The organism is Nonomuraea indica (assembly GCF_002850745.1).
Classification (GTDB): domain Bacteria; phylum Actinomycetota; class Actinomycetes; order Streptosporangiales; family Streptosporangiaceae; genus Nonomuraea; species Nonomuraea indica.
This window is the reverse complement of the sequence record NZ_KZ559468.1, coordinates 423,280-538,622: the sequence shown is the minus strand read 5'-3', so window position 1 is coordinate 538,622 and position 115,343 is coordinate 423,280. Positions and strand designations below refer to the sequence as shown.

Genomic DNA, 115,343 nt, shown 5'->3' with positions numbered 1-115,343 from the left:
GTGGCGGTCCGCAAGACCGGCACCGAGGACGGGACCGAGACCGCAAGTGGGACCGGCAGCGGGACCGCAAGTGGGACCGGGACCGCGACCGACAGCAGGACCGCAAGTGGGACCGGGACCGGGACCGGGACCCGGACCAGGGGCGGGGCGACGGTCGGTAACCGGATCTCGGCGATGGTCGTCCCCCTTCCCACGAACGTCTCCGATCCCGTCGAGCGCCTGCGGCGGACGGGTGAGGCGATGCGTGCCGCCAAGCGCCGCTTCGCCGTGGCGCCGGCCCGCTGGGTCGGCGACCTGTGCTCGCTGCTGCCCGCGCCGCTCACCGAACTGGCGACGCCGGCGATCTTCCGGCTGGCGTCGGTGGCGTTCCCGCCCATCAACCTGATCATCAGCAACGTGCCGGGGCCGCAGTTCCCGCTGTACCTGTGCGGGGGGCGGGTGCTGTCGTACTACCCCCTGTCGGTGCTGACCGACCTGACCGGCGGCGTGAACATCACCTGCTTCTCCTACGACGGCATGCTGGACTTCGGCGTCGTGGCCTGCCCGGAGCGGATGGACGACGTGTGGGGGCTGCTCGGCCACCTCCAGCGGGCGCTCGACGAGCTGCCGGCGGCCGAGGACGGCCCGACCGCCTAGGCACACGCGCGGCCGGGGCGGACGCGCGCCGCCTCCCGGCCGTCGTCATCCCTCCTCCCTGCTCCACGGCAGAGGACGGGAGTCTCCACGGCAGAGCACGGGAGGACCCACCCGCCGACCGTGGCCGGGCTCCGTCCAGGGAAACGCTCCTCCGGTTCCCTGGCGGGCCGCCGCGACGTGCGCGCTGTGGGCCCCCGGGTTTCCCCGGCGGCGGCTCCCGATTCGGCTCATCAAGCACGACAGGCGAACCCAGCAATGAGACCGTCATGTATCGTTTGAGACAAATTCGTCTCAGACGATACGGGGATGGCTCATGAGCATCGGCCTGGACCAGATCATGACGGCGGCGATACGGCATCTCAACGGCGACCCGACGGCCTCCATGGCGCAGCTGGCCGGGGCCGTCGGGGTGAGCAGGGCCACCCTGCACCGCCACTTCAGCAGCCGGGAGGAGCTCATGCTCGCCCTCGGCCACCGCGCCCTGGACCGGTGGCAGCAGGCGCAGGAGGCGGCGGGCGTCACCCCGGCGGCCGGGTCCGGCGACCCCGACCGGATCGGCGCGGCGCTGACCGCCCTGCTGACCCACCTGGTGGAGGTCACCGACGAGTACGGGTTCGCGTTGACCGACCATGCGTTGGCCGTCCACCCCGACCTGGCCCGCCGCTCCGACGAGCTGGAGGAGCGCGAGATCGCGCTGTACTCCGCGGCGCAGCGCGCCGGCCTCATCCGTGCCGACCTGCCCGCCCGCTGGGTGAGCGGCACGGTGTTCGGCCTGTGCGTGGCCGTCCGGGAAGGTCTGCGCCGGGGCGACGTCGCCCGGCGAGAGGCGCCGCGGCTGGTGCGCGAGTCGTTCTGGCACGGCGCGGCCCCCCGGGAGACGACGTGACCGTCACCGCCGCGCCCGTCACGTCGCGGCGCCGCTGGGCCGGCCTGGCCGTCCTGTCCGCCGGCCTGCTGGTGGTCGTCATGGACATGACCGTGCTGAACGTCGCGCTGCCCGCCATCACGGAGGACCTGCGGCCCGGCTCGGTGCAGGTGCTGTGGACGGTGGACGTCTACGCGCTCGTGCTCGCGGGGCTGCTCGTCACCTTCGGCGCGATCGGCGACCGGTGGGGACGCAGGCGGTTGCTGGTGACGGGGTTCGCGCTGTTCGGGCTGGCCTCCACCGTGGTGCTGTGGGCGCGCACGCCGGATGCGCTGATCGCGGTCCGCGCGCTGCTCGGGCTGGGCGGTGCGATGATCATGCCGACCACGCTGTCCATGATCCGCACCCTGTTCAGCGATCCGCGCGAACGCGCCACCGCCCTCGGCGTCTGGTCGGCGATGGCGGCCGTGGGCGCCGCGCTCGGCCCGGTCCTCGGCGGGCTGCTGCTGGAGACCTTCAGCTGGCGATCGGCGTTCCTGGTCAACGTGCCCGTGATGGTCGCGGCCGCCGTCGCGGGGCTGTTGCTGCTGCCCGAGTCGCGCAACCCCACCCCCGGCCGCTGGGACGCCCTGGGCGCGGTGCTGTCCGTCGTCGGCATGGTCGCGCTCGTCCACGCCGTCAAGCACGCCGCGAAGGACGGGTTCGCCGCGCCCGCCGTGCCGGCCGCATGGGCGGTGGCGGCGCTCGCGCTGGGCTGGTTCGTCGTGCGGTGCCTGCGCCGGCCCGATCCGCTGCTGGAGATCCGCCTGTTCCGGAGCGGGCCGTTCACCGCGGGGGTGGCGGCGGCGCTGGCGACGTCGATCGCGATGGCCGCGATGCTGTTGCTGCTGGCGCAGTGGATGCAGCTCGTCCAGGGCTACTCCCCGCTGGAGTCGGGGGTGCGGCTGCTGCCCGCCGCGCTGGGCGCGGTCGTCGCCTCGCCGCTGGCGCCGGCTCTGGCGGCCCGCACGGGCGCGCGGGCGGTGCTCGCGGGCGGGCTGGCCGTGACCGCGCTGGGGTTCGCGCTGATCTTCGTCTGGCCGGGGCCGCTGGGCTACGGGCCGGTGGCCGGCGCGCTGGCGCTGATCGGGTTCGGGCAGGGCTCGCTGGCCATCGCCTCCGCCGTCATCATGGCGGGCAGCCCCGCCGCGAAGGCGGGCAGCGCCGCCGCCATCGAGGAGACCGCCTACGAGCTGGGCGGCGTGCTCGGGGTGGCGGTGCTCGGCAGCGTCGCCGCCGCCGTCTACCGCGCGGAGCTGCCGTACGAGGGGCCGGCCGCGGCGGTGGCGCGCGAGTCGCTGGGCGGAGCGCTCGGCGTGGCCCGCGAGCTGGGCGCGGCCGGGGCGCAGCTGGCCGGGCAGGCCGAGGCCGCCTTCACCGGTTCGCTCGTGACGGCCTGCGGCGCGGGGGCGCTGCTCATGCTGGCGTCCGCCGTGGCCGCCCTGCTGCTGACCCCGCGAGACCTGGCACTGCGCGACAAGCCCTGACGATCCCGGCGCCGCGTGACAAGTCCCGGCGACCCCGGCGCCGCGCGACAAGTCCCGGCGACCCCGGCGCTCCGCGACAAGCCCCCGGCGACCCCGGCGCTCCGCGACAAGCCCCCGGCGATCCTCGCGCTGCGTGACGAGCCCTGACCAGCCTGATGCTCCGCGACGAGCCCGACGATCCTGACGCCGTGTGACAGGCCGCGAGGATTCCTCTCGGGGGCGTCCGTCTCCGACGCTGGTCAGCGGGTGCGGTTGACGAGGGTGAGGCAGAGGGCGCGCAGGGTCGTGGCGGACGGCAGGCAGGCGTCGAGGGCGGCCAGCGCCGCCTCCACCCGCCGGTCGGCCAGCTCCATCGCGAAGGCCCGGCCGCCCGCCTCCTCGATGAGCTGGGCGGCCTGGCGTACCGGCTCGTCACCGGTCGCGCCCGCGGCGAGCAGGTCGGCCAGGTCGCCCGCCGCCGGCCCGCCGGCGGCCAGGGCGGCCAGCACGGGCAGGGTCTTCTTGCCGCGGCGCAGGTCGCTGTAGACGGGTTTGCCCGTGACGTCCGGGTCGCCCCAGATGCCGAGCAGGTCGTCGGCGATCTGGAAGGCCACCCCCAGCTCGCGTCCCACCTCGTGAACCTGGTCGGCCTGGGCGGCGGAGCCGCCGCCCAGCGTGACGCCGACGGCGGCGGCGCAGCCCAGCAGGGAGCCGGTCTTGCGGGCGGCCATAGCGCAGTACTCGTCGAGGGTGACGGCGTTCCGGCCCGTCCACGGGCGGTCCTCGAACGCCATGTCCTCCGTCTGGCCGTTCACCAGCTCCACCAGCGCCGCCGACAGCCGGTGCATGGCAGGCCCGTTGCCGGTCGCCGCGAGCCGGTTGATCGCGAGGGCCAGCAGGGCGTCGCCGGTGAGCACCGCCGGCCCGACGCCGAACGCCTTCCACACCGAGTCGCGGTGCCTGCGCTGCTCGTCGTGGTCGATGATGTCGTCGTGCACGAGCGAGAAGGCGTGCACCAGCTCGACGGCCAGCGCGCCGGGCACGGCCTGTTCGGGAGAGCCGCCCACGGCCTCGGCGCAGAGCACCGCCAGGGCCGGGCGCAGGGCCTTGCCGCCCTGCGCGCCTGCGGGCGTGCCGTCGGCCTCGGTCCAGCCGAGGGAGAAGGCCGCCATGTCGCCGCCCCAGGGATGCAGGCCGGCCACGACGTCGCGCAGGGCGGGCTCCAGCAGAGCGCGCACCCGGCCGAGCGTGTCGGTCAAGGACGATGTCAAGGCATCACGTCCGGAGTGGAAGGAGGCGCGGCGGTCCGGACGCCCATCTCTCCTCCCGCCTACGGTCGGGGCGCAGTGCCCTTCTTGATCATATATCCAGTGCCATGTGATACTTGACCCCTAATGTTACGTATGTCCTGAGGAGGCAACTCTTCGGGCCCCTGATTTCCGAGCCGTCCACCCCACGAATCCCGCCCGAATTGGGGAATTCCGCCATGCCGCCTGCCACGGGCGCTGCCGTGACAAAGCCTCACGTTTTCCCGTTCTACCGTGCCGTCCCACGCCTTGTGAAGGACCCTGTCACCGAACTGGCGAGAATGGGCGTCGAAGCCGGCGGGGAAGTCGTCCGGCTCGACATCGGCCCCTTCCGCCCCTACCTGATCTCCCACCCCGACCATGTCCAGCAGGTGCTGAAGACCGACTGGTCCAACTTCGTGCGGGAGGGTATGTTCTGGCGGCCGTTGGGGCGGCTGCTCGGCCACAGCGTCTTCAGCGAGGGCGACGCCTGGGAGTCGAGCAGGAAGATCCTGAAGCCCCTGTTCACGGCCCGGTACATCACCCAGCTCGGCGAGGCGCTGGCCGACACCATCGCCGACAGCATGGGCGACCTCGACGAGCATGCGCGCACCGGCCGGCCGATCGACGGCGGCCACCTGATGACGACGATCACCAACCAGGCCGTGGTGAAGGTGCTCTTCGGCGGCCACATCTCCCGCGAGACCGCCGAGCGGCTCGCCCCGGAGTTCGCCACGTGCGCCACATCGATCCACTTCCGGATGTTGTTGCCGTTCGCGCCCTACTCGATCAGGGTTCCCGGCGACCGGCCGTTCCTGGCCTCCGTCCAGAAGATCGACGACGTCGTGCGGCCGGTCATCGAACGGGCCGCCAGGGATGGCGACACCGGGGCGACGGAGGTGGTCTCGGCGCTGCTGCGGGCCCGCGTCGCGGAGGACGGCGAACCGGACATACGACAGATCCGCGACGACCTGGTCAATGTCTACGGCGCCGCGTCGGAGACCACGGCCATGTCGCTCACCTGGCTGTGGACCGTCCTGCACGAGCACCCGGAGGTCGACGACCGGCTGCACGAGGAGATCGACACGGTGGTGGGCGCGGGCCCGGTCCGGGCGTCGCACGTGGCCGAGCTCAGCTACCTGCGGATGGTCCTGGAGGAGGTGCTGCGCCTCCACCCGCCCAGCTGGATCATCCCGCGCCAGGTTGTGGCCGACACCGAGATCGGCGGAGTCACGATCAAGGCCGGCTCGCAGGTGCTGGTCAGCCCGTACACGACGCACCGGCTGGCGGAGTTCTGGGACCGGCCGCTGGAGTTCGACCCCGAACGCTGGTCGCCCGACCACCACCAGCGGCGCCACCCGTTCGCCTTCATCCCGTTCGGCGGCGGCCCGCACGTCTGCCTGGGCAGGCGGTTGTACTACCTGGAAGCCCCCCTGGTGATCGCCACCATCCTCAGCAGGTATCGCCAGGAGCTCACCAACCCGCAGCGGTTCACCCCCCTGCCGGGAGCGTCCATGCGTCCGAAGGAGAAGATCATGGTGCGCCTGGTTCCGAAGCGGCCCCTGCGGGGGGACGCGTGAGCGTGGGCAAGGTCGCTGCGGGCGACCTCCACGACCTCACGTCCGTGGCGGACGAGCTGGTGACGAGCCTCATGTTCCGCCCCTGGGGCCAGGTCTCCACCTCCGTCTACGAGACGGGCCGGCTGGTCTCGCTCGCCCCCTGGCTGACGGGGCACCACGAGAGAATCGACTACCTGCTCGCCGCGCAGCGGCCGGACGGCTCCTGGGGTGCGCCCGACGGGTACGGGGTGGTGCCGACGTTGAGCGCCACCGAGGCCTTCCTCGCGGCGCTGGAGCGCGGCGACCTCGGCGCGGACCCACGCGTGCTGCGGGAGGCGGCGGGGCGCGGAATGCGCGCCGTGGCCCCCTGGCTGGCCGCCCGCCGCGCCCTGCCCGACACCCCGGCCATCGAGCACATCGTGCCCTTCCTGGTCTGCCTCATCAACGGTCGCCTGACGGTGCCGTCCGCCGGATTGCCGGGTGCGGAGCCGCTGCCGCTGCCCGACGGGACGGGCCGCGAGCGGCTGGAGCGCATCCGCTCGTGGATCGCCTCCGGCGCGGAGGTCCCGCAGAAGCTCCTGCATGCCCTGGAAGTCGCCGGCCCCGCCGCCTGCGGCGCGCCGGCGATCCGGCCGACCCCCATAGGCACCGTGGGCGCCTCGCCTGCCGCCACCGCCGCCTGGCTGGGCGAGCGCGGGGCGCGCGATCCCCACGAACCCGCCCGCACCCACCTGGAGGCGGTCTCCAGGCGCCACGGCGGCCCGGTGCCCGTCGGCCTGCCGATCACCGTGTTCGAGCGTGGTTGGGTGCTGAGCTGGCTGCTGCGCGCCGGGCTCCGCGTGGACGTGCCACCGGAGATGGTGGCCGACCTCAGGGCCGCGATCGGCCCCGCCGGCACCCCCGCCGGGCCGGGCCTGCCCGCCGACGCCGACACGACCTCGGTGGCGCTGTACGCGCTGGCGCTGCTCGGCGTGCCGTACGAGCCGGACAGCCTGTGGGCCTTCCACACTGGCACCCACTTCGCCACCTGGCCGGGGGAGGACGGCTCCTCGGTCAGCGTCAACGCGCACGTGCTCGACGCGTTCGGGGGGTACGTGGCCCGCCGGCCGGAGGCCTCGTCCCGCTACGGCGGAACCATCTCCGACCTCGCGGCCTGGATCAGGGACCGGCAGGAGCCTGACGGGAGCTGGGCCGACCGGTGGCACGCCTCGCCGTACTACGCGGCGGCGAGCTGTGCGCTGGCGCTCGACGAGTTCGGCGGGGACAGCTCTGCGGGCGCGGTCCACGCAGCCGTCGACTGGGTGCTGGACACGCAGCGGACGGATGGTTCCTGGGGACGCTGGGAGGGCACCGCGGAGGAGACGGCGTACGCGATGCAGATCCTGCTGATGACCCGGTGGCGCGACGACCGGCGATGCGCGCGCGCCGCGAGCCTCGGCCTGGCCCACCTCTCGAACCACCTGACGTCCGGCGGGGCTGAGCATCCTGCCCTCTGGCACGACAAGGATCTGTACACGCCGACCGCCGTCGTCCAAGCTGCGGTCATCAGCTCGACGCATCTGGCCCGGCGCATCTAGCGCGGGGAAGCCACGTGGGTGCGCGCGTCGTCGGCGAGCTCCCCGACGGTGTAGGCGTGGGTGTCGCGGGCCAGATACCAGCGGCCGTTGAACGACACGCTCCTGATCTGCCCGGCGGCGATCCCGGCCAGCTCGGCCGGCAGTCCGGCCAACGCCCTCCGGAAGGCCGTGTCGAGCTCGTCGATGTGGGCGGTGACCCGCGCCACCGCCTCCCTCGTGCTCAGACCCTCGCGCTGGAGGATGCTGATGGAGTTGGGCTTGCCCTCGGCCTTCTCCCGCTCGAACGTCCTGATGTCGTTGGCCAGCCGCATGCACGCCGCGCCGAGGTGGGTGGCGGGCTCGATGGACGCCCAGTGCGCCTCCCGCGCCGGCTCGGGACCGCAGACGGCCAGGGCGGCCACCCACCAGACGGGGTAGGTGATGCTGTGCACTCCGTTGGCGAGGTAGTCCGCGTACGAGGGCCACGGGTCACGGGCCTCCGCCCAGGCGCGCTCGCGGCCCATCGCCTCACCCACGAGCTCCACGTGCCGTGACAGGCGCGACAGGTGGGACGCCGCACCCGCGTAGCCATGGAACCGGTCGCACCATCGCGACCAGGCGGCGAGGATCTGCTCCACCGGACTTCCAGGGGCGGGAGCCCGGCTCGTACGGCCCAGGATGGCGGGGAGCGCGGCGAAGATCGCTCCGTGGTCACGCTCAGCCGATGGGCCGGCGACGCCGTCGGCGATGTCGTCGATGCCGAACAGGATCATCGTCAGCACCGCGAGGTCGATGATCTGCTCGCGAGCGGCGTCGGGGAACGTGGCCGCGGCCGACAGGCAGCTGAAGGCGAGCCGACTGGCCGAGCTCTCGCCGTCGGCGTACAGCACCGGGTAGGGCCGCAGGTGCTCGGCGGCTTCGGGCACGACCTCCAGCGCGGTATGCAGGACCCGGCGACGGTCGGGCTCGGGGACGCCCGCCAGTTGGTGCGACCCCTCCAGCAGGCTGTCGGCGAGCTCGTTGCGAATAACGAAATAACCCTGGGGGGTGAGACCACTCACCCTCGAACCCTATCTCTCCCGATCTTCCTCGTTTCACCAAACAACCGACAAAAGGCATAACCAACGCGAAAAGCACACACCCGGCTTGAGTGATGATCGTCTGCTTGCTATGGTCCCCAGGTTGTCAGCGCCGGTATGCCACTGCATGACCTGGTGGTCACCACTCCATGACGTCGCAGGGTAGGTATGATGCGCCCCCGCAATTCCCGACTGCGGACCAAGATCACAGCTCTGCTTCTGTCACTGACGGCGCTGTGGGCGTTCGCGGCCTGGGTGACCTTACGTGACGGTGTCAACCTGCTCTGGGTGTCACTGCTCGACACCAACGTGGCCCAGCCGAGCGAGAAGGTGCTGGTCGAGCTCCAGCGCGAACGCCGGAGCACGATGGTCCGGCTGGGCGACGGCAGCCCGCGCAACCGCAGGGAGGTTCAGGCCCAGCGTGCACGCGCCGACCAGGCCACGGACATGTTCGAGGAGGCGGCGCGGAACTGGGTCGTGGGCTGGGCCCTTGACGACGAGGGCGCCGGCCGGGTCGCCCAGGTGCGCAAGCGGCTCGCGGGCCTGAAGTCCATCCGCCAAGCCGTCGACGCCGGGCAGATGACCCGTCTGCAGGCGGCGAAGGCCTACGCGGATGTCATCGACGCCATCCACAGCATGTTCGGCGCGCTGGCGACGGTGGACGACAAGGCGGCCGCCAAGGACGCCCGCACCCTGCTGCAGATGAGTCGCGCGCAGGAGGTGCTCTCGCGCGAGGATTCCCTGCTGGCCGGCGCGCTGGCCGCGGGAAGGCTGACGCCCGAGGAACACAGACGCTTCACCGAGACGACCGGCGCCTGGCGCATCCTGGCCGAGCAGGCCGGTGCGGAGCTGCGACACGACGACCAGGTCGCCTACAACAGGCTCATGCAGGGCGGTGCGTTCAGCCGGCTCGCCACCCTTGAGGGTCTGCTGGGCGACTTCGGGAGCGACTTCAAGAGCGTCCCGTTCGGGGCCGAGCAGTGGAAGTCCTCGACCGATCGCGCCATGGCCGACCTCAACGGCTTTGTCTTCGCCGCCGGTGACCGCCTGGTCGAGCGTGTGGAACCCGTCGCCGTGGGCGTCGTCGTGCGGCTGGTGCTGATGGGCGGCCTCGGGCTGCTCGCCGTCATCGCCTCGATCGTGCTGTCGATCACCACGACGCGGCGGCTGCTCGCCCAGCTGCAGAAGCTGCGCGACGCGGCGCACGAGCTGTCCGACGAGCGGCTGCCGGGCGTGGTGGAGCGGATCGGCCGCGGCGAGACCGTGGACGTCGCCGTCGAGGCGCCGTCCCTGGAGTTCGGCGACGACGAGATCGGACAGGTCGGACAGGCCTTCAACACGGTGCAGGAGACCGCCATCCGGGTCGCCGCCGAGCAGGCCGCGCTGCGGCGCAGCATCCGCGACATCCTGCTCAGCCTGGCCCGCCGCACGCAGGGGCTGGTGCACCGCCAGCTCACCGTGCTGGACGTGATGGAGCGCCGCGAGACCGACCCCGAGGAGCTGAAGGAGCTCTTCCGGCTCGACCACCTGGCCATCCGGATGCGGCGCAACGCCGAGAACCTCATCGTCCTGTCGGGCTCCTCCCCCGCCCGCACCTGGCGCCGCTCGGTGCCGATGGTGGACGTGGTGCGCGGCGCGCTCGCGGAGGTCGAGGACTACACCAGGGTCGACCTCATGCCGATGGGCGACGTGGTGCTGGTCGGCCGGGCCGTCGGCGACGTCATCCACCTGCTGGCCGAGGTGATCGAGAACGCGGTGTCGTTCTCCCCTCCCTACACGACCGTGCAGGTCAGCGGGCAGCTCGTGGCCAACGGCTACGTCATCGAGGTCGAGGACCGCGGGCTCGGCATGAAGCCCGAGGATCTCGCCGCCGCCAACGAGCGCATCGCCGACCCGCCCGAGTTCCGCATCTCCGGCACCGCCCGGCTCGGCCTGTACGTGGTGAGCCGGCTGGCCGAGCGGCACGGCATCCAGGTGCAGCTCAAGCCGTCCCCGTACGGCGGCACCACGGTCGTCGTCCTGCTGCCGCAGGAGCTGGTGGAGATCGACGACACCCGCGGCACCCCCGACGACAGCCCCGACGGCGACCCGCCCGCGCGCCTGCCGCAGCGGCGGGGCGCGGTGGCCGCCGTGGCCACGGCGGCGCGGCCGGTGGCCGCGGAGAACGTCCGCTCGCTCAAGGTCGCCTCGGCTCGCCGTGCGCTGGCCCTGCGGCCGGACGAGGGCGACGACCGGGTCGAGCCCGCCGACGCCCGCGACCGCACCGCGCCGCGCCGGCCCGCCGACCTCCGCGAACCCGCCCAGCTGCGCCAGCCGCCCGAACCTCGCCAGGCTCCGGCGTCCGCCGGGACCGCCGAGGAGCACACGGAGGCGCCGGAACGGGCGGCGACGCCGGAGCGCCGGCGGCCGCCCACCGAGTTCACCCCGTCGGGGCTGCCCTTCCGGGTGCCGCAGGCGAACCTGAACCCCGCCCTGAAGGCGGAACCACCCGCCGTACCGACCGTCGACGAGGAGGACGATGACGAGCGTTCGCCGGAGGAGATTCGAGCCATGATGGGATCCCTGCAGTCGGGCACCCGCCTGGGCAGGTCCGAGGCCGCCAAGCTCATGGATGACCAGCGATCGGGAGGCGACGGGTGACACCGGCTTCGGGCACGGACCTCAACTGGCTGCTTGACGACCTGATCGACCGCGTCCACGCCGCCGAGCACGCCATCGTGCTGTCGTCCGACGGGCTGCTGATGGCCTCCTCCGAGGGGCTGGAGCGGACCGACGGCGAGCACCTGTCGGCGGTGGCCTCCGGGCTGCAGAGCCTGGCCAAGGGAGTCTCCGAGCGCGTGAGCGGCGGCGCGGTCCGGCAGACGGTCGTGGAGTGGCGCTCGCGCTTCCTCATCGTGACCGTCGCGGGCGAGCGGGCCTGCCTGGCCGTGCTGTGCGGACAGGGCGCCGACATCGGCCTGGTCGCCTACGAGATGGCCATGCTGGTCGCCCGCGTCGGCCAGTACCTCACCTCCGCCGCGCGCACCGGGGAGGCCGTCGCCGGGAGTGACCGGTGACGCGGACCGACCAGGAGCCGGCGGAGGAGCACTGGGTCGATCCCGAGATCATCCGTCCCTACGTCGTGACGCGGGGCCGCACCCAGCCGGTGCACGGGAAGTTCGACCTCATCTCCATGGCCCTGGCCGTGGGACCCATGCCCGGCCCCGGCTCCGGGCTCGACCCCGAACATCTGCAGATCCTCAAGCTCTGCCGCGAACCGAAGTCGGTCGCGGAGATCGCCGCGCACCTGGACCTGCCCGCGGGCACGATCCGGGTTCTCCTCGGCGACCTGTTCGACAAGCAACTCGTCTCGGCCCAGGAGCCGCAATCCGAGGTGGACATGCGTGACATGAACATGTACAGGGCGGTGCTCGATGGTCTTCGATCGCTCTGAGCGCCCCCGCCTGCCCAGGGCGATCAAGATCCTGATCGCGGGCGGTTTCGGGGCCGGCAAGACCACGATGGTCGCCTCGGTCTCCGAGACCAGGCCGCTGCGGACCGAGGAGATCCTCACCGACCGCGGCATCGGCGTGGACGATCTCACCTCGGTGGAGGCCAAGCGCACCACCACCGTGGCGATGGACTTCGGCCGTATCACCCTGACCAACGACTACGTCCTGTACCTGTTCGGCACGCCCGGCCAGGAGCGGTTCTGGTTCGTCTGGGACGAGCTGGCCGAGGGCGCGCTGGGCGCGGTCATCCTGGCCGACACCCGCCGCCTGGCCGACTGCTTCCCCTCGGTCGACTACTTCGAGCGGCGCGGCACGCCGTTCGTGGTGGCGGTCAACTGCTTCGAGGGGGCGCCGACCTTCGAGCTGGACGAGGTACGGCTGGCGCTCCAGCTCGACCCGTCGATCCCGATCGTGCTGTGTGACGCGCGCAAGCGCGACTCCAGCAGGGAGGTGCTCATCGCGCTGGTGAAGCACTCGGCCCGGCTGCGCGCCGAGCCCGTCGGCACCTGAGCGCACGCGCACGCGAGCAGGGCCCGGCCGTCCGGCCGGGCCCTGCTCATGGGCGCGGGGTCAGTGCTTGACCGCCTTCTCGGCGCCGACGCCGGTGAGCGAGCGGACCTCGATCTCGGCGTACTTGGCGGCGTTGTACTCCTTGCTCATGACGGTGCCGAGCCAGCCGCACAGGAAGCCGAGCGGGATGGAGATGATGCCCGGGTTGCTGAGCGGGAACCAGGCGAAGTCGGCGTCCTTGAACAGGGCGGTCTCCGAGCCCGACACGACGGGCGAGAAGATGACCAGCACCAGGGCGGAGACGAGGCCGCCGTAGATGGCGGCGACCGCGCCGGCCGTGTTGAACCTCTTCCAGAACAGGCTGTAGAGGATGGCCGGCAGGTTGCCGGAGGCGGCCACGGCGAACGCCAGCGCCACCAGGAAGGCGACGTTCTGGCCCTGGGCGAGGATGCCGAGGCCGATGGAGACGGCGCCGATGACGAACGCCGACACCCGGGCCACCAGCACCTCCTCCCGCTCGGTGACGTTGCCGCGCTTGAAGACGTGCGCGTACAGGTCGTGGGCGAAGCTGGAGGAGGAGGCGAGCGTCAGGCCCGCGACGACGGCCAGGATCGTGGCGAAGGCGACCGCGCCGATCAGGGCCAGCAGGATCGTGCCGCCCACGTCGCCGAGGAACGTCTGGCCGATGGCCTGGGCGAGCAGCGGCGCGGCCGTGTTGCCCGCCTTGTCCGCGGCGGCGATCGTCTTGCTGCCGACCAGGGCCGCGGCGCCGAAGCCGAGGACGAGGGTCAGCAGGTAGAAGGTGCCGATGATGCCGATGCCCCACAGCACCGACTTGCGGGCGTCCTTGGCGGTCGGCACGGTGTAGAAGCGGATCAGGATGTGCGGCAGGCCGGCCGTGCCCAGCACGAGCGCCAGGCCGAGGCTGATCAGGTCGAGCTTGCCGGCCAGCCCCTGCGCCTCGGTGCCGTACTTCAGGCCGGGGATGAGGAAGTTGCCGCCCTTGCCGCTCTGCGCGGCCGCCTCGCCCAGCAGGGACGAGAGGTTGAAACCGAAGTGGGCCAGCGCGAGGAGGGTGATCAGCGCGGCGCCGCCCATGAGCAGCACGGCCTTGACGATCTGCACCCACGTGGTGCCCTTCATGCCGCCGAAGACCACGTACACGATCATGAGGGCGCCCACGCCGACGATCGTCCACGCCTTGCCCGCCGGGGACGTGACGCCCAGCAGCAGGCCCACCAGGGCGCCCGCGCCGACCATCTGGGCCAGCAGGTAGAAGATGCTCACCGTGATCGTGGAGACGCCGGCGGCGGTCCTGACCGGGCGCGGGCTCATCCGGAACGCCAGCACGTCGGCCATGGTGAACTTGCCGGAGTTGCGCATCAGCTCCGCGACCAGCAGCAGCGCGACCAGCCACGCCACCAGGAAGCCGATGGAGTAGAGGAAGCCGTCGTAGCCGGACAGCGCGATGATGCCGGCGATGCCGAGGAAGGAGGCGGCCGACATGTAGTCGCCGCCGATGGCCAGGCCGTTCTGCGCGCCGCTGAACGAGCGGCCGCCGGCGTAGTAGTCGGCGGCCGTCTTGGTCTGCCGGCTCGCCCAGAACGTGATGCCGAGCGTCAGGGCGACGAAGGCGAGGAAGAGGATGGTCGACAGGGCTTGCGAGCTCATCGGGTCTTCTCCTCGACCTCGTGGCGGAGCTTGTCGGCGATCGGGTCGAGCTTCTTCTCGGCGTGCCTGGCGTACGCCCAGGCGATCCAGAACGTCGAGACGAACTGCAGCAGGCCGAACACCAGTGCCACGTTGATGTTGCCGAGCAACTCGATCGCCATGAAGTCACGCGCCCAGCCGGACAGCACCACATAGAGCAGGTACCAGACCAGGAACGCCACGGTCATCGGGAACGTCCACCGGCGGAAACGGCGCTTCAGCTCCTGGAACTCACTGCTGCGCTGCACTTCCTCATAGACGGACGCGTCATGTTCTTGAGTCGTCACGAGACCCTCCACTGTGATGCGGATCACGCTCACGGTAAGAGGGCAACCTACCCGGAGGGGAGGCCGTAAGCGCGCCGGTTCGGCGAGCCGGCGCGCTCCGGCGACCAGTTGTGCCTGGCTTGCGATGAATGGTGCTATTCATACGACGAACGGTCACGAGCACGCGGTCCGCCGAGGTCAGCGCGTCGCCGAGTTTTTGTCAACCTTTGACCGCGCCCGCGGTGAGCCCTTCGACGATGTAGCGCCGGATGGCGGCGAACAGGATCAGGGTGGGGATGACGGAGACGACGGTGGCGGCGGCCATCGAGCCCCAGTCGATGTCGTACTGGGTGATGAAGGAGTTCATCGCGACGGGGATGGTCTTGGCGTCCTCGCTGTCGATGAACGTGATGGCCAGGAACAGCTCGTTCCAGCACTGGACGAACGCGAAGATGTAGGTGGCGGCGATGCCCGGCAGCATGACCGGGATGACGACGCGCGCCATCGCGGTCAGCCGCGACGCCCCGTCCACCTGCGCGGCCTCCTCCAGCGCGACGGGGATCCGCTCGTAGAAGCCGCGCATGATGATCGTGGCGAACGGCACCAGCATGGCGACGTACACGAGCATGAGCCCGGCCAGCCGGTTGAGCAGGTCGAGGTCGGACATCAGCAGGTAGAGCGGGCCGAGCGCGATGAACAGCGGGATCATCTGGGTGACCAGGTAGGCCAGCATGAGCGCGCCGCGGCCCGGGAAGGAGAAGCGGGCCAGGACGTAGCCGCCGAGCACGCCGGTCACGGTCACCGCGCCGGCCGCCACCAGCGAGACGAGGAGGCTGTTGAGCAGGTAGGTGCCGAAGTCGGCGAAGGAGAACAGCTCCTCGTAGTGCTCGAAGGTGACCTCGCCGGGCCAGTATCGCAGCGGCATCGAGAAGATCTCGGCCTTGGGCTTGAGCGAGGTGACGACGATCCAGTAGAGCGGGAACAGCGTGATCAGCAGCCAGGCGCCGAGCACGACGCCCTTGGCCAGGCGCCTCATCGCGACCTCTCGAATCGGGTGACGTTCAGGTAGAAGACGCTGAAGGACAGCAGGAGGCCGAGCACCAGCAGCCCGACCGCGCCCGCCCGGCCGTAGTCGCCGCCGATGACCTGCTGGATGAGGAACGTGGTGACGATGTCGGTGCCGCCGGCCGGGCCGCCGCCGGTCATGGCGTAGATCAGGTCGGGGAAGTTGAGGATCCAGATGATCCGCAGGAGCACGATGAGCGCGAGCGTGGGCCGGATGTGCGGCAGCGTCACGTGCCAGAACTGCCGAAGCCGGGAGGCGCCGTCCACCGACGCCGCCTCGTACAGCTCACCGGGCACCGACTGCAGCGCCGCCATGATCATGATGGCGAAGAACGTGACGCCGTACCAGACGTTGGCCACGATGACCGAGGTCATGGCCCAGCCGGGCGAGGCCAGGAAGCCGATCCGCTCGTCGATGATCCCGGCCTTCAGCAGCAGGTCGTTGACCACCCCGAACTGCCCGTTGAACATCCACCGCCACAGCAGCCCGATGAGGAAGCCGGACATGGCCCACGGGAAGAACACCCATGCCTGGTACAGTCCCCGGCCACGGAACTGGCGGCGCAGCAGCAACGCCAGCCCGAAGCCGAGGAAGAACTGGAAGAACAGCGACACGGCCACCCACGTGCCGGTGTTGCGCAGCGCCGTCCAGAAGCGGTCCTCGGCCAGCACCGAGCGGAAGTTCTCCAGCCCCACGAACGGCGTGGAGGTGAGGTCGAACAGGTTGTAGCGCTGGAAGGCGATGACGGCGCCGCGGATCATCGGGTAGTAGGTGAACACCGCCACGAAGATCACGCCGGGCAGCAGGCACAGGGCGATGAACCTGGCCTTGCGGCCGGTGAACGCCGGTCTGGCGACCGAGCTCATGAGACCTTCTTGGCCTGGTCGGTCCAGAACGCGTCCCACGACGCGAGCACCTCGGCGACGGTCTTCTTGCCGGTGATGAGCGCCTGGACGTCACGGTCGGAGTCGACGGTGAACTGGCTCCAGCCCGGGTAGTCCACCGGCCGGATGGTGATCACCTGCTGGGGGTCCTGCTGGGCCTGCAGGTAGGCCTTCCAGGCGCCCTGCGAGAACTGCGGGTCGTTCTGCGCCTGCCGGGAGATCGGGATGAGCGAGTTGCCCTTGGCGAAGGCGATGCTCTGCTTGGCCTCCGACAGGAACTGCACCAGCTCGACCGCCTCCTTCCGGTGCTTGCTGAAGGAGGTGACGCCCCAGCCGGCGTACCCGACCGGCTGGAAGGCGTAGCCGGTGGGCCCCTTGGGGATCGGGGCGGTGGACCACGCCTGGACGCCGCTCTCCTCCACAGTCTTGATCACTTCGGGGTCCTGGATGAGCATGCCGGTGACGCCGGAGGTGAAGCCCTGGACCATCTCCGGGTAGCCCCAGGAGACGGAGTCGGGCGGCGAGGCCTCCTTGAAGATCTTCACGTACAGGTCGAGGGCCTGGGCCGCCTCCGGGGTGGAGAAGATCGTCCGCTTGTCCTTGAGGAAGAACGACTTCTCCGGGTCGAGGGCCTCGCCGTTGTACGCGCTGATCATCATGACCGCGTAGTCGGCGCCGCCCTTGCCGCCCCGGAAGGAGTAGCCGTAGCGGTCGCCCGTGGTCATCTTCTTGCCGGCCTCGTACAGCTCCTGCCAGGTCCTGGGGGGCTGGGTCAGGCCCCAGTCGGTGCGGTGGAAGAGCGTCCGCTGGTAGAAGCCGTACGGGATGAGGTAGGGCTTGCCGCCGACCTCGACGGCCTTCTTCCTGGCCAGGTCCGTCAGGTCGGCCCAGCCGGGCCAGGCGTCGGTGGGCAGCTCGGCCAGCCAGCCGTTGTTGGAGAAGGACTTGGCCGTGTGGTCGCGGACCTCCAGCACGTCCAGGTCCTTCTTCGTCTGCAGGATCTGGGTGATCTTCTGGTCGGCGCTGTCCAGCGGCGGCGAGACCAGCTCGACCGAGACGCCGGGGTTCGCCTTCTCGAAGTCGGCGATCAGGCGCTTGATCAGCTTGGTCCGCTCGGGACTGGTCAGGCTCTCGATCATGCGCAGCCGTACCTCGCCGGAGGAACCGGAGCCGGAGCCGCAGCCCGCGAGGACCAGCGTTGCGGCGGCGAGCAGAGCCGTGGGTGCCGCCAGGCGTGATGATCTCATGTGTGCCTCCGTGCGAGGTAAGACAGCGCTGTCAGTCACGCTAGGCGACCGACCCCCTCCAGCGCCAGACCCAGGTCCTTGATCAACGTCTCGGCCGCCTCCAGCCCGACCGACAGGCGCACGAGACCGACCGGGATGCCCATCGTGGCACGGACGCTCTCCTTGGTGCTCAGGGCCGGGGCGTTCACCAGGCTCTCGAACCCACCCCACGACACCCCGATCCTGAAATGCCGGAGCAGATCAAGGAACTCGGCCACCTCCTGCCGCGACTCCGTGTCCAGCTCCACGCTGAACAGGCTGGAGAACCCCGACATCTGCCGCACCGCCAGCGCGTGCCCCGGATGCGACGCCAGCCCCGGGTGGTTGACCCGCCGCACCGCCGGATGGCCGGCCAGGAACGCGGCGACCGCCAGCCCCCGCTCCTGGTGCGCGGCCATCCGCACCGGCAGCGTCCGCAACCCCTTGATCACCTTGGCGGCGACGTGCGGCGCCATGGCCGCCCCGTAGAGCTGGTACTCGGTCAGCGCCAGCGGCCTGATCAGCCGCGACGACCCGGCCACCACGCCGCCGACCAGGTCGCTGTGGCCGCCCACGTACTTCGACAGCGAGTGCACGACCAGGTCGACGCCCATAGTCAGCGGCTTCTGGAAGATCGGCGTGGACCAGGTGTTGTCCATGATCGTGACCAGCCCGTGCCGCGCAGCCCAGGCCGTCACCGCCGGGATGTCGAAGACCTCGTACCTCATGTAGGAGGGGGATTCGAAGTAGAGTAGGCGCGTGCTCTCCCTGATAGCGCTGTCACACCCCTGGAGACTGTCGACATGCGTATGCGTGACCCCGAACTTCTCCAGATAACGCAGGAACTGGGTCGTCGGCCCGTAGACGGCGCCCAGCACCAGCACGTGGTCCTCCGCCGACACCTGCGAGGAGATGGCGGCGGAGATCGCGCCCATCCCCGACGCGAAGCACTTGGCCCGCTCCCCCCGCTCCAGCGCGGCGAGCTTGCGCTGGGCCAGATCCACGGTCGGGTTGGTGCCCCGCCAGTAGACGTAGCGCTCGTCCTCGTTCCTGATCGCCTCACCCAGTTCCTCCGCCGTCGCGAACGCGAACAGGGAGTTCTCGAACACCGGAGGGTTGACCGCGCCCAGCATCCAGGGCTCGTCCTCCCCCATACGCCCACAGATCCACTCATCGTCCATGGAGGCAGACTATGACAGTGCGCAAGCCCACCATGGCCGACGTGGCCCGTCACGCCGGAGTCAGCCTCAAGACCGTCTCACGGGTCGTCAACCAGGAGCCGCACGTCAGCGCCTCGGTGCAGCAACGGGTGCACGCGGCCATCAGCGCGCTGGGCTTCCGACGCAACGAGGCGGCCAGCCGGCTGGCGCGCGGCGCCACCATGCTGACGATCGGGCTCATCATGGAGAACATCTCCAACGAGTTCTACTCCCGCCTGGCCGCCGCGGTGGAGGCGGCTGCCGGCGAGCACGAGGCGCTGGTGGTGTTCGGCTCCTACGAGGAGCGGCCCGACCGGGAGCGGATGCTCGTCGAGTCGATGTACGGCAGGGGCGTCGACTCGCTGATCATCGTGCCCTCGGCGGCCGACCACGGCTGGCTCGCCGAGCATCCGGGGCTCACCACGGTCTTCGTCGACCGCGTGCCGGCCGGGCTCGACCGGGCCGACGTGGTGGCGCTCGACGACGTCCGCGGCGGGCTGGTCGCGACCGAGCACCTGCTGGCCCGCGGGCACCGCCGCATCGCGCTCCTCTCCGACGACGACGGGCTCAGCTCCGTGCACGACCGCGCCGACGGCTACCGGGCCGCGCTGCGGGCCGCCGGAGCGGCGGTGGACGAGTCGCTGGTCGTGCGCGGCGTGTTCGACCCGTGGCGGGCCGGCCACGAGGTCGCCCGCCTGCTCTCCCGGCCCGACCCGCCGACCGCGTTCTTCGCCACCAACAACCGCGCCGCGATCGGCATCCTGCAGGCGCTGCGCGAGCGGCCCGAGCGGCCGGCCTACGTGGGCTTCGACGACTTCGCGCTGGCCGACGTGTTCAACCCGGGGGTGACGGTGGTGCGCTACGACGTGCGGCGGCTGGCCCGCAGCGCGGTGGACCTCCTGCTCAGCCCCTCCCCCGAGCCGCGCCGGGTCCGCGTCCCCGTCGAGCTTGTGGCGCGCGGCTCCGGCGAGCTGCCCCCTCCCTGAGGTCGGCGTCGGCGGGCGCCCCGTGGGTGTCTGGGGCGGGGGGCGGCTGCGGGGTGGGCGGCTGCGGCGGGGCGGGTGACACGGCATGATGGGGCGCGATGAATGCGTATTTATCCCCCGACAGCACCGGTGCGCAGCGGCGCTCCGTCGGCCCGTACGCACTCGACCGCCGCCTCGGCTCCGGCGGCATGGGCATCGTGTACCTCGCGCACGACGGCGCGGGGCGTCAGGTGGCGTTGAAGGTGATGCGGCCGGAGCTCGCCGCGCGGGAGGAGTTCCGGCAGCGGTTCCGCAAGGAGGCCGAGGCGGCGCGGAAGGTGGCCCGTTTCTGCACGGCGGCCGTGCTGGACGTGGGCCTGGACGACGGCCAGGCGTTCATCGCGACCGAGTACATCGACGGCCCCGACCTGTCCGCCGTGGTGGAGGCGCAGGGCCCGATGTCGGGCTCGACGCTGGAGGCGCTGGCCGTCGGGGTGGCCACCGCGCTGTCCGCCATCCACGGGGCCGGGGTCGTGCACCGCGACCTCAAGCCGTCGAACATCCTGCTCGGCCCGGTCGGCCCGCGGGTCATCGACTTCGGGATCGCGCAGCTCGCCGACACGCTGGGCGGCGACACCGGGGTGGTCATCGGCACGCTGCCGTACATGTCGCCGGAACAGGGCCGCGGCGAGCGGGTGACGGCGGCGGCCGACGTGTTCGCGTGGGGCTGCGTGGTCACCTACGCCGCCACCGGGCGCCCGCCCTTCCCCGGCGGCAGCGACGCCGAGATCCTCTACCGCGTCGCCCACCACGTCCCACGCCTCGACGGGCTCGACGAGCGGCTGCGTCCCCTCGTCGAGCAGGCCCTGGACAAGGACCCCGCCCGGCGTCCCACGGCCCAGCAGCTCCTCGACCGGCTGCTGGGCCGGGAGCGGGTGACCGTCGAGGCCGCGACACGGCTGGTGACCGACAACTGGGGCCTCGACGGGCCGCCGCCCCCCGCCGCCCCGCGGGCGCGGCCCCGCCGGTGGCTGGTGCCGGTGCTGGCCGCGATCACGGCGCTCTCCGTCTCGGTGGCCGTGCTGGCGCTGACGCTGGGCCGCCCCGACCCGCCCGACGGCGCCGCCGTGGCGGGCCGCGATCTCCAGATCGACGGCGTCAGGCTGCACGTGAAGGTGCTCTCGCTGACCCGCAAGGGCCGCACCGTCGTCCTGCAGTGGTCGGTGCGCAACGACGGCACGAGCGAGTGGGACCAGTGGACGGCCTTCGGCACCGGGCCGCTGACCACCTGGCAGTACAACAGCACCGCGGGCGTGACAGTGGTGGACCCGGCGACGGGGAAGACGTACGGGCCGGTGACCGAGGGCGACAAGTGCTCGTGCAGCCCCACCAAGGGCAAGCTGCGTCCGGGCGACACCGCCTCCTACTTCTCGGTGTTCGCCGGGATCTCCGAGGACGCCGACCAGCTCGGCGTGCAGATCCCCAGCGTCGGCCTGTTCGCCGACGTCCCGGTCTCCTAGGAGGAGCGGGGCCGCCAGTCGCCGCGGTCCAGGTTGAGGTCCTCGGGGGTGTGCAGGCGGACCATGGTCCTGGCCACCCCCGCCGGGACGCGGTGCGGGGTCACGAACGACACCGTGATCATCACCGTGAACGCGATCGGCACCGTCCAGGCGGCCGGCTGGGCCAGCAGCGCGTTCGCCAGCCCCTCGTGCGGCCCGCCGACGATCGTGACCAGCACCGCGGCGCAGGCCAGCCCGCCACCGACGAACAGCCCGGCCAGCGCGCCGGTGGTGCTGAGCCGCCGCCACCAGATGCCGAGCACCAGCAGCGGGCAGAACGACGACGCCGCCACCGCGAACGCCAGCCCGACCACGTCGGCCACCGGCAGCTCGCGAGCCCACAGCGCCAGCGTCAGCGGCACGACCACGGCCAGCACCGTCGCGATCCGGAACGAGCGCACCCCGCCCCGGAGCAGGTCCTGGGCGAGCACCCCGGCCACCGACACGGTCAGCCCCGACGAGGTGGACAGGAACGCGGCGAACGCCCCGGCCGTGACCAGCGCCGTCAGCAGGTCGCCCAGGGTGCCGCCGACCATCCGGCCCGGCAGCGTCAGCACGACGGCGTCGGTGCGGGCCAGGTCGGGGACGTACAGCCGGCCCAGCCAGCCGTACAGGGCGGGCAGCAGGTAGAAGGCGCCGAGCAGCGTCAGGACCACCAGCGTCGTGCGGCGGGCGGCCCGGCCGTCCGGGTTGGTGTAGAACCGCACCAGCACGTGCGGCAGCCCCATGGTGCCGAGGAACGTCGCGAGGATGAGCGAGTACGTCGAGTACAGCCCGTACTCCCTGCCCCCGCCCAGGGGGGCCTGCCAGGCGGCGGCGTCCTGCGGGCTGATCGCCGGCGCGCCGTCGGCCTTCCAGGCCATGAGCAGGAACACCAGCGGCACCGCCAGCGCGGTCAGCTTCAGCCAGTACTGGAACGCCTGCACGAACGTGATCGACCGCATGCCGCCGGACAGCACGTTGACGGCGACCACCACGGCCACGAGCAGGCCGCCGGCCCACGGCGGCGCGCCGGTGATCTCCCGGAGCACCAGGCCCGCGCTCTGGAACTGCGGCATGAGGTAGAGCCAGCCGATGAGCACGACGAGGCCGCTCGCCGTGCGGCGCACGGTCATCGACTCCAGCCGGGCCTCGGCGAAGTCGGGCAGGGTGTACGCCCCGGAGCGGCGCAGCGGCGCCGACACCAGCACGAGCAGCACGAGGTAGCCGCCGGTCCAGCCGACGGGCAGCCACAGCATGTCGGCGCCGAACGACAGGATGAGCCCCGCCACGCCCAGGAACGACGCCGCCGACAGGTACTCGCCGCCGATGGCGGAGGCGTTCCACAGCGGGCTGACGGTGCGGGAGGCCACGTAGAAGTCGGAGGTGGTGCGGGAGACGCGGATGCCGAACGCGCCGATGAGCACGGCGGCGAGGACCACGATGAGCACCGCCGTGAGGCTCATCGGCCCCGCCCGCGGCCGGCCGGGGTGGCTGTCACCGGCGTTCGACCAGGTCGGCGAAGTGGCGTTCGTTGCGTTCGGCCTGGCGGACGTAGAGCCAGGCGCCGGCGACGAAGGCGGGGTAGATGAGGCCGCCGAGCACCGCCCACGGCAGCGGGACGCCGAGCAGGTCGGCCTCGCGCAGCCGCGGGATGAGCAGGAACAGCAGCGGCAGGCCGCCCACCACGCAGCCCAGCACCGTGCAGACGAACATCGCCAGCCGGAACTGGGTGCGCAGCAGGGAGCGCATGTACACCTCGCCGAGGTGGGTCTGCTCGTCGATCTCCCGGGTGGCCGGGTAGCGGGGGCGGCGGGCGGCGGCCGTCCGCGGGCTCGTCACGGCGACCCGGCGGGCCTGCTCGGCCCGGCGCGCCTGGTCCGCCCGGCGCGGCAGGTCCACCCAGCGTGGCCCCTCCCCCCGGCGCGGACCGGCGGGCGCGTCCCCGCGCCGGGACTGCTCGCCGCGGCCGGACTGGTCGCCGCGGCGGGGCGGGTCCGCGGTCACTCGACGCGGCCCTTCCGCGCACGCCGGACGAGCAGGTCGCGCAGCTCGCGCGTGTGGCGCCGGCTGACGGGGATCTCCGTCCGGCCCACCCGCACCACGCACTTGCCGGAGTCGATGTGCAGCTCCTCGATGTGCTTGACGGCCACCAGGTGGCTGCGGTGCACGCGGACGAAGCCGGCCGACGCCCAGCGCTCCTCCAGCGTGGCGAGCGGGATGCGCACCAGGTGGGTGCCGGTGGCCGTGTGCAGCCGGGCGTAGTCGCCCTGCGCCTCCACGTAGACCACGTCGGCGCTGGAGACGAACCTCGTCACCCCGCCCAGCTCGACGGGGATCGTGTCGGAGTCCCCCGTGTCCACGGGCACGTCGGCGGAGACGGCGACCCGCCGGATGGCCTCGGCGAGCCGTTCCGGCCGCACCGGCTTGAGCAGGTAGTCCTCCGCCTTGATCTCGAAGGCGTCGACGGCGTGCTCCTCGTACGCGGTGACGAACACGACGCGCGGCGGATTGGCGAAGCGCGACAGCAGCCGGCCGAGGACGACCCCGTCCAGGCCGCGCATGCGGATGTCGAGGAAGACGGCGTCGACCGGCCGGCCCTCGGCGATGGCACGGTCCAGCAGCCGCAGCGCCGCCGCTCCGTCCCGGGCGGTCGCCACGTCGCCGATGCGGGGGTCGGCGCGCAGCAGGTACGACAGGTCTTCCAGCGCGGGAAGCTCGTCGTCGACCGCCAGCACGCGAAGTTGTGCCATAGACAGTGATAAAACCGACAACAGAGCGTACGGTCAACGGGCCGAGACGCCGGGGTGATACTTCGGCAACCTTACGTTGACTTTCGTGCCCGCCCCGGGCGCGGTCTCGACGACGAGGCCGTACTCGTCGCCGTACACCTGGCGCAGCCGCTCGTCCACGTTGGCGAGCCCGACGCCGCCGGCCGGGGTGATCTCGCCGGCCAGGATGCGGCGCAGCCGGTCGGGGTCCATGCCGAGCCCGTCGTCCTCGACGCTGATGCCGCATTCGGCGCCGGCGTCCTCGGCGATGATCGTGATGCGGCCGACGCCGTCCTTGCTCTCCAGGCCGTGCCGGACGGCGTTCTCGACCAGCGGCTGCAGGCACAGGAACGGCACGGCGACGGGCAGCACCTCGGGGGCGATGCGCAGCGTGACCTGGAGCTGGTCGCCGAAGCGGGCCCGCTCCAGGATGAGGTAGCGGTCGATGGAGCGCAGCTCCTCGGCCAGCGTGGTGAACTCGCCGTGCCTGCGGAAGGAGTAGCGGGTGAAGTCGGCGAACTCCAGCAGCAGCTCGCGGGCGCGTTCGGGGTCGGTGCGGACGAACGAGGCGATGGTGGTGAGGGAGTTGTAGATGAAGTGCGGCGAGATCTGCGCGCGCAGCGCCCGGACCTCCGCCTCCATGAGCAGGGTGCGCGAGCGGTCCAGCTCGGCCAGCTCCAGCTGCGAGTCGACCCAGCCGGCCACCTCCTGGGCGGCCCTGACCAGGCCCGCCGAGGCGTGCGGGCCGTAGGCGGCCAGCGTGCCCACGACCCGGTCGTCGGTGGTGAGCGGCACGACGACGGCGTGCCTGACCGGGCACTCCAGCAGGGGGCAGTCGAGATCGAGGACCTGGGTGCGGCCGTCCTTCAGCGTGGCCCGCGCGTGCGCGAACGCCTCGCCGGCGTGGTGGTCGCCGGCCCCGTCGTACACGAGCAGCCGCTCGCTGTCGGTGATGGCCAGCGCCGACGAGCCGAGCAGCGTGCGCAGGTGCCGGGACGCCTTCTCCGCGCCCTCGGCGGTGAGCCCGGCCCGCAGCGGCGGGCCGGCGAGGGAGGCGGTGTGCAGGGTCTCGAACGTGGCGCGCTCGGCCGGGCTGGTGCCCAGCTCGCGGCGGCCCCGGACGAGCCGCCACAGGACGAACGCGGGAACGCCGACGAGCACCGCGACCACGGCGACGCCGACGACGTACTGCACTTCCACACCGCCGGAGCCTACGCCCCCGCGAGCGCCCCGGCGATGGCGGCGGCGCAGGCGCGGGCCTCCTCGTCGGAGGCGTACCTGGTGCGCGGCCAGAAGAAGCCGCGCAGCCCGTCCTTGCGGTTGCGCGGCACCACGTGCACGTGCAGGTGGGGCACGCTCTGGCTGACCCGGTTGTTCATCGCCACGAACGTGCCGGCCGCCGCCATGCCCCGTTCGACCGCCCCCGCCATGGCCTGCACCCGCTCGAAGAACGGCCCCACGTCGGGCAGGTCGGCGAGCGTCTCGGCGTGCCGTCTCGGCACCACCAGCACGTGCCCCTTGAACAGCGGCCGGCTGTCGAGGAAGGAGACGGCCACCTCGTCGGCATGGACCACGAACGCGGGCCGCTCCCCCGCGACGATCTCACAGAACAGGTCGGTGCTCACCGGCCGAACCCTACCCGCGGGCGCGGGCGGCGAAGGCGGTCCAGCTTGTCATGTTCGGCGCGGTCCAGGTGTCGGGCGCGTGCAGGAAACGCTCGCCGACGTGCCGGGCCAGCCGTTCGGGCACCTCGTCGGTCTTGCCGCCGCGGCAGTGGTAGACGAGCGACCCCTCACGCTGCCCCATCGCCATCCACGGCAGCCAGGGCGAGACGCGGCACCAGGAGAACGCGCACGGCACGGACGCCGCGCCCGACTCCAGGTCGTCGGCGGCGGCGAAGAACTGGAACAGCTCCATCGCCCGGTAGGTGTCGCCGGCCGAGTTGTCGGGATAGTCGGCGACCTTCAGCGGCGACGGGTAGGCCAGGCGGACGTCCACGTTGAACACCACCTGCCCGCCCACCGCGGTGACCGGCACGGGGTGGGCGCCGAGGCGCTGGTTGACCGGGTCGTTGAAGACGTGCTGGACCTCGACGGCGGAGCCGGTGAACGGGTTGTCCCAGACGTCGATGATCTCCCGGGTGACCGGGTCGAGGTAGGCGGCGGCCTCGCGGGCGAGCAGCCGCCAGCCGTCGTCGGCTCGTACGGCCCTGGCCACGTTGACGCCCTCGAAGCCGAACAGGTGGTGCGGACCGTCGTCACGCCGCCAGCCGTACACGTCGCCGGTCCACCAGGAGATCGTCTCGGCGCCGTCGTCGGACGCGCGCACCCGGATAAAGTCCATGGACGGCAGCTTGTCCGACTCCGGCGCGACGATCAAGAGCCGGTCGTGATCATCGTACGGTCACCTCGAAGACCGCCTCCCCGGACAGCCGCCGGCTCTCCGGGGTGGCCGGGGCGGTGGCGGCGCCGCAGCGCCAGCAGTCGTGCAGCCGGATGAGGGTCCGGCCGGGACGCTTGGCGTTGAAGACGAAGTAGCTGGTGTCCCCGTCGGGCCGCTCCTCGCTGATGTAGGAGGCGACTCTCACGTCGGGCACGGCCACCAGCGTCCACTGGTCGCCGGCCGCGGGATCGTCGGGGACGGCGAGGGAGAACCGCTGGCCGGAGCGGAACTCGGCGGTGACGGTCGCGCCCTTGGCGCCCTGGACGACGGCCCCCAGGTCGCTGACCGCCGAGCCGCCCCCGCAGGCGGCCGCACCGCAGCCCAGCAGGAGGGCCAACGTCCCCCACGTGGCCTTCCCGGTGGCCGTCGCGCATGTCATTCATGCAGGTTATCGGGCTCCGGTTCGTCCCGCGGGACGGCGTACGGCTCGCTCTGCGGGGGTGTGCCGCCGGCGATGGCCCGCTCCCTGATGAGCTCGGCGTCGAGCTCGGCGCCGAAGAGCAGGGCCATGTTGGACAGCCAGAGCCAGATCAGGAAGACGACGACGGCCGCCAGCGTGCCGTAGGTCTTGTTGTACGAGCCGAACAGGCTGACGTACAACGCGAAACCGGCCGAGACGAGTATCCACAGCACGACGGCGAGCAGCCCGCCGGGGGTGATCCAGCGCATGCCGGGCTGGCGCACGTTGGGCGCCGCCCAGTACAGCACCATGATGAGGCCGGCGGCGATGAGCGCGAGGACGGGCCACTTCAGCACGTTCCAGGCGGTCACCACGGCGTCGCCGAGACCGAGGAGGCGGCCCGCCAGGTCGGCCAGCCGGCCGGTGAGCGTGACCGCGATCGCGCCGACGGCCAGCAGCACCGTCACCAGGATCGTCAGGCCGAGCTTCAGCGGCGTGGTCTTCCAGAACGGGCGGCCTTCCTCGATGTCGTAGATCTCGTTGCCGGCCCGGATGAACGCGCCGATGTAGCCGCTGGCCGACCACAGGGCCACGGCCAGGCCGGCGATCGCGAGCAGCCCGGCCGAGCCCGCGCCGCGCCGGACGCCCGCGAGGCCCTGCGTGAGCAGGTCGCGCACCTCGGCGGGCGCCAGCACGGCCAGGTGGCCGATCAGCATGGCGGTGTCGTCGTGGCCCAGCAGGCCGAACAGCGACACCAGCACGATCATCGCCGGAAAGATCGACAGCACCGCGTAGTAGGTGAGCGCGGCCGCGAGGTCGGGGACGCGGTCGTCCCTGAACTCGGCGAACGTGCGCCTGAGCACGCTCCACCAGGCTCGGCGCGGCAGGTCGGCGGGGGTGTCCGGCGTGGCCAACGGGCTACCGGCCCCGGAAGCGCCTCGTGCGCCCGACGGGGCGGCGGGCTCTCATCCGGCGCACGACGAGCACGCCGATCGCGCCCGCCACCGCCACCAGCAGGACGGGCCGCCTGCGCGCCTGGGTGGTGACCTTGCCGGCCGCGTCCTTGACCTGCTCGGGCGTGGCCTCGCGCACCATGCCGGCGACCTCGCTCGCCTTGCCCTTGGCCGTGCCGGCCACCTCGGCCGTCTTGCCCTTCACGGTGCCGGCGACCTCGGCCGTCCTGCCCTTCACGGTGCCGGCCACCTCGGCGGCCTTGCCCTTGGCGGCCTCGGCGGCCTCGCTCGCCCTGGCCTTCATGTCGGCCTTGTGGGCGAGGGCGGCCACGGTGTCGCCCATGTCCGCGCGGGTCTCCTGGATACGGTTGCGCACGTGTTCCTCCTCGTCGTCGGTGTGGGGATCGGCCCGCCGGGACGGCGCCGCCTGCCGGTCGCGGCCGGGCCCGGGGTTCCCGGAGCGGGCGCCGCCGGTGCGCGGACCACCTGCAGGGGTGTCGTCCGTGCGGGTCCTGCCGGTGTGGCTCTTGTTCGTGTGGGTCCTGCCCGTGTGGGTGTCGCCGGTGCGGGTCTGCGAGCGCGCCTCGCCCTCGCGGTCCTCGATCAGCGCGGTGCGCTCGTCCGGCAGCGGGGGTTCGGGGTCGAAGACCTCGTGCTCCTCGCGCGCGGCCTCGGCGCGACGCGCGTTCTCCTCCGCGCCGGGCCGGGTCTGGGGCACGTTGATGGACTCGTGGTCGGTCGGCGCTCCCACCGTGGACCGGTGGGCGCCGACCTGCCCGGCATGCTGCCTGCTGTATCCGGGGTCCGTCTCACTCATCGCCGTACGCTCTCCTTGACCACGTCGATGTCGGCCTTGACGCTGGCGATCGCCTCGCTGGGCACCGGCGGCGCGGCCTGCTTGACCTGCTTGCGGCCGATCAGGCCGATCACGGCGGCGATGACGAACAGCACGACGGCCACGATCGCCGCGGCCGCCCAGGCGGGCATGACCAGCGACAGCAGCAGGACCACGGCCGCCACGAGCGTGGCGCCGCCGAAGAACGCGACCAGGCCGGCCGCCCCGAACAGGCCCGCGCCGAAGCCGGCGCGCTTGCCCTTGCGCGTGAGCTCCAGCCTGGCCAGCCGCAACTCGTCCCTGACGAGCCGGGAGACCTGCTCGGAAAGATCGTTGACGAGTTTGTGGGTGTCGTTCACGTCGTCGCCTCCTCTGATGAGGAGAGCGACTACCCAGCCATCCGGGGTTCTATCACCGGCACCTCAGCGCTTGCGGGCCACCCGCAGGAGAAGGCCGACGACCGACAGGACCGGCGACTCGTCCGTCTCGCACCAGTTGCCGGGCTTGCGGGGCGGGCTCCACGGGGACGGGAGCTCGCACGAGGGAGCCTGCGGCCGGGGCCGCTCGCACCACGATCCGGGAGGGTTCATGCCTCCACTGTACGCGCGGGCCGCTCAGCGGTCCTCGAACGCGTCCGGCACCATCACCCGCACCCCGTTGGGCACCACCCGCAGCCGGATCGGCGTGCGCAGCCGCACCTCGCCGTCGACGTCGGCCGCCATCGGCGGGTCGGTCTCCAGCAGCATCTCTCGGCCCATCACGAACGGCCCGCCCGCCAGGCTGCGCCAGCGGCCCGTCGTCGCCCGCGCCAGCGTCTCGCCGAGCAGCCGCAGCTTCTTGCCGGAGCCGAGCTGGTAGGCGACGAGCATGCCGTTGTCGATGCTGATGTCCTTGGCCACCTGCCAGCCGCCGTGGAACCGGCCGTTGGCGATGTTGAGCTGGTGGGTGAGCAGTTCGTGGCGCTGCCCGTCGACGGTGATCACGGCCCGGAACGGCCGGTGCCCGGGCAGGATCGTCAGTGCGGTCAGCGGGTAGGCGGGCCGGCCGAGCACCCGCTTGAGCCACGGCTTGACCTTGCCGGCCACCTCGACCGACACGCCGAAGCTGGCCAGGTTGGCGAACGGCCGGTCGTCGGCCATGCCGAGGTCGATGTCGGCGACCTTGCCGGTGGCGAACACCCGGATGGCGCCCGGCAGGTCGAGCGGCAGGCCGAGGCTGCGGGCGAAGTTGTTGGTGGTGCCGAGCGGCAGCACGCCGAGCGCCACGTCACGGTGGGCGACGTGGCGCACGGCCGAGGACAGGGTGCCGTCGCCGCCGCCCACGATGAGCAGGTCGGGACCGGTGGCGAGGGCGGTGTCGAGCAGGTCGCGCAGGCGCTTGGGGTTGTAGACGCCGATCTCGGCCAGCGGCTCGAAGCCGAGGGCGTGGATCTGCTCGATCACCTCGAAGTAGTGGCGCCTGCCGCGGCGGGAGCGCGTGTTGATCACCAATGCCACCCGGCGGTCCGTGCGGATCGCCTCGGTGTGCTCGGCCTTGGTGCGGAGTGCGCTCATGGTCATCAATCGTAGGTGCACAGAGTGCTACCTGAGGCCGCCCGCTGAACGCGGCCGACCTGAGGCGCACACAGTGCTACCCGAGGCCGCCCGCTCGACGCGGCCGACCTGAGGCGCACACAGTGCTACCCGAGGCCGCCCGCTCGACGCGGCCGACCTGAGGCGCACACAGTGCTACCCGAGGCCGCCCGCTCGACGCGGGCGGCCTCGGGTCACTTCCTCTTCGTCTCTCCGGTCACTTCTGGGGCGGGGTGACGTGGACGATGGCGCCCAGGTTGCCCGGCAGCGGGCTGACCAGCTTGAACTGGACGCCCAGCGCCTTGCCCTCGTCACCGGGGTCGCCGGTGCCGAGCTTGTGACCGCCGCCGATGTCGGTGCCGTACAGCTCGGTCGCCGGGGTGCCGTCGAGGTGCACCACGCGCGTGCTGTACGGCTGGTCGCCCTTCGACGGCACCACCACGGAGGCGTCGAAGTCGCGGTAGTACAGCGTGCCGTCCTGCACCTCGAACCCGGGGTACCAGGTCTTGGCGTCGGTGAAGTTCGGCACGCCCTTCAGCGGCTTGACGTCCGTGCAGTACTCGCTGAACGGCTCGTCCGGCGCCTCCAGGCACTCCTTGAACGGGTAGGTCCTGGTGAAGGAGAACGCCGCGTTGGAGGTCTGCGAGCGGCCCTCCATGTTCTTGTGCCTGGTCGGGTCCTTCTCCGCCGCGGTGCCGGTGCGGCGCAGCGGCTCGTAGTGCGAGTCGACCAGCAGCAAGCTGCCCTTGGAACCGATGCTCGGCGGCAGCTGCAGGTTGGGGACGAGGGAGTTGTTGGTGTAGGTCGAGTCGCGGTACCAGACGAGCAGGCCCGGGGCGTTGTACTTGACCTTCTCCACCTTCCAGGCGCCGTCACGCGAGTAGGTGGTGTCGTAGGCGTACTGCAGCCCCTTGTCGAAACCGTCGAAGTTGCGCCACTCGGCCAGGTAGAACCGGGAGATCTCGCGGAACCCGTTGTTGATCGTCCAGCCCTGGCCACTGGTGTTGGTGAAGGTGCCGCCGGTGGCCTTCCAGCCGTTCGCGCCGCCCTCGACGTCGTCGCTCCACACCGTCTCGGCGCCGTTGGTGAGCTGGAAGTCGTCGGCGTGCCAGCCGCGCGGGGTGAAGGCGGCGTCGGTGTTGTACGTCAGGCGCAGCTTGACGGTCTGCCCGGCGAACGGGGTCAGGTTGACGTAGTCGTGCCGCCAGCCGTTGGTGTCGCCGGTGAGGCCGTACTTCTTGTTGCCGAACGTGGCGAGGTTCTTGTTCGGGTCGGGGTAGCCGTCGGGCGTGGTGACCTCGGCGCCGGCCTCGTCGTAGACCTTCTGCTGGGTCCAGGTCTGGCCGCCGTCGGTGGACACCTCGACGAAGCCGAAGTCCCAGTCCTGCTCGATCTCGTAGTTGTTCCACATCCACAGGCGGACGTCGGTGCCCGCGGGCACGGGCATGTCGCGGGTGAGCGTGACGTTGGCCCACTCCTGGTCCATGCCGGACCACCAGGTGCCGGTGCCGCTGTGCGGGTCGATCATCTTCAGCGGCTCGGAGGCGAGGTTGACCCGGACGCCGTCCTGGGTGAGCCTCGGCGTGCGCGACGACTGCCCGACCGTGACGAGCTTCGGCGCGTCGCCGGGGTCGAACACCTTCGGGTTGGCCCAGCCGAGCACCCACTTGTCCCACAGGCCCATGTGGGTGGGCATGGACTGGAAGATCGGGCCGGAGTGCGAGCCGCTGGACATCAGGTCCCAGAAGTCCACGGCGGAGCTGGCCGAGCCGGAGGTGTCGTACAGGTCGGGCAGGCCCAGGTCGTGGCCGTACTCGTGGGCGAAGACGCCGACGCCGGAGTCCTCGGGCTGCACGATGTAGTTGGAGATCTTGAAGTTGGTGCCCGGCACCTTGTAGCCGCCGGCGACCGCGCTGGAGTGGGCCCAGATGGCGTAGGTGCCCTCGGCTCCTCCGTCGGACGACTTGTCCTTGCCGGCGTGCACGAGGACGAGGTGGTCGATCACGCCGTCGGGCTCCGCGAAGTTGCCGTCGCCGTCGGCGTCGGAGACGTCCTCCACGTCGTAGTCGGCCCACGGGAAGCCGGGCTGCGTCTGGGCGAGGACGTTGACCGCGTCGATGGCGAGCTGGCCGGCCCCGAGCGGGTTGTCGGGGTGGCCGGACATGTCCTGGGGAGCGCCGCCGCAGGCCGCCGCGCCGTACCACGCCTCGGAGTGCGGGGCCTTCAGCCAGCCGACCGCCGAGCCGGTGACCGAGTAGGCGCCCTTGGACATCTCCTCGTACATCTTCTTCAGCGTGTGGCCGGAGATGTCGATGCCGGGCTTGCCGTCGCGGGGGTCCTTCAGGTCGGGGCGGACCCGCTCGGTGATGCCGGTGTCGGTGTAGAGCATCTTGTTGAAGTGCTCGGTGCTGAAGTCCTTGACCCAGAAGGAGTTGTTGTCCTTCTTCGGCAGCGTGGCCGGGTCGGGGATCTTGTTGTGCAGGGGGCCGTTCATCCTGGTGCCGGCCGGCTCGACGACGCAGTCGTCCGGAGGGCTGTCGACGGTCCGCAGCCGGTTGAAGCCGGAGAAGTCGTCGTTCGCGTTCTCGTTGAACTCGACCAGCAGCGTGAGCAGCTTGGCGGTCTTGGTCTGGCCGGCCTTCTTGAAGATGAACTCCGCGGGGTTGCGGCCCGTCCTGATGGCCTCGGCCTCGCGTGCGGCCAGGACCCGGGCGGCGGCCGGGTTTCCGCTGGCGAACTTGCGGTCGTACTCCCGCGCCGGGTTCTCCGCCCGCGCCCGCGCCCGCGTGCCGGGGACGGCCGGCTCCTTCGGGTCGGGCTCCACGCGGGGCGGCGCGTAGTTGATGTAGTAGTCGGACGCGCTGGGCTCGTACCGTGCCACGGACGCCTCGGCGGCCGAGGAGGCCGGCGAGGGGACGGTGAGAGCGGCGGCCAGGAGCGCGGCCGCCGGAATCGCTGCTAACAGGCGTTTCGTGCTGGGCACATGGAACCCTCTCTGCCCGGGGTCGCCGGGCCGTGACCATGGGGGTGCGATGTCCGGACGGTAGAGGGTCAGTAAAGCGGACGTAAAGGCCGTAGTTGAGACGTAACGTATTTGCGACCTATGTTCGATCTGGTCCGGCAGACATCCACATTCCGGACTGCTTCCTCCTCGGCGGCGCGCGTCTTCTATCCTTCGAGGGCGACCCGATCCGAGGAGAAAGATCACGTGAACGCTCAGCGCGACTACGCCGACCTCGTCCAGCGTGGGCTCACGCTCGACCTGACCCGTGGCAAGCCGTCACCGCGCCAGCTGGATCTCTCCGACGACATGCTCGGACTGCCGACGTCCTACCGCACGGCCGACGGCACCGACGGTCGCAACTACGGCGGCCTGCAGGGTCTGCCCGAGCTGCGCGAGCTGTTCGGCCCGCTGCTGCAGGTGCCCGCGGGGCAGCTCGTCGTCGGCGGCAACTCCAGTCTCACGATGATGCACGACACGATCGTGCACGCCCTGCTCAGCCCGCTCCCGGGGGCCGCGCGCCGCTGGGTGGAGGAGCCGGAGACCACCTTCCTGTGCCCGGTGCCGGGCTACGACCGCCACTTCACCATCTGCGAGCGCTTCGGCATCAAGATGGTGGCGGTCCCCATGGGCGCCGACGGCCCCGACATGGACGTGGTGGAGCGGCTCGTCGCGGCCGACGCCACGGTCAAGGGCATCTGGTGCGTGCCCAAGTACAGCAACCCCTCGGGCATCGTCTACAGCGACGAGACCGTGCGCCGGCTGGCCGCCATGCCCGCCGCCGCGCCCGACTTCCGCATCTTCTGGGACAACGCCTACGCGGTGCACCACCTGACCGGCGACCCGGCCGAGCTGGCCGACGTGCTGGCCCTGGCCGCCGAGCACGGCAACCCCGACCGGGTGTTCGTCTACGGCTCCACCTCGAAGGTGACCCTGGCGGGCTCCGGCGTCGCGTTCTTCGGCTCGTCGCCGGCCAACGTCGAGTGGTTCCTGGCCAACACCGCCAAGCAGTCCATCGGCCCCGACAAGATCAACCAGCTGCGGCACGTGGAGTTCCTGCGCGACGCCGACGGCGTCGCGGCCCACATGCGGCGGCACGCCGAGCTGATCTGGCCGAAGTTCGAGCTGGTCGACCGGGTGCTGACCAAGGAGCTGGGCGGCCTGGCGCGCTGGACCAGCCCCCGGGGCGGCTACTTCATCAGCCTGGAGGTCCCGCACGCCGCCGAGGTGGTGGCCCGGGCCAAGGCCGCGGGCATCGCGCTGACCCCGGCCGGCGCGACCCACCCCTACGGCACCGACCCCGACGACCGCGTGATCCGCATCGCGCCCACCTACCCCGACCTCGATGAGCTGGAGCAGGCCATCACCGGCCTGGCGGTGTGCGTCCGGCTGGTCGCCGAGGAACGCGGCTGACCCACCCCGATCGCCGCCCCGGCACGCAGGCGCGGGCCGGGGCGCTCCGGCGTGGACGGCCCGCTCAGCCGGCGCGGTTGCGGAAGCCGAAGATGTACTCCCGCGTCTCGCCCGGGTGGAACGAGACGTCCACGCCCGGCTCGAAGGCGACGTTGTCGCGGGGGCAGTAGCAGAGCTTCTCCCACACCTTGAGCGCCTGCTCGCGGGCCGGGGCCTCGGCGAGGTCACGCTTGCGCGCGCCGTACGAGCCGAGCACCTGCAGCAGCCCCAACCCCCAGAACACCCCTGTCAGGCAGAACGGCGCGAGCAGCACCTCGCCCCAGCCGGAGTCCTTGCCCATCGCGATCACCAGCGCCACCACGAGGTGCACCAGAGCCGCGACACCGAGCAGGATGTAGCCCTGGTTGCGCGCCCAGGGCGTGTAGTGCCGGCTGGGGAACGACAGCCAGACCGCGAGCTGGGTGCGGCTCATCACGTGCCTGGAGGCGCCCAGCGTGGCCGCCATCGGCAGGTCCGCGACCTCACGCTGACCGGGCAGGCGTACCCGGCCCATCCGGTACGTGGTACCCGCCGCCACCGCCCCGGGAACGGAGATCACCTGGTCGGCCTGGGAACACACCGGACACGTCACTTCCACCCGGGCAGTCTGGCCTTAAGCCTCGATACAAGCAAACCGTATGGTTCTTCATGTGAGACCCATAGACGCCTTGGTGAGCGCCCTTCCCGAGGGCCGTGTCCTGACCGACCCCGACGTGGTCGACTCCTACGCGCGCGACCGCACCTTCGTCGAACCCGGCAAGCCTCTGGGGGTGGTGCTCGCCGCCTCGCGCGACGACGTGGTGACCACCATGCGGTGGGCGAGCGAGCACCGGGTGCCGGTCGTGCCGCGCGGCGCGGGAACCGGCCTGGCGGGCGCGTCGACGGCCGGTGACGGCTCGGTCGTGCTGTCGCTGCACCGGATGACCGCGATCAAGGAGCTGTCGCCCGCCGACGAGATCGCCGTGGTCGAGCCCGGCGTGATCACCGCCGACCTCGACCGGGCCGCGAGGCAGCACGGGCTCATGTACGCGCCCGATCCGTCCTCGTACGAGATCTCCACGATCGGCGGCAACCTGGCGACGAACGCCGGCGGTCTGCGCTGCGTGAAGTACGGCGTCACCCGCGACTCGGCGCTGGGCCTGGAGGTGGTGCTGGCCGACGGCCGGATCCTGCAGACCGGACGCCGCACGATGAAGGGTGTCACCGGCTACGACCTGACCGGCCTCTTCGTCGGCTCGGAGGGCACGCTCGGCGTGATCACCTCGGCGACCGTGCGGCTGCGCCGCGCCCCGGCGGCGCCGCCGGCGACGTTCGCGGCGGAGTTCGGCTCGCTGCGGGAGGCGGGCGCGGCGGTGGCGGCCATCATGGCGGCGGGCTGCCAGCCGTCGCTGATGGAGCTGCTGGACCGGGCCACGCTGGAGGCGATCGACGACTGGCGCAACATCGGCCTGGAGCCCGGCACCAACGCCATGCTCATCGGCCAGTCCGACGCCGCCGACGGCCAGGCCGTGGTCGAGCGGATGGAGCGGCTCTGCGTGGCCAACGGCGCCACGTTCGTGGCGGTCTCCTCCAGCCCGCAGGAGACCGAGGAGCTGATCGGCGTGCGCCGGATGGCCTACGACGCCAAGGAGCGCCTCGGCGCCTGCCTCGTCGAGGACGTGTGCGTGCCCCGCTCGGTGCTGCCCGACATGATCACCGCGATCGAGGCGGCCGCGGCCCGTCACGGCGTGAAGATCTGCACGGTGGCGCACGCCGGCGACGGCAACCTGCACCCGGTCTTCATCTTCGAGCGCGGCCTGCCCGAGCCGCCCGCCGACGTGTGGGCCGCGGCCGACGACGTCTTCCGGCACGCTCTGGAGCTCGGCGGCACGCTGACCGGGGAGCACGGCGTCGGCCTGCTCAAGCGGCGCTGGCTGGCGCTGGAGTCGGGGCCGGTGGCGCAGGAGGTGCAGCAGGGGATCAAGGCGGTGTTCGATCCGCTCGGCATCCTGAACCCGGGCAAGGCCATCTGACCTCACGGGCGGTGACGGCGTGCGGGCCGGTGAACACGGTCCGCACACGACCGCTGACACAGGACAACAAAACGTGAAAGATAGGTCACGTCCGCCCCACGTACCAAGCACCACGCTGGTAGCGTTCTGCCCCAGTTGTCGATATTTATGCATGCGTCTTGGGGGTCCGACGTGAATCAACACCAGCCGTTGGCGGCGGACGATCCGCGACGGCTGGGGGCCTACGAGCTCCTCGGCCGGCTGGGAGAGGGCGGGCAGGGTGTCGTCTTCCTGGGTCGCAGCGACTCCGGCGAGCAGGTGGCGGTCAAGCTGCTGCACCACGCCGCCGTCGCCGACCCGGAGGCGCGCACCCGGTTCCTGCGCGAGGTGTCGGTGGCCCAGCGGGTCGCCCGGTTCTGCACCGCCCCGGTGCTCCACGCCGACCTCGAAGGCAGCCGGCCGTACATCGTGAGCGAGTTCGTCCCGGGACCGTCCCTGCGCGAGCTGGTGCTGAACGAGGGTCCGCGCCGGGGAGCGGCGCTCGAACGGCTCGCGATCAGCACGGCGACGGCGCTGGCGGCGATCCATCGGGCCGGCATCCTGCACCGCGACCTCAAGCCCGCGAACGTGCTCATGGGCCCCGAGGGCCCGGTGGTGATCGACTTCGGCATCGCCCGAGCGCTGGACTCGCCCGGCGCCACGGCCACCGGCATGGCCATGGGCACGCCCTCCTACCTGGCGCCCGAGCAGCTCAGCGGCGGCGTGGTGTCGGAGGCGGCGGACGTGTTCGCCTGGGGCGTCACCATGGTGTTCGCCGCGACGGGCAAGCCCGCCTTCGGCGCCGACTCCATCCCCGTGGTGATGAACCGCATCCTGAACGAGGAGCCGCAGCTCGGCGGGATGGACGGCGCGATCGGCGAGCTGGTGGCGGCGTGCCTGTCGAAGGACCCCGCGCTGCGGCCCACGGCCGACGAGCTGATCGTGCGGCTCACCGGGCAGCCGGCGCCCAACACGGCCATCGAGCCGGTCACCGGCCAGCGCCTCATCCCCTTCCCCGGCGCCGCCCAGCAGGGCTCCACCGGCCCCCAGCAGGCCGCGTCCCAGCCGGGTCAGCACCCCGCCGGCCCCTCCGCCCCCGGCCCGCAGGCTCCTCACGGCGCCGCCCCGCACGCGGCCGCGTCACAGGCGACGGGACCCCACGGCGCCGCCCCGCACGGGACGGGACCCCACGGCGCCGCCCCGCAGGCGGCCGCACCCGGCGCCGCACCACACGGCACCGGACCGCACGGCGTCGCGCCGCAGGCCGCCGCACCGCACCAGGGTTTCCCGGGCGCTCCGGGACACCCCGGCCCTCAGCACCCCGGCCCTCAGCAGCAGGGCGGGCCGCACGCCGGCCACGCCCAGCCGGGCGGCCCGCAGCAGGGCAGCCCCCAGGGTGGACCCCAGGGTGGACCCCAGCAGCACGGCCCGCAGCCAGGGCAGCCCGGCCACCGCTTCGGCGCCCAGCCGCCCGGCGGGCAGGCTCCCGGGCAGGGCGCTCCCCCGCACGGCGTCCCCGGACAGCGTCAGCCGGAAGGCCGCTCGCCCGCCCGGCCGGCCACGCCCGCGGACCCCTCCGCCGTGAAGCAGCGCCGCACGCTCACCTTCGCCCTGTCCGGCGCCGCCGCCGCGGCCCTGCTCGTGGTCGGCGGCGCGGTCGTGGTCCAGGCGCAGAGCGGCGCCGGCGACAAGACCGAGGTGGTGCGGCCGGTGAACAACGCCTCGCGGGCCACCCCCACCACCGGCGCAGGCAACGGCCTGCCCTCCCAGCAGCCGGCGGTCGACCCGTCCGTCCTGCCGACCCTTGAGCCCGTGAGCCCGCCGGAGCTCGAGGAGGCCGAGGACCCGAAGACCGAGACGCCCGAGGACCTCCAGCCGATCCAGAGCGTGCCGGCGGAGAGCAAGCAGCACAAGGACCAGGTCACCGTCCCCAGCACCGTCCCCAGTGCCGGGCCGACCGCGAAGCCCTCGACGAAGAAGCCCTCGACCGAGCGGCCGGAGCCGAAGCCGACCGCGTCGAAGGAGTCGGACGACAGCGTGGCCCCGGAGCCGGAGCCGACCACCCCGACGACCTCCGGACCGGTCAAGGAGCTCCCCGCCACCCGGAAGACGCCGGCCAAGCCGGCACCGCAGCCGAACCCGTACACCGCCACCGGGGTGTGCGGCGCGGGCTACAAGGTGATCAACAGCCGCCCGCTCGGCGACGGCGCGACGATCTACCTGCTCTACAACGCGGGCGCGGGCAGGAACTGCGTGGTCACCCTGTCCAAGATGGTGCATCCCGGCAAGGTGCAGATGAACGCCCTCCTCCAGGTCAAGGACGGACCGAGCGCCAGCAACCCCGGCAGGTTCACCGCCTACGCCGGGCCGGTCCGGCTGGCGGCCAAGAACAAGTGCGTCATCTGGGGCGGCACCTGGGGCACCCGGACCTGGAAGTCCGGCTGGAGCCACTGCACCTGACCCGCCGGGCCCGCAGGCCCCCGCCCATCCCGAAGGCCCTCCGTGACGCGCGTCACGGAGGGCCTTTCGTTCCCCGGCCCGGCGCGGCTAGGGTGGTTGACGTGATCGTCAAGTCCGATCCGCTGACCGCCCGTGGCCGGCGCACCAGGGCGGCGCTGGTGCAGGCCGGCCGCGAGGCGTTCGACGAGCACGGGTACGAGGCCGTGCGGGTCGATGACGTCTGTGCCCGCGCGCGGGTCTCGCACGGCACCTTCTACACGTACTTCGACTCCAAGGAGGCGCTGTTCCGCGAGGTCGCCGCCGCGGTGGTGGGTGAGATGTTCACCGCGAGCGTCGTGGGGCCGGCCGCGCCCGGCGAGCCGTACGCCCGCATCGAGGCCGCCAACCGGCTCTACCTGCGGGCCTGGGCCGCCAACTCGCGGCTGATCCGGATGCTGGAGCAGGCGGCGACGGCCGAGGAGAGCTTCCGCGAGCTGCTGCTGGAGCTGCGCGAGGTGTTCGTGCGGCGCGGCGCCCAGGGGCTGCGCCGGCTCCAGGACCAGGGGCTGGCCGACCCCTCCCTCGACCCCCGGCTGACCGCCGTCATGCTCGGCGGCATGGTGGAGCACTTCGCGCACGTCTGGCTCGACCTGGGCGAGCGGGCCGACGAGGAGACGGCCGTCGGGCTGCTGACCACGCTCTGGGCCCGAGCCATCGGGCTGACGCCGACGTCGGATACGTCCCCCGAGGAGGGCCAGTGATCACGAGCAGACTGGATCCCGCCGACCCCGAGCACCTGCGGCGGCGCGCGGCCATGCTGGACAAGCTGGCCGCTCTGGAGGCCGAGCAAGCCAAGGCGGTGGCGGGCGGCGGCGAGAAGTACGTCTCCCGGCATCGCGCCCGCGGCAAGCTGCTGGCCAGGGAGCGGATCGAGCTGCTCGTCGACCCCGACTCGCCGTTCCTGGAGCTGTCGCCGCTCGCCGCCTGGGGCAGCGACTTCCCGGTGGGCGCCAGCGTGGTGACGGGGATCGGGGTGATCGAGGGCGTCGAGTGCGTGATCTCCGCCAACGACCCCACCGTGCGGGGCGGCGCCTCCAACCCGTGGACGCTGAAGAAGACGCTCCGGGCCGCCGACATCGCCTTCGCCAACCGCCTGCCGTTCGTCAACCTCGTCGAGAGCGGCGGCGCGGACCTGCCGACGCAGAAGGAGATCTTCATCCCGGGCGGGCGGGTGTTCCGCGACCTGACCCGGCTGTCGGCGGCGGGCATCCCGACGATCGCCCTCGTGTTCGGCAACTCGACGGCGGGCGGCGCGTACGTGCCCGGCATGAGCGACCACGTGGTGATGGTCCGCGAGCGCGCCAAGGTGTTCCTGGGCGGCCCGCCGCTGGTGAGGATGGCGACCGGCGAGGAGTCCGACGACGAGTCGCTCGGCGGGGCCGAGATGCACGCCCGCACCAGCGGCCTGGCCGACTACCTGGCGCTGGACGAGTACGACGCGCTGCGGATCGGCAGGCGCGTCGTCCGCTCGCTCGGCCGGCGCAAGCTGGGCGTCCGGCCGGGGCCCGTGCGCGAGCCGGCGTACCCAGCCGAGGAGCTGCTCGGGATCGTGCCGGAGGACCTGAAGATCCCGTTCGACCCGCGCGAGGTGATCGCGCGGATCGTGGACGGCAGCGTGTTCGAGGAGTTCAAGCCGCTCTACGGCGAGTCGCTGGTGACCGGCTGGGCCCGCCTGCACGGCTACCCCGTCGGCATCCTGGCCAACGCCCGGGGCGTGCTGTTCAGCGCGGAGTCGCAGAAGGCGACGCAGTTCATCCAGCTCGCCGACCGGTCGCGCACGCCGCTGCTGTTCCTGCAGAACACGACCGGCTACATGGTCGGCAAGGAGTACGAGCAGGGCGGCATCATCAAGCACGGCGCGATGATGATCAACGCGGTGTCCAACTCGACGGTGCCGCACCTGACCGTGGTGATGGGCGCCTCCTACGGCGCGGGCAACTACGGCATGTGCGGGCGGGCCTACGACCCGCGGTTCCTGTTCAGCTGGCCGAGCGCGAAGTCGGCCGTGATGGGGCCGGCGCAGCTCGCCGGCGTGCTGTCGATCGTGGGCCGCGCCTCGGCCGCCGCCCGCGGTCAGGCGTACGACGAGGAGGCCGACGCGGCGATGCGGGCGATGGTGGAGGCGCAGATCGAGGCGGAGTCGCTGCCGTTCTTCCTGTCGGGGCGGCTGTACGACGACGGGGTGATCGACCCGCGCGACACCCGCACCGTCCTGGGGATGTGCCTGTCGGCGATCAACAGCGCTCCGGTGCCGGAGCCCGCGGGATACGGGGTGTTCCGGCCGTGATCACGCGCTTGCTGGTGGCCAACCGGGGGGAGATCGCGCGGCGTGTCTTCCGGACCTGCCGGGAACTGGGCATCGAGACGGTCGCGGTGTTCTCCGACGCGGACGTCGGCGCGCCGCACGTGGCGGAGGCCGACCACGCGGTGCGGCTGCGCGGTGTGCGCCCGGCGGAGACGTACCTCGACGTGGAGCGCGTACTGGCGGCGTGCCGGACGGCCGGGGCGGACGCGGTGCACCCCGGCTACGGGTTCCTGTCGGAGAACGCCGAGTTCGCGCGGGCCGTGCTGGAGGCGGGCCTGGTGTGGGTCGGGCCGCCGCCGGAGGCGATCGCGGCCATGGGGTCGAAGGTCGCGGCGAAGCGGCTGATGGCCGAGGCGGGGGTGCCCGTCCTGCCGTCGCTGGAGCCGGACGCGGCCCTTCCAGCCGACTGGCGGTATCCGGTGCTGGTCAAGGCGTCCGCCGGTGGCGGCGGGCGGGGCATGCGGGTGGTGCGGTCCGCCGCCGACCTGGCGCGGGAGGTGGCCTCGGCGCGGCGGGAGGCGGAGGCGGCGTTCGGCGACGGCACCGTGTTCGTCGAACCACTGCTCGACCGGGCCAGGCACGTCGAGGTGCAGCTCCTCGCCGACGGGCACGGCACGGTGTGGGCGCTCGGCGAGCGCGAGTGCAGCGTGCAGCGGCGTCACCAGAAGGTCGTGGAGGAGTGCCCGTCGCCCGGGATCGGCGAGGAGACCCGGTCCCTGCTCCGGGAGGCCGCGGTCCGGGCGGCCCGCGCGATCGGCTACGTGGGCGCGGGCACGGTCGAGTTCCTGGTGCGGGGCGATCAGGTGGCGTTCCTGGAGATGAACACCCGCCTGCAGGTCGAGCACCCGGTGACCGAGCTGGTGCACGGGGTCGATCTGGTCCGGCTGCAGCTCGCGGTGGCCGAGGGGGCCGCCCTCGACGGCGCGCCGCCGGGGCCGCGCGGGCACGCCGTGGAGGCCCGGCTGTACGCCGAGGACCGCGACTACCTGCCCCGGACGGGGGTGCTGTGGCGGTTCGAGATCCCGGGTGACGTGCGGGTGGACTCCGGGGTGGAGTCGGGGTCGGAGGTCTCGCCGCACTACGACGCGATGCTGGCCAAGGTGGTCGCCCACGGGGCGAGCCGCGCGGAGGCCGTCAGGAAGCTCACGACCGCGCTGCGGCGCGCCCGGCTGCACGGCGTCACCACCAACCGGGACCTGCTCCTCGACATCCTGACCAGCCCGGGGTTCCTGGCAGGTGACACCCATGTCGGCTTCCTGGACGACCACCGCGCCGCCCTCTCCTCCGGCGCACGGCTCGGACCGGCCCCGAATCCCGAGGCCCCGGACACCGCCCACAGGACCGGCCCGACCGGCGGGACGGACGCGACCGTCCACGGGACCGACCGAACCGGCGGGACGGACCGAACCGGCGGGACGGACCGAAACCCGACCGCCCATGGGACGAACCCGGCCGGAGGGGCGGACGAGGCGGTCGATGGTGCGGACCAGGCCGGCGGGGACGACGGTGCTGCCCGCGCGGTGGCGTTGCCGGTGCTGGCGGCGGCGCTCGCCATGGCCGCGGCGCGGCGGCGGGCGGCGCCGGTGCTCGGCAGCCTGCCCTCCGGCTGGCGCAACGTCCGGTCACAGCCCCAACGGGCGAGGTTCGCCGAGGCCGAGGTCGTCTACCAGCCGCTGCCCGCCGGGGTGACGGTCGTCGCCGCCGCGCCGGACCGGGTGGTGCTGGAACGCGACGGCCTGCGGCACACGTTCGACGTCGCCCTGTACGGCGCCCACGACGCGGCCCACGACGCGGCCCATGACGCGGCCGGCGAGAGGGCCGGGGAGGGGGCCCACGACGGGGCCCACGACGGGGCCCGCGGCGGCGACCCGGCGCACGTCGCCAAGGTGTACGTCGACTCGCCGGGGGGCCGGGCCGAGCTGACCCCCTTGCCGGTGCTGCCCGAGCCCGTGGCGACGGTGGCGCCGGGATCGCTGCTCGCCCCCATGCCCGGCAGCGTGCTGCGCGTCGAGGTGCGGCAGGGTGAGCGGGTGGCGAAGGGGCAGCCGGTGCTGGTGCTGGAGGCCATGAAGATGGAGCATCGGATCGCCGCGCCCGCCGCCGGCGTCGTCTCCGGCGTCCACGTCGAGGAGGGGCAGCAGGTGCGGGCGGGAGCGGTGCTGGCGGTCATCGAGGAGACCGCCGGGAGGAACACTCAGGAGGAACACCCATGACGCGGCTGGTCCACAAGGAGCTCGCGAACGGCGTCGCGACGATCACGCTCGACTCGCCGCCGAACCGCAACGCGCTGTCCGTCCGGTTGCTCGCCGAACTGAAGGAGAGTCTCGGCTGGGCGCTGGCCGAGCCGCAGGCGCGGGTGATCGTGCTGACCGGCACGGGCCCGGTGTTCTGCTCGGGCGCCGATCTGAAGGAGCAGCGGGCCGACCGCGCCTCGGGCGCCGCCGACGCCCCGGTCACCGCGTCACTCCCCGAGATCCTCGCGCTGCTCTGGGAGAGCCCGAAGCCGGTCATCTGCCGGCTCAACGGCACGGCGCGGGCGGGCGGGCTCGGCCTGGTCGCCGCCTGCGACTTCGCCATCGCACCGGACACGGCGTCGTTCGCGTTCACGGAGGTACGGCTCGGCGTCGTCCCCGCCATGATCGCGGTGCCGGTGCTGCGCCGGCTGCACGCGAGGGCGGCCGCCGAGTACTTCCTGACCGGCGAGGTGTTCGACGCCGCGAGAGCCGTGGAGATCGGCCTGCTCACCCGGGCGGTGCCCGCCGACGAGTTGGACGCGACGGTCGAGCACTACGCCGGCATGCTGGTCAAGGGCGGGCCCGAGTCGCTCGCCATCACCAAGCGGCTGGTCAGGGATCTGCCGGGCGTCTCGTTCGAGGAGGGGCTGCGGCGGATGACGGCCCTGTCGGCGCAGCGGTTCACCTCGGAGGAGGGCCAGGAGGGCATCGCGGCGTTCATGGCCAAGCGGCCCGCCGCCTGGGTGCCGCCGGGCGGGGAGACGTCCTGATGCTGCGCGTCGCCAACTGCAGCGGCTTCTACGGCGACCGGCTCTCCGCGGCCCGCGAGATGGTCGAGGGCGGCCCGATCGACGTGCTGACCGGTGACTGGCTGGCCGAGCTGACCATGCTCATCCTGGCCGGCAACCGGCTCAAGGGCCGCCCCGGCTACGCTCCGACGTTCCTGCGGCAGCTGGAGGACGTGCTCGGGCCGTGCCTCGACCGCGGCATCAGGATCGTCACGAACGCGGGCGGCCTCGACCCGGCCGGCTGCGCCGCGGCGGTCCGCGAGCTGGCCGCCCGGCTCGGTCTGTCGCCCCGGGTCGCGCACGTGACCGGCGACGACCTGATCGGCCGCGACCTCGACCTGACGAATGCCGACACCGGCGAGAGCCTGGCGGCGACCCCGCTGACCGCCAACGCCTACCTGGGGGGCCGCCCGATCGCCACCGCCCTCGCGGCGGGCGCCGACGTGGTGGTCACCGGCCGGGTCACGGACGCCGCCCTGGTGACGGGGCCCGGCATGTGGCGTTACGGGTGGGGGCCGGACGATCTGGACGCGCTGGCCGGCTCGGTGGTGGCCGGGCACGTCATCGAATGCGGATGCCAGGCCACGGGCGGCAACTACGCGTTCTTCCGTGAGGTGCCGGACCTGGCTCACTGCGGATTCCCGATCGCCGAGCTGCACGCCGACGGGTCGTCGGTCATCACCAAGCATCCGGGCACGGGCGGGCTGGTCTCCACGGGCACGGTCACGGCGCAGCTCGTGTACGAGATCGCCGGGCCCCGCTACCTCGGCCCCGACGTGGTGGCGCGTTTCGACACCGTCGTCCTGTCCGACGACGGCCCCGACCGGGTCCGCGTCTCCGGCGTGCGGGGCGAGCCGCCGCCGGACACGCTCAAGGTGGCCGTCACCTACCCGGGCGGCTACCGCAACTCGATGACGCTGGTGCTGACCGGCCTCGACGTCGGGGCCAAGGCACGGCTGGCGGAGGAGGCGATCTGGGCGCGGGTGCCGCGCGAGTCGTTCGACACCGTCGACGTGACGCTCACGGACGGCGGGCTGCTGCGGATCACCGTCATGGACGCCGACCCGCGCCGGGTGGGCCGGGCCTTCTCCTCGGCGGTGGTGGAGACGGGGCTGGCCAGCTATCCGGGCTTCCACGCCCTCTCCCCTCCGGGCGACGCCTCGCCGTACGGGGTCTACTGGCCGGTGCTGGTGCCGGCGGGTGAGGTGCGCGCGGAGGTTTTCCTCGACGGCGTACGGCTGCCGGACGACCTCGGGCCGCCCTCCGCGACCGGGGGCGTCACCACGCCACCCCCTCCGGCCGCCCCCGCCCCGCCCGCGCAGGAAACAGCCGGGCACGCCGAAGCCACCGGGCGCACCGGGACCGCCGGGCACGCCGAGGCAGCCAGGGGCACCGAGGCCGCCGGACACGCCGAGACCCCGGGACAGGCGGAGACCCCGGGACACGCCGAGACCCCGGGACACGCCGAAGTCACCGGGCGCGCGGAGATCACCGGGCGCGGGGAGGTCGCCGGCGTGCCCGGGGGCGAGGGGCCGACGGTCCGGGTGCCGCTGGGCCGCGTCGCGGGGGCGCGGTCCGGTGACAAGGGCGGCAACGCGAACCTGGGCGTCTGGGTGACCACCGCCGCCCAGTACTCCTGGCTCGCGGCCACGCTCACCCCGGCCCGTCTGAAGGAACTGCTGCCCGCCCTGGCCCCGTACCGGGTGGACCGGTACGAGCTGCCCAACCTCAAGGCCCTGAACTTCGTCGTCCACGGCCTGCTGGGGCGGGGTGTGGCGGCCGGCACCCGGATGGACCCGCAGGCCAAGGCGCTGGGCGAGGAGCTGCGGGCCCGGCCCGTCGAGCTGCCCGCCCACCTGCTGACCGCGACCACCGGCGGGGGGTTCCCTCCGTCCTGAAGACCCTGCCCGAGACCGGTTCCACCGTCGGCTCACCCCACCGGAGCCGGACCAGTCACCCGGCCGAAGGTGCGTGAGGGGCCGCTAGACGATCTGCCCTTATGCCCCAGCAAGCGATATAAAGGATCATCCATGCCCGACGCGGCGGGACGGTTCTATATAGGGGCATCAGGGGGCACAAGATGAGAAGGGCGACAAGCATTGTCGCAGGGGTGATCGCAACGGCCGCAGCCGCGGCGCTCGCCATACCGGCTCAGGCCGACGCCGGTTCCACGCAGGGGCGGAATCCGTACCAGCCCCACGCGGTGTGCGGGAGCGGCTACAAGACCGTCAACCACGTCAGGCTCCGGACCGCGGACGTCTACCTCATGCGCGACAGGCGGAAGAACACCAACTGCGTCGTCACGCTGAAGAGACAGGACCTCGGGAGACCCACCCCCGTCACCGCCTCGCTCCATCGGGCGGCGCACGGTAGGCCGGTGCTCGACCAGGGCGGCATCGAGCAGGGTTCCTTCAGGTACTACGCGGGTCCCATCTATGTCCGGGCGACAGGGCCGATGCAGGTCGGCGGTGAAAGGCGCCTGGAGTCATGCGTGTTCTGGTCCGGAAACACCAGCCGTGACGTCAACCCGGCCAAGTGGATGCACTGCAACTCCGTTTCCAGTTACGAGTGACGTGTGACTCACCGGGTTTGACGACTATAGGTGGCCAGTGTGTCGGTGCGGCTCCCGCCGGCCTGCCGCGTCCCTGACCTCTCAAGGCGGTACGCCCAGGCATCGGCGACGTCCCGCGCCTACCGGAAGTCGGCCGCGTGGTCGTGCGCCCACGCGCGGAAGGTGCGGGCGGGGCGGCCGGTCACCTCCTCGACGGTCGTGGTGACCGGCTCCGGCTCGGCCACGATGGAGGCCCAGTGGTCGAGCGCGCCGTCCACCGTCGCGGGGTCGCCCCAGGCGGCGATCATCTCCTCGCGGGCCTCCTCCCGGGGCTGCTCGTCGAAGCGCAGCGGGCGGCCGATGACCTCGCCGATGATGCGCACCTGGTCGGCCTGGGTGACGATCTCCGGCCCGGTGAGCACGAGGCTGCGGCCGGCGTGGCCGTCCTCGGTCAACGCCCGGAAGGCCACGGCGGCGATGTCGGCCTCGTGGATGAGCGAACGCGCCGCGCCGGCGTACGGCGCGCGCACCACGCCGCGGGTCCGGATCTGCTCGGCCCAGTTGAGGGTGTTGGTGGCGAACCCGCCGGCCCGCAGGAACGTCCACTCCACGCCGGACCGCCGCACCAGTTCCTCGATCTGGCCCCACACCCCGTTCTGCGCCGCGTCGACCCCGTCCCGGACGGAGAAGGCGGAGACGTACACGACCCGGCGGGCGTGCCGGGCGATCGCCTCGACGACGGGCTCCGCCCCGGCGGCCGAGAAGGACGGCCACAGCAGGAACACCGAGCTCACGCCGTGCAACGCCTTCTCCACGGACTCGGGGTCGGTCAGGTCCCCGCGCACCGCCTCCACACCGCCGGGCAGCCCGGCCCGCGAGGGATCGCGGGTCAGCGCCCGCACCGGGACACCGGCCTCGTCCAGCAGGGGCACCAGGTGCCGGCCGATGTTGCCCGTGGCTCCGATGACCAAGATCTTGTCTGTCGTGTTCATGGGTCCATGCTCGAACTTAAACCTTTGTTGAAGTCAAGTTAGGCTGGCCGGCATGACCGTCCCTGCCGCTCCGGCCAAGGAGCTCACCATCGGCGAGTTGGCCGGACGCAGCGGCGTGCCCACGTCCGCGCTGCGCTTCTACGAGCGCGAGGGCCTCATCCGCAGCCGCCGCACCGCCGGGAACCAGCGCCGCTACCACCGCTCCACGCTGCGCCTGGTGGCCTTCATCCGTGCCTCGCAGACGGTCGGGATGCCGCTGTCGGTGATCCGCGACGTGCTCGCCTTCCTGCCGGAGGGGGCGCATCCGACTCCGGAGTTCTGGCGGCGGGCCTCGCAGTGCTGGAGCGAGGAGCTGAACGCGCGCATCGCCCGGCTGGAACGGATGCGCGACCTCTTCACGGACTGCGTCGGCTGCGGCTGCCTGTCGTTCGAGCGGTGCGCCCTGGTGAACCCGGGCGACCGGCTCGGCGGGGAGGGCGCCGGGCCACGCCGCCTCCTCGCGGACGCCTGACGCCGCCGGTGCCGTCGCGGCTGATGAGGCCACCCCTGCCGCAGGGCTGTCCCACCCACATCAACCGCCACAACACACTCCCCTCATCCTGTCCGGTACGGCGGCCGCGGAAACCCGATCAGGGCGTCCCCGTCCGCCCGGCGGGCGGCGAGCGGCGGGCGGCGGGCGGCGGGCGGCGGGCGGCGGGCGGCGGGCGGCGGGCGGCGGGCGGCGGCAAAACCCTTTGAGCCGCCGGTCCGGCATGCGGAAGGATGACCGCATGCTGATCCGCCGTCTGACCCTCGACGACCTCGACGCGTGCTCCCGGCTGGCCGAGAGCCGCGACTGGGGGCCGGAGCGGCACAAGTGGGGGCTGCTGCTCGACGTGGGCGAGGGCTACGGCATCGACGCGCCCGACGGCGACGGGCTCGCGGCGACCAACGTCCTGACCCGCTACGGCCACGACCACGCGGTGATCAGCATGGTGCTGACCGCCTCCCGCTACGCCCGCCAGGGGCTGGCGCGCAAGCTGATGGAGCACGTGCTGGCCGAGGCCGGCGAGCGCACGGTCTCGCTGCACGCCACCGACGCCGGCCGCCCCCTCTACGAGCAGCTCGGCTTCCGCGTCCTGAGCCGGGTCGTCAAGCACACCGGCGTCTTCCGGGGAGAGCCGTCCGGCCGGACCCGGCCGGCCACCGACGACGACCTCGGCATGATCCTGGCGCTCGACGCCGAGGTGTTCGGCGCCGACCGGTCGGCGCTGCTGCGGCGCATGGCCGGCTTCGGCGAGCGGGTGCTCGTCGCCGACGGCGGGTTCGGGCACTGCTGGCGCAACGACGGCGACGTCGTCATCGGCCCCGTGGTGGCCCGGGACCTGGCGACCGCGCAGGCGCTGATCGGCGACCTCGCCCTGCACGCCGGGGGCGAGGTGCGGATGGACATCGACGTGGCGCAGGCGGACCTGATCGGGTGGGCCGAGGCGCACGGCATGGGCGAGCCGTGGGCGGTGTCGCTCATGGCGCGTGACGGGCTGCCGCCCGGTGACCGGTCCCGGCAGTTCCTGCCGTTCATGCAGGCGCTGGGCTGAGTCGCACCGCGCGGGAGCGCCGTCCCGTGGTGGACGGAGTTCCGGATCTGTCAGCAACACGAGCCAAGCGCGTCTTATATGACGGTTTCTCGTAGAACGATCAACTTTGCCCTTTATGGCCGTACAATTGCGCGCAATTGCAGATCTCCGCTGAGAGAAGGGCTCTCCATGCGCATGCGGTTCCTCGGCTCCACCTCGGAGGCGGGCGCCTGCCCCACCCTCTACGAGACCGACCGCGGCACGATCGTCGTGCAGGGGCTGCAGGTCACCGACCCCGAGGCGCTGGCCGACCTGCGGGACGTGCTCGACGGCGAGGCGGCGGTCGAGGTGCCACGGGAGCTGATCACGCAGATCGCCCGCCGGGTGCTGTCCGACTCGCCGGCGGTCCCGTCCCCCGCGCCCGGCCCGCCACCATCCGCCACCACTTGATCACAATTGCGCGACTGCCCCTGGCATGATCGGCGGGAGCGGGTCTAGCCTCTTGCCGCGTGACGTCCTTTCAGCAGGCGCGCGTCGACCTCGGCAACCAGCTCCGTGCGCTGCGCGAGGCCGCCCACCTGTCGGGCAAGGACCTGGCCGAGCGGCTGCGCTGGCAGCCCTCGAAGGTCTCCCGCCTGGAGAACGCCCGGCAGACGGCGACGGAGGACGACGTCGTCGTGTGGGCGCAGGCCGTACACGCCCCGCCCGAGGCCGCGGACGAGCTGATCGCGCAGGCCATCGCGCTGCTCGAACGGCACGACGACTGGAAGCAGCGCCACCGCAGCGGCCTGGCCGCCCTCCAGGAGGACATCCGCGACCTGGAGGCCCGCACCAGGCTGTTCCGGGTCTTCGAGCCGAACATCGTGGTCGGGCTGCTGCAGACCGCCGAGTACTCCCGGCACATCTTCCGCAAGGTCAGACGCCTCTACAGCGCCCCCGAGCAGATCGACGCGGCCGTACGGGTGCGGATGCAGCGGCAGGAGATCCTCTACGACCGGAGCCGGACGTTCAGGTTCGTGCTGCCCGAGTCGGCGCTGCGCACCCGGCTCGCCCCGGTCGACGTCATGCGCGGCCAGCTCGACCGCCTGATCGCCGTCAGCAGCCTGCCCAACGTCGAGTTCGGCGTCATCCCCTTCGGCGCCGAGCTGCCCTCGGCTCCCGTCAACGGATTCTGGATCTACAACGAGGGCATGGTCGGCGTCGCCACCATGACCAAGGACCTCGTCCTGCGCGATCCCGACGACATCGCCTTCTACATCCGCGCCTTCGACGACTACGCCAAGGTGGCGGCGTTCGACGAGCCGGGACGCGACGTGATCCTCCGCATTCTTGACGATTACCGCAAACAATCCGTCTCTTAATCCGCGCAATTGCTTGCCCGCCTCCACAAGATCGTGCAATTCTGTCGCGAGAACGTTGCGGAGGTGACGCATGATGCTTGATACCGCGCTCAGCCTGGAGCGGTTCGCGTGGTGTGCCGGTCGTCATGCCGACCTCACCATCCAGAGCCTGGCGCTGGCGAGCGACCCCGCGTACGTGTCGGTGCGCAACCGCTTCTCCGCCACCCTCGCCGAGAGCGTGACCTGCTCGGACGACGGCAGCTTCGTCACCTCGTGGGGCTACCGGCTCGGCACCACCGACGACGTGGAGGCCGCCGCCGCCCGCCTCGCCTTCCTTCTCGCGGCCCTGCCCGCCTGACCGGCGAGCCGGCGCGCCCCGAAGCGGGCGCGTCCTCGCCGCCCCAGGACCCGGGCCCGCAGCGCGTGGTCGAGCGGCCGTTGCCCAGCCCCCGCGCGGGAAGGTCGCCCAGCCCGCGCGTAAGGCGGGGGCGGGCCGTACGCGCTGTCAGGCGAAGGCGTCGGGTGAGATGCCCGCCTCCCGGGCGGCGGCCGTGCGGGCGTGGTCGAGCAGGCGGGAACGGCTGAGGACCGTGGGGTGCAGGGTGTAGCGGATCACGAGGCCGTCCAGCATGGCGTCGATGCGCTCGGCCGCGCCCGCCGGGTCGTCGCAGGCGAACTCGCCCGTCCGGGTGCCGTCGGCCAGCACCCGGGCCAGCGCGTCCAGCCAGGCCGTCTCCAGCTCCAGCATGATGCCGTTGACGGCGGGCTCACGCAGCGCGGTGTTCCAGGCGTCGATCCACAGCAGCCAGCTCTGGTCGGACCTGGATTCCGGGATGTAGTACTGCAGCACCCGGTCCAGGCGCTCCACCGCGGTGCCGGGCCCGGCGGCGAGCTCGTCGAGCCGGGCGCTCTCGATGTCGAGCGTGGCCCTGAGCATGGCGGTGATCAGCTCGTCCTTGGTGGCGAAGTGGTAGTGGATGAGCCCGCCGCTGACGTTGATCGACTTGGCGATGTCGGCGATCCGGGTGTTGGCCAGGCCGCGTTCGAGCACCACCTTGCGGGTGGCCTCGAGCAGCTCGGCTCTGCGCTGGTCGGCCTGCTCGGCCCGGGTCGTACTCCGCACCGGCCAAGCTTATCGGCCCACGGCGGGACATCCGGGGCGTCACCCGGCTGCCGAACAGTCGTGGAGGCCGTCGTGGCCGGTCACGGCCGCGCAGTTCCGCTGAACCCAGGCGGTGACCTCGCTGTCGCCGCGGCCCGGGCCGCCACCGCCGCCCGTCAGCACGTACCGCAGGCGCCCGGAGGCGACGAGGCGCTGCAGGCGGGCGACGGTCATGGCGGGGTCACGGCCGGTGAAGCCGCCCATCGCGATGACCGGTTCGCCGGTGGCCAGGATGAGGCCGGACGCCTGCTGGGCGCTGCCGACGGCGACGAGCCATGCGGCCGTCCCCCGGTTCGCCTTCAGATAGGCGACGAGCGCGCCGTCGGGCTCGCCGCCGAACCCGCCGGCCGGCCGGCCCGTCCTGCTGTCCTGTCCGGGACCGGAGGGCGGTTCACCGGGGCGCATCCCTGGGCCGCCCGGAGTGCCCGGACCGCCCGGCCGTCCCGGGATGCCGCCCGTGGCGGGGCCGGCGGTCGGGTTCGTGCCGTTGACCGGCGACCGCAACGGCGTCACCGCGTACGCCGCCGGCCCGGCGAGCCCCGCCACCAGCACGAACGGCAGCACGCCCACGGCCGGCCGCGTCAGGGCGCCCCGGCCCGTCCGGGCCAGGACGAGCCCGGCCGTGGCGAGCACGGTGGCGGCGAGCACGGCCCAGGCGAGCCACGGCAGCCAGTCGGGGGTGCGGCGCAGCACGGTGAACGACCAGCCTCCGGTGACCGCGACCGCCAGCGGCAGCACCCACCACCAGGCGCGGGAGTGCCGGTGAACCCGCCACATGAGGACCGCGCCCATCCCGGTGAGCGCCGCCACGGCCGGGGCCATCGCCGTCGTGTAGTACGGGTGGAAGGTGCCGCTGGAGAAGCTGAACACCGCGAAGTGGACGGCCAGCCAGACCCCCCACATGAGCCACGGCGCGCCCGGCTGGCGCAGCACCGACGACACGGGCGTCGCGGCCGCCCTGCGGGCACGCCACCACGACCAGCCCGACACCGCCGCAAGGGCCAGCGCCGGCACGCAGAACGGCAGCAGCCACGAGATCTGGCCCGCCATGACGTCGTTGAACAGCCGCCCGGCCCCGGAGGCGCCGCCGAAGGACGCGCCGCCGCCGAACCCGCCGGACCCGCCGCCCTGGCCGAAGATCCGTCCGAGGCCGTTGTAGCCGATGACCAGGTCCCACACGGAGTTGTCGGTGGAGCCGCCGATGTACGGGCGGGAGTCGGCGGGCCACAGGTCCACGATCACCATCCACCAGGCGCTGGCCGCGACCAGCACCGTCCCGGCGGCCAGCAGGTGGCCGAACCGCCGGACGAGCGGCGTCCGCGCGCACACCAGGTAGGCCAGCGCGAAGGCGGGCACCGCCACGTACGCCTGCAGCATCTTGGTGTGGAACGCCAGGCCGACGAGCAGCGCGCACACCAGCAGCAGGCGCGAGCGGCCGGCGCGCAGCGCCTCCAGGCAGCACCAGCCGGCCGCCACGAGCAGCAGGACGAGAAGCGTGTCGGGGTTGTTGTCCCGGTTGATCGCCACGGTGATGGGCGTCAGCGTCATGACGACGGCCGCCACGAGAGCCGCGGCGTGCGCGTACGGGCCGGGGCCGAGGCCGCGCCGGACCGCCGAGTGGACCAGCGCGACGGTGGCCGCGCCGGCGACCGCCTGCGGGAGCAGCATGCTGTAGGTGCCGTACCCGAAGATCCGCGCCGACAGGCCCATGACCCACAGTGCCAGCGGCGGCTTGTCCACCGTGATGAACGAGCCGGCGTCGAGCGCGCCGAAGAAGAACGCCTTCCAGCTCGTGGTGCCGGACCGGATGGCGGCGGCGTAGTAGGCGTTCGCGTCGCCGCTGAGCGCCCAGGCGTACAGCGCGAACGCGGCGGCCAGCACGCCGCACAGCGCGGGCCGCGACCAGCGGGGGGTGTCGCCGCCGCCGAGCAGGATCCGGCCGGCGAGCGAGGCACGGCGGTGCGCGGGCCCGGGCGCCGGCCCGGTCAGGGTGGCGGTCACCGGCCCTGCCTCCGCCTCGGGTTGAAGACCCACACGCGCAGCAGCAGGAAGCGCATCAGGGTGGCCAGGGCGTTGGCGGTGATGACCGCCGCGAGCTCCACCCCGTGCGAGACGCCGGCGGGCAGCAGGGCCAGCCCGCCGGTGGTGAGGGCCAGCCCGACGAGGAACGCGACCAGCCCTTCGACCTGGTGCCGCAGCGCCCCTGCCGAGCCGGTCACGCCGAAGGTGAAGCGGCGGTTGGCGGCGGTGTTGGCCACGGCGGTGACGAGGAGCGCCACCGCGTTCGCCGTCAGGGCGGGCACCCCCTGCCGCAGCAGCGAGAACAGCGCCAGGTAGGCCAGCGTGCTGGCCACGCCCACGACGGCGAACCTGGGCAGCTGCCGCGCCATGCCGCGCGGCAGCCGCGCCTCCCGCACCGGCGGCGGCACGGGCAGGCGGGCCGCCCCCCACAGCGTCCGGCGGGCGACCCTGGCCATGCCGCGCAGGTCGTCGAGGGCGGTGCGCAGGACGTCCACGCGGCTGTCGGGGTCGTCGACCCAGTCGACGGGCACCTCGTGGATGCGCAGCCCGGCCCCCTCGGCGAGCAGCAGCAGCTCGGTGTCGAAGAACCACTCCTCGTCCTCCACCGCGGGCAGCAGGGCGTGCGCGACCTCCGTGCGCGCGGCCTTGAACCCGCACTGGGCGTCGGAGAACCGCGCCCCCATCAGCGAGCGGAGCAACAGGTTGTACGAGCGGGAGATGAACTCGCGCCTGGGCCCGCGCACCACCCGCGACGTCCTGGCCAGCCGGGTGCCGATGGCCAGGTCGCTGTGGCCGGACAACAGCGGTGCGACCAGCGGCAGGAAGGCGTCGAGGTCGGTGGACAGGTCCACGTCCATGTAGCTGACGACGTCCGCGTCGCTGGCCGACCAGACGTGGCGCAGCGCCCTGCCCCGGCCCTTGGCGTCGAGGTGGACGGCCCGTACGTGCGGCAGCTCCGCCGCGAGCCCCCGGGCGACGTGCCAGGTGCCGTCGGAGCTGGCGTTGTCCGCGATCGTGATGCGGAAGCCGTACGGGAACGTGCCGGTGAGGTAACCGTGCAACCGGGTGACGCTCTCCCGTAGCGCCCGTTGCTCGTTGTGGACCGGGACGACGACCTCGACCAGGCGCGTCTTCACTGTTGTCTCCATGCCCAACAGTTCAGGGGTTCAGGATTTAAGGGGACTTACTCGTTTCTGAGGGCAGGATGAGATTTGCCCGGCAACGTGATCGTAGCGACGATGCCGCCTTCGCGGGCGTTGGCGAGGCGCACCTGTCCTCCGGACTCGGCCACGGCCTGCGCCACGATCGCCAGCCCGAGGCCGGAGCCGGGCATGCCGCGCGCCGTCGGGGAGCGCCAGAAGCGGTCGAAGACGTGCGGCAGCTCCTCCTCCGGGATGCCGGGGCCGCGGTCGCGCACGGTCAGCACCCCGTCGTCCAGCGCCACGTCCACCTGGCCGGGGCCGAACTTGGCGGCGTTGTCGATGAGGTTGAGCACGGCACGTTCCAGGGAGGCCGCGCCGCCGACGACGTACCAGGGGCGCAGGTCGGTGGTGACCTCGGCGCCGCGCAGCCGGGCCCGGTCGACGGCGGCCTCGACGACGTCGTGCAGTGCCAGCTCGACGTGCGGCTCGTGGTCGGTGTCGCCGCGGGCGAGCTGGAGCAGGTCGCCGACCAGCGTGGACAGCTCGGCGAACTGCGCCTTCACGTTGACCAGCAGGCGCTTCTTGGCGGCCGGGTCGAGGCTGCGGCCGGTCTGCTCACTGCGCAGCAGCAGGTCGATGTTGGTGCGCAGGGTGGTCAGGGGCGTGCGCAGCTCGTGGCCGGCGTCGGCGACGAGCTGCTGCTGGCGTTCGCGCGAGCCGGCCAGGGCGGCGGTCATCGCGTTGAACGACGAGCCTAGGCGGGCGATCTCGTCGGTGCCGGCGATCGGGATGCGGGTGGTGAGGTCCTCGGTCTGCGCGATGTGCTCGACGGCCCGGGTGAGCCGGCCGACCGGGGCCAGCGCGGTCCGCGAGACCACCCACCCGGCCAGGGCCGCGCCGAGCACGCCGAGGGCGGCGACCGCGCCCAGCAGCAGGGCGACCATGTTGAGCGGGTCCTGGATCTGGTCGAGCCGCCGTGCCTTCATCCTGGCCATGCCGGGCTCGACCCCCTCGACGTAGACGAGCACGGGGGTGCCGTCGGCGGTCGCGCCGGTGTAGACGTGGTCGCCGCCGTACGCCGCGATGCGCCGGTCGCCGCCCCTGACGACGATGGGCGGGCCCAGGTGGCAGGTGGGGCGGCCGTCGCTGAAGATGAGCTGGTTGATCTCCGGCGGCTGGAAGTCGCCCGCGATCCGCTCGTCGGTCGTGCAGTGGGAGCCGACGTACTCGAGGTCCTTCTTCCGCTGGTACGGCGAGTCACCCGGGTCGGGCCGCAGGTCGCGGCTCATCTGGTCGTACATCTGCTGGCGGACGATCATGTAGCAGGCGCCGGAGCTGATCGCGACGGCCAGCGCCACGGCCACCGCCACCAGCAGCGTCAGCCGTGAGCGCAGGCTGCCTCGCCTCACGGCGCCGCCCGCAGCACGTACCCGACCCCGCGCACGGTGTGGATCACCCGCGGCTCGCCGCCGGCCTCGGTCTTGCGCCGCAGGTACATCACGTACACGTCCAGCGAATTGGACGTCGGCTCGAAGTCGAACCCCCACACCTCGCCGAGGATCTGCTCGCGCGTCAGCACCTGTCGCGGATGCGTCAGGAACAGCTCCATCAGCAGGAACTCGGTGCGGGTCAGGTCGAGCACCCGCCCGCCGCGCGTCACCTCCCGGGTCGCCGGGTCCATCCGCAGGTCGGCGTAGGCCAGGGCGCCGTCGGCGGGAGTGTCGCGCAGCGCGCTGCGCCGCAGCAGGGCGCGCACCCGGGCCAGCAGCTCGTCCAGCTCGAACGGCTTGACCAGGTAGTCGTCGGCGCCGGCGTCGAGACCGGAGACCCGGTCGCCCACGGCGTCGCGGGCCGTCAGCATGAGGACGGGCACGTGGTTGGCCGAGGCGCGCAGCCGCCGGCAGGCGGTCAGCCCGTCGAGGCGGGGCATCATGACGTCGAGCAGCACGGCGTCGTACGGCTCGCGGGCCAGCGCGTCCAGCGCGGCCTGCCCGTCGTCGGCCGTGGCGACCCGGTAGCCCTCGAACTCCAGGCTGGACTGCAACGCCTCGCGCAGCGCGGGCTCGTCGTCGACCACCAGCAGCCGTGCCACCTCACTCATGCCGCTCAAGGTAGGCGCTCATCATGAGAACCCGATGAGGGGTCACGGCCGTCCGCCGCCCGTCAGCAGGGCCATGGCGGCGTTGTGACCGGGGATGCCGCTGACGCCGCCGCCCCGGCGGGCGCCCGCGCCGCACAGCAGGATCCGTTCGTGCTCGGTCTCGACGCCCCAGCCGCCCTCGTCGGCGTACGGCCAGGCCAGGTCGCGGTGGAAGATGTGGCCGCCCGGCAGGCCGGTCTCCGTCTCCAGGTCCACCGGGGTCCTGGCCTCGACGCACGGCGTGCCGTCGGGGGCGCGCAGCAGGCAATCCTCCAGGGGTTCGGCCAGGACCGAGTCGACGGAGGCGAACGTGGCGCGCAGCGCCTCGGCCCGCGCCCGCCGCGGGTCCTCCCGGAACAGCCGGGCGGGCATGTGCAGGCCGAACAGCGTCATCGTCTCGGCCCGGCCGCGCAGCTCCGGTCCGAGTACGGACGGGTCGGTCAGCGAGTGGCAGTAGACCTCGGCCGGCGGCAGGTCGGGGATCCGGCCGGCGGCCGCCTGCTGGTAGGCGCGGGCGAGCTGGTCGCGACCCTCGTTGATGTGGAACGTGCCGCTGAAGGCGGCCTTCGGGTCCACGGCCGGGTCCTTCAGGCGGGGCAGCCGCGACAGCACCATGTTGACCTTGAGCTGCGCGCCCTCCGGCAACGTGGCAGGGCGGCCGAGCAGCCGGTCGAGCACGGCGGGCGGCAGGTTGACCAGCACGTGCCCGCCCGTCACCGTGTGCTCCTCGTCGCGCCGCCCGTCGTGCGCCCCGTCGTGCCGCCCGTCGTGCCGCCCGTCGTGCCGTTCGTCGGGCTCGCCGCCGGCCTTTCCGGTGGCCCCGGTGCGGAAGGTCACCTCGCCGGACGGCGCGATGCCGACGATCTCGGCGCCGGTCACGATCTCCGCCCCGGCCCGCCTGGCCGCCGCCTCGATCGCGCCGGAGACCGCGCCCATGCCGCCGACGGGGACGTTCCACTCCCCGGTGCCGTCGCCGATGACGTGGTAGAGGAAGCACCGGTTGGCCAGCAGGTCGGCCGCCGGGTCGGCGAACGTGCCGATCAGCGCGTCGGTCAGCACCACCCCGCGGACCGTGTCGTCGCCGAACCGCTCGTCCACCACCTCGCCGATGGGCCGCTGGAACAGCTCGCGCCAGGCCCGCGGCCCGACCAGGCGCTCGATCTCGGCGGCGGGGCGCAGCGGCTCCAGCAGCGTCGGCGCCAGCGTGCGCGCGACCCGCGCGACGAGGCCGTAGAAGTCCTGCCACGCCCGGTGATCGGCCTCGCCCCCGGTGACGTCGCGGAACGAGGCGGCCGTGCGCGCCGCGTCGCCGTTGTCGACGAGCAGGCCGGTGCGGCCCCTGGGCGTGTAGGAGGCGTAGCGGCGGCGGCGCAGTTCGAGGCCGAGGCCGAGGTCCCGGGCGATCTTCGCCGGAAGGAGGCTGACGAGGTAGGAGTAGCGCGACAGGCGTACGTCCACGCCGGGGAAGGCGCGGGTGGAGACGGCCAGGCCACCGGCGTGACCGAGCCGTTCGAGGACGAGGACCTTCCGCCCGGCGCGCGCCAGGTAGGCCGCGGCGACGAGCCCGTTGTGCCCGCCACCGGCGATGACGACGTCATACCTGCTCATAGCGGCACCCTACGGCCCGCCGAGCGGACCCGGCCACCGGGCGGTCAGGCGGGCCCGGCGATGCCGAGCAGGGTGGCGGCCGGGCCGGTGAGGGGGCGGCCGCGCCGCCACACCGCGTGCAGGCTCCGGGCCAGGTCCACCCCGTCCAGCGGCACCTCCACCAGCCGCCCGGCGGCGAGCTCGGCCTCGACGGCGTACCCGCTGAGCACCGCGGGCGCCACCCCCGCCTGTGCCGCACCCTTGACGGCCGAGTTGGACCCGAGCTCCAGCCGGGGCCTGGCCTGCCCCAGGCCCGCGAACGCCACGTCCAGCGTCACCCGGGTGCCCGAGCCGGGCTCGCGGACGACCAGCGGGGTGGCGGCCAGCTCCGCGCCCCGCAGCGCCGTGCGGCGGCGCGCCCACGGGTGGCCGGGCGCCACGACCACCACCAGCCGGTCCGTGCCCACGACGCGGCGCGCCAGCCCGGCGGGCACGCTCGGCCCCTCCACGAACCCCAGCTCCACCTCCCCCGCGAGCACCCGGGCGGCCACGTCGGCCGAGTTGACGACGGCCAGGCCCACCTGGACGTCGGGCTCGCGGTGCTGCAGCTCGCCGAGCCAGCGCGGCATCAGGTACTCGGCCACCGTCATGCTGGCGGCCACCCGCAGGTGCGCCGCGCCGCGGTGCCGCACGGCCCGCGCGGCGCGCACCAGCTCGTGGGCGGCGGCGAGCACCTGGGCGGCCCAGCCCGCCACCGTCTCGCCCTCGGCGGTGAGGGTCGAGCCGCGCGGCGAGCGTTCCAGCAGGGGCAGCCCGAGGCGGCGTTCGAGCTGCGCGATGCGTTTGCTGGCGGAGGGCTGCGCCATGCCGGCCGCCCGGGCCGCCTGGCCGAGGCTGCCCAGCTCGCGCACGTCGACCAGCAGCTGGAGCGAGACGAGATCAGGCAGCTCGGTCATAGCCCCAGGCTATGACCTCCCAGCCGATCCGCGGCTACCGGCCCCCTTCCGCCCCGCGAAGACTGGGGACATGCTTCTGCCCGGCCTGGTCGCGACCGCGCTCGCCGTGATTCTCTCGCTGGCCGTCAACCGGCTCGTCCCCGCGCTCAGCCCGGCCGTGGTGGCGGTGGCGGCGGGCGCGCTGCTGGCCAACCTCGGCGGCGCCGGCCCCCGGCTGCGTCCCGGGCTGGCGTTCGCGGCCCGGCGGGTGCTGCGGGCGGCCATCGTGCTGCTGGGGCTGCAGATCGCGGTGCCGCAGGTGCTGGCCATGGGCTGGCCGACGGTGGCGGTCGTGGTGACGGCGACCGGGGTCACGTTCTGGCTCACGCCGCCGATCGGCAGGCGGCTCGGGCTGCCGCCCGGCACCTCGCTGCTCGTCGCCACCGGGGTGTCCGTCTGCGGCGCCGCCGCCATCGCCGCCATGCACGACGCCACGCGCGTACCCGGCCCCGGCGGGCGTCCCGTCACCACGGACGACGACGCGGCGGCCGCACTCGGCGTCGTGGTGCTGTACGGGAGCGCGGCCATCGTGGCCGTGCCCCTGGCGGCGTCCTGGCTGGGGCTGTCGCCGGCCCAGCTCGGGCTGTGGACCGGCGCGGCGGTGCACGAGGTGGCCCAGGTCGCGGCGATCGGGTCGGCCTCCGGCGTGCTGGCCACGGCGATCACCGTGAAACTCGGCCGCGTCCTCCTGCTCGCCCCCCTCGTCGCCCTCACCACGACCACGACCAAGCCCACGCCCGCCGTCGCCGCGCCCGCCCCCATGCCCGCCCCACCGGCTCCCGCCCTCGCCACCCCCGCCGCCGCCCCGGGCGCGTCAGGCCCCGGCACGTCCTGCCCCGGCGTGGGCGGTGGCGGCCCGTCCGCCGCCACCCCGGGCGGCCGGGGGCGGCCGCCGGTGATGCCGCTGTTCGTGGCGGGCTTCCTCGGGGCGGTCGCGCTGCGCAGCCTCGGTCTCGTGCCGCGCCCGGTGACGGCGGTCCTGCCGGACGTCACCACCGTGCTCATGGCCGCCGCCCTGTTCGCCCTGGGCACCGGCATCGACGCGCGCAAGCTGGCCCGGGGCGGACGCGTCCTGCTGCTGGGCGGCATCGCGACGGGCCTGCTCGCCGCCGTCTCGCTGGCCGGCGTCGCGCTCCTCACCTGAATCCGGACGTACGCCCTCGCAGGCGAGCGCACCAGGTGAAATACACTGACGTGCGCTTCACCGCCGGACCCGTAGACGTACGAGGAGCATCAGACCCACATGCACAGCACCACCACGCCTCTGCTCCAGCCGTCCGACGAGGTGGCCGCGGCGCTCGCCGCCGGCGCCCCCGTCGTGGCGCTGGAGTCCACGATCATCTCCCACGGGCTGCCGCAGCCGCGCAACCTGGAGGTCGCCCGGGAGCTGGAGGGGATCGTCCGGGAGGCGGGCGCCGTGCCGGCCACGATCGCCGTCCTCGACGGCGTGGCCCGGATCGGCCTGGACGAGGCCCAGCTGGAGCGCATCGCGATCGAGCCGGGCCTGCGCAAGCTCGGCCAGCGCGACCTGCCGGTGGCGGCGGCGCTGAAGGCGAGCGGCGCCACGACCGTGTCCGCCACGTCGTTCCTGGCCGCGCGGGCGGGCATCCGGATCTTCGCCACCGGCGGCCTCGGCGGGGTGCACCGCGGCTGGACCGAGGAGCAGGACGAGTCGGCCGACCTCGACACCCTGGCCCGTACCCGGATCACGGTGGTGTGCGCGGGCGTGAAGTCGATCCTCGACGTGCGCGCGACGCTGCAGCGGCTGGAGACCCGGGGCGTCACCGTGGCCGGCTACCGCACCGACACCTTCCCCGGCTTCTACCTGCACTCCTCCGGCGAGCCGGTCGACTGGCGGATCGAGACGCCCGAGCAGGCCGCGGCGATCATGCGCGGCCAGGACGCGCTCGGCGGCCAGGAGACCGCGCTGATCGTCGCCAACCCGGTCCCCGAGGACCGGCAGCTCGACCCGGCCCTGCACGACCGGGTGCTGGCCGAGGCGCTGGCCGCGGCCGACCGCGACGGCGTCACCGGCCAGGCGATCACGCCGTTCCTGCTCGGCTACCTGGTGCGCGGCACCGGCGGCGCCTCCCTGGAGGCCAACCTGGCGGCCGTACGCGGCAACACCGCGCTCGCCGCGCGGATCGCCCTGGCCTGGTCGCGCCCGTGACCCACGCGGGCCCGCCCGCCCCCGGACTGCTGGTCGTCGGCGACGTCGTCACCGACGTGGTGGCCCTGCACGGCGCCCCGCTCGCGCCCGGCACCGACACCGCGGCGGAGATCGTGCTGCGTCCCGGCGGCTCCGGCGCGAACACCGCCGCCTGGGCCGCCCACCTGGCCGGCCCCGACGGCGACGTCCGCCTGCTGGCCCGGGTCGGCCGCGACACCGGCGAGTGGCACGCCGACGAGCTGCGCCGCACCGGGGTGCGCCCCCACCTCGCCGTCGACCCCGGCCACCCGACGGCCGTCGTCATCGCCATGGTGGACGCGACGGGCGAACGCACCATGCTCACCAATCGCGGGGCCGGCGGCCGGATCTCCCCGGACGACTGGGACGTCTCGCTCCTCCCCGGCGCCGGGCTGCTGCACCTGTCGGCGTACACGATGTTCGCCGAGCCGGGGCTGCGGCTGGCCCGGCTCGCCATGGCGCAGGCGGCCGCCGCGGGGGTGCGCGTCAGCGTCGATCCGGCCTCGACCGGGCCGCTGCGGGAGTTCGGCGTCGAACGCTTCCTGGCCGAATCGGCCGGCGCCGACCTGATCATCCCCAACCTCGACGAGGCCCTGCTGCTCACCGGCGCGCCGACGCCCGGCCGCGCCGCGGAGATCCTCAGCGGGAGGTACGGCACCGCGGTGGTCAAGCTGGGACCCCAGGGCGCTCTGGCGGCCACCGGAGGCCGGGTGGTGGCTACCGTGGAGGGGATCCGCGCCGAGGTCGTGGACACCACGGGGGCAGGTGACGCCTTCGCGGCGGGATATCTCACCGCGTCCCTGCGAGGCGCCGGAGAAGAGGCCGCGCTGCGCGCCGGTTGCCGCGCGGGAGCCGCGTGTGTGGCCCTCGTGGGCGGTCGGCCACGGTACGGTTTGGAAGTGAATCGTCTTTACCCTATTCACGCCGATTGATAGCTTGCCGCGTAGGCTGCACCATTGACCACATGCGTATCGCCTAGTAACGCGGCTCACTCTGGGGAGGATACGGTCCGCCGATGGACGTCGAGTCATCGATCTGCCTGAGCGACCTGGTCCCTGCCCTGCGCTGGAGTAGACCCCAGCAGATCGCGGAGTCCCTGGGCGACCCGCGGCTGCCGGCCGCCTGGTGGTCTTCGGTGGCCCTCCAGCGAGCGCTCGGCACGACGGGGCTCGACTGGATCTGCGAACGGCTCGCGCGGCTGGCCGCCTCCCGCTGGGACCACATCCCCCTGGCCGACCTCCTCCCAGCGCTGACCGTCCACCATGTCGACCCGGCGCTGCCGGGCTGGCCCGACGCCATACGCACGGCGGTGGCCGGACTGGGCGGCTGGCGTCGCCTGCGCCGCCTGACACCCGGTGACCTGGCCACGCCGTCGGCGACGCCCGAGGTGGTGATGGGCGCGGTGTTCCGCGAGGTGCTGGGCCGGTTGCAGGCGTCGCGTACGGGTCCCCAGCCGGCCGGGCATCCGGAGGCCACCCTCCCCGTGCAGCGCGGGGCCGTACCCGGGCAGCGAGAGCCCGAGACGGCGGGCGAGTCGCAGCGGCAGACCGGCAGCTTCCCCGCCGTCCAGCCCGGCCCCGCCCCGCAAGGCCCCGGACCGCAGCCCCCTGCCGCCCATCAGAGCGGCCCCTTCCCCGCCCCGCGACCCGAGGGCACCGGCTCCTTCCCCGCCCCGCGACCCGAGGGCACCGGCTCCTTCCCCGCCCAGCAGCCGGGGGGCACGGGCTCCTTCCCGGCGCAGGAGGGCACCGGCGCGCAGCGCCCGACCGGCTCGTTCCCGGCACAGCCCGGGGGCCTGCCCCAGCGGCAGGGCGGCCACCAGCCGGGCTCCCCCGCCGCTCCGGGCGGCGCCGCGCCGTCCGGTCCCTTCCCGGCGGCCCCGCAGACGGGACAGCAGCCCGGCGTGGGAACCGTCGGCCCGGCCCCCGGCGCCAACGGCTCGGCCTCCGGCGCACCGCTTCCCCACCGCCCCACCGGGGCTCCGCCCAGCCCTCCCGTCCCCGGCGGCCCCGCGCCGCATCCCGGCACCCCGCCCTCCCCGGCCGGCGGCGACCGCCCCGCCTCCACGTCCGGTCCGGCCGGGTCCGTTCCCCCGGCGGCGACGCCCGTGCCCTCCGACACCGACCACGCGATGGTCCGGGTGGTGGACGGCCTGTTCCGCACCCTGGACAAGTTCGAACTGGCCGTCGCGGTGCACCGGCTGTTCGCCGAGGACCCCGTCAGCCTGCGTACCCTCGCGCACAAGATGCTCGTCGACCGCGACGTGCTCTCCCAGGCCCAGCGCACCGCCGAGGAGCGCGTCCTGCAGTGGCTGCGCTCCTCGGAGTCGGCGCCGGTGACCGGGCACATGTTCCGGCTGACCGAGTGGCTGGGCGCGGCCGCCACCCAGGAGCAGCTGATCGGCGCCGACCCGGCCCACCCGGTGACGGTGCCGGCGCTGCGCACGCCGCTGTGGCGGGTGCTCGTCACCCTGATGCCCGACCGCCGGCTGCAGGACGGCTGGCTGGTCGTCGGCGACATCCAGCGTCTGCAGGCCCGCACGCGGCAGCTCCTGGCCTCGCGCCCGGCCGACACCGACGTGGTGGAGCTCATGGCCGAGCTGGGCATCCGCGCCCACTCCGCGCAGGCGTGGCTCGACGCCCTGCCGCCGGAGGGCCCGGCCAGCGCCCCGGCCGCCGCCCCGTCACCGGCGCAGCCGCTCCCCCGGCGTACCCCTGGAGCCAACGGCCACCACCACCGCGGCGGGCAGCCGATCCCCGCTGCCTCCGCCGGCTCCATCGACCCGTCCGCCGCCCTCGCCACGCTCTCCGCGCTGTCGGGCGGCCGTTCACCCGCGCTGGCCGGCACCCCGGCCGCGCCGCGCCCGCCGATCCCCGGCCCGTCGTCCGACCCGCGCCGCTGGCAGCGCATCGAGGTGACGCCCGAGCACCTGCGCGGCGGCCCGGTGCCCGTGCCCGAGGGGTACGCCGCCCAGCTCGGCATGCGCCCCGGCACCCTCCTGTCGGTGACGGGTCCCGGCGACAACGCCATCGTGCTCGTCTGGCAGGGGCACCAGCCGGTCTTCGACTCGCTCCAGCCGGTCCTGATGCGCCTCAACGCCCGGCCCGGCGACCAGGTGTACGTCACGGTGGACGGCTACCGCCTGGAAGCCCAGCTCACCGCCTGAGAACCGGCGCTGCACGCCGAGGCGGGCGGCTCTGTCCGCCATCGCGCCATGGACGGGAGCCGGGCGGATCCGCACCCGGCCCGCGTCCGCGGGCGCCGATCTTTGTCGCCGCACGCTGCTATAGATGACGCCATCACCTGACATGTGACAGAGGCAGGGCGTGCGATGGCATCGGCAGTGGTTCGCGGTGAGACGGCAACGGGGCGGGCATTGGACGAGTTCTCCCTGCCCGGACGGTTCGCCGCAACGGGTCCCTGCACGCACCGGGGCGCCCTGCCCCGGAGGCTTCCCCACCCGGCCGTCGCCGGCCGCTGAGTCCTGCCCGACCGGTACATCTCCAAGACCTTCCCGCTGTCAGCAGAGACGGCGAGCGCCGACCCGCCGATCGCCTGCCTGACCCACCCGTGACAGGAACATCACCGTGCACCTCTCCCCCCTCGCGGAGCGCCTGCTCCGGCTGCTCGACGGTTCCGCGCCCGACCCCACCCACTGGCCGGTCAGGTCCCAGCTGACCACCGCGATGGGTGGCAGGCCCGGTGATGGTCCGGTCGTCGACCAGACCTGGGGAAACATGGTCGCCCCCGCGCGTGAGCTCACCGGCCGCCTGCTGCGTGACGACCGCCTGTCCTTCGCCGCGCTGGTGACCGCCGGGCTGGCCGACATGGATGCCGAGGTGAGAGCGCGGTTCGCCGAGGCGCTCGGTCCCATCGCGGTCGCGGAGGTGGACGTGGTGCTCGGCTGGGACGTGGAGTCGCGCGCCCTGTTCGCCGAGGCGGCCCGGGGACCGGTCTTCGCCGAACCGCGGTTGACCGGCCTGGGCGAATGGCTCGGCGGCCTGCCCGGCTATCCCGCCTTCGCCCGTGCCGCCCTGGAGCAGGCCGAGGCCCGTGTCGCGGCGATCCAGGTCGGCGAGATCCCTTACCGGGCGGACAAGGCGTTCGACCCTGGGGAGACGAGAGCTCTCGGGCGTGCCGTACGGCTCGCCCTCCACCGTGACGAGCCCTGGCTGCCCGCCTTGCTGGACGGGCTGCTGCGCGGCGTCGCGGTCGCACCCACCGACGCCAGGACCCTGCCCTCCCAGGCTCTGCTGTTCGAGATCGCCCGCGCAGTGGAAGACCACCCGACGCCGGAGGCGATCTCCTCGCTGCGCGCCGTACGCCGGTGCACCCGGCACGCCGGGGTGCCCAAGCAGCTCGACCGGATGTTCAAGCGCATCGAGCCCGCGCTGGCCGAGCGGCTGGAGGTCGCGTTCCGCCTGCCCGACGGGCGGGTGCGGCAGGCGTTCGGTGATCACACGGCGGTGATCTCGATCGAGGGTGGGGGTGAGCTGTCGTGGTGGCACGGCGACAAGAAGCTCAGGTCCGTCCCCGCGGCTGTCAGGCGGGAGCACCCCGAAGCGGTGAAGCGGCTCCGCGAGCAGGTCAAGCTGGTCCAGCAGCAGCAAGTGACCCTGGCCAGGGCGCTGGAGGCGAGCTACACCGCCGAGAAGGCTCCGCCGTACCGGCAACTGGAGGGGCACCCGATCGCCGAGCGGCTCATCTGGGAGTTCGAGGTGTCCCCCGGTGTGTGGCGCGCCGAGCTGGGGCTGGGCGTGCCCGACGTGCCGGTGCGGCAGTGGCATCCGGCCCGCGCCTCGGTGGAGGAGGTCCGGGCCTGGCGCGAGGTCGTACAGAGCAAGGAGCTGCGCCAGCCGTACAAGCAGGCTTTCCGCGAGGTCTATCTGCTCACGCCCGCCGAGGAGGAGACACGCGACCATTCGCGCCGCTTCGCCGATCATGTGGTGGACTACCGCCGGCTTCGCGCGCTGTTCAAGGCACGCGGCTGGAAGTCCAACTACCTCGGGCCGTGGGACGGCGGCTTCGACGGCGACGACGCGCGGCGGCTGCTGGCCGGCGGGCAGTGGCGGGCGACCCTGACACACGGCCTCTATGACGAGGGCTTCGCGCTCACCGGGAATGTCCTCTTCCACCGGCTGGTCGAGGGCAGGTGGCACCTGGAGCCCCTGGCCGAGGTCCCCACGCTGGTGTTCAGCGAGGCGATGCGGGACGTGGACCTGTTCGTGGGCGTCTCTTCGATCACGGCCGATCCGCGGTGGGCCGAAGACGGGCCGGAAGCGCTGCGGACCTACTGGCGGTCGGGCTCGTTCGCCGCGCTCGCGCCTTCCGCCGAGATACGCCGGGAGGTGTTGTCCCGGCTGCTGCCGCGCCTGGCCATCTCCGACCGTTGCACGTTGACCGATCGTTTTCTCGTGGTCCGCGGCGACCTGCGCACCTACAAGATCCACCTGGGGTCGGCGAACATCCTCATGGAGCCCAACGACGCCTACCTGTGCATCGTCGCCGGCCGTGACTCCCAGGCGGGGCTGTTCCTGCCCTTCGAGGAGGACGGCCGGTTGGCGCTCATCCTGTCCAAGGCCTTCCTGCTGGCCGACGACACCGCCATCACCGACCCGTCCATCACCCGCCAGCTCCGGTCTTGACCGAAACCGGCGGGCGGGCACACTACATCGCGGGGGCCATGCCCCCGTCAGCGAGCGCTCAGAGCCGGTGCGGCCCCGAACGGGTCAGCAGGGCCGTGGCGATGGCCACCTGTGACGGTTCGAGCGCGGTCCTGCCGTCCTCGATGTCCCACAGCGCGTTCTGCAGGACACGGCCGAGCGTCCAGCCGGTCGCCCGCTGCCGGTCCAGTCCGACCACCTCGGTCAGCAGGTCGAACCGCCGGAGCACCGCGCCGGTGACGTCACCCGTCGCCGTCACCGCGTCCCAGCGGTCGTCGAGCGCCGGCAACAGCTCGAACCCGGGGTCGCCGGCCAGCGGCTCGGGGTCGATGGCCAGCCATGGTTCGCGCTCCCCCGCGAGGACGTTGCCGCCGTGCAGGTCCCAGTGCAGCAGCCGGTCGCCCGGCTCGCCGATCAGCTCGGCCACGGCGGCCGCGCAGGTGAGCACGAGCCGCCGTTCGGCGGGGTCACGCAGCGCCCGCACCGCGGCCGGAGCCTGCTCCAGCATGGCGGCGGCGATCCCGGCCAGCGTCCGCACGCCCACGGGCGCGGGCACCGACGACAGCCGCGCCATCAGCTCGGCCAGGATCAGCAGGGCGGCGCGATCGTCCGGCACCGAGGACGCCGGCCGGGCGGCGTCCAGCCGTTCGAGCAGCTGGGTGCCGCTCTCCTCGTCGTGGTCGAGCAGGCGGACGATGCCGTCTCCCCGCCACGCCAGCAGCCCGGCCACGACGCCGGCGGTCTCCTCGCGCGGCTGCTGCAGCTTGAGCACGGCGGGTGTGCCGTCGGCCCGTCGTACGGGCAGAACCAGGGACGCCATGCCGTGCGCCACCGGACCGTCGGGCCGCAACTCCCAGCGCCGCAGGAAGTCACCGCCGAGGCGGGGCAGGCCGGCGAGCCAGGCCCGCGCCGCGGCGCCGTTCGCGCCGTAGGACGCGGCGAACGCGTCGGGGACGTCGATCGGCGTCGAGGTGTTCATCTCAGAAATCTCCTTCGTCAGGGGCGTGAACGAACGGGCGGACGAAGGAGCCCACGGAGGTGCCCGGCCTGCGGGCAGACGTCAAACCATGCCCCCACTCTACCGAAACACGATCATCACCGGCGGCGCCCGACCCAGCACCCCGAATCAGCCATCCCCGCAGACAGACAGGGGCCGACACTCCCCGCCAGCGGTCGTAGCCACGCGTCGGCCCCACGTCCCGCCACCGAAGAGGTGAAGACGACGCGCGACAACGCTCCCCCGCCAGCGGTCGTAGCCACGCCTCGGTCTACGTCCCGCCGTCCAAGAGGTGGGGCGGTGCGCTACGGCGCTCCCCCTCCAGCGGTCGAGGCCACGCGTCGGCCCCACGTCCCGCCGCCGAAGAGGTGAAGGCGACGCGCAACAGCGCTCCCCCGCCAGCGGTCGTAGCCACGCGTCGGCCCCACGTCCCGCCGCCGAAGAGGTGAAGGCGATGCGCTACGGCGCTCCCCCGCCAGGGGGCGTTGCCGCGCCTCGGGCTACGTCTCGCCGTCGAAGAGGTGGAGGCGGTGGGCCGTGGCGGCGGCTTCGCCGCGGGAGGCGACGCCGAGCTTGGCCAGGATGTTGGAGACGTGCACGCTGACGGTCTTGACCGCGATGAACAGCTCACCGGCGATCTCCCGGTTGCTCCGCCCGTCGGCCACCAGCCGCAGCACCTCCAGCTCCCGGGCCGTCAGCGCCGGCGCGGGGCCACCGGGGGCCGCCTCGGGCCCGCTGCCGTCGCCGGAGCCTCCTCCGGCGCCGGGCCGGGCCGAACCGGTGCCGGAGGGAATGCCGGCGCGCCTGGACAGGTCGTCCAGCTCGGCGAGCAGCGGTGCCGCGCCGAGCCGGTCGGCGAGCTCGCGCGACCGGGCCAGCCGGTCGGCCGCCTGCCGCCGGTCGCCGTGGGCGAGCGCCACGCGCGCGGCGTCCACGAGAGCGCGGGCCTCGGAGTAGGGCTGCCCGAGCGCCGCCCAGGCCGCCGCGGCCTCGTCCCACGCCGCGAGCCACCGCGCCCCGGCCCCACCCTCGCCCACGTCGGCGGACGCGCCCGCGGCTGCTCCGGCATCCGCGGCGTCGGCGTAGGCGGACACCGCGTTGGCGGACGCGGCGTCGGCGCTGGCGTTGGCGGACGCGGCGTCAGGGGACGCGGCGTCAGCGGCGGCGTCGGCGGCCAGGGGCCATGTCAGGGCGGCGAAGGTGAGCCACTGGGCGCGTTGCAGGTCGCCCTCGACCTCGAGCCGGCGCGCCAGCGACCACAGCTCCGGCACCAGCGGTCCGCCCAGCCGGGCGAACGTCACCAGCACCGGCCACGAGTAGCGCGGGCTCTCCATGAAGTCACGCTCACGCAGCGTGCGTGCCGCCTCTTCCCGCGCCTCGTCCAGGCGACCCCGGGCGGCCAGCAGCGCGACCTTCCGGCGCGCGTGCGGCAGCAGGCTCTGGGCGCGGTGCAGGCCGCGGGACAGGACGCGGCGGGCCGCGTCGTGCAGCTCCTCCGCCCGGTCGAGCTGCCCGCGGGCCAGCGCGATGTCGGTGGCGAAGCCGTGCAGGCTCGCCTGGGTGGGCGGCGGCGGGACGTGGTCGAGGGCGCGGTCGACGACCTCCAGCGCCTCGTCCCAGCGGCCGAGCGAGACCAGCGGCTCGGTGAGGTTGATCGCCAGGAAGGTGCCCGAGGTGCGGGCCAGGCCGTGCCGCTCCGCCTCCGCGATGCCCTCGCGGGCCACTCGGGCCGCGCTCTCGTGGCGGCCGGCGCCCTCCAGGACGTCGGACTCGGAGATGGCTCCGGCCGTCAGCGCGGAGGTGTGGGAGACCGCGCGGGCGAGCCGCCGCACCTCGGCGAACCCGCCCAGCTCCTCGTCGATCCGCGAGAACCGCTGGCAGCGCGCCCAGGTCAGCGCGATCAGGGCGTTGGCCTCGACGGCGGGCTCCCCCGCCTGGCGGGCCAGCTCGATGGCGCGCAGGGAGGTGGCGATCCGCTCGGACCAGGTGTCGGGATCGTGCAGCATGCGCGCCAGGTTTTCGAGCACCTGGGCGCGCAGCTTGACCGGCCCGCTGTCGGCGACCAGGGCGGCCGCCTGCCGCAGGTCGTCGAGATGGCCGAACCTGCCGAGCGAGTAGCGGATCATGCCGCGCCGGCGCAGCAGGCGGGCGGCCCTGATCGGGTCGCTCCCGAGGTCGATCTCGGCCATGGCTGCCCCGGCCAGCGCGATGCCGCGCTCGAACTCGCCCGCCACATGGGCGACCGTGGCGGCCTGCTCGAGCACGTCGACGAGATCGCGGCCGATGCGCTCCGCCGCGTCGGGCACCTGGCCCCAGAGCTCCAGCACCCGGGACAGCATCCGCAGCTGCTCGCCGTAGGCGGCGGACCTGCGCGCCGCGGCGGCGGCCTGCCAGGCGCTGACCAGCGCCGAGGTGGCGTCGTGGGCGGCATGCCAGTGGTGGGCCAGCTCGATCGCGCCGCGCGGCTCGGGCAGCAGGGACGGGTCGCGGGCGATGGCCTCGGCGAAGCGGGTGTGCAGGCGCGTGTGCTCGCCCGGCAGCAGGTCGTCGTGGAGGGCCTCGCGGATGAGCGCGTGGCGGAACGCGTAGCCCTCGCCGTCGACCACGAGGACGTTGCCGGCGACGGCGGGGCGCAGCTCGGTGGACAGGGCGCCGTCGTCGAGACCGGTGACGGCGATGAGCAGGTCGTGCTCGATGCGCTGGCCACCCGCGCTGGCCACCCGCAGCAGTTCCTGGGTCTCCTCCGGGAGCCGCTCGACCCCCGCCAGCAGCAGGTCGCGCAGCGACTCGGGCAGCGTGTCGCCGCCGGACTCGCCCAGCAGCGCCTCGACGAACAGCGGGTTGCCCTCGCTCCGCTCGTAGATCAGCTCGATGTCGGCGGCGGACGGCTCGCGGTCGAGGATGCCGGCCGCCTGCGCGACCACCTCACGGCGGGTCAGCCTGCGCAGCTCCAGTCTGCTCACCCCGCCGGCCCGGGCCAGCTCGGCCAGCAGCGGGCGCAGCGGGTGGGCGCGGTGCAGCTCGTCGGAGCGGTAGGTGACGAGGAGGAGCAGCCGGGCGTCGGAGCGTTGGTAGCGCACCAGGAAGGACAGCAGGTCACGGGTGGAGCGGTCGGCCCAGTGGGCGTCCTCGATGACGAGGACGGTCGGCTGGTCCTCGGCGAGCCGCTCCAGCAGGCCGAGCATCTGCTCGAACAGCCGGGCGCGCGCCTCCGGGCCGTCCTTGTCGGGCTCGCCGAAACCCGGCAGCAGCCGGGCGAGCCCCCGGGTGTGGCCGCCGGGCACGAGCGCGGCGACGCCGTCACGGCCGCGGCTGCGCACCAGGCCGCGCAGCACGGCGCTGAACGGCGCGAACGGCAGGCCGTCGGTGCCCAGCTCCAGGCAGCCGCCGACGAGCACCAGGGCGTCGCCGGCGCGCTGCGCGAACTCCTGGACCAGCCGTGTCTTGCCGACGCCGGCCTCCCCGCCGACGAGCACGGTGGAGGAGGCGCCCGCCCGTGCGCGGGCCAGCGCCTCGCCGAGCACGGTCAGCTCGCCGTCCCGGCCGGCGAACACCGGGCTCACCGTGTGGATCGTCACGGTCACAAGGATGCCATCCCGCCCCGACAGGATCGCCCGCACGCCAGCCCACCGCACCCCCACCGCACCGCGGTAGCGCCGCATTCCCACCGCAGTGCGCCGCCTTCAGCGCATCGCCACCGCCCCGCATCCCCACCGCAGTGCACGCACCCGCGCCCCACCCCGCCGCGTCGCCGCCGCGTCCCGCCGGCGTCGGGGCCACCGGCCGCGCCCGGGTTCGGTAGCGTGCCCGCGTGACGCAGATCAAGGTGGTGTACACGAAGTACGACGGCGCCCTGCACTGGCACCATCCCGGAACGCTTCTCGGCGAGGACGAGCACGGCGCGTGGGTGTCGGTCCCCGCCGGCACGCTCGCCAGCAAGGGCGCCGAGCCGCCGGTCGCCTGGGAGACCGCGATCGTCATGCTCTTCCCGCGTGACGGCTGGTGGACGGCCACGTTCCACACGCCGCCGCACCCGTACGAGCTGTACGTGGACGTCACGACGGTGCCGCGGTGGCGCGACGGCGAGGTCACCATGGTCGACCTGGACCTGGACGTCATCCTGACGCGCGAGGGCACGCTGATCCTCGACGACGAGGACGAGTTCGCCGAGCACCGGGTCGCTCTCGGCTACCCGGCCGACACGGTGGCGCGGGCGCAGGACACGGCCCGGTGGCTGCTGGCCGCCGTCGAACGCCGCGAGGGCCCGTTCGGCGGCGCGCACACGGCCTGGCTCGACCGCGCCCCCGGCCCACCGCGGGCGTGATCGCCTCCGGCCTGCCGCCGGGGGCGAACGCCGGCGGCCTGTCCAGGCGCGCAAGGTCCCGGCGCCGCTGTCCCTGTGTCCGCTACTCCGTGCGGGTCACAGGTCGCCGAGCCCCAGCTGGCGGGCGATGAGCATGCGCTGCACCTCGCTGGTGCCCTCGCCGATCTCCAGGATCTTGGCGTCGCGGTAGAACCGGCCGACCGGGAACTCGTTCATGAACCCGTAGCCGCCGAAGATCTGCGTCGCGTCCCGCGCGTTGTCCATGGCGGCGTTGGAGGAGACGAGCTTGGCGATCGCCGCCTCCTTCTTGAACGCCTGCCCCGCCACCAGCTTCTCCGCCGCGTGGTAGTAGGCCAGCCGGGCGGTGTGGGCCCGCGCCTCCATGTCGGCGATCTTGAACTGGATGGCCTGGTAGTGGCCGATCGGGTGACCGAACGCCTTGCGGTCCCTGACGTAGCGCACGCACTCGTCCACGCACCCCTGGGCCAGGCCGACGCCCAGGGCGGCGATCGCGACGCGGCCCTCGTCGAGCGTGCGCAGGAACTGCGCGTAGCCGCGCCCGCGCTCGCCCAGCAGGTTGGCGGCGGGCACCCGGCAGTCGGCGAAGGACAGTTCCCTGGTGTCGGAGGCGTTCCAGCCGACCTTGGAGTACTTCTTCGACACGGTGAAGCCGGGCGTGCCGCTCGGCACGAGGATGGTGGAGATCTCCCGCTCGCCGGTGAGCGCCGCCACGGCGACCACGCCGGTGATGTCGGTGCCGGAGTTGGTGATGAACGCCTTCGTCCCGTTGATCACCCATTCGTCGCCGTCCAGCACGGCCGTGGTGCGCATGCCGCCGGGCACGTCGGAGCCGCCGCCGGGCTCGGTCAGGCCGAAAGCGCCCAGCAGCTCGCCCGTGGCCAGCCGGGGCAGCCACTCCTCCCGCTGGGCCGGCGTGCCGTAGCGGTAGATCGGCATCGCGCCGAGCGACACGGCGGCCTCCAGCGTGATCGCCACGCTGGAGTCGACGCGGGCCAGCTCCTCCAGCGCCAGGCAGAGCGCGAAGTAGTCGCCGCCCATCCCGCCGTGCTCCTCCGGCAGCGGCAGCCCGAACAGGCCCATCGCCCCCATCTGCCGCACGATGTCGTACGGGAACTCCTCGCGCTCGTAGTAGTCGCCGATCACGGGGGCGACGACGTCGCGGGCGAACGCCTCGACGGTCTTGCGCAGCTCTTCGTACTCGGAGGTGAGCATGATGGTCAGCCTTTCGACAGGGCCTGGACGACGCGGGAGGGGCTGGGCCGGCCGAGCAGGCCGGCCAGCCAGGTGCTGGTGGCCACGAGCCGGTCGAGGTCGAGGCCGGTCTCGATGCCCAGGCCGTGCAGCATCCAGACGAGGTCCTCGGTGGCGAGGTTGCCGGTGGCCGACTCCGCGTACGGGCAGCCGCCGATGCCGCCCGTGGAGGCGTCGACGGTGGTGACGCCCGCCCGGAGCGCGGCGAGGGTGTTGGCGAGGGCTTGGCCGTAGGTGTCGTGGAAGTGCACGGCGAGCCGGTCGGGCGCGTCGAACGCCTCGATCAGGTCGGTCACGTGGCCCGGCGTGGCGACGCCGATGGTGTCGCCGAGCGACAGCTCGTAGCAGCCGAGCCCGAGCAGCCGCCGCCCCACGGAGACCACCTGGGCGACGGGCGTCGGCCCCTCCCACGGGTCGCCGAAGCACATCGACACGTACGCCCGCACCCGCACCCCCGCCTCCAGCGCCCGGGCGACCACCGGCTCGAACATGTCGAACTGGCTCTCCAGACTGCGGTTGAGGTTCTTGGCGGCGAACGTCTCGGTGGCGCTGGCGAACACCGCGATCTCGTCCACGCCGTGCGCCAGCGCCCGGTCGAGGCCGCGCTCGTTCGGCACCAGCACCGGGTAGCGGACGCCGGGCCTGCGGTCGAGCCGGCCGAGCAGTTCCTCGGCGTCGGCGAGCTGGGGCACCCACTTCGGGTGGACGAAGCTGGTCGCCTCGATCACCTTGTGCCCCGCGTCGGCCAGCCGGTCGATGAACTCCGCCTTCACCTCGGCCGGCACGGTCACCGGCTCGTTCTGCAGGCCGTCGCGCGGGCCGACCTCGTAGACGGTGACGTGGTGCGGGAGTCCCTCCAGCGGGTACGGGCGGCGCATCTCAGCCTTCCTCTCCGGTGACGGCAGGGTCGACGGCGGGGCCGGCGCCGGGGTTCGCGGCGGCGGGGGTGACGACGGCGAGGACGGCGTCCATGTCGACCGGCTGGCCCGCCTGGACGGGCAGCTCGGCGACCACGCCGCCGACCGGCGCGGTGACGGTGTGCTCCATCTTCATGGCCTCCACGATGACCAGCGGCTGGCCCTCGTCCACCTGCTCGCCCGCCTGCGCCTTGACGACGAGGACGGTGCCGGGCATGGGGCTGCGCACCACGCCGTCGCCGGCCCCGGCCGCGCCGGGCCGGTCGCCCGGGTCGCCGATGAGGTGGCGGGTGACGGCCCAGGCCGCGCCGTCCCGGCCGAGCCAGAGCGTGTCGCCGTGGCGGGCCTGGACGTAGTGGGTGGTGCGGCCGGCGAGGGTGACGGCCAGGCGGGACCCGTCCTGCCGGATCCTGGCCGGGACGGGCGGGACGACCGGCTCGCCGGTGAGCGCCGGGTCCGAGGCCGACACGCCGGACGCCGCCGCGTCCCCGAGGACGCGCACCTCGGCGCCCCGGTGCGGCAGGCCGCGCAGTTGGACGGCGTGCACGCCGTCGCGGGTCTCCAGCCGCCACGTCGTCCATGCCGGCTCGCCGACGCGCCAGCCGTCGGTGACCTCCCACGGGTCGGCGCCCTGGGGCAGGGCGTGGAAGGCGAGGGCGGCGGCGGCCAGCACGTCGCCGGGCGTCTCCACCGCCGGCACGACGTCGGGCAGGATCCGCTCGACCAGCCCGGTGTCGAGGTGACCGGCCCGTACGGCCGGGTGGACGAGAAGGCCGCGCAGGAACGGGACGTTCGTGGTCACGCCGAGCAGCACGGTGTCGGCGAGCGCCCGGTCGAGCCGCCGCAGCGCCTCCTCCCGGGACGGAGCCCAGGCGATCACCTTGGCCAGCATCGGGTCGAACTCGCTGCCCACGACCCCGCCCTCGGCCACCCCGGAGTCGACGCGGACGCCGGACCCGTTCGCGGGCTCGTGGAGCGCCAGGATCGGGCCGCCCGTCGGCAGGAACCCGCGGGCGGGGTCCTCGGCGTACACGCGCGCCTCGACGGCGTGCCCGCGCAGCCGCACGTCGTCCTGGGCGAACGGGAGCGGCTCGCCCGCGGCCACCCGGAGCTGCAGCTCCACCAGGTCGAGACCGGTGACCAGCTCGGTGACCGGGTGCTCCACCTGCAGGCGGGTGTTCATCTCCATGAAGTGGTAGGCGCCGGTCGTGCCGTCCACGATGAACTCGACCGTGCCCGCCCCGGTGTAGCCCACGGCACGGGCCGCCTCCACCGCCGCGGCGCCCATCGCGGCCCGCGTCTCCTCGGTCACGAACGGCGACGGGGCCTCTTCGACGATCTTCTGGTGGCGGCGTTGCAGGCTGCACTCGCGTTCGCCCAGGTGGACGGTGTTGCCATGGGCGTCGGCCAGCACCTGGATCTCGATGTGCCGGGGGTCGGCGACGTAGCGTTCGATGAGCAGCGTGCCGTCGCCGAACGCCGCCCGCGCCGTGCGGCGGGCCGACTCCAGCGCGGCGGGCAACTCCGAGGCGGCGCGGACCAGCACCATGCCCTTGCCGCCGCCGCCCGCCGACGGCTTGATCAGGGCGGGGAAGTCGGTCCACTCCTCCAGGGAGTCACCGGGCTCGGCGCCTCCGGGCACGACGGGGACGCCGGCGGCCGACACGGTCGCCTTGGCGCGGATCTTGTCGCCCATCGCGTCGATCGCGTCCGGGGGCGGGCCGACGAACGCCAGCCCGGCCTCGGCGCAGCGCCTGGCGAACGCGGCGTTCTCGGCGAGGAACCCGTAGCCCGGGTGGACGGCCTGCGCCCCGGACGCGCGGGCCGCCGCCACGATCGCCTCGCCGTCGAGGTATCCGGGGATCTCCAGGGCGAGATCGGCGTCGCGGACGTGCCTGGCCCCGGCGTCGGAGGCGGTGTGCACGGCCACCGAGGTGACGCCGAGCCCGCGCAGCGTGCGGATGATCCGGACCGCGATCTCGCCCCGGTTGGCGACGAGAACGGTGTCGAACATCGAAGAAGCCATGATCGCGTCACATCCGGAAGACGCCGTAGCCGACAGGGGACAGCGGGGCGTTGGCCGCCGCGGAGAGAGCCAGGCCGAGGACGGTGCGGGTGTCGAGGGGGTCGATGACGCCGTCGTCCCAGAGCCGGGCGGTGGAGTAGTAGGGGTTGCCCTGGTGCTCGTACTGGGCGCGGATCGCGTCGGCGTCGGCCCCGTCACCCGGGCGGCCCACGGTGGTGAGCACGTTGGCCGCCTGCTCGCCACCCATGACCGAGATGCGGGCGTTCGGCCACATCCACAGGAAGCGGGGCGAGTACGCCCGCCCGGCCATGGCGTAGTTGCCCGCCCCGAACGACCCGCCGATGACCACGGTGAACTTCGGCACCCTGGCGCAGGAGACGGCCGTGACCATCTTGGCGCCGTGCTTGGCGATGCCGCCCGCCTCGTACGCCTTGCCCACCATGAAGCCGCTGATGTTCTGCAGGAACACCAGCGGGATGCCCCGCTGGTCGCACAGCTCGATGAAGTGGGCGCCCTTCATCGCCGACTCGCTGAACAGGATGCCGTTGTTGGCGATGACGCCGACCGGGTGGCCGTGCAGGTGGGCGAAGCCGGTGACGAGCGTCGGGCCGTACTCGGCCTTGAACTCCAGGAACCGGGACCCGTCGACCAGCCGGGCGATCACCTCGCGCACCTCGTACGGCCGGCGGGTGTCGGCGGGGACGATGCCGTAGAGGTCGCGCGGGTCGTGGCGCGGCTCCTCGGGCGTGGTCGTCGGCCACGGCCGGGGCGGGCGCGGCGCGAGGGTGGAGACGATGTCGCGGACGATGGCCAGCGCGTGCGCGTCGTCCTCGGCCAGGTGGTCGGTGACGCCGCTGACCCGGGCGTGCAGGTCGCCGCCGCCGAGCTCCTCGGCCGTGACCTCCTCGCCGGTGGCCGCCTTCACCAGGGGCGGGCCGCCGAGGAAGATGGTGCCCTGGCCGCGCACGATGACGGCCTCGTCGCTCATCGCCGGCACGTACGCGCCGCCCGCCGTGCAGGACCCGAGGACGGCGGCGATCTGCGGGATGCCGGCCGCGCTCATCGTCGCCTGGTTGTAGAAGATGCGGCCGAAATGGTCGCGGTCGGGGAACACCTCGTCCTGCCGCGGCAGGAACGCGCCGCCGGAGTCGACGAGGTAGACGCACGGCAGGCGGTTGTGCAGCGCCACCTCCTGCGCGCGCAGGTGCTTCTTGACGGTGATCGGGTAGTAGGTGCCGCCCTTGACGGTGGCGTCGTTGGCCACGATCACGCACTCGCGCCCGGAGACCCGGCCGACTCCGGTGATGATCCCGGCGGCGGGCGCCTGGTCGTCGTAGAGACCGTTGGCGGCCAGCGGCGACAGCTCCAGGAAGCGCGAGCCCGGGTCGAGCAGGCCGTCCACCCGGTCGCGCGGCAGCAGCTTGCCCCGCTCGACGTGGCGGCGGCGCGACCGCTCGGGCCCGCCGAGGGCCGTCGTGGCCAGCCGGTCGAGCAGCTCGGCGGCGAGGCGCTCGTTGTGCTCGGTGTTGCGCTTGAAGGTCTCGCCGCCGGGGTCGGCGGACGACTTCAGCACAGGCCAGTCGCTCATGACTCCCCTCTCACCATGCGGACGATGTTAGTCATCATTAACGTAACCGTCTACCATGTGAGACCGTGACGACTGTCCGGACCCCTACCCGCAATCGGGGCAACAGGCGCGCGGAGATCCTCGCCGCCGCCGCGACGCTGTTCGCCGCCCGCGGCTTCCACGGGGTCTCCATCGAGGACATCGGGGCCGCCGTCGGCGTCTCGGGCCCGGCGCTCTACCGGCACTTCAGCGGCAAGGAGGCGCTGCTGGCCGAGATGCTGCTCGACGTCAGCTCGCGGCTGCGCGAGTCCGCCGCGGCCGTCGTCACGGCCCGGACGGGGCCCGAGGAGACGCTGGACGCGCTGCTCGACGTCCAGATCATCTTCGCCCTGGAGCAGCCGGCGCTGATCACCGTGCACGACCGGGAGCTGGGCAACGTGCCGGAGCCGCAGCGGCGGCAGATCAGGCGGCTGCAGCGGCTCTACGTCGAGGAGTGGGTGACCGTGCTGGCCGAGCTGCATCCGGGCTGCCCGCCGCCGCGGCTGCGCGCGGCGACGCACGCGGTGTTCGGACTGCTCAACTCGACGCCGCACAGCGCGGGCGAGCTGTCGGCACGGGCGATGCGCCCGTTGCTGCGCGCCATGGCGCGGGCCGCGATCGGCGCCTCGGCCGCCACCGGCTGACGCCTCGCGCGGAGGCTTCGTTAACGCTCGCTAACACACTCTCCGGGCCCGGCCGCGGCGCCCGGGCGGGGCGACCCGCAGGGGCACACACTTTCGAACTCGATGTGCGACGGGGCGGTCACGTACGGTAGCTTTCTCTCGCTGCCGGCGTGCATCATCCACCCCCCCTTGAAAGGAACGCCCAATGCTTGACCTCGAGGCGGAAGTTCTCGACCTGAAGACGCGGGTCGGGGTTCTCGAAACGAATAGCCTGAGCGGCATGCCTGGTACCACCATCGCCGAGCGGTTCACGTCCCTGCACGACCGCGTGGACGCCATGGGCCGCAACCTCCTCGACCAGCTCGACCGTCGCTTCACCGTGCTGGACGGGCGGATCACCGACACGCGCGCCGAGATGAGGCGCGGCTTCGAGCAGGTGAACGCGCGGCTGGACCTGATCGACCTGAGGTTCGAGCAGGTCGACGCGCGGTTCGAGGAGATCGACGCGCGGTTCGAGAAGATCGACGCGCGATTCGAGAGGATCGAGGGCGACATCGCCGATCTCAAGAGCGACGTCGCCGATCTCAAGAGCGGGATGACCGACATCAAGTCCATGCTCGTCAGCCTGGGCGCCAAGGTGCCCGAGCAGAACTGACGCACGCGGAGGCCCGGGCCGCGCGGGCCCGGGCCTCCGTGGTGTGCGGCGTGGTTACCGCCTGACGCGGACGTAGTCCGTGCCGCTGTGGTCGCCGTGGGTGTCGTCGTCACCGCGGAAGACGAACTTCCAGGTGCCGGACCTGGAGGCCTTGGTCCTGGTCGACAGCTTGCCGCCGTCGTCCGACCACGTGGTCTTCACGTACTTCCACGTACGCGAGCCGGCGGCCTTGAACCACAGCTGGACCTTGCCCTCGTAGCCCTCCCAGGCCCCTTCGTCGTCCACCTGCAGCAGGCCCTTGAACTTCAGGTACGTGCCGCGCTTGACGGGCTCCGGGTAGGCGTTGAAGGCGAGGACGCGGGTGTCGGCCTTGGCCGGCGGGGCGGGCTGGACGACACGGACGAAGTCCGCGCCGCTGCTGGTGCCGTCGACGCCCCGGGTGCCCCGGTACGCCGCGCGCCACCAGCCCGACCTCTCGGCGGTGGCCGACGCCCAGAAGCGGCCGTCACGGCCGGTCACGTCACCGGTGACGCGCTCCCACCGGCTGGAGCCGGCGGCCTTGAAGAGGATGTCGACCCGCTGGCCGGGCAGCCCGCGCCAGCCCTCGACCTGCAGGGTGCCGGACAGGCGGAGCCGGTCGCCCTTGTCGACCGGCTCGGGACGGGCGTCGAAGCCGGTGATCCGGCTGTCGCGGTCGCCGTGCCTGACGTCGACACGGTCGGTGTCGCTGACGGAGCCGCGGGCGACGGCGTTGCCGTCGAACTCGGCCCGCCACCAGCCGGTGGCCTCGGCCTCGACCCGGGCGCCGAACCAGCCGCCGCGGCCGGTCCTGACCTTGGCGACGTGCCGGTAGGCGTCGGTGCCCTTCTCACGGAAGGTCAGGGTGACGGTCTGTCCGTCATAGCCCTTGCCCTCGGCGAGGAGCCGGCCGGACAGGCGCAGCCGCTCGCCCCGCACGACCTTGTCGGGGTCGGCGTCGAAGTCGGCGACCTTGGTGTCGAGGGCCTTCCTGACCTCGAACGCCCCGTCGGAGGACTTCTCGCCGTCGCCGTGGGCGATGGCGAGCAGGTTCCACCTGCCGGTGTCCTTGGCGTCGAAGGTCTTGGTGCCGGTCCACTTGGTCCACTGGCCGTGGGGGGACGGCTTGAGCTCGACGGGGGTGCCGACGCTCACCTGACCGGGGGCCTTGAGCTGGAGCTCGGCCTTGCCCGCGGACTTCGTGGTGAACGTGAAGGTCGCCGTGACGGGCTTGTCGAAGATGACGAGCGGTGCGGGACTCACGCTCACTTTCGAGATGCTCGGCGCCTCGGCCGCCGCCGCGGGCGAGGTGATGACGAGGGTGGCGGCGCTCATCGCCAGGGCGATGCCGGCCGCGTGGACGCGTCGTAACATGCCGGGTTCCTTTCACCAGATCCCAGTGGGAAACGCGGCAGTGAGGGTGCCACGTAATACACCCAGTAGACGCCAAAAACCCCCTTTAGGTTCACAAATCTGACAAGTTCCTTGTGATCCGGGTCAATCGGGCAGGTCGTGAACATGTCCGGACCGACGGGGAGACGCGAGCCGTCCGGTGAGGACATAATCGGGTTCGTGGCGCGGGACACAGTTGAGACTCACTTCATCCAGGCGGTCACGACGCTGGAGGCGGGCACGGCCCGCGATCCCGGCCGTCCTCTTCGCGAGGGGGGCCCACTGACCGGCGAGTTGTGCCGCACGCTGTTCCAGCGTCAGGTGGACAGCCGGCTCCTCGACATCGCGGCCCGCTGGCTGCGCGCGCAGGGCGAGGGCTTCTACACGATCGGCTCGGCGGGCCACGAGGGCAACGCCGCCGTCGCCGCCGCGCTGCGGCCCACGGACCCGGCGCTGCTGCACTACCGGTCGGGCGCCTTCTACCTGACGCGCTCCGAGCAGGCGGGGCGGCTGCCCGACGAGGGGCTGCGCGACGTGCTGATGGGCCTGGCCGCCTCGGTCGAGGAGCCGATCGCGGGCGGGCGGCACAAGGTGTTCGGCCATCCCGATCTGGCCGTCATCCCGCAGACCTCGACGATCGCCAGCCACCTGCCGCGCGCCGTGGGCGTGGCCTTCGCCATCGAGCGGGCCCGCGCGCTGGACGTGCGCTCGCCCTGGCCCCGTGACGCGGTCGCGGTGTGCAGCTTCGGCGACGCCTCGCTCAACCACGCGACGGCGCTGACCGGCCTCAACACCGCCGCCTACGCCACCTACCAGGGTCAGGCGATGCCGATCCTGTTCGTCTGCGAGGACAACGGCATCGGCATCAGCGTCCGCACCCCCCGGGGCTGGGTGGAGGCGGCGGCCCGCCGCCCCGGCGTCGAGTACTTCTCCGCCGACGGCTGCGACCTCGCCGACTCCTACGCCGCCGCCGTCCGGGCGGTGGAGCACGTGCGCACCCGCCGCTCCCCCGCGTTCCTGCACCTGTCCACCGTCCGGCTGATGGGGCACGCCGGCTCCGACGTCGAGTCGGCCTACCGCACGCAGCGGGAGCTGCGCGCCGACCTGGAGCGCGACCCACTGGTGGGCACCGCCCGGCTGCTCGTGGCGGCCGGGCTGGTCACGCCGGAGGAGCTGCTGCGCTCGTACGAGTCGGCGCGCGAGCACGTGCTGCGCCTGGCCCTGGAGACCACGCGGCGGCCCCGCCTGGGCTCGGCCGAGGAGGTCATGCGGCCGCTGGCGCCCAGGCGGCCCGACATGATCGCCAAGATCGCGCCCGTCGCGGCCGAGGCCACGGTGCGGGAGAAGGCGTTCGCCGGATCCCTGCCCGAGGCCGACAAGCCGATGACGCTCTCACAGTCGATCAACCGCACGCTCGCCGACGCCCTGGCGGTCCACCCGGAGATGATGGTCTTCGGCGAGGACGTGGCCAAGAAGGGCGGCGTCTACGGGGTGACCAGGGGCCTGCAGAAGAGGTTCGGCCCCGGACGCGTCTTCGACACCCACCTCGACGAGCAGGCGATCCTCGGGCTGGCGCTCGGCTCGTCGGTGTCGGGCATGCTGCCGGTGCCGGAGATCCAGTATCTCGCCTACCTGCACAACGCGCTCGACCAGATCCGCGGTGAGGCGGCCACGCTGTCGTTCTTCTCCCAGGGCTCCTACGTCAACCCGATGGTGGTCAGGGTGGCCGGCTACGCCTACCAGAAGGGGTTCGGCGGCCACTTCCACAACGACAACGCCGTCGCCGCGCTCCGCGACATCCCGGGGCTGGTCATCGCCTCGCCGGCGCGGCCCGACGACGCCGCCTCGATGCTGCGCACCTGCCTGGCCGCCGCCCGCACCCAGGGGTCGGTCTGCGTGTTCCTGGAGCCGATCGCGCTCTACAACACCAGGGACCTGTTCGAGGACGGCGACGGCGGCTGGCTGGCGCCGTACGTGCCGCCCGCTCGCTGGAGCGAGACGCACGTGCCGATCGGGCGGGCGCGCTCCTACGGCGACGGGCGCGACCTGACGATCGTGACCTTCGGCAACGGGCTGCGGATGAGCCTGCGCGCCGCCGTCCGGCTCACCCAGGAGGGCTACGGCTGCCGGGTGCTCGACCTGCGCTGGCTGGCGCCGTTGCCGGTGGACGACCTGCTGCGGGCGGCGGAGCTGACGGGCAAGGTGCTGATCGCCGACGAGACCCGGCGCACCGGCGGGGTGTCCGAAGGGATCGCGACCGAGCTGCTCGACGCGGGCTTCTCCGGGGAGATCGACCGGGTCACCTCGGCTGACAGCTTCATTCCGCTGGGCGAGGCCGCGCACCACGTTCTGCTGTCGGAGGAGGAGATCGAGCAGGCCGCCCGCAAGCTGCTGGGATGAGCGGCATGCCCCGCACGGGCGGGGGTGCGGAGCGTTCGCGATGGTGACTGCATCTGTTAACAAGGCGGAAACACTGGTAGTTTAGGGAGCGCTCCCAACAGATCTTGGGCCAGGTGCATCGTGACCGATCTGCCCACGCTCGCGCAGGTAGCAGCCGAGGCCGGTGTCTCCCCCGCGACCGCCTCGCGGGTCTTGACTGGCACGGTCAGGGTCAGCACGTCGACCCGCCGCCAGGTGTACGACGCCATGTCCCGGCTGGGCTACGTACGGCACCGCGCCCCGCGCGGGACGCCCGCCCGGCGGAGGGCCGGCGGCGTGGCCGTGGTCATCTGCGACCATCTCCACCGGTTGTTCTCCGACCCGTACTACGCGCGGTTCCTGTCGGCCAGCGGCGACGTGCTGGCGGAGCTGGGCCTGCCGCTCATGGTGATGACCGTGCCGCCGGCCGATCCGGGCGCGCTGCCGGTGCTGACCGGCTCGGCCGACGGGGTGCTGCTGATCGCGGCGCGCGAGCGGCATCCGCTGGCGATCACGCTGTCGACGTCGGGGGTGGCGGTGCGCGGCATCGGCCGCCCGCCCGACGACGTGAAGGTGCCCTACGCCGACGTGGACAACCGCGACGGCGCCCGGCAGGCGGCCGAGCACCTGCTGCTGGCCGGCCGGCGGACGATCGGCGTGGTCTCCGGCCCGCCCACGCTGCCCGCGGCGCAGGACCGGTTGGAGGGGTTCGTCGCCACCCTGCGCGAGGCGGGGCTGCCCGACCCGCCGGTGGCGTACGGTGACTTCGCCCTGCCGTCGGGCACCCACGCGACGCAGTGGCTGCTGCGGCGCGCGCCCGGGCTGGACGCGGTGTTCTGCGCCTCCGACCTGATGGCGGCCGGCGCCATGCACGCGCTGGCGCGGGCCGGGCGCCGGGTGCCGGACGACGTCGCGGTCATCGGGTTCGACGACGCGCCGGTGGCGCGGCGGGTCACCCCGGCGCTGACGACGGTCCGCCAGCCGGTGGAGGAGCTGGCCTCGATCGCCACCCGGCTGCTGCTGTCCGGCACCGCCTCGGTCAACCCGATCCTGCCCGCGGAGCTGATCGTCCGTGATTCGGCATGAGCCGGGCGACGTCCTGGCGCGCAGGTACGTCCTGCTGGAGCGCATCGCCACGGGCGGCACGTCGGTGCTGTGGCGGGCGCACGACCGGGCGCTGGAGCGGCTCGTCGCGGTGAAGGTGCTCCAGGAGGAGCGGGAGCTCGCCCGCAAGGAGGCGAGGACGACGGCCCGCCTGGCGCATCCGGACGCGATCGAGGTCTACGACTACGGCGAGACGGTGACGGCGCAGGGCCGGGTGGCGGCGTTCGTGGTGCTGCGCCTGCTCGACGGGGTGCCGCTGGCCGAGCGGCTGCTGGCCGGGCCGCTGCCGTGGCGGGAGGCGGTGGCGACGGCGGCGCGGGTGGCCCGGGTCCTGGAGGCGGCGCACGAGCAGGGCATCGTGCACCGCGACGTCTCCGCCGAGAACGTGCTGCTGACCGCGTCGGGCCCGAAGCTGCTGGACTTCGGCATCGCCGCCGTGGCCGGCGACCCGGACGACGAGCGGGGGACGCCGCCGTACGTCTCGCCCGAACGGGTCACGGGGGCGCCCGTGCATCCGGCGGCCGACGTGTACGCCCTGGGCGTCCTGCTCCACCAGATGCTGACCGGCGTCACGCCGTACCCGGAGACCACGTGGGAGGAGCTGGAGACGGCCCGCAGGACGGCACCGGGGCCGCGACCGGCAGGGGTGCCGTACGAGCCGGCGGTGCTGTGCCAGCGCTGTCTCGACCCGGATCCCGCGGCGCGGCCCGCCGCCCGGGAGGTGGCCGAGCGGCTCACCCGGACGCTGGCGAGGGCGCGGCTCGGCCGCGGGCTGCGGCGCGGGGCCACGGCGGTGGCGCTGGCGGCGTTCGCCGGGACGGCGCTGTGGCTCGTACCCGAGTGGCCGTCGCGAGAGGCGGGCCCCCGGTCTCCGGCGGTGGCCGACGGCCGGTCACCTGCCGTGCCCCGGGCCACACCCCCCGCCGCGCCGTCCTCCGGCGCACCCCCGGCGACCACGTCCTCGCCCGCGGCGCCCCCGGCGGGATCCGAGCCTGGGCGGCAGGAGCCGTCCACCCGCCTTCCCCCCACCGCTCCGCTCGTCTCCGCCTCCCCCGGCTACGCCCTCGTGTCACGGTCGCTGCCCCGGGCCGTGGACCGCTTCCACGGCGCGCTGGCCGCGGGTGCGGCCGCCGGGCGGATCAGGTCCGACGTGGCGCTGGACCTGCGGCAGTCGCTGGCGCACGCGGCCTCGGCCCGGCAGGTCGCCGAGGTGCGCCGCAAGCTGGACGACCGGCTGCGGGAGGGAGCGGTCGAGCCGGGGCTGAGCGGCGATCTCGACGGGTTGCTCGCCGAGATCGCCGCCGTCTTCCGGCCCGCCTGAACCCCGGGATCTCAGGGCGCCGCCACGCAGGCGTAGCCGGTGGGTACGGCGCCGTCGCCGCCCGGCCGGGCCGCCTGGAAGCCGAACGTGGTGGCGGCGCCCGGCGCCAGCCGGCCGTTGTAGGCGAGGTTGCGGGCGGTGATGGTCTGCCCGCTCATCGACACGGCGGCGTTCCACGACCCGGTGACGGTGTGGCCGGCCGGCAGGGTGAGCGTCACCGTCCACCCGGTGGTGGCCGAGTCGCCGTCGTTGGTGACGGTGACGGGCTGGACCACGTAGCCGGTGCCCCACTGGCTCTGCACGGTGCCGGTGACGGCGCAGCCGGCGTCACCGGAGCCGCCCGGCGTGGTGACGGTGACCGTGTTCGACACCGGCGAGGTGTTGCCGGCGCCGTCACGGGCCCGCACCTGGAACCGGTAGGTGGTCTCCGGCGACAGGCCGGTGGCGGTGAAGCGGGTCGCCGCCGTCGTGCCGGCCACGGCGAACGGCCCCGACGCGCCGGCCCGCAACACGTCGTAGCCGGTGACGCCGGTGTCGTCGGTGGACGCCGTCCAGGTCAGCGTGGCGCCGCCCGCCGTCACGCCGGAGGCGGCGAGGTCCGCCGGCGCGGTGGGCGGGCCGGTGTCGCCGGAGCCGCCGTAGACGGCCGCCTCGCGGGCGGTCGCCCGGACGCCGTCGGGCCCGTTGAACAGCCGCTCGCCCCAGGGGGTGAGCCGGGCCGGGTCGAACGAGGTGACCTGGTCGAGGTACTCGACGCCGCCGCCGTTCCCGCTCCACGACCAGCCCAGGTAGCCGAGGCCGCGGCTCTGCGCCTGGGCGAGGATGGTGTCCTCGTCGGGGTCGCCGTCGGAGTGCAGGTGCCCGAACTCCCCGATCACCAGGGGCAGCCCGGCCGTGCGGAAGGCGTCCAGGTAGGCGGTGATCTCGGCGGCCGTGTCGTACACGCCGTACATGTGGACGGAGAAGACGACGTTGCGGCGCGGGTCCGCCGCCAGCACCGTGGCCGCGTCGTCGCGCATCACGCCCTGCCAGTCCTGCCCCCAGTTGGGGGCGTCGACCATGATGAGGTGCTCGAACCCGGCCTCGCGCAGCCGGGTGACGGCGGCGGACGTGGCCTGGGTCCAGCCGGGCGTGACGGCGTTGTTGCCGAACGGCTCGTTGCCGATGTTGACGACGACGTGGTTCTCCTGGCCGGCCAGCACGCTCTTCAGGCCGATCCAGTAGGTGACGGCCTGGTCGAGGGTGTAGGCGCCGCTCTGCTCGCCGTACCCGGTGGTGTCGTGGTTCTCCAGCACGCAGATCAGCCGGTTCTGCTTGCACAGGGCGATGACGCCGGCCACGTCGTCCGCGGTGTTGGGGGTCCAGCGGCCGCCGCTGAGCACGACGCGGACGGTGTTGGCGCCTGCCGCCTTGATGGCGGCGAAGGAGCTCGTCTGGGACGCGTACCAGGTGTGGGCGTGGTTGGTGCCGCGCATGACGAAGGGGCTGCCGTCGGCCTCGATGACCCGGGTCCCACTGACCCGCAGCCCGGTCGCGGCGGACGCGGGCTGCGGGGCCGGCACCAGGGCCGCGAGCAGAGCGAGGAGTGCGGCGATTCTCGTGCCCATCCGTGCGGTCATCCGTTCGGGAAGAGGGTGCCGTAGTCGGCCGCCGCCATGGCGACGTCGGCCTGCGCCCAGAAACGGTGATAGGTGAACGTCGGCGCGGGGCCGCCGTCGAGGTGGTCCTGGACCTTGTCCCAGTCCGGGTCGTCCTTGTAGAAGGAGCGGATGTCGAGGAACGTCCTTCCGGCGCTGATCGCGTCGCCGTTGGGCATGGTGCCGGTGTAGCCCGGCGGGATGTACAGGCCGGTGTTCGTGGCGTCGTCGTGGCGGTCGTCGAAGCGGCTGTAGTCGGCCCGGGTCTCGGTCACGCCGACGCCCTTGGCGTCCTTGTGGGCGAGCATGCCGTCGATGAGCCTCTTGGCCCCCGCCTTGGCGGCGGCGTTGCCCGACTTGGCGGCGTACCAGGTGAGGGTGCGGGCGTAGGCGGCGGTCGCGCCGACGTCGGTCGTGTGGTTGACCACGGTGACGTGCAGGCCCGGGTTGGGTCCGGGACCGCCGGGGCTGCCGGTGTAGCTGGCGGCGGGGGCGCCGGACCAGGTCATGTCGTTGGGGATGCGGTAGCTGTCGCCCGGTCCGAAGGTGGTGTTGGCCAGCGCCCAGGGCACCCACTTGTCCAGGACGGCCTTGGCCTTGGCGTCGCCGGTGACGTGGTAGTACTCGGCGACGCGCTCCAGCGACCAGACCTGGAAGCCGAACCACCGGTTGCTCGGCGGGTCGTGGTAGACGGGCTGGTGGTCGTAGGCCCAGCCGTGGAAGGTGGGGGTGCCGGCCGGAGGCTGCTCGTAGTCGCCGTTCCAGCTGTTGGTCGCGCCGCCGGCGATGCCGCCCTCGGCGGACTGGAGCCACAGGTAGGAGTCGAGCTGCCGCTGCAGGCTCGTCTGCCAGTCGGAGGCGGCCGTCGGCGACTGCGGGCGCAGGGCGGACGGCCCGGCCGGTGACAGCACCCACGCGGCGAACGGGTTCTGGTAGCCCTGGTGCCAGGAGCTGGATCCGACGCGCCACGCCCAGGAGCCGCCGGTGTCGCCGCCCCAGGCGTAGTACCAGGTCAGCATGTACGACGAGCTGCTCTTGCCGGTGCCGGCCGGGCACGAGGTCGAGGTGCAGCCGGGGTTCTTGAAGTACTTGTCGTAGAAGGCGTACCGGAGGTAGTCGCCCATCTTGGCGGCCTTGGCCAGGGTGGAGCTGATCTGCGACTGCTTGCCCTGCGCGGTGGCCCAGGTCAGCGCCCAGTAGGCGACCTGGACGGCGCGGGCGTCGGCGTCGGGGGCGTTGGTGTAGCGCCACTGGTTGGCGCCGCCGCCCTGGATGAACAGCGGCGGGTAGCCGGCTCCGGGCTTGCCGAAGCGGCCGGTCTCGCACGACGGGTGGGCGACGGTCTCCCAGGCCGACTCCTGCGGGCCGCGCTGGAAGGTGTTGATGTAGGTGACGCGCTTGGTGTTGTCGCCGCACTCGGTCCGGTCGGCGCCGCGGCCCGTGCCGTAGCCGTAGACGTCGTCCACGTCGAGCAGCCAGTGCATGCCGTAGATGTCGCGGGTGCCGTACGTGCTCTGCAGCTCGCCGGCGAGCGGGTCCTGGCCGACGGGGACGCCGGTGCTGAGCGCCACCGGGTACTGGCTGGGGCGGGGCCGTTCGGGGGCGTAGTCGGCGGGGTCGTTCGGGTTGTAGGCGGCGTTGCCGGGCTGGGCGGCCGCGGACGGGATGATGTACTGCTCCATCACGTTCCAGGCGTTGTTGAACGGGGCCCAGTTGCCGGTGACCCTGCCGTACTGGGCCTCCAGCCACAGCCAGAAGCTGAACGCCTCGGAGGTGGTCTCGTGGCCGTGGTCGGGCGCCTCGACGATGAGCGTCTCGACGGAGTGGTACGGGATGCCCTCCGGCGAGAAGTACCCGTTCGCCGGGTCCTTGATCTTGTTGTACTGGGTGGTGAACTCCGTCAGGTAGGGGTTCTGCGGCACGTCGTCGTCGGCCTCGGTGGCGGTGACGGTGACGCTGCTCAGGCCGCTGGAGGCGACGGCGATCGTACGGCTGCCGTTCGTGGTGTCGGCGTCCTGGGCGGCGGAGACGGTGACGTTCTGGACGGTGTTCCAGGTGGTCGGGGTGAAGGTGAGGCTCGCCCCGCCGGTGACGGTCAGGTCGGCGTCGCCGCCGCCGGCGGTGGAGGTGACGGTGACGTTGCCGGACGGCTGGGCGGCCAGGCGGACGGCGTAGGTGGCGCTGCCGCCCTCGGGGACGGTGACCGCGGCGGGCGTGACCTGGATGGCCTGCTCGCCGGGGTTGCCGGTGCCGCCGTCGCAGGTGACGCCGTTGACGGCGAAGGACGTGGGGTTGGTGTTGGTGCCGGTGTAGGTGCCGTTGAAGCCGATGGTCCACCGGGCTCCGGTGGCCTGGTTGCCGTTGTAGGAGACGTTGGTGGCGGTGACGTCCTTGCCCGACTGCGTCCAGTTGGCCGACCAGCCGTTGGTCACCTGCTGGGTGCCGGGCCAGGTGTAGGTCAGGCGCCAGTTCGTCAGCGGGTCGCCGGTGTTGGTGATGGTGACGTTGGCGCCGAAGCCGCCGCCGCCGTCCCATGCCTTGACGTACGTCACCGAGCAGCCGACGGCCGCGTGCGCCACGCCGACGAGCGCCGTGGACAGGCTCAGCAGCAGGACGCCGAGCGCGGTGAGGAAGCGGTGTCTCATGGAGGTCCTCTCGGACGAGGTGGGAGCGCTCCCATAAGCTGGGGTTACGTGGATGGTAGGCGGGGGTCAGCCGCCCGCCCAGGCGGCTCGGCCACTCGGGCGTGACCCCGCTGGTGGCGACTGATCGGCAGGTGAAAGTTTCATCCGGCTCGTGCGCTTTCGGAGCGCCGACTCACCGCGGCCTGTACATCGTCGTGAATCCGGGTTATGCATGGGAGCGCTCCCACCCCCATGAGAGGAACCCCCCACATGAGACACCGCCTTCTCGTCGTGGTCACCGCCTTGCTGGCGGGCCTGGCCATGACGCTGACGTCGGCTCCGGCAGCGCAGGCCGCGGTGGCCTGCTCCGTCACCTACACCAAGGCATGGGAGGGCGGCGGCGGCTTCGGCGCCAACGTCACCATCACCAACACGGGCGACCCGCTGACGAGCTGGCGCCTGACGTACACCTGGCCGGGCACCCAGCAGGTGACCAACGGCTGGTCGGCCGACTGGAGCCAGTCGGGCAAGGACGTCACCGCCACGAGCCTGTCCTACAACGGCAACCAGGCCACCGGCGCGAGCTGGACGATCGGCTTCAACGGCACCTACACCGGGACGAACACCAACCCCACGTCCTTCGCCGTCAACGGCGTCACCTGCGACGGCGGCACCGGCAACCCCGGCGAGCAGGCGCTGCGGGTCACCCCGACGGCGCTGAGCGTGCCGGAGGGCGGCAGCGCCACCTACGCCGTGCGCCTGGCCGCCCAGCCGTCCGGCAACGTCACCGTCACCTCCACCGCCGGCGGCGGCGACGCCGACCTGACCGTCACCGGCGGGGCGAGCCTCACCTTCACCCCGACCACCTGGAACACGGCGCAGAACGTCACCGTCTCCGCCGCCGAGGACGCCGACACCGCCCACGGCAGCAGGCCCGTCACCGTCGCCTCCAGCGGCCTGAGCAGCGTCACCGTCACCGCCACCGAGACCGACAACGACGGCGGCGGCGGGGACGGCCACGTGGACAACCCGTATGCGGGGGCCACCGGCTACGTCAACGCCGACTGGTCCGCCAAGGCCGCCGCCGAGCCGGGCGGCCAGGCCGTGGCGAACGTCTCGACCGGCGTGTGGATGGACCGCATCGCCGCCATCAACGGCACCTCCAGCGGGCGCGGCCTGCGCGCCCACCTCGACGCGGCCGTGACCCAGGACGCCGCGAACGGCAGCGCGCCGCTGACCATCCAGATCGTCATCTACAACCTGCCCAACCGCGACTGCTCCGCGCTGGCCTCGAACGGTGAGCTTCTCATCGCCCAGAACGGCCTCGCCAGGTACAAGACCGAGTACATCGACCCGATCGCCCAGATCATGAACGATCCCAAGTACGCGGACCTGCGGATCGTGACCATCATCGAGATCGACTCGCTGCCGAACCTGGTCACCAACCTCAACCTGGCCAAGTGCCAGGAGGCGCAGACCTCGGGCGCGTACGTGCAGGGCGTCCAGTACGCGCTGAACAAGCTGCACGCGATCCCGAACGTCTACACCTACGTCGACGCCGCGCACCACGGCTGGATCGGCTGGAACTCCAACTTCGGCCCGACCGCCGACCTGATCGCCTCCACGGCCCGCGGCACCACCGCCGGGTACGCCAGCATCGACGGCTTCATCACCAACACCGCCAACTACTCCGCGCTCACCGAGCCGCACTTCTCCATCTCCACCACGGTCAACGGCACGACGGTGCGGCAGTCGAGGTGGCTCGACTGGAACGACTACGTGGACGAGCTGAGCTTCGCCCAGGCGTTCCGCCAGGAGCTGATCAGGAAGGGCTTCCCGAGCACGATCGGCATGCTCATCGACACCTCGCGCAACGGCTGGGGCGGCGCGGCCCGGCCCACCGGTCCGAGCACCTCCACCGACCTGAACACCTTCGTCGACCAGTCGCGCGTGGACCGGCGCCTCCACGCCGGCAACTGGTGCAACCAGAGCGGCGCCGGCCTCGGCGAGCGGCCCCGCGCCAACCCCGCTCCGGGCCTGGACGCCTACGTCTGGATCAAGCCGCCGGGTGAGTCCGACGGGTCCAGCCGGCAGATCGACAACGACGAGGGCAAGGGCTTCGACCGGATGTGCGACCCGACGTACACCGGCAACGAGCGGAACGGCCACAACATGAGCGGGGCGCTGCCCGACGCGCCGCTGTCCGGCCACTGGTTCTCCGCCCAGTTCCGGCAGTTGCTGCAGAACGCCAACCCGCCGCTGTAACACTGCTCTTGCCAGGACGCACGGCCCCAGCCCGGAATCCCGCGGGCTGGGGCCGTGCCCGTCCACCGCGGGGCGCGTGAAAGTGATCCGGCGGATCGGGAGATACGAGACGTCCGCTTGATCGCGTCCGGAGGGTGGAGATGACGGGGGAAGCATCGTGACGGCGCTGTCGTGGGCCGCGGGGGACACCGGCCGTGCCGCGCCCGCCGTGTCCGCGGGGCCGGCCGGGCCCGTTCGGGGCTGTCTGGAGGACGACGAGGCGTTCGCGGCGGTGTTCGACGCCCACTTCGGCGAGATCCACGGCTACGTCGCCCAGCGGCTCGGCCCGGACCACGCCGAGGACGTCGTCGCCGACACGTTCCTCGTCGCCTTCCGCAAGCGCGCCCAGTACGACCCGGCCCGGGCGAACGTGCGCACCTGGCTGTACGGCATCGCCACGAAGCTGGTCGGCAGGCACCGCCGACTGGAGGCGCGCACGCTGCGGGCGCTGGGCCGCTACGGCGTGGACACCGACGCCCCCGGCCCGGAGGACCGGGTGGCGGTGCGGGTCAGCGCGCAGAGCCTGCGTCCCAGCCTGGCGGCGGCGCTGGCCGACCTCCCGCAGCGCGACCGGGACGTCGTGCTGCTGGTCGCCCTCGCCGGGCTGAGCCACGACGAGGTCGCCACGGCGCTCGGCATCCCGTACGGCACGGTCGGTTCCCGGCTCAACCGCGCCCGGCGCAGGCTGCGCGCGTCACTGGGCGGGGCCAACCCGATGCGGGTGCTGGAGGAGGCCGACCATGGATGAGCTGGAGCGGGTGCGCGACCTGTACGGCCGGCCGCCGCGGCCGGACCCGGCGCTCGAGGCGCGGGTGCGGGCCAGGCTGGCGGGCCTGCGCGCCCGCCGCCGGGCGTCGTGGACGGTGCCGCTGGCCGGCGTGGTGGCCTCGCTCGCCGCCGTGCTGATCACGTACGTCGTCGCCGGCGGGGCGTGGCCGGGCCGCGATCACGCGCAGGGGGTGGCCGCCGAGCGCGGCCCGGCGCCCGTGGACCTGGCGGCCGGCAGGTCCGTGCTGCTGACGGCGGCGACCTCGGCGGCCTCGGAGCCTCCGCCGCGCGGCGGGTACTGGCGCGTCAAGCGGCAGACCGGCCCGGGGCGGGTCACCACCCTGTGGGCGGCGCGCGACGGCCGCGCCTGGATCACCGGACCGGCCACCGGATCGACGCCCACCCCCGTCGCCAGGCCGTTCACCATGGCGGGCAGGGCCCTGTCGCTGCGCGACATCGAGCGGCTGCCCGCCGAGCCGGCGGCGCTCAGGCGCCGCGTGGCGGCGCTGCTGCCGCCCGGCTCCGGCGACGGGGTGCTGGCCGACGCGGTCAGCGGGCTGCTGTGGAGCAAGCCCTCCCCGCCCGCCGTCCGGGCGGCCGCCTACCGGCTGCTCGCCGACCTGCCGAACGTCCGCTACCTGGGCGCCGCCGACGATCCGACCGGGCGGCGGGGGCAGGTGTTCGCGTTCATGCTCGACGGCACGGGCGTCGAACGCGTCCTGACCATCGACCCGGCCAGCTCGCAGGTGCTGTCCAGCGCCGACCGCGCCGCGGACCGCACCGGCGACCGTGCCGGCGGCGCGGGCGGCGGTGCCGGCGGCGGCCGCTCCGACGCGCCGCCCGGCCGGACCGAGATCGTGCTGACGGCCGGCTGGACCGGCGAGGGGCCCCCACTGCCGTGACCCCGGCCTCTCCCCCGCGCCGCTAGCGACCGTCCCCTTCCCAGCTCTCCTCCGTCGGCCTGACGCGGACCCGGCGTGCCCGTCAACGGGCGCGTCGGCGTCCCGGCCTGCCCGGAAACGGGCGTGCCGCGTCCGGCGTCACCGCGAGCGAGCGCCGCCCCGGCGTGCCCGCGAACGACCGTGCCCGCGAACGACCGTGCCCGCGAACGACCGTGCCGCCTTCCGGCGTGTCCGGAAGCGGGCGTGCCGCGTCCCGGCGTGCCGGAGAGCGCGTGCCACCGCGACCCCCTGGAGTGATCGTGTTCCGACGTGCCCGCAGTTCCACCGGACCGGCCGTCTGCCTGTCCGGCCAGTTCCCGAAGGTCGACGCGGAGGAGGTGATGCGCGGGCGGGTGCGGCTGGCCGGCCTGCCGCCCGCCGAGCTGGGTCCGGAGGTGGACTGGCGGGCCGACCCGCACGGGAACCGGTCGTGGATGCTGAACCTGCACGCCCTGCGCTGGGCCGGCGGGCTGGTCGCCGCCCACGAGCGCACCGGGGACCCGGCCCCGCTCGGCCGGGCCGCCGCCCTCGTCGAGGACTGGATCCGCCGCAACCCGCGCTCCGGGCCGGGCACCAGCTCGTGGGCGTGGGCCGAGCACGCGGTGGCGCTGCGCGCGCCCGTCCTCGTCTGCCTCAGCGAGCACGCGGACACCCCGCTGCTGCGCCGCAGCCTGGAGGAGCACGGCCGGGTGCTGGCCGACCCGGCGCTCTACCGGCAGGGCCACAACCACGGCCTCGACCAGGACATCGCGCTGCTCGTCGTCGGCGTCCGGCTGGGCAGGGACGCCTGGCGCGACCTGGCCGTGCGCCGCATGACGGCCTCGGCGGAACTGGCGATCGACGCGGACGGGGTGCTGCACGAGCAGGCGCCCCGATACGGGGTGTACGTGCACCGGAGGCTCGGCGTGGCGCTGCTCGCGATCGAACGCAGCGGTCTCGTCCCGCCGCCCCGGCTGGCGGCCCGGCGCGCCGCGCTGGAGACGTACATCACGCACGCCACCCAGCCGGACGGGCGGCTGGCGCCCATCGGCGACAGCCCGGCCGACGTGCGGCCGCCCAGGTTCGCGTACGCGGAACCGCCGGTGCGGGTGTTCGCCGCCGGCTACGTCTTCGGCCGGACGGCGTGGGACGATCCGCGCTCGGCGTTCTACTCGATCAGGTTCGGGCCGGGACGGCGGCTGCACGGGCACGAGGACCACCTGGGCGTCACCTTCCACGCGCAGGGCCGTCCCGTCCTGGTGGAGGCGGGTTTCCACTCCTACGAGCGGACCGGGTACGTGGCGTGGACGCGCTCCCCGGAGGCGCACAACGTCCCCGTCGTCGCGGGCGCCCGTTTCCGGCCCGGCACGGCGACCCGGCTGGCCGCGTCGGAGATCGGGCCGGCGCGGCAGGCGTTCCGGCTGACCGACGACGCCTACGGCGTGCCGCGCACGCGGGAGGTGCTGGTCGACCACGGCAGGCAGGTGCTGGCGGTGCTCGACTCGGTGCCGGCCGGGTCCGCGCTGCGCAGCCTGTGGCACTTCGACCCGTCGCTGAGCGTCCTCGACCGGGGTGACGGCCCTGGTGCCGGGGTCGTGCTGCTGGGCGACGGCGAGCGGCGGGTGCGGCTGCTGCAGTTCGCCGTCCCGGAGACGGGCCCGCCCCGGCCGGTGGGCGGGCAGGGGGTGCGGCCGGCCCTGGTCGCCACCGGGCACCTGCGCACCGCGGAGGCCGTCACGGTGGTCTCCCCCGAGGCGGCGCGGCTGCTCACGCTCGTCGTGCCCGGGGACGCCGAGCCGCGGATCGGCCTCGCCGACGGCCTGGTCACCGTGGACGGGGTGCCCGTGCCGGTGCCGCCGCTCGGCGGTCAGAGCCAGTCGCGGCGCTTGAAGACCAGGTAGAGGGTCAGGCAGACGAGCGCCATGAGCAGGACCGCGAACGGGTAGCCCCACGCCCAGTGGGTCTCGGGCATGTGGTCGAAGTTCATCCCGTAGATGGTGCCGACCAGCGTCGGCGCGAACAGGATGGCCGCCCAGGCGGAGATCTTCTTGACCTCCTCGCCCTGCTGGATGCTGGCCTCGGTCATCTTGGCCATCTCCGCGTTCTGCGCCTGGGTGACCAGCGTCGAGTTGATGACGAGGATGTCCTGCAGCATCTGGCGGAAGGCGGCGACGCGCTCGTTCACGGTGATGGCGTGGTCGGCCACGTCACGCAGGTAGCTCTGCAGCTCCTCGTTGGAGCCGTACTTCTGCGCCCCCGCAATGAAGCCGTCGACCATCCGCACCAGCGGCGCGGTGGCGCGCTGGAACTCGATCACCTCGCCGGACAGCTCGTAGACCCGCCGCGAGACCGAGGGGTCCCCGCTGAACACCTGCGCCTCGATCTCCTCCAGGTCCTTCTGCAGGCCGGCCACGACCGGGGCGTAGCCGTCGACCACGGCGTCGAGGATGGCGTACAGCACGGCCTGCGGGCCCTGGCGCAGCAGCTCCGGGTCCGACTCCATGCGCTTGCGCACCACCTGCAGGTCGGGCGCCTCCGCGTGCCGTACGGTGATCACGTAGTCCGGGCCGACGAAGACGTGCAGCTCGCCGAAGGAGACCTCCTCGACGTCGTCGAGGTAGCGGGCGGCGCGCAGCACCACGAAGAGCATGTCGCCGTAGCGGTCGGCCTTGGGCCGCTGCGAGCCGACGATCGCGTCCTCCAGCGCCAGCTCGTGCAGCTCGAACTCCTCGGCGAGCTTGACCAGCTCCCACTCCTTGGGCCGGTAGAGGCCGATCCAGGCGAGGCTGCCTGGCATCTGCTTGAGCCGCTGGAAGGCGTCGGCCAGCGAACCGGGATTGTCCACCCGCTGGCCGTCGCAGTAGATCGCGTTGTCGATGACCGTGGGGCGGTAGGGCGCCTCCTCGGGGGCGCGCGGGTCCATCGAGTGTTCGGGCGCCTCCTCGCGCGAGGTGGAGCCGCGCCTGAAGCTCCTCATCCGTGCCATGCCGTTCCTCTTCGCGATGGCCGCCCGGTCTCCCGTCACGTCAGTTCCACTTTCTACCAGATCGTCCCGTCGTGCTCGGTGCGCCTCACCTTCCCCCGCGATCGGTGACCAAGCTTCCGGATCAGGGGGACACGGCCGGGACTTTACCTGGATAGGGTTCCTTCTTGATGGACGAGCTCTGGGCCCACCTCATCAAGGTCCAGCCCGACCCCTCCCCCTGGGTCGTGCTGGGGTCCGCGCTGGCGGCGCTGGCGATCGTGTCGTTCAGGACGCCGTGGCACCTGTCCCGCGGTCTGATCACGATCGCCCACGAAGGGGGCCACGCCCTGGCGGCGCTGCTGACGCGGCGCAAGCTGGAGGGCATCCGCCTGCACTCCGACACCTCGGGCGTGACACTGACCAGGGGCCGGCCCAACGGGCCGGGCATGGTGCTGACCGCGCTCGCCGGCTACGTCGCCCCCTCGCTGCTGGGGCTGGCCGCCGCCTGGCTGACCGAGCAGGGCCGCATCACGCTGCTCACCTGGAGCGTGCTGCTGTTCCTCGTCTGCATGCTGCTGCTGATCCGCAACGTCTACGGCGCGCTGATCCTGCTGGCGACGGGCGGGGCGGTGTTCGCCCTGTCGATGTACGCGCCGGGCGACGTGCAGCAGGCCGTGGCCCTGGTGGCGGTGTGGTTCCTGCTGTTCGGCGGCGTACGGCCGATCGTCGAGCTGCAGCGCAAGCGGCGGCTCCGCCAGGCCCGCGACTCCGACGCCGACCAGCTCGCCCGGCTGACGATCCTGCCCGGCGGCTTCTACGTGCTGTTCTTCCTCCTGGTGGCCTGCGCCTCGGTGGTCGCGGGCGGCTACCTGATGAACCCGCTGACCTAGACCTCCGGGGGAGGCCACGGGGTGACCGGCACTCCGCCGGGATGGTAGGCTGCTGATCGTTTGGTTTCAGGTTCCGGATGAGAGGGAGGTGAGGTTTGATGACCGCGGTGAAGACCGCTGCCGTGCGCAGCGCCCGGACATTCCTCACGTCCCGGGCCCCGGTCTGACCCACTTCCTCCCTTCGCCGTGAGCTGTCGCGCTCACCAGGCGAGGTGGCGTATGCGTCACGTCGGGGCCCCTTCCCGCAAGGTGTCTCACGTTGCCAAACCTCTTCACGGATCCATCCTCCAGCGGCCTGTCCCGGTACGGGTGGACCGCGTCCCTCGACAACTCCTTCACCGAACACCGCGAAGCCGGCCTCGTCCCGGCCAGGATCGTGCGCGTGGACCGCGGCAGGTGCGATGCGGTCACCGAGTCCGGCCCGATGCGGGCCAGGCTCATGACGCCGCACTCGCCCGACCCGCTCCTCGCCCCCTGCACCGGTGACTGGGCGGCGCTGCGCCCGGGCGCCGAGCCCGCACTGGTCACCCTGCTGCCGCGGCACAGCGCGATCGTGCGATCGTCCGCCTCCCGGTCCTCGCACGGGCAGGTCCTCGCCGCGAACGTGGACATCGTCGGCATCGCCGTCTCCCTGGCCGTCCCGCTGGACGCGGCCAAGCTGGAGCGGCTGCTGGCCCTGGCCTGGGAGAGCGGCGCCACGCCGCTCGTCATCCTCACCAAGGCGGATCTGGCCGCCGACGCCGAGGCCGTGCGCGCCGAGGTGGGCACGCTGGCCCCGGGTGTGGACGTCCAGGTGACCAGCGTGGCCACCGGCCAGAACCTCGACGTGCTGACCGCGCTGCTGAGCGGCACGACCGTCCTGCTCGGACCGTCCGGCGCGGGCAAGTCCAGTCTCTGCAACGCGCTGCTCGGCGAGGACGTTCTCGCCACCGGCGAGACGCGGGCGCAGGACGGCAAGGGCCGCCACACCACCGTCCGGCGCGAGCTGCTCCCCCTGCCCGGCGGCGGTGTCCTCATCGACACGCCCGGCCTGCGCGGGATCAGCCTCCACGACGCCGCCGACGGCCTGGAACGGGCCTTCGCCGAGATCGAGCGGCTCGCCCGGGACTGCCGCTTCGGCGACTGCGCCCACCAGAGCGAGCCGGGGTGCGCGGTCCAGGCCGCCATCGGGGCGGGCGAGCTGACCGAGCGCCGCCTGAACAGCTACCGCAAGTTGCAACGCGAGAACGCGTGGGAGGCCTCGCGCACCGACGCCCGGCTGCGCGGTGAGCGCACCAACCGGCAGAAGGCCATCACCAGCCACCTGCGCGCGACGTACAAGTTCAGGGAACAGCAGTCATGACCGACCACGTGACGGCGTTCTTCGCCCTGCACCACGACCTGCCCCGCCAGGGCCCCGGCTCCGACGCGACCACCCGCCGCCTGCTGGCCCTCGCCGGACCGCTTCCGCCGCGGCCCCGCGTGCTGGACATCGGGTGCGGGCCGGGCCGGGCCGCCCTGCTGCTGGCCGATGAGGCCGCGGCCGAGGTCACCGCGATCGACACGCACCAGCCGTTCCTCGACGAGCTGACGCGGGCCGCCGCCGAGCGCGGCGTCGGCCACGCCGTCCGCACCGTGCGGGTGTCGATGGCGGACCTGCCCTTCCCGGATCAGAGTTTCGACGTGATATGGGCGGAAGGGTCCGCGTACATCATCGGCTTCGACACCGCGCTGCGTTCCTGGCGGCGGCTGCTCGCCCCCGGTGGCGTGCTGGTCGTCACCGAATGCGAGTGGAGCACCGGCTCGCCGTCGCCGGAGGCGCGGGCGTTCTGGGAACGGCACTACGGGCTGCGCACCCGGGAGCGGAACGTCGCCGCGGCGCGTGCCGCCGGCTACGCCGTGGCCGGGGTGCACACGCTCCCCGACAGCGACTGGTTCGACGACTACTACACCCCTCTGTCCGCACGGGCCCACGCGGCCGACCTGGCCGTGCCCGGGATGCGCGAAGCCGTCGCGGCCACCTTCGAAGAGATCGCCGTGCGCCGCGAGCACGGCGCGGACTACCAGTACACCGGCTACGTCCTGCGCCCGCAGGAAACGACTGAAACGGATGTGAACACCTCCATGAGCACCGCCTGGACCACCCGTCCCGAGACCTCCGCCGACGTGGCCGAGATCCGCGCGGTCAACCTCGCCGCCTTCCCCACTCCGCTGGAGGCCGACCTGGTCGAGGCGTTGCGGGCCGACCCCGAGGCGTGGATCCCCGGCCTGTCCTGGGTCGCCGAGGCCCCCGACGGCACCATCGCCGGATTCGCGCTGCTCACCCGCTGTCACGTCGACGGCGCCCCCGCCCTCACGCTGGGCCCGTGCGCCGTCAGGCCCGAATTCCAGCGGCACGGCGCCGGTTCGGCCGCCATCCGCGGGGCCCTGGACGCCGCCCGCGCGCTGGGTGAGAACCTCGTGCTCGTGCTCGGCCACGCCGAGTACTACCCGCGCTTCGGCTTCACCCCGGCCTCCGGGCACGCCATCCGGCCGCCCTTCGACGTCGAGGACAAGTACATGATGGCGCTCGCCCTCGACCCCGCCCGTCCCGTACCGGCCGGCACGATCCGCTACCCGGCGGCGTTCGGCGTCTGACCCCGCCCGTCACGGGCCGCCCGCCGGCGAGAGGTCTCCCCCTCGCCGGCGGGCGGCCGCGACGCGCCACCGTCCGGCGCGGGGCCGGCCCGCGCCGGACGGGGTCGTGCGCCCCGAAGGCCTCAGGGCCCGCCCGTCCGGCCGGTGAGGAAGCTCCGCACGTCCTCCACCTCCGCGGCCAGCGGGCCGGCCGCGATCTCGCCGAAGGGCGAGACGGTGACGTCCGCGCCCCTGCGCGCCCACACGCCCGCCACCATGCCGTCCACCAGCACGACGGGCCGCAGGATCCCGCCGCCCGGGAACACCGTGCGGGCGTGCCCGGCCGGCACCACCGGGTCGCGGCTCCGCCAGCCGAGCAGATACTCGTCGAACGCCGGAAGCAGCCGGACCAGCGGCGCCGGCACCCGGTCGCCGGGCGGCGCCGCGGGGGCGCCCAGCCGCCAGGCGGCGCGAGCCGCGCCCACCGGCAGGCCCGACCAGGCGGCCAGGTCCTCCGGGGTGGCCGGGTGGTGGGCACGGCGGTAGCGCACCGCCAGTTCGCGCAGCGCCCGCTCCCGGTCCGGTTCGGGCCGGACGGGCGCGCCGAGCCAGTCGGCGGCGTGCACGTACGTCGGCTTGCCCGCGCGTGACGGGCCGAGCACCGCCAGGCCGTGGAAGGCGGCCAGCGCGACGAGGTGCACCACCCCCTGGCCCCGCGCCCTGCCCGCCAGGCGTTCCTCCAGCTCGGCCTTGGTGAGCGGGCCCTGCCCGGCCAGCGCGCCGCCGATCAGGGCCGGCAGGTCGTCGCCGGTGACGCCCTCCTCCGCCAGGCGGCGCCGGGCCGAGGTGTCGTTCCTCGTCAGGGCGTGCACCCACGGCAGGTCGTCGACGTGCGTGAAGTGCAGGGTGCCCCGGAAACCCCAGGTGCGGACGATCTCGCGCCCCTCCCACGCCGCCTCCACCTGCCCCAGGGTGAGCGTGGCCGAGCGGGCGCGCAGGCCGAGGCAGGCCGCGGTGACGTCCTGTGCCTGCACGGCCGCCAGGTGGCGGACAACGTCACCCGCGCCCGGACCGGGCGGGCGGTGCAGCAGTTGCGCCTCGACGCTTCTCATGCCCGTATCCTCCCGCGATCCGGAGGCGCGCGTGATCAGCCGGTGGGGAAGTCGTCGGGGGTGCGGATGCGGGCCCGGAGGTACACGCCCGACTCGTTGAGCACGCCCGTGCCCGCGTAGACGCCGCCGCCGCAGGTGCCCGGCCTGAACGCGGCGCTGCTCTCGGGCGCATCGGAGTACGTCCAGTTGGCGTAGCTGATCCTGTGCTGGTCCAGCAGGTCCAGCCAGGCGGTGGTGGAGGCCAGGTCCAGTTGGCCGCCGCCGGTGTAGGTGACCGTGCCGAACTCGCTGACGAACAACGGCAGCCGCGTCGCCGCCCGCGCGACGGTCTGGCGGTAGGAGTCCGTGTGCGAGGCGGCGTAGAAGTGGAACGCGTACATGACGTTGGCGGCGTTGACCGGGTTCGCGACGACCTCGTTCTCGTTGCCGCCCTCGGAGACGCCCAGCGACGACCACGCGCGCGTGCCGACGATCACCACGGCGTCCGGGTCGTTGGCCCGGATCACCGGGATGACCTGCTCGGCGTAGCTCCTGATCGTCGCCCAGCTCACCCCGTTCGGCTCGTTGGCGATCTCGTAGATGACGTTGTCCTTGGCCGCGTTGCGCGCCGAGACGGCGGCGAAGAAGGTCTTGGCGCGGTCGAGGTTGTAGGTGGGGTCGCCGGGGGTCAGCGTGTGGAAGTCCACGACGGCGTACATGCCGCGCGCCTCGGCCATGTCCACGAGCCGGTTCACCTCGCGGGTGAACCGCGCCGGGTCCGTCTCGTACCCGCCTTCCTGGACGTACATGGAGATCCGGAACAGGTCGGCCTTCCAGTCGTGGGCGAGGGCGTCGAGCGAGGCCTCGTCGTAGCAGTCGGCGAACCACTGCAGGCCGTGCGAGCTCATGCCGCGCAGCTGGACGGGGCGGCCGTACTGGTTGCACAGGTGGACGCCGCAGACGCGCAGCCGGCCGTTGATCCCCACGGGGGTGCCGCCGGGCGTGGGAGTGGTGGTGGGGGTCGGGGTGGGGACGACGGCGCCGGTGCAGGTGACGCCGTTCAGGGTGAACGACGCGGGTGCGGGATTGGCTCCGGTGTGGGAGCCGTTGAAGCCGATCGTCGTGGTCGCGCCCGTGCCGAGCCGGTCGTTGTGGCCGGCGCTGCGGGCGGTGACGGCGGGTCCGGTCTGGCCGTACGTGGCCGACCAGCCGTGCGTCACCTTCTGGCCCGGGTCCGGGAAGGTGAAACCGAGGGTCCAGCCGTCCACGGGGTCGCCCAGGTTCTTGATCGTGATGTTGGCGGTGAAGCCGTTCTGCCAGGTGTTCGTCGTGTACGTGACCGCGCAGCCGGGGGCGGCCAGGGCGGTGACGGCGGGCGCGGCGGTCACGCCCGTGACGGCGAGCGCGGCGACGGCGCCGATCGCGAGAAGGTCACGTCCACGGAGGGGACGCGGGAGGAGCTTCACGGTGGTGGCCTTTCGTGTCCCGGTGGGGCCGGTGCGGCGACCGTGCGGGCCGGTCGGTGCCGGGCCGTCGCGACGTCCGGTGCGTCGCGGCGGCCGGTCCGCCGTGCGGGCCGGTCTCCGTAAGGGCAGGGCGGTCGGCGGCAACGTACAACGCGGGTGACGTGAGCCCCCAGGGACGCCGCTCCGCCCACCCGCCTGCCGGGATGTCCCGGCGGCCCGGCCGGGCCCGTCGGCCCTGGTCGGGCCGGATGATCGGCGGGCCGCTCCCGTCGCGGCGAGGTGAAAGTTTCACCGCCGGGCGGCGTCCGGGCGGACCCGTGACGGCGACCGGGCGGACCCGTGACGGCGGCCGGGCGCGCCCGGGAGGCCGCGCGAGTCCGTTGTTGTCGGCGCGAAGCCTTACCTTAGAGCGCGTGTCCGATCAGCCCCTGACCCTCGACGCCGCGCTCTCCGACGAGGCCGTCCTGTCGACCTACCGCCGGATGTTCGCCGCGCTCGCCCGCGACAGCGGCGCCGTCGTCGACGACCCCGCCCTCGTCGACATCGCCGAGACGCTGTTCGCCGCGTTCGCGGAGGCGGGCGAGGAGTGGCTGACGCACGAGCAGATGCGCTTCGCCTGCCGCGCCTACCCCGCCGACCAGTTCGACAACCGGCTGCGGGTGCTCAAGGGCCTCGGCGCGATCCGCGAGGTGTTCCCCAAGCCGCACCAGCTCCGCTACCGCGCCTCGTTCACCAGCGTCGTCGGACTGATGTTCATCCGGCGGATGATGGACGACGGCGGCCAGTCCGAGATGCACCGGCTGCTCGCCCTGGAGGACCTCAACGTCGCCGACCCGCGCACCACGATGGAGGAGGCCAGGCAGAGCGCCGCCAACCTGGCGCGGGCGTTCCGGCTGTGGGCGCTGGAGCTGATCACGCTGACCACCGGCACGATCGAGGAGCTGCGCGAGCAGGCGCCCAAGCTGTGGGGCACCGAGGAGATCGCGCGGCGCGCGCAGAGCCTGCACGGCACGATCCTGACCCGCTGGCCCGAGCTCGACCGCGTCTGCACCGACCTGCGCGCCGCGATCTACGCCTACAGTGACGCCTCCCGGCGCGCGGCCGGCCGGCTGGCCGACTCGGCGGGCACGACCCGCAACCTGACGCTGCTGCCGACCGAGACGTGGCGCACGTTCACCCAGACGGCGGGCAAGGAACGGCTCGCGGCGGTGCTCGACGGGTTCGTGTTCGACGCGCCGGCGCCGTGGCACGATCCGGCCGCGATCGCGCGGGCCGTCGACGAGGCTCCCCGGCCGGCTCCGGCACAGCCCACTCCCCCGCGTTCCGCCCTTCCCGACGCCGGGCCCGAGGGTTCCCTCGACTCCTCGCCGACGGCCGCGCTGGAGCGGCTGGCGCAGGTGGCCGAGTCGGTGCTGGGATCGGCGTCGAGGGTGGCGCTGGCCGACGTGCTCGGCGCCGACTGGCCCTCGGCACGCCGCCTGCTGGCCGACCTGACCACGGTCGACCTGCGGCCCGAGCTGCCCTACCGGCTGACCTGGTCCGACGACCTGACGATCGATCCGGCGCGGGAGCCGTCCTGGCTGTCCCACGGCTACCTGGAGCGCGTCCCGTGACGCCGCGTCGCTCCGGTCGCGCCGGCTCGCGCGACCGGCCTGGAGTGCCCCGCACGGCCCGTCGCCCGGAACGTCCCCGCATGACCTGTCGCCTGGAGTGCCTCACATGATCCGCACCGACGACGCCACCGCGCACGTGCTCGCCCGCGCGGGCGGCCCGCTCCCGCTCGGGGCCGGGGCCGCCGCGCCCGCCGGCATGCTGCGGCTCACCCGGCCCGACTCCACCGGCGAGGCGCTGCCCGTGTGGCCCGACGGGGCCACCCCGTCGCTGCTGGAGGAGCACCAGGTGGCGCCGGTCCCGGTGGAGCGGGCCGGCGAGACGCGCCGGGTCCTCGCCGCCTGCCTCAGGTGCTGCTGGACCGACCAGTCCGCCGACCCGTGGCCGGGTGACCCCGCTCCGGTGGAGCTGGTGCTCGACACCTATCGCGCGCTGATCGGGCGCACCGACGACCTCATGCGCAACTGGGCGCGCGGCGCGCTGCGCCGGCTGCACGACTCCGCCTGGATCGTCATGGCCGACGGTCTCGTCACGCTCGGGCCGCGCTGCGCCCTGTGGCCGGTGAAGTCGTACGCGCAGCTCAAGGAGCTCGTGCGGCGGGTGCCGGAGCCTGAGCGCGCCGCGCTGACGGTCGTGGCGGACGCCGACATCATCGCGGCCGCCACGGCGGACACGACCGCCGTGGCAGCGGACACGACCGCCGTGGCAGCGGACACGACCGCCGTGGCGGCGGACACTCCTCTGGCGGTGGACACGCCCCTGGCAGTGGCCGCGACGGCGGGCACGACCGCCGCCGACCCGGAGAGCCCCGCCGCGGGCGCCGGCGCCCCCGCGCGGACGGATCCCGTGCCCCCTCCGGCCCCGTCCGGCGAGCCGGACCCCACCGCCCGCCACGACTCCTCCCCGGAGCCGGACGCCGCCGCGCCGCGGGTGCGGCTCGGCGGGCAGGTCGAGGGGGGCGCGGCCGAGTTCGACGACCTGCTGGGCGGCTACGACGAACGGCGGCGGGCCGAGCTGGTGGCGGCGTTCATGGCGGTGGAGCACGCCGCGGAGCCCGTGCCGGAGGCGAGGTTCGCGGGCCTGCGCGACCCGGCGCTGCGGCACACCCTCGGCGAGATGCTGGCCCGGCGCGGGCGGACGCTGATCCCGCACCGCGAACGCTGGATCTCCGGCTACGACGACCACGCCGCGGCCCGGGCGGCCCGCCTGTCCGACGAGAGCGTCTCCGAGGGGCGCCCTGGAGGCCGGGGCGGGGCGGGGCAGGCGCGGCTGGGCGAGGCGGCGAAGGCCGTGCTGACCCTGGTCCTCGTGCACTCGGTGGCGATCCCCCGCGCGGAGGGCCTGCTGCCCGAGGACACCTGGGCGTCGCCGCACCCGACGCCGGTCGACGAGCTGCGGCGGCACACCCAGGTGCCGATCGGCGAGCTGGAGGCGGCGTTGCGGACGTTGCGCCATGCCGGGCTGCTGACCCAGGTGAAGGCCGGGGAGGAGGCGGGCGGCTACGTGCCGGGGCCGCAGTTCCACCGGCTCACCCCGGCGGCGCGGCGGCGGCTGCAGGAGGAGCTGATCCTGGCGGCCGGGCCGCACACGCCTCTCGCCGGCGCCGTACGCGCGCGGAGATCGGCCGATTAGGCCCCGAGGCGCGCCCGGCGAGGCGGCGAGCGGCGCCGGGGCGGGCGTCCGGCACGCGGACGAGCGGTGCGGGACGAGATGGCCGGCGACGGGCCGGTCAGGCGAACGACAGACGGAAGGGTAACGGGGGTTCGAGGTGTCGCAGGTGGAGAACGTGGTCGGAGACCGGGTGCTGATCGCCGTGCAGGCGGTCAACATCTCGCGGTTGTCGACCCATCCGGTGCCGACCGTCCCGGGCACGCTCATCGTCGTCGCCGGCGCCGGGCCGAAGGACTCCAACGGCGCCGGCAAGTCGTCGTTCATCGCCTCGATCACGGCGCTGCTCGGCGACGAGCAGTGGCGGTTCGCCTCGGGCGCGAAGGCGGTGTCGGAGCTGCTGTTCAACGCGGAGCTGGCCAGCGGCGCCGGTGCCCGGCAGTGGGCCAGCGCCGGGCACGGCTACATCGTGGGGGTCTTCGGCCACCCCGACGTCGCCGCCACGCTCGGCGACGGCGACGGCGACGGCGACGGCGACGCGGCCGGCGACGCGATCGGTGCCGGGGACGGGGCCGGTGCCGGGGCCGGTGCCGGGGCCGGTGCCAGGGCGCGGGCGGCGAACCGCTCGGCCGGCCAGGCGGACGATCCCGCCGGTGACCCGACCGGCGCGGAGGGCGCGTTCCCGGAGGTCGCCGGTGCGGTGGCCGCCGAAGGTGCCGGCGGGGAGCTGTTCGAGGTGCCCGACACCTCGGGTGGGGCGATCACCGTGTGGCTCAGGGTGAACCAGGAGGCGCCGCACCTGGAGATCCGGTGGCGTGACGGGGTGCACCTGGCGGCAGCGGCGTCCGAGGCCGAGCGGGTGGCGCGGGCCGACGACATCTGGGCGTCGCTCCCCCGCTCCGCCGGGCGGCGTGACGTGGTGGCGCGCGACCTGACCAAGGTGCTCTACGGCGACCGGGTGCGCTGCGTGTCGTTCCTGTCGACGTCCGTCCGCAGCAAGGTGGCCACCAACCTGCTGTCGCAGCCGCTGAACGAGATCACGCCGGAGCGGGTGTTCGAGGCCATCGCGGCGCTGACCGGGCTGGACTCCGAGCTGGAGCAGGAGCGGGAGGCGCGCCGCGACGAGCACGCCAAGCGGGTGCGGGCCGCGCAGGCCGCCGAGCGGCTGGCCGAGTTCGAGGCGGAGTCGAAGGCGCTGCTGGCCACGTTCGACCGCCGCGACCAGGCGCGGATCCGGCTGGCCGACGCGCTGCGGTGCTGGCGCGGCAGGCAGGCGCGCAAGCTGGCCGACGCCGCGGCCAAGGACGAGGTGCTCGCCGCGGAGCTCGAACGGCACCGGACGGCGGGCGAGGCGGCGGGTGAGGCGATCGCGCTGGTGAAGGCGGAGATCGCCACGCTGCGGGAGGACACCCTCGACCGGCAGGTCGGCGAGGCGCGCAAGGCGCTGGCGGCGCTGCAGGCGCGGGCCGCCAAGCTGGAGGCCGACCGGGCGGTGGCGGAGAACACCGCCGACGAGCTGCGCGGCCGGATCCCGGCGCTGGAGGAGGCCCGCAGGTTCGCCGACGGGCGCGACGTCCTGGCGGCGGAGGGCGAGCTGCGCGAGGCGCGGCTGCGGCTGAACGAGGCGTTGAAGGCGCTGGGCGTGGCCGACCGGGAGGTGGCCGACGCGCAGGCGGCGTTGGACGACGCCGAGGGCGGCCCGGCCGCCGCGCAGCTCAACGCGCTGGCGACCGCCGGGGTGCCAGCGACGGGGCTGCTGGACGCGCTGGACGTGGCGGAACAGGCGCGGGACCACGCCGACGCGGCGCTGCGGGGATGGCCGCACGAGCACGCCGTCATCGTGGACGCCGGGCAGCTGGGCGCCGCGGCCGAGGCCCTCGCCGTGCTGCCCGGGTCGGTGCTGGTGAGCGCCGCCGGGGTCAGCGTGGTGGGGGCGTTCGACGGGGTCGCCACGGGGCGTGAGGCGCGCATCAAGGCGGCCGAGCAGCGGCTCAACCGGGCCCGCGACACGCAGGAGTCGGCCGCGCAGGCCGTCCGGGAGGGTGAGGAGGCAGTCGCCGAGGCGCAGCGGCGGCTGGACGGCGCGCGGGCGGGCGTGCGGCTCGCGGAGGTCGAGGCGCACCTGGCCGAGCGGCGGAGCAGGCTGGCCGAGCTGGCCGGCGCGCTGGAGGAGGTCGCCCCCGCGGTGGCCGAGGCCGAACGGCAGGCGGGCGCGCTCGACTTCCGGGCCCGTACCCGCGACATGGAGATCGAACGCCTGGAGGGGCGACGCCAGCGGCACGAGGGCGACCGGGCCCAGGCGCGCGACCACCAGGCGCGGGTGACCGCCGAGCGGGAGGCGCTCAAGCTGGAGGCGCTGGCCGCCGACTGGGGCGGCACCGTGGACGGGGCGCGCGAGTGGCTGGCGGCGCTGCCGGAGGAGGAGCGGCCGCGCACCGCCGAGGAGTGGTGGCGGATCGCCGAACGCCACTTCGACCAGGCGTTGCGCGACACGTTCCCGGAGGAGGACGCCGAGATCCCGGAGGAGCTGCGGTTCCTGCTGTCGGAGCGGGGCGGCAGCACCGCGCGCGAGCAGGCGACGTTCGCGGCGGTGTGCGGCGCGCTCGCCTCCTACCTGCGCGGCCAGGAGGAGTACGAGAAGCACCAGCGGCGCCAGATCGAGGCGCAGCTCGTGTCGCGGCAACGTGACCTGGCCGCCGCCGACAAGGGCGCGGAGGAGGCGGCGCAGTCGACGGCCGTGCACCGGGCGGCGCTCAGCGCGGCGATCAAGGCGCGGCTCACGCGGGTGGCCGAGGAGTTCGAGAAGCTCGACACCTCCTACGGCGGCTACGGCGCGACGCTGGAGTTCCCGGTGCCGCCGGCACCTGCCGACCCGGAGCAGCGCTGGCAGTGGCGGGTGACGCCCAAGTGGCGGCGTGGCGAGGGCCAGGGCTACGTGCCCTACAACCGGCGGGCCAACACGGCGCTGATGGACGAGAAGGCGGTCAAGCTGGTGTGCGCGGCGGCCATCGCGTCGTCCGGCGGCGGGCACCTGTGCCTGGTGCTGGACGAGCTGGGGCGCAACCTGGGCAAGGAGCACCGGCGGGAGGCGGTGGCGCTGTTCCGGCGGATCGGGGAGACGTACGGGATCACGGTGATCGGGGCGCTGCAGGACGACATGGAGCCGTACGCGATCGACGCGTGCGGCCAGTACGTCAAGCTGCGGCGGTCGTCGGACGCGATGCCGTACAACGAGCCGCCGGTGATCGTGGGCCACGACCGGCACGCGGAGCGGGTGCGCGCGCTCGCGGCCTACGTGGAGCGCCCGGCGGCGGTGGCGCCCGCAGCGGGATGACCGGCCAGTGCCCCCGGGAGGATCGAGCAGTTGCCGAGCTCGGCCGCCGGCTCAAGAGCCCTGATCCGACCGGCCTACGAGACATCGTCCCAGAGAAGGCTCCTCCTGGATGAACGACCTGCTGGCGATAGCTGACGCGCTCCTGCCGGGCACCTCCCTCGATGCGGCACGGATCACTCGAGGCGGGGTCCACGACGTCGTTCTGCTTCCCGGGATCGCGGCCGTACGGATCAGTAGACGCCCCCTCGGGACCGAGGCCCTGCCGCGCCGCACGGAACTCCTGCGTCTGATCGCTGCCGCTGGACCGCCGTTCGCCGTCCCCGAGCCGCTGACGCCGGTGACGAGGTTCGGCGATCGAGCCGCCGTCGCCGTGTCCTGGATCGACGGCGCCGGCCTGCCCGAGGGCGAGGGTGATCCCGCGCGGATCGGCGAGCTACTCAGAGCCGTCCGAGAGGTTCCCGTCACGCCGGAGCTGCGTGCCGTCCTGCCGGCACCGCGCGAGCAGGCCGGCCGGGACCACTGGGCGGCGATCCTCGCCGAGGAGGTCATCCCGCGCTTCCCCGACAGGTGGCGGAGCGAGGGCCGCAGACGCCTGGAGGAGGCACTGGCTCTGGAGCCGGTCTCCGACTCGCTCGTCCACGGCGACCTCGTCGGGCAGAACGTCCACTGGAGCGAGGACGGCAAGCTGATCGGCGTCCTCGACTGGGATCGCGCTCACCTGTTCGATCCCGCGATCGACGCCGCCTTCATGGGCTGGCACGGCTGGGACAATCTCCGCCGGGCCGTCGACGGTGAGACCTACCGGCGCGCCCGTACCTGGGAGGAGACCTTCGGCGTTGACCACCTCGTCGCAGTCCTCGAACTCGGCGGACGGCCCTTGGGACACGTCGACAGCTATGTCGAACACGTCGCCACCTGGCTGGAGCAGCACGCCTGACGGGGTGCGGGCAACGGCGGGTCTTCCCCGAACGACTGGAAGCCTGGGCGATCGTGAACGGGGTCCGGGCCGCGCCGTGGGCCGAGGGGCGTCAGGGGCCGGTCACGGGCGGGCCGGTGTAGGAGGCGCGCAGCCGCAGCAGCGTGCCACCGGCGTACTCCTCCATGGCGTGGGCGAGCCAGCCTGCCGTCCGGGCGACGGCGAAGATCGCCTCCCCAGCGCCGGGCACCATGCCGGTGACCGAGGTGAGGGCGGCCAGGGCGAAGTCGATGTTCGGCTCGGGCAGCCGCCTCCTGCGCGCCTCGGCCAGCACGGCCGACGCCGCGGCGGTGCGGTCGTGGCCGGGCACCGCCTGCCGTACCAGGTCGAGCAGCAGGCCGCCGCGGGCGTCGCCGTTCTTGTAGACGGAGTGGCCGAAGCCGGGGACGCGTTCGCCGCGTCTGGCCCGGTCGGCCAGCACGCGGGCCGCCGCGCCGGGCGTGCCCACCTCGGCCAGCAGGCGTTCGGCGGCGTACAACGCCCCACCGTGCAGGGGGCCGGCGAGCACGCCGAGGCCGGTCAGCACAACGGCGTACGGATCGGCGCGGGCGGAGGCGGCGACCCGGGCGGCGAGCGTGGAGGGGGCCAGCTCGTGGTCGGCGAGCAGCACGAGCGCGGCCCGCAGGGTGTCGAGCAGGGCCGGAGTGGCGGGGTGCGGGCACAGCCGCGACCAGAGCCGGGCCGGGATCGACTCTCCGGCCGGCTCACGCAACGGCGGCAGCGCGCCGACGAGGCCGGCCACGAGGCGGCGGCCGGTGGCGGCGACGGAGGCGGGGTCGAGCTGGTGGCGCAGCGAGTCGGACGCGCCGAGCACCGTCGTGATCACCTGGAGCCGGTCGATGGGGAGGGGGTCGGCGGGCAGGCCCCGCTGCGCGGCGACGGCGGCGCGCACGCCGTCGGGATCCGCCACCCACAACCGGTCCGCCACGCCACCATCGGGGCCCGCCGCCCGCAACTGGTCCGCCGCGTCACCGTCGGGGCCCGGCGCTCTCAGCCGGGCTCCCGCGTCGGCGCGGCTCTCCGGCGGTGAGGTGTCGCTCTCCTCTCGCTGTGCCCCGTCCCGCGCCACCGGTGCCGGCGGGATCGCGTCGTTCTCCCCGCCTGCCGCCAGGACTGCCGGATCGCCCGTCCACAGCCACTCGGCGGCGGTCTCGAAGGGGGTGGTGCGGGCCAGGGCGAGGGCGTCGCGGCCCCGGTAGTGCGGGCGGTCGGGGCCGAGCGCCGTGACGGCGGACTCGATGACCAGCTCGGGCGGCTGCCCGCGCGGTCTGCCGCGCCGCGCCAGCCGCTCCACCTCGGCCGCGTCGAACAGGCTGCGCCGCCCGTCGTCACCGTGCCGCCGGGTGAGCACGCCCCTGCTGACGTACGCGTAGAGGGTGGCGGGTTTGACGCCGAGCCGCTCGGCCGCCGTCGCCGCGTCGATCCACTCCATCGCCGCCTCCATGTTGACGAAAATCAATATTGATACACATTGAACGAGCGTGTCAACGTGAGGATATGCCCACCATCCACTTCCTCGACGTGACCAACCGGGACGGCGTGCAGACGGCGCGCACCGGCCTGTCGAAGTTCGGCAAGACCATGGTCAACTTCTATCTGGGCCGGCTCGGCGTGGCGCAGTCCGAGATCGGCTTCCCGTTCCTGTTCCACGAGGTGCCGTACGTGCGGGCGCAGGTCGCCCTGGCCGAGGCCGGCGCGTTCGGCGGCCTGCGGCTGTCCGGCTGGTGCCGGGGCGTGACGCAGGACGTGGAGCGGGCCGCCCCCCTGGGCCTGCGGCACTACAACCTGTCCATCTCCACCTCCGACTACATGATCCAGAACAAGTTCCGCGGCCGCCTCGACCGGGATGCGATCGTCCGCGAGATGACCGCCGCCGTGCGGGCCGCCAAGGCGGCGGGCGCCGAGACGGTGGGGGTCAACGCCGAGGACGGGTCACGGACCGACGACGGCTTCCTGCTGGAGTTCGCGCTGGCGGCCAAGGAGGCGGGCGCCGACCGGGTGCGCTACTGCGACACGATCGGCGGCGACACCCCGGCCCGGATCCGCGAGCGGTTCGCCAAGCTCGCCTCCGCCACGGGGATGCCGGTCGAGACGCACTGCCACAACGACCTCGGCATGGCCGTGGCCAACTCGGTGTCGGGCGCGCTCGGCGACCTGGAGGCCGGCCAGGACGCGTGGATCAACACCTGCGTGAACGGCATCGGTGAACGGTCCGGCAACGCCGACCTGCTGTCCACGATCCTGGCGCTGCGGCACGGCTTCGGGGTGCGGGCGGAGATCGGTGACGCGCTCGACCTGTCCTGGGCACGCCGGTTCGGGCTGTGGGCGGCGTACGCGTTCGGGCAGCCCGTGCCGTACAACCAGGTCGGTATCGGGCGCAACGCCTTCGCGCACGAGAGCGGCATCCACGCCGACGGAGCGCTGAAGGACCACGGCAACTACGAGCTGTACGACGAGGCCGCGCTCGGCCCGTTCCCGCAGGACTGGCACGGCCGACCGGGCAGGGTGGTGCTCACCGGCGAGTACGGCGGCAAGGCCGGATTCCGGCACGTCATGGACGGGCTGGGCGTGGAGGTGCGCGAGGAGGACACGGCGTTCCGGCTCGTGCAGTTGTGCAACGCGATGACCGGACGCCCGCTCACCGACGACGAGCTGCGCCTCATCGCCGCCTACCCGCGTGAGCTGATGCTGCTCTTCCCCGGCCACGACGGCGACTGACCACTACGACGGCGACTGACCACCCTCCGCATCGGGCACGGCCGGCGGGCAGAGCGGGCTCGGCACGGCCATCGCCGAGACGTGCGCGCCGACGGCCGTCACCCCCCTGCAGGGCGGTGGCGGCCGGTACCGCCGGTCTGTCGCACGCGGCCCGCGCCGGTTCGGTGCGCCGCAGGTCTCCATGTTCTCCCCCTTGACGGGCTCTCGCTCTCAGTGAGAACGTTACCAACGCATCGTTGAGAACGTTCTCACATTCTTGAGACGCGAACGGAGACACCGTGACCCTGCTGCCCCTGAAACCGATCGAGTCAGACCTGGCCGACAAGGCGCGCGCGACGATCAACCAGCGGCCCCAGCTGGAGGAGCTCGTCGCCCAGGCCACCGCCAAGGGCCTGCGCAACGTCTTCTTCGTGGGCGCCGGCGGCTCCCTCATCGCCTCCTACCCCGGCCACTACCTGCTGGAGCGCGAGGACACCTACCCCGTCTACAAGCTGCAGAGCGACGAGCTCAACACCGGACGCACCAAGCGGATGGGTGAGGGGTCGCTGGTCTTCCTCGCCTCCTACACCGGCAAGACCAAGGAGACCGTCGCCGCCGCGCAGTACGCCCGCAGCACCGGCGCGACGGTGGTCGTGGTGAGCAAGGAGGGCGGCCCGCTCGCCGACGCCGCCCACGCCGCCTTCACCGGCCAGAGCGACCTGTTCCTGCAGCTCGCCGCGTACGCCGTCATGCGGCAGGGCGGCGTCGCCCGCGACTGGGCGCTGCTGGACCGGGCCCTGGACGCCCTGCCGGACGCCCTCGTCTCCGCCGCCGAGCAGCACGAGGAACGGGCCCGCGTCATCGCCGAGACGCTGAAGGACGAGCCGATCACCTACGTGCTCGGCTCCGGCCCCAGCTTCAACTGGGCGTACGGACTGGCCATGTGCTTCCTGCAGGAGATGCAGTGGAAGCACGCGGCCGGCTTCAACTCCGGCGAGTTCTTCCAGGGCGCGTTCGAGGTCGTCAACGACGACGTGGCGGTCATCAACCTGCTCGGCGAGGACGCGTCACGGCCCATGGCCGAGCGGGCCAGGCGCTTCCTCGACACGTACGCGAGCAAGAAGACGTTCCACATCGACACCGCCGAGCTGACCCTGCCGGGGATCCCAGCGGAGCTGCGCGGCG

The 115,343-nt window shown here is 73.3% G+C and carries 92 protein-coding genes and 1 pseudogene (1 of these 93 running past the window's edge); 50 read left to right on the top strand and 43 right to left on the bottom strand.

The window, feature by feature from the left end; translation table 11 throughout:
- The 3 genes from CXR44_RS40785 to CXR44_RS10180 form a co-directional block, all read left to right on the top strand.
- The coding region annotated (locus CXR44_RS40785; RefSeq protein WP_245899039.1) for a WS/DGAT domain-containing protein crosses the window boundary (this coding region is incomplete at its 5' end): on the top strand, positions 1-636 show 636 of its 1,122 nt. Its footprint begins 486 nt before the window's first position.
- A gap of 313 nt (positions 637-949) precedes the next feature.
- A complete protein-coding gene (locus CXR44_RS10185) occupies positions 950-1,522 on the top strand; it encodes a TetR/AcrR family transcriptional regulator (protein WP_101784877.1) in 573 nt (190 codons plus the stop codon).
- Positions 1,519-3,027, top strand: coding sequence for an MFS transporter (locus tag CXR44_RS10180; protein ID WP_245899038.1), 1,509 nt, complete (start codon positions 1,519-1,521; stop codon positions 3,025-3,027). Before CXR44_RS10185 ends, CXR44_RS10180 begins: the two co-directional genes overlap by 4 nt.
- Before the next feature lie 239 nt (positions 3,028-3,266).
- Here CXR44_RS10180 and CXR44_RS10175 read toward each other — a convergent pair whose 3' ends face one another.
- Positions 3,267-4,277, bottom strand: a complete 1,011-nt coding sequence (locus tag CXR44_RS10175) for a polyprenyl synthetase family protein (protein WP_245899037.1) — start codon at positions 4,275-4,277, stop codon at positions 3,267-3,269.
- 317 nt (positions 4,278-4,594) lie between these two features.
- Between CXR44_RS10175 and CXR44_RS10170 the strand changes: the two genes are divergently transcribed.
- Positions 4,595-5,872, top strand: coding sequence for a cytochrome P450 (locus CXR44_RS10170; protein WP_180903291.1), 1,278 nt, complete (start codon positions 4,595-4,597; stop codon positions 5,870-5,872).
- On the top strand, positions 5,869-7,428 hold the full coding sequence (locus CXR44_RS10165) for a prenyltransferase/squalene oxidase repeat-containing protein (RefSeq protein ID WP_245899036.1): 1,560 nt from the start codon (positions 5,869-5,871) through the stop codon (positions 7,426-7,428). The genes CXR44_RS10170 and CXR44_RS10165 overlap by 4 nt, the downstream gene beginning before the upstream one ends.
- Here CXR44_RS10165 and CXR44_RS10160 read toward each other — a convergent pair.
- The gene (locus tag CXR44_RS10160) at positions 7,425-8,468 is read right to left on the bottom strand and encodes a terpene synthase family protein (protein WP_101784874.1); all 1,044 of its coding nucleotides are present in this window, start codon (positions 8,466-8,468) and stop codon (positions 7,425-7,427) included. The genes CXR44_RS10165 and CXR44_RS10160 overlap by 4 nt on opposite strands.
- A 306-nt stretch (positions 8,469-8,774) precedes the next feature.
- Between CXR44_RS10160 and CXR44_RS10155 the strand changes: the two genes are divergently transcribed.
- Genes CXR44_RS10155 through CXR44_RS10140 form a run of 4 tightly spaced genes read left to right on the top strand, consistent with a single transcriptional unit; the run spans position 8,775 to position 12,487 of the window.
- Complete coding sequence (locus CXR44_RS10155) at positions 8,775-11,126, top strand: sensor histidine kinase (RefSeq protein WP_245899035.1); 2,352 nt, start codon at positions 8,775-8,777, stop codon at positions 11,124-11,126.
- On the top strand, positions 11,123-11,542 hold the full coding sequence (locus CXR44_RS10150; protein WP_101784872.1) for a roadblock/LC7 domain-containing protein: 420 nt from the start codon (positions 11,123-11,125) through the stop codon (positions 11,540-11,542). The genes CXR44_RS10155 and CXR44_RS10150 overlap by 4 nt, the downstream gene beginning before the upstream one ends.
- Positions 11,539-11,919, top strand: coding sequence for a DUF742 domain-containing protein (locus CXR44_RS10145; protein WP_101784871.1), 381 nt, complete (start codon positions 11,539-11,541; stop codon positions 11,917-11,919). The genes CXR44_RS10150 and CXR44_RS10145 overlap by 4 nt, the downstream gene beginning before the upstream one ends.
- Positions 11,900-12,487, top strand: a complete 588-nt coding sequence (locus CXR44_RS10140) for a GTP-binding protein (RefSeq protein ID WP_101784869.1) — start codon at positions 11,900-11,902, stop codon at positions 12,485-12,487. The genes CXR44_RS10145 and CXR44_RS10140 overlap by 20 nt, the downstream gene beginning before the upstream one ends.
- 60 nt (positions 12,488-12,547) lie before the next feature.
- Here the strand turns inward: CXR44_RS10140 and CXR44_RS10135 are convergent, their stop codons facing one another.
- The 6 genes from CXR44_RS10135 to CXR44_RS10110 form a co-directional block, all read right to left on the bottom strand.
- On the bottom strand, positions 12,548-14,158 hold the full coding sequence (locus CXR44_RS10135) for a solute symporter family protein (RefSeq protein WP_101784867.1): 1,611 nt from the start codon (positions 14,156-14,158) through the stop codon (positions 12,548-12,550).
- Positions 14,155-14,484, bottom strand: a complete 330-nt coding sequence (locus tag CXR44_RS10130) for a DUF485 domain-containing protein (RefSeq protein WP_101784865.1) — start codon at positions 14,482-14,484, stop codon at positions 14,155-14,157. Before CXR44_RS10130 ends, CXR44_RS10135 begins: the two co-directional genes overlap by 4 nt.
- Positions 14,485-14,683: 199 nt before the next feature.
- A complete protein-coding gene (locus tag CXR44_RS10125) occupies positions 14,684-15,499 on the bottom strand; it encodes a carbohydrate ABC transporter permease (RefSeq protein WP_101784863.1) in 816 nt (271 codons plus the stop codon).
- A complete protein-coding gene (locus CXR44_RS10120) occupies positions 15,496-16,395 on the bottom strand; it encodes a carbohydrate ABC transporter permease (RefSeq protein WP_101784861.1) in 900 nt (299 codons plus the stop codon). Before CXR44_RS10120 ends, CXR44_RS10125 begins: the two co-directional genes overlap by 4 nt.
- Positions 16,392-17,660 (bottom strand): ABC transporter substrate-binding protein, encoded by a 1,269-nt coding sequence (locus tag CXR44_RS10115; RefSeq protein WP_101784859.1) that lies wholly within the window; start codon positions 17,658-17,660, stop codon positions 16,392-16,394. Before CXR44_RS10115 ends, CXR44_RS10120 begins: the two co-directional genes overlap by 4 nt.
- A 35-nt stretch (positions 17,661-17,695) precedes the next feature.
- Complete coding sequence (locus CXR44_RS10110) at positions 17,696-18,859, bottom strand: trans-sulfuration enzyme family protein (RefSeq protein ID WP_101784858.1); 1,164 nt, start codon at positions 18,857-18,859, stop codon at positions 17,696-17,698.
- An 11-nt stretch (positions 18,860-18,870) separates the two neighbouring features.
- Here CXR44_RS10110 and CXR44_RS10105 point away from each other — a divergent pair, with 11 nt between their 5' ends.
- Together CXR44_RS10105 and CXR44_RS40070 are read left to right on the top strand one after the other, a co-directional pair.
- Positions 18,871-19,863 (top strand): LacI family DNA-binding transcriptional regulator, encoded by a 993-nt coding sequence (locus tag CXR44_RS10105; protein WP_219601726.1) that lies wholly within the window; start codon positions 18,871-18,873, stop codon positions 19,861-19,863.
- Positions 19,864-19,961: 98 nt separating this feature from the next.
- Entirely contained in the window at positions 19,962-21,362 is a 1,401-nt protein-coding gene (locus CXR44_RS40070; protein WP_101784856.1) for a serine/threonine-protein kinase, read from the top strand.
- Here the strand turns inward: CXR44_RS40070 and CXR44_RS10095 are convergent.
- The 13 genes from CXR44_RS10095 to CXR44_RS10040 all read right to left on the bottom strand — a co-directional run bounded on the left by CXR44_RS10095 (position 21,359) and on the right by CXR44_RS10040 (position 33,335).
- Entirely contained in the window at positions 21,359-22,846 is a 1,488-nt protein-coding gene (locus CXR44_RS10095; protein ID WP_101784854.1) for a sodium/solute symporter, read from the bottom strand. The genes CXR44_RS40070 and CXR44_RS10095 overlap by 4 nt on opposite strands.
- A gap of 31 nt (positions 22,847-22,877) precedes the next feature.
- Entirely contained in the window at positions 22,878-23,387 is a 510-nt protein-coding gene (locus tag CXR44_RS10090) for a hypothetical protein (RefSeq protein WP_245899034.1), read from the bottom strand.
- Positions 23,384-24,133 carry a LytR/AlgR family response regulator transcription factor gene (locus tag CXR44_RS10085; protein WP_101784852.1) on the bottom strand — a complete coding sequence of 250 codons (750 nt, stop codon included), beginning with the start codon at positions 24,131-24,133 and terminating at the stop codon, positions 23,384-23,386. The genes CXR44_RS10090 and CXR44_RS10085 overlap by 4 nt, the downstream gene beginning before the upstream one ends.
- Before the next feature lie 33 nt (positions 24,134-24,166).
- Entirely contained in the window at positions 24,167-25,345 is a 1,179-nt protein-coding gene (locus tag CXR44_RS10080; protein ID WP_101784850.1) for a sensor histidine kinase, read from the bottom strand.
- A gap of 17 nt (positions 25,346-25,362) precedes the next feature.
- Complete coding sequence (locus tag CXR44_RS10075) at positions 25,363-25,776, bottom strand: HIT family protein (protein WP_101784848.1); 414 nt, start codon at positions 25,774-25,776, stop codon at positions 25,363-25,365.
- Between the two features lie 10 nt (positions 25,777-25,786).
- Entirely contained in the window at positions 25,787-26,494 is a 708-nt protein-coding gene (locus CXR44_RS10070; RefSeq protein WP_101785393.1) for a DUF1838 family protein, read from the bottom strand.
- Between the two features lie 49 nt (positions 26,495-26,543).
- Entirely contained in the window at positions 26,544-26,972 is a 429-nt protein-coding gene (locus CXR44_RS10065) for a protease inhibitor I42 family protein (protein WP_245899033.1), read from the bottom strand.
- Positions 26,969-27,907, bottom strand: coding sequence for a YihY/virulence factor BrkB family protein (locus CXR44_RS10060; protein ID WP_101784846.1), 939 nt, complete (start codon positions 27,905-27,907; stop codon positions 26,969-26,971). Before CXR44_RS10060 ends, CXR44_RS10065 begins: the two co-directional genes overlap by 4 nt.
- A gap of 4 nt (positions 27,908-27,911) precedes the next feature.
- A complete protein-coding gene (locus CXR44_RS10055) occupies positions 27,912-28,763 on the bottom strand; it encodes a DUF3618 domain-containing protein (protein ID WP_101784844.1) in 852 nt (283 codons plus the stop codon).
- Complete coding sequence (locus tag CXR44_RS10050; RefSeq protein ID WP_101784841.1) at positions 28,760-29,140, bottom strand: phage holin family protein; 381 nt, start codon at positions 29,138-29,140, stop codon at positions 28,760-28,762. The genes CXR44_RS10055 and CXR44_RS10050 overlap by 4 nt, the downstream gene beginning before the upstream one ends.
- A 63-nt stretch (positions 29,141-29,203) precedes the next feature.
- A complete protein-coding gene (locus CXR44_RS39340; protein WP_180903289.1) occupies positions 29,204-29,371 on the bottom strand; it encodes a hypothetical protein in 168 nt (55 codons plus the stop codon).
- A gap of 24 nt (positions 29,372-29,395) precedes the next feature.
- Positions 29,396-30,334, bottom strand: coding sequence for a diacylglycerol/lipid kinase family protein (locus tag CXR44_RS10045; RefSeq protein WP_101785389.1), 939 nt, complete (start codon positions 30,332-30,334; stop codon positions 29,396-29,398).
- Positions 30,335-30,569: 235 nt separating this feature from the next.
- Positions 30,570-33,335, bottom strand: coding sequence for an immune inhibitor A domain-containing protein (locus tag CXR44_RS10040; protein WP_101784840.1), 2,766 nt, complete (start codon positions 33,333-33,335; stop codon positions 30,570-30,572).
- 225 nt (positions 33,336-33,560) lie between these two features.
- On the opposite strand from CXR44_RS10040, the gene CXR44_RS10035 reads away from it, so the two are divergent.
- Positions 33,561-34,766, top strand: coding sequence for an aspartate aminotransferase type Ic (locus CXR44_RS10035; RefSeq protein ID WP_245899032.1), 1,206 nt, complete (start codon positions 33,561-33,563; stop codon positions 34,764-34,766).
- A gap of 64 nt (positions 34,767-34,830) precedes the next feature.
- Here CXR44_RS10035 and CXR44_RS10030 read toward each other — a convergent pair whose 3' ends face one another.
- The gene (locus tag CXR44_RS10030; RefSeq protein ID WP_144069915.1) at positions 34,831-35,403 is read right to left on the bottom strand and encodes a hypothetical protein; all 573 of its coding nucleotides are present in this window, start codon (positions 35,401-35,403) and stop codon (positions 34,831-34,833) included.
- Between the two features lie 52 nt (positions 35,404-35,455).
- Here CXR44_RS10030 and CXR44_RS10025 point away from each other — a divergent pair, with 52 nt between their 5' ends.
- The 8 genes from CXR44_RS10025 to CXR44_RS09985 all read left to right on the top strand — a co-directional run bounded on the left by CXR44_RS10025 (position 35,456) and on the right by CXR44_RS09985 (position 47,233).
- Positions 35,456-36,817, top strand: coding sequence for an FAD-binding oxidoreductase (locus CXR44_RS10025; protein ID WP_245899031.1), 1,362 nt, complete (start codon positions 35,456-35,458; stop codon positions 36,815-36,817).
- A 171-nt stretch (positions 36,818-36,988) separates the two neighbouring features.
- Complete coding sequence (locus CXR44_RS10020; RefSeq protein WP_245899030.1) at positions 36,989-39,295, top strand: serine/threonine-protein kinase; 2,307 nt, start codon at positions 36,989-36,991, stop codon at positions 39,293-39,295.
- Positions 39,296-39,396: 101 nt separating this feature from the next.
- A complete protein-coding gene (locus CXR44_RS10015) occupies positions 39,397-40,035 on the top strand; it encodes a TetR/AcrR family transcriptional regulator (protein ID WP_180903287.1) in 639 nt (212 codons plus the stop codon).
- Positions 40,036-40,088: 53 nt separating this feature from the next.
- A complete protein-coding gene (locus CXR44_RS10010) occupies positions 40,089-41,621 on the top strand; it encodes an acyl-CoA carboxylase subunit beta (protein ID WP_101785387.1) in 1,533 nt (510 codons plus the stop codon).
- Positions 41,618-43,852, top strand: coding sequence for an acetyl/propionyl/methylcrotonyl-CoA carboxylase subunit alpha (locus CXR44_RS40065; RefSeq protein ID WP_219601725.1), 2,235 nt, complete (start codon positions 41,618-41,620; stop codon positions 43,850-43,852). The genes CXR44_RS10010 and CXR44_RS40065 overlap by 4 nt, the downstream gene beginning before the upstream one ends.
- The gene (locus CXR44_RS09995) at positions 43,849-44,643 is read left to right on the top strand and encodes an enoyl-CoA hydratase-related protein (RefSeq protein WP_101784829.1); all 795 of its coding nucleotides are present in this window, start codon (positions 43,849-43,851) and stop codon (positions 44,641-44,643) included. The genes CXR44_RS40065 and CXR44_RS09995 overlap by 4 nt, the downstream gene beginning before the upstream one ends.
- Positions 44,643-46,559 (top strand): acyclic terpene utilization AtuA family protein, encoded by a 1,917-nt coding sequence (locus CXR44_RS09990; protein WP_101784828.1) that lies wholly within the window; start codon positions 44,643-44,645, stop codon positions 46,557-46,559. Before CXR44_RS09995 ends, CXR44_RS09990 begins: the two co-directional genes overlap by 1 nt.
- Before the next feature lie 212 nt (positions 46,560-46,771).
- A complete protein-coding gene (locus CXR44_RS09985) occupies positions 46,772-47,233 on the top strand; it encodes a hypothetical protein (protein ID WP_101784826.1) in 462 nt (153 codons plus the stop codon).
- 119 nt (positions 47,234-47,352) lie between these two features.
- On the opposite strand, the gene CXR44_RS09980 is transcribed toward CXR44_RS09985, so the two are convergent.
- Positions 47,353-48,204, bottom strand: a complete 852-nt coding sequence (locus CXR44_RS09980) for an SDR family oxidoreductase (RefSeq protein ID WP_101784824.1) — start codon at positions 48,202-48,204, stop codon at positions 47,353-47,355.
- A gap of 52 nt (positions 48,205-48,256) precedes the next feature.
- Here CXR44_RS09980 and soxR point away from each other — a divergent pair, with 52 nt between their 5' ends.
- From soxR to CXR44_RS09955, 5 genes are all read left to right on the top strand, one after another.
- Positions 48,257-48,715, top strand: a complete 459-nt coding sequence (gene soxR, locus CXR44_RS09975; RefSeq protein WP_101784822.1) for a redox-sensitive transcriptional activator SoxR — start codon at positions 48,257-48,259, stop codon at positions 48,713-48,715.
- A gap of 259 nt (positions 48,716-48,974) precedes the next feature.
- Positions 48,975-49,781: a GNAT family N-acetyltransferase gene (locus CXR44_RS09970; protein ID WP_219601724.1), complete on the top strand. Its 807-nt coding sequence runs from the start codon at positions 48,975-48,977 to the stop codon at positions 49,779-49,781.
- Positions 49,782-49,949: 168 nt separating this feature from the next.
- Complete coding sequence (locus CXR44_RS09965) at positions 49,950-50,210, top strand: hypothetical protein (protein WP_101784818.1); 261 nt, start codon at positions 49,950-49,952, stop codon at positions 50,208-50,210.
- 59 nt (positions 50,211-50,269) lie between these two features.
- Entirely contained in the window at positions 50,270-51,121 is an 852-nt protein-coding gene (locus CXR44_RS09960; protein ID WP_101784816.1) for a helix-turn-helix domain-containing protein, read from the top strand.
- 70 nt (positions 51,122-51,191) lie between these two features.
- On the top strand, positions 51,192-51,458 hold the full coding sequence (locus tag CXR44_RS09955) for a hypothetical protein (protein ID WP_101784814.1): 267 nt from the start codon (positions 51,192-51,194) through the stop codon (positions 51,456-51,458).
- Between the two features lie 147 nt (positions 51,459-51,605).
- Here CXR44_RS09955 and CXR44_RS09950 read toward each other — a convergent pair whose 3' ends face one another.
- Genes CXR44_RS09950 through CXR44_RS09920 form a run of 7 tightly spaced genes read right to left on the bottom strand, consistent with a single transcriptional unit; the run spans position 51,606 to position 60,109 of the window.
- The gene (locus CXR44_RS09950; RefSeq protein WP_101784812.1) at positions 51,606-52,223 is read right to left on the bottom strand and encodes a TetR/AcrR family transcriptional regulator; all 618 of its coding nucleotides are present in this window, start codon (positions 52,221-52,223) and stop codon (positions 51,606-51,608) included.
- 39 nt (positions 52,224-52,262) lie between these two features.
- On the bottom strand, positions 52,263-54,263 hold the full coding sequence (locus CXR44_RS09945; protein ID WP_245899029.1) for a mannosyltransferase YkcB-related protein: 2,001 nt from the start codon (positions 54,261-54,263) through the stop codon (positions 52,263-52,265).
- The gene (locus CXR44_RS09940; protein WP_101784808.1) at positions 54,260-55,432 is read right to left on the bottom strand and encodes a glycosyltransferase; all 1,173 of its coding nucleotides are present in this window, start codon (positions 55,430-55,432) and stop codon (positions 54,260-54,262) included. The genes CXR44_RS09945 and CXR44_RS09940 overlap by 4 nt, the downstream gene beginning before the upstream one ends.
- 35 nt (positions 55,433-55,467) lie before the next feature.
- A complete protein-coding gene (locus CXR44_RS09935) occupies positions 55,468-56,835 on the bottom strand; it encodes a HAMP domain-containing sensor histidine kinase (RefSeq protein WP_245899028.1) in 1,368 nt (455 codons plus the stop codon).
- Positions 56,832-57,527, bottom strand: a complete 696-nt coding sequence (locus CXR44_RS09930) for a response regulator transcription factor (protein WP_101784806.1) — start codon at positions 57,525-57,527, stop codon at positions 56,832-56,834. The genes CXR44_RS09935 and CXR44_RS09930 overlap by 4 nt, the downstream gene beginning before the upstream one ends.
- A 42-nt stretch (positions 57,528-57,569) precedes the next feature.
- A complete protein-coding gene (locus CXR44_RS09925; protein WP_101784804.1) occupies positions 57,570-59,174 on the bottom strand; it encodes a phytoene desaturase family protein in 1,605 nt (534 codons plus the stop codon).
- 44 nt (positions 59,175-59,218) lie between these two features.
- Positions 59,219-60,109 carry a LysR family transcriptional regulator gene (locus CXR44_RS09920; protein WP_101784802.1) on the bottom strand — a complete coding sequence of 297 codons (891 nt, stop codon included), beginning with the start codon at positions 60,107-60,109 and terminating at the stop codon, positions 59,219-59,221.
- Positions 60,110-60,179: 70 nt separating this feature from the next.
- Between CXR44_RS09920 and CXR44_RS09915 the strand changes: the two genes are divergently transcribed.
- The 5 genes from CXR44_RS09915 to CXR44_RS09895 all read left to right on the top strand — a co-directional run bounded on the left by CXR44_RS09915 (position 60,180) and on the right by CXR44_RS09895 (position 67,981).
- On the top strand, positions 60,180-61,292 hold the full coding sequence (locus tag CXR44_RS09915; RefSeq protein WP_180903285.1) for a YeiH family protein: 1,113 nt from the start codon (positions 60,180-60,182) through the stop codon (positions 61,290-61,292).
- A gap of 99 nt (positions 61,293-61,391) precedes the next feature.
- Complete coding sequence (locus CXR44_RS09910; RefSeq protein ID WP_101784798.1) at positions 61,392-62,318, top strand: pseudouridine-5'-phosphate glycosidase; 927 nt, start codon at positions 61,392-61,394, stop codon at positions 62,316-62,318.
- The gene (locus CXR44_RS09905) at positions 62,315-63,268 is read left to right on the top strand and encodes a carbohydrate kinase family protein (protein WP_101784796.1); all 954 of its coding nucleotides are present in this window, start codon (positions 62,315-62,317) and stop codon (positions 63,266-63,268) included. Before CXR44_RS09910 ends, CXR44_RS09905 begins: the two co-directional genes overlap by 4 nt.
- An 83-nt stretch (positions 63,269-63,351) precedes the next feature.
- Positions 63,352-65,502 (top strand): hypothetical protein, encoded by a 2,151-nt coding sequence (locus tag CXR44_RS09900; RefSeq protein ID WP_101784794.1) that lies wholly within the window; start codon positions 63,352-63,354, stop codon positions 65,500-65,502.
- A 421-nt stretch (positions 65,503-65,923) separates the two neighbouring features.
- Positions 65,924-67,981 carry a DUF4132 domain-containing protein gene (locus CXR44_RS09895; protein WP_101784793.1) on the top strand — a complete coding sequence of 686 codons (2,058 nt, stop codon included), beginning with the start codon at positions 65,924-65,926 and terminating at the stop codon, positions 67,979-67,981.
- 58 nt (positions 67,982-68,039) lie between these two features.
- On the opposite strand, the gene CXR44_RS09890 is transcribed toward CXR44_RS09895, so the two are convergent.
- Positions 68,040-68,978: an aminoglycoside phosphotransferase family protein gene (locus CXR44_RS09890; RefSeq protein WP_101784791.1), complete on the bottom strand. Its 939-nt coding sequence runs from the start codon at positions 68,976-68,978 to the stop codon at positions 68,040-68,042.
- A 518-nt stretch (positions 68,979-69,496) separates the two neighbouring features.
- On the bottom strand, positions 69,497-72,574 hold the full coding sequence (locus CXR44_RS41645) for a helix-turn-helix transcriptional regulator (RefSeq protein ID WP_101785380.1): 3,078 nt from the start codon (positions 72,572-72,574) through the stop codon (positions 69,497-69,499).
- A gap of 233 nt (positions 72,575-72,807) precedes the next feature.
- Between CXR44_RS41645 and CXR44_RS09880 the strand changes: the two genes are divergently transcribed.
- Complete coding sequence (locus tag CXR44_RS09880) at positions 72,808-73,320, top strand: DUF402 domain-containing protein (protein ID WP_219601723.1); 513 nt, start codon at positions 72,808-72,810, stop codon at positions 73,318-73,320.
- A 96-nt stretch (positions 73,321-73,416) separates the two neighbouring features.
- Here CXR44_RS09880 and CXR44_RS09875 read toward each other — a convergent pair whose 3' ends face one another.
- From CXR44_RS09875 to CXR44_RS09860, 4 genes are read right to left on the bottom strand one after another with little or no spacing between them, the layout of a single operon-like run.
- Entirely contained in the window at positions 73,417-74,553 is a 1,137-nt protein-coding gene (locus CXR44_RS09875) for an acyl-CoA dehydrogenase family protein (protein ID WP_101784789.1), read from the bottom strand.
- 5 nt (positions 74,554-74,558) lie between these two features.
- Positions 74,559-75,470 carry a hydroxymethylglutaryl-CoA lyase gene (locus CXR44_RS09870; protein WP_101784787.1) on the bottom strand — a complete coding sequence of 304 codons (912 nt, stop codon included), beginning with the start codon at positions 75,468-75,470 and terminating at the stop codon, positions 74,559-74,561.
- A gap of 1 nt (position 75,471) precedes the next feature.
- Positions 75,472-77,535 carry an ATP-binding protein gene (locus tag CXR44_RS09865; RefSeq protein ID WP_245899027.1) on the bottom strand — a complete coding sequence of 688 codons (2,064 nt, stop codon included), beginning with the start codon at positions 77,533-77,535 and terminating at the stop codon, positions 75,472-75,474.
- A 7-nt stretch (positions 77,536-77,542) separates the two neighbouring features.
- A complete protein-coding gene (locus tag CXR44_RS09860) occupies positions 77,543-79,123 on the bottom strand; it encodes a carboxyl transferase domain-containing protein (RefSeq protein WP_101784783.1) in 1,581 nt (526 codons plus the stop codon).
- A 65-nt stretch (positions 79,124-79,188) separates the two neighbouring features.
- On the opposite strand from CXR44_RS09860, the gene CXR44_RS09855 reads away from it, so the two are divergent.
- Together CXR44_RS09855 and CXR44_RS09850 are read left to right on the top strand one after the other, a co-directional pair.
- Complete coding sequence (locus CXR44_RS09855) at positions 79,189-79,785, top strand: SACE_7040 family transcriptional regulator (RefSeq protein WP_101784781.1); 597 nt, start codon at positions 79,189-79,191, stop codon at positions 79,783-79,785.
- 259 nt (positions 79,786-80,044) lie between these two features.
- The gene (locus tag CXR44_RS09850) at positions 80,045-80,419 is read left to right on the top strand and encodes a hypothetical protein (RefSeq protein ID WP_101784779.1); all 375 of its coding nucleotides are present in this window, start codon (positions 80,045-80,047) and stop codon (positions 80,417-80,419) included.
- Positions 80,420-80,473: 54 nt separating this feature from the next.
- Here CXR44_RS09850 and CXR44_RS09845 read toward each other — a convergent pair whose 3' ends face one another.
- The gene (locus CXR44_RS09845; RefSeq protein ID WP_101784777.1) at positions 80,474-81,811 is read right to left on the bottom strand and encodes a hypothetical protein; all 1,338 of its coding nucleotides are present in this window, start codon (positions 81,809-81,811) and stop codon (positions 80,474-80,476) included.
- Positions 81,812-82,009: 198 nt separating this feature from the next.
- Here CXR44_RS09845 and CXR44_RS09840 point away from each other — a divergent pair, with 198 nt between their 5' ends.
- The 3 genes from CXR44_RS09840 (at position 82,010) to CXR44_RS09830 (ending at position 86,672) form a co-directional block, all read left to right on the top strand.
- Positions 82,010-84,229 carry a thiamine pyrophosphate-dependent enzyme gene (locus CXR44_RS09840; RefSeq protein ID WP_101784775.1) on the top strand — a complete coding sequence of 740 codons (2,220 nt, stop codon included), beginning with the start codon at positions 82,010-82,012 and terminating at the stop codon, positions 84,227-84,229.
- Between the two features lie 120 nt (positions 84,230-84,349).
- On the top strand, positions 84,350-85,333 hold the full coding sequence (locus tag CXR44_RS09835) for a LacI family DNA-binding transcriptional regulator (protein WP_101784773.1): 984 nt from the start codon (positions 84,350-84,352) through the stop codon (positions 85,331-85,333).
- On the top strand, positions 85,320-86,672 hold the full coding sequence (locus CXR44_RS09830) for a serine/threonine-protein kinase (RefSeq protein ID WP_101784771.1): 1,353 nt from the start codon (positions 85,320-85,322) through the stop codon (positions 86,670-86,672). Before CXR44_RS09835 ends, CXR44_RS09830 begins: the two co-directional genes overlap by 14 nt.
- Positions 86,673-86,683: 11 nt before the next feature.
- Here the strand turns inward: CXR44_RS09830 and CXR44_RS09825 are convergent, their stop codons facing one another.
- Positions 86,684-88,279, bottom strand: coding sequence for a cellulase family glycosylhydrolase (locus CXR44_RS09825; protein ID WP_101784769.1), 1,596 nt, complete (start codon positions 88,277-88,279; stop codon positions 86,684-86,686).
- An 8-nt stretch (positions 88,280-88,287) separates the two neighbouring features.
- Positions 88,288-90,954 (bottom strand): glycoside hydrolase family 48 protein, encoded by a 2,667-nt coding sequence (locus CXR44_RS09820; RefSeq protein ID WP_101784768.1) that lies wholly within the window; start codon positions 90,952-90,954, stop codon positions 88,288-88,290.
- A 249-nt stretch (positions 90,955-91,203) separates the two neighbouring features.
- Here CXR44_RS09820 and CXR44_RS09815 point away from each other — a divergent pair, with 249 nt between their 5' ends.
- The 4 genes from CXR44_RS09815 (at position 91,204) to CXR44_RS09800 (ending at position 96,826) form a co-directional block, all read left to right on the top strand.
- The gene (locus CXR44_RS09815; protein WP_245899026.1) at positions 91,204-93,198 is read left to right on the top strand and encodes a glycoside hydrolase family 6 protein; all 1,995 of its coding nucleotides are present in this window, start codon (positions 91,204-91,206) and stop codon (positions 93,196-93,198) included.
- Positions 93,199-93,355: 157 nt separating this feature from the next.
- Positions 93,356-93,985: an RNA polymerase sigma factor gene (locus tag CXR44_RS09810; protein ID WP_342748535.1), complete on the top strand. Its 630-nt coding sequence runs from the start codon at positions 93,356-93,358 to the stop codon at positions 93,983-93,985.
- Positions 93,978-94,907: a hypothetical protein gene (locus CXR44_RS09805; RefSeq protein WP_101784766.1), complete on the top strand. Its 930-nt coding sequence runs from the start codon at positions 93,978-93,980 to the stop codon at positions 94,905-94,907. Before CXR44_RS09810 ends, CXR44_RS09805 begins: the two co-directional genes overlap by 8 nt.
- A gap of 299 nt (positions 94,908-95,206) precedes the next feature.
- On the top strand, positions 95,207-96,826 hold the full coding sequence (locus tag CXR44_RS09800) for a heparinase II/III domain-containing protein (RefSeq protein ID WP_144069913.1): 1,620 nt from the start codon (positions 95,207-95,209) through the stop codon (positions 96,824-96,826).
- Here CXR44_RS09800 and CXR44_RS09795 read toward each other — a convergent pair.
- The gene (locus tag CXR44_RS09795) at positions 96,793-97,911 is read right to left on the bottom strand and encodes a magnesium and cobalt transport protein CorA (RefSeq protein WP_101785372.1); all 1,119 of its coding nucleotides are present in this window, start codon (positions 97,909-97,911) and stop codon (positions 96,793-96,795) included. The genes CXR44_RS09800 and CXR44_RS09795 overlap by 34 nt on opposite strands.
- Before the next feature lie 167 nt (positions 97,912-98,078).
- Between CXR44_RS09795 and CXR44_RS09790 the strand changes: the two genes are divergently transcribed.
- The 4 genes and pseudogenes from CXR44_RS09790 (at position 98,079) to CXR44_RS40765 (ending at position 101,396) form a co-directional block, all read left to right on the top strand.
- Entirely contained in the window at positions 98,079-98,780 is a 702-nt protein-coding gene (locus CXR44_RS09790) for a M50 family metallopeptidase (protein WP_101784763.1), read from the top strand.
- Between the two features lie 259 nt (positions 98,781-99,039).
- Positions 99,040-100,122 (top strand): ribosome small subunit-dependent GTPase A, encoded by a 1,083-nt coding sequence (gene rsgA, locus CXR44_RS09785; protein ID WP_101784761.1) that lies wholly within the window; start codon positions 99,040-99,042, stop codon positions 100,120-100,122.
- A pseudogene (locus CXR44_RS40770) lies at positions 100,119-100,541 on the top strand (SAM-dependent methyltransferase); the annotation flags it as partial. The gene rsgA and the pseudogene CXR44_RS40770, both read left to right, overlap by 4 nt.
- Positions 100,542-100,883: 342 nt before the next feature.
- Positions 100,884-101,396, top strand: coding sequence for a GNAT family N-acetyltransferase (locus CXR44_RS40765; RefSeq protein ID WP_245899085.1), 513 nt, complete (start codon positions 100,884-100,886; stop codon positions 101,394-101,396).
- Positions 101,397-101,518: 122 nt separating this feature from the next.
- Here the strand turns inward: CXR44_RS40765 and CXR44_RS09775 are convergent, their stop codons facing one another.
- Positions 101,519-102,487, bottom strand: a complete 969-nt coding sequence (locus CXR44_RS09775; RefSeq protein ID WP_101784757.1) for a winged helix DNA-binding domain-containing protein — start codon at positions 102,485-102,487, stop codon at positions 101,519-101,521.
- Between the two features lie 35 nt (positions 102,488-102,522).
- Positions 102,523-103,932: a cellulase family glycosylhydrolase gene (locus CXR44_RS41640; protein ID WP_101784755.1), complete on the bottom strand. Its 1,410-nt coding sequence runs from the start codon at positions 103,930-103,932 to the stop codon at positions 102,523-102,525.
- Positions 103,933-104,345: 413 nt separating this feature from the next.
- Between CXR44_RS41640 and CXR44_RS09765 the strand changes: the two genes are divergently transcribed.
- The 4 genes from CXR44_RS09765 to CXR44_RS09745 all read left to right on the top strand — a co-directional run bounded on the left by CXR44_RS09765 (position 104,346) and on the right by CXR44_RS09745 (position 111,422).
- On the top strand, positions 104,346-105,545 hold the full coding sequence (locus CXR44_RS09765; protein WP_101784753.1) for a hypothetical protein: 1,200 nt from the start codon (positions 104,346-104,348) through the stop codon (positions 105,543-105,545).
- 106 nt (positions 105,546-105,651) lie between these two features.
- Positions 105,652-107,175, top strand: coding sequence for a hypothetical protein (locus CXR44_RS40750; RefSeq protein ID WP_245899025.1), 1,524 nt, complete (start codon positions 105,652-105,654; stop codon positions 107,173-107,175).
- A 145-nt stretch (positions 107,176-107,320) separates the two neighbouring features.
- Positions 107,321-110,485 carry a coiled-coil domain-containing protein gene (locus tag CXR44_RS09750; RefSeq protein ID WP_245899024.1) on the top strand — a complete coding sequence of 1,055 codons (3,165 nt, stop codon included), beginning with the start codon at positions 107,321-107,323 and terminating at the stop codon, positions 110,483-110,485.
- 109 nt (positions 110,486-110,594) lie between these two features.
- Positions 110,595-111,422 (top strand): phosphotransferase, encoded by an 828-nt coding sequence (locus tag CXR44_RS09745; protein ID WP_101784751.1) that lies wholly within the window; start codon positions 110,595-110,597, stop codon positions 111,420-111,422.
- Positions 111,423-111,513: 91 nt separating this feature from the next.
- On the opposite strand, the gene CXR44_RS09740 is transcribed toward CXR44_RS09745, so the two are convergent.
- A complete protein-coding gene (locus tag CXR44_RS09740; RefSeq protein WP_245899023.1) occupies positions 111,514-112,920 on the bottom strand; it encodes a citrate synthase in 1,407 nt (468 codons plus the stop codon).
- Between the two features lie 38 nt (positions 112,921-112,958).
- Here CXR44_RS09740 and CXR44_RS09735 point away from each other — a divergent pair, with 38 nt between their 5' ends.
- Complete coding sequence (locus CXR44_RS09735) at positions 112,959-114,179, top strand: LeuA family protein (RefSeq protein WP_101784747.1); 1,221 nt, start codon at positions 112,959-112,961, stop codon at positions 114,177-114,179.
- 278 nt (positions 114,180-114,457) lie between these two features.
- The coding region (locus tag CXR44_RS09730) for an SIS domain-containing protein (protein WP_219601722.1) at positions 114,458-115,343 on the top strand (886 nt) is incomplete at its 3' end.

Excerpts from the sequence above, each read along its gene's own strand:
- CXR44_RS10185 (WP_101784877.1), top strand. The coding sequence starts at position 950 with ATGAGCATCGGCCTGGACCAGATCATGACGGCGGCGATACGGCATCTC.
- CXR44_RS10170 (WP_180903291.1), top strand. The coding sequence starts at position 4,595 with ATGGGCGTCGAAGCCGGCGGGGAAGTCGTCCGGCTCGACATCGGCCCC.
- CXR44_RS10140 (WP_101784869.1), top strand. The coding sequence starts at position 11,900 with ATGGTCTTCGATCGCTCTGAGCGCCCCCGCCTGCCCAGGGCGATCAAG.
- CXR44_RS10135 (WP_101784867.1), bottom strand. The coding sequence starts at position 14,158 with ATGAGCTCGCAAGCCCTGTCGACCATCCTCTTCCTCGCCTTCGTCGCC.
- CXR44_RS10125 (WP_101784863.1), bottom strand. The coding sequence starts at position 15,499 with ATGAGGCGCCTGGCCAAGGGCGTCGTGCTCGGCGCCTGGCTGCTGATC.
- CXR44_RS10120 (WP_101784861.1), bottom strand. The coding sequence starts at position 16,395 with ATGAGCTCGGTCGCCAGACCGGCGTTCACCGGCCGCAAGGCCAGGTTC.
- CXR44_RS10115 (WP_101784859.1), bottom strand. The coding sequence starts at position 17,660 with ATGAGATCATCACGCCTGGCGGCACCCACGGCTCTGCTCGCCGCCGCA.
- CXR44_RS10110 (WP_101784858.1), bottom strand. The coding sequence starts at position 18,859 with ATGGACGATGAGTGGATCTGTGGGCGTATGGGGGAGGACGAGCCCTGG.
- CXR44_RS10105 (WP_219601726.1), top strand. The coding sequence starts at position 18,871 with ATGACAGTGCGCAAGCCCACCATGGCCGACGTGGCCCGTCACGCCGGA.
- CXR44_RS40070 (WP_101784856.1), top strand. The coding sequence starts at position 19,962 with ATGAATGCGTATTTATCCCCCGACAGCACCGGTGCGCAGCGGCGCTCC.
- CXR44_RS10095 (WP_101784854.1), bottom strand. The coding sequence starts at position 22,846 with ATGAGCCTCACGGCGGTGCTCATCGTGGTCCTCGCCGCCGTGCTCATC.
- CXR44_RS10085 (WP_101784852.1), bottom strand. The coding sequence starts at position 24,133 with ATGGCACAACTTCGCGTGCTGGCGGTCGACGACGAGCTTCCCGCGCTG.
- CXR44_RS10070 (WP_101785393.1), bottom strand. The coding sequence starts at position 26,494 with ATGGACTTTATCCGGGTGCGCGCGTCCGACGACGGCGCCGAGACGATC.
- CXR44_RS10065 (WP_245899033.1), bottom strand. The coding sequence starts at position 26,972 with ATGACATGCGCGACGGCCACCGGGAAGGCCACGTGGGGGACGTTGGCC.
- CXR44_RS10055 (WP_101784844.1), bottom strand. The coding sequence starts at position 28,763 with ATGAGTGAGACGGACCCCGGATACAGCAGGCAGCATGCCGGGCAGGTC.
- CXR44_RS39340 (WP_180903289.1), bottom strand. The coding sequence starts at position 29,371 with ATGAACCCTCCCGGATCGTGGTGCGAGCGGCCCCGGCCGCAGGCTCCC.
- CXR44_RS10045 (WP_101785389.1), bottom strand. The coding sequence starts at position 30,334 with ATGAGCGCACTCCGCACCAAGGCCGAGCACACCGAGGCGATCCGCACG.
- CXR44_RS10010 (WP_101785387.1), top strand. The coding sequence starts at position 40,089 with ATGCTGGACAAGCTGGCCGCTCTGGAGGCCGAGCAAGCCAAGGCGGTG.
- CXR44_RS09995 (WP_101784829.1), top strand. The coding sequence starts at position 43,849 with ATGACGCGGCTGGTCCACAAGGAGCTCGCGAACGGCGTCGCGACGATC.
- CXR44_RS09990 (WP_101784828.1), top strand. The coding sequence starts at position 44,643 with ATGCTGCGCGTCGCCAACTGCAGCGGCTTCTACGGCGACCGGCTCTCC.
- CXR44_RS09980 (WP_101784824.1), bottom strand. The coding sequence starts at position 48,204 with ATGAACACGACAGACAAGATCTTGGTCATCGGAGCCACGGGCAACATC.
- soxR (WP_101784822.1), top strand. The coding sequence starts at position 48,257 with ATGACCGTCCCTGCCGCTCCGGCCAAGGAGCTCACCATCGGCGAGTTG.
- CXR44_RS09970 (WP_219601724.1), top strand. The coding sequence starts at position 48,975 with ATGCTGATCCGCCGTCTGACCCTCGACGACCTCGACGCGTGCTCCCGG.
- CXR44_RS09965 (WP_101784818.1), top strand. The coding sequence starts at position 49,950 with ATGCGCATGCGGTTCCTCGGCTCCACCTCGGAGGCGGGCGCCTGCCCC.
- CXR44_RS09955 (WP_101784814.1), top strand. The coding sequence starts at position 51,192 with ATGATGCTTGATACCGCGCTCAGCCTGGAGCGGTTCGCGTGGTGTGCC.
- CXR44_RS09940 (WP_101784808.1), bottom strand. The coding sequence starts at position 55,432 with ATGGAGACAACAGTGAAGACGCGCCTGGTCGAGGTCGTCGTCCCGGTC.
- CXR44_RS09930 (WP_101784806.1), bottom strand. The coding sequence starts at position 57,527 with ATGAGTGAGGTGGCACGGCTGCTGGTGGTCGACGACGAGCCCGCGCTG.
- CXR44_RS09925 (WP_101784804.1), bottom strand. The coding sequence starts at position 59,174 with ATGAGCAGGTATGACGTCGTCATCGCCGGTGGCGGGCACAACGGGCTC.
- CXR44_RS09920 (WP_101784802.1), bottom strand. The coding sequence starts at position 60,109 with ATGACCGAGCTGCCTGATCTCGTCTCGCTCCAGCTGCTGGTCGACGTG.
- CXR44_RS09915 (WP_180903285.1), top strand. The coding sequence starts at position 60,180 with ATGCTTCTGCCCGGCCTGGTCGCGACCGCGCTCGCCGTGATTCTCTCG.
- CXR44_RS09910 (WP_101784798.1), top strand. The coding sequence starts at position 61,392 with ATGCACAGCACCACCACGCCTCTGCTCCAGCCGTCCGACGAGGTGGCC.
- CXR44_RS09900 (WP_101784794.1), top strand. The coding sequence starts at position 63,352 with ATGGACGTCGAGTCATCGATCTGCCTGAGCGACCTGGTCCCTGCCCTG.
- CXR44_RS09890 (WP_101784791.1), bottom strand. The coding sequence starts at position 68,978 with ATGAACACCTCGACGCCGATCGACGTCCCCGACGCGTTCGCCGCGTCC.
- CXR44_RS09875 (WP_101784789.1), bottom strand. The coding sequence starts at position 74,553 with ATGCTCACCTCCGAGTACGAAGAGCTGCGCAAGACCGTCGAGGCGTTC.
- CXR44_RS09870 (WP_101784787.1), bottom strand. The coding sequence starts at position 75,470 with ATGCGCCGCCCGTACCCGCTGGAGGGACTCCCGCACCACGTCACCGTC.
- CXR44_RS09865 (WP_245899027.1), bottom strand. The coding sequence starts at position 77,535 with ATGGCTTCTTCGATGTTCGACACCGTTCTCGTCGCCAACCGGGGCGAG.
- CXR44_RS09860 (WP_101784783.1), bottom strand. The coding sequence starts at position 79,123 with ATGAGCGACTGGCCTGTGCTGAAGTCGTCCGCCGACCCCGGCGGCGAG.
- CXR44_RS09850 (WP_101784779.1), top strand. The coding sequence starts at position 80,045 with ATGCCTGGTACCACCATCGCCGAGCGGTTCACGTCCCTGCACGACCGC.
- CXR44_RS09845 (WP_101784777.1), bottom strand. The coding sequence starts at position 81,811 with ATGTTACGACGCGTCCACGCGGCCGGCATCGCCCTGGCGATGAGCGCC.
- CXR44_RS09825 (WP_101784769.1), bottom strand. The coding sequence starts at position 88,279 with ATGGGCACGAGAATCGCCGCACTCCTCGCTCTGCTCGCGGCCCTGGTG.
- CXR44_RS09820 (WP_101784768.1), bottom strand. The coding sequence starts at position 90,954 with ATGAGACACCGCTTCCTCACCGCGCTCGGCGTCCTGCTGCTGAGCCTG.
- CXR44_RS09815 (WP_245899026.1), top strand. The coding sequence starts at position 91,204 with ATGAGACACCGCCTTCTCGTCGTGGTCACCGCCTTGCTGGCGGGCCTG.
- CXR44_RS09805 (WP_101784766.1), top strand. The coding sequence starts at position 93,978 with ATGGATGAGCTGGAGCGGGTGCGCGACCTGTACGGCCGGCCGCCGCGG.
- CXR44_RS09795 (WP_101785372.1), bottom strand. The coding sequence starts at position 97,911 with ATGGCACGGATGAGGAGCTTCAGGCGCGGCTCCACCTCGCGCGAGGAG.
- CXR44_RS09790 (WP_101784763.1), top strand. The coding sequence starts at position 98,079 with ATGGACGAGCTCTGGGCCCACCTCATCAAGGTCCAGCCCGACCCCTCC.
- CXR44_RS40765 (WP_245899085.1), top strand. The coding sequence starts at position 100,884 with ATGAGCACCGCCTGGACCACCCGTCCCGAGACCTCCGCCGACGTGGCC.
- CXR44_RS09775 (WP_101784757.1), bottom strand. The coding sequence starts at position 102,487 with ATGAGAAGCGTCGAGGCGCAACTGCTGCACCGCCCGCCCGGTCCGGGC.
- CXR44_RS40750 (WP_245899025.1), top strand. The coding sequence starts at position 105,652 with ATGATCCGCACCGACGACGCCACCGCGCACGTGCTCGCCCGCGCGGGC.
- CXR44_RS09745 (WP_101784751.1), top strand. The coding sequence starts at position 110,595 with ATGAACGACCTGCTGGCGATAGCTGACGCGCTCCTGCCGGGCACCTCC.
- CXR44_RS09735 (WP_101784747.1), top strand. The coding sequence starts at position 112,959 with ATGCCCACCATCCACTTCCTCGACGTGACCAACCGGGACGGCGTGCAG.